This is a genomic window from Thermococcus sp. SY098, assembly GCF_035621495.1.
GTDB lineage: Archaea > Methanobacteriota_B > Thermococci > Thermococcales > Thermococcaceae > Thermococcus_B.
On sequence record NZ_CP141821.1, the window covers coordinates 395,521 to 505,351 of the forward strand.

A 109,831-nucleotide genomic window follows, 5' to 3' on the forward strand; every position below is an offset into this window, starting at 1 on the left:
CAAGCCCCATAAACTGAGGAGTTCCCTTTCCATGCTCACCATTTTGACCATGCATGTATCTTGCTTTGACAAAGTTTTCACATGGACATTCTGTTGTGCCTGCTGTTTCTGAAGGGACACCCTGATATGCTGCAGCTGCTCCAAATACCAAACCAAATACCAAAGCCAACAACCCAATACCTAATATTTTCTTTCTCATGTTGAACCGCCTCTCCATATGTAACTTCATTATTACATATGTAGCTAAACTTTATAAAGTTTTCGGTTCAAAAAAAGAGCACTGGATGTTCGAAATTAGCCATCAATGATCGCAAACAATTCATGTTGCACCGTTTATTACGGAGAAGCTTCGAAAAATTTTGCTAAACAGAAAAATTTATTTGAATAGAGATCGTTAAATATTTATATTTTCTCAAGATGGAGCAGTTAAAGGTTTTTGTGAACTCAAAACTTTTATAGAATTTCACCATTATGAAATACGGTGGTTCTATGAAAGGTTGGTGGGGAAGAATTTTAAGAGTTGATTTAACAAACAACAAAGTCAAAGTGCAGGAATATTCTCCAGAAATTGCTCAACTTTTCATCGGTGGAAGGGGATTGGCAGCAAAGATTCTCTGGGATGAAGTCAAGGGAGTTGATCCTCTTAGCCCGGAAAACAAGCTTGTCATAGCAGCTGGACCATTTAACGGCCTCCCAACACCAAGCGGAGGAAAATTGGTGGTTGCCGCTAAGAGCCCACTTACTGGGGGATATGGGGACGGAAACATAGGAACAATGGCAACTGTGCATCTTAGAAAAGCTGGTTATGATGCCATTGTTATTGAAGGAAAAGCCAAAAAGCCCGTGTATCTTTACGTTGAAGATGATAATGTAAGCATTCTCAGTGCTGAGGGACTCTGGGGTCTTGATACCTTTAAGACCGAGGAAGAGCTGAAGAAGATACACGGCAAGAATGTGGGCATATTGAGCATTGGACCAGGTGGCGAGAATTTAGTGAAATATGCAGTTATAATGTCACAAGAAGGAAGAGCCGGAGGAAGACCTGGTATTGGTGCAGTAATGGGAAGCAAGAAGCTTAAGGCTATTGTAATTAAAGGAACAAAGGAAATTCCCGTAGCAGATAAAGAAGAGTTAAGAAAACTAAGCAAAGAGGCTTACGATGAGATACTGAGTAAGCCGACCTATGAGTTCTGGCACCGTCAGGGAACGATGGCAGCTGTAGAATGGACAAATGAAAACTCAGCACTTCCAACATACAACTTCCAAGACGGTTCATTCAAGTTTGCAAGATCAATTGACGGTTACACCTTAGAGGGTATGAAGGTCAAGCAGCGTGGCTGTCCCTACTGTAACATGCCCTGTGGAAACGTTGTTCTTGACGCCGAAGGATTGGAGAGCGAGCTCGATTATGAAAACGTTGCTTTGCTTGGCTCAAACCTTGGAATTGGACAGCTCAATAAGGTTGCAGTTTTGAACAGACTCGCCGACATGTACGGTCTTGACACGATATCTTTGGGCGGCTCAATAGCGTTTGTCATGGAAGCTGTTGAGAAAGGACTTCTCAAAGAAGGCCCAACGTTCGGAGACTACAAGGGAGCAAAAGAACTCGTCAAAGAGATCGCATTCAGGAGTAGCGAGCTTGGAAACTTCGCCGCTGAAGGTGTAATGAGAATGGCTCAAAAAGTGGAAGGAGGCGAAAACTTTGCAATGCACGTTAAAGGATTAGAGGTCAGTGGTTACAACAGTTATATCTATCCCGCAATGGCACTTGCATTTGCAACATCATCAATCGGTGCCCACCACAAGGAAGCATGGGTTATTGCTTGGGAAATCGGTACAGCACCAATTGAAGGAGAGCAGGCAAAGAAGGTTGAGTACAAGATCACATATAGCCCAGAAAAGGCTGCAAAGGTTATTGAGCTGCAGAGATACAGAGGTGGACTGTTCGAGATGCTCTCTGCATGTAGGCTGCCATGGATTGAGGTTGGACTAAGCATTGACTATTATCCAAAGCTCCTGAAGGCAATAACCGGAGTCACATACACATGGGGCGACCTCTTTGCAGCAGCTGACAGGCTCTATGCATTGATTAGAGCTTACTGGGTTAGAGAGTTCAACGGAAACTGGAGCAGGAGGATGGACTATCCACCAAAGAGATGGTTCATTGAGGGACTCAAGAGCGGGCCATACAAAGGCAAGCACCTTGAGGAGGACAAGTACGACAAGCTGCTCAGTGAATACTACAAGATGCGCGGCTGGGACGAGAGAGGAATCCCAACTAAGGAAACACTCCAGAAGCTCAAGCTTGACTTCGTCATTCCAGAGCTTGAGAAGGTTACGGAGCTTCATTAATCTTCTCTTTTGAAAACTTTTTTATTTGCCTGTTGAAGACGTTCTTAGAGGTGATGCTCATGATAAGAATTAAACTCATGGGTGCTTTGGCTCACTTAGCTGGATCAAGCGAGATTTATATTGAAGTTGATAAACCGAAAACAGTGGATGAGGTATTAAAGGAGATCGTCAAGGGTTACGACAAACTACATGACAAGATAATTATGGTCAACGGAAAAGTGGCGAGAGGAGACGTTATTGTGAAAGATGGGGATGAAATAAAGGTAATGCCGGTCTTAAGTGGTGGCTAAAATGGATGAGAAGCTAAAAGCCTGCAAAAACTGTCGGTGGTTTGGCCCAATTGACTCTTACTTTCTGACACAGGGGATATGCAGAAGGCAGATGAAAACAACCCACATGAACGCTATCTGTGATGACTGGGAGCCGTTATGGGGCAATAAAAATGAAGATAGCAAGGGTTAAAGGATTGGACTTCAAAATTCCAAAAGAGGCATGGTTTAGCTTTTTTAATACTCCCTATCCCGGACATAAGGTTGGAACTGCAATTGATGTCTATTTTCCAAACAAAGTCCTTTTCCCATTTGAAGAAGGAAAGGCTCTGGAGATTAAGAAAGTTAGAACTCCACGATATGTTCCAATTAGGGAAGATTACCTCACGATTTTCCAAGTTGAGGGGTTCTGCTTAAAAGCTCTTCATGTTAAACCCAGCATTAAAGTTGGAGATAAGGTCTATTTAGGAGATGAGATCGGTGAATTGGTTGTTTCAGGCTTTTTTAGGCCGTGGAGCGACAGACATGCCCACTTTGAACTGAGGGATTGCAAAGATAGATACAGGGCAAGAGGAGGCTTTTTAATGCATCCAAAAATTCTAAAACTCGTGCCCACAATTAAAGGGAACAGGTTTGAGGTTGTTGAGAAGACTGAACACTACTACTGGCTGAAGCCTCTAAAGAAAGGAAGGAAAAATCTAACGCCCTTATCTTTCGACGATATCCCAATTGAAGGTGGCTTGCCTCACTATCACTACGGAGCAATTTTTGGCAAACGAAGAAAAGTTGAGATTCTCGAAGCAAAGTTTTCGGTGGATCAAGAGCTTCCAAACGGAGTTGGGATTTTTAATGCTGATTTCCAGATATTTGCAAATCAACAAAAAGTGAAGGGTATAGGGATTTACTGCAACCAAGAGAAGATAAAGCTGATTGGGGGAAAGTTTGAGATTGGTGATGTTGTGGAGATTAGGTTCTTAAAAAATGTTACATAAAGCACTTTCACTTCTTATACACCCTCACATCCAAAACAACATGCCAGACTCCAGGGGCATAGCGCTTGATTATCCTGCTTTCCAAAAGCTCAGCCTCATAGCCGTACTCTTTTGCCGTTCTTTGGAAAGTTTCAAATGGTTCCTTGGGCATCAATTTTTCAGGAACAGTATTGTGATAGTGAATTACTGCCTCATCTTTCGCAATCTCCAGAGCCTTTGGAATAAATTCGTGAGTTTTAATTACATAACCCATAAGAATTCTGTCCGCAATGTTCTCTCCAGGAAAATCCCTATTATCGATGTTATACGCAGTCATTCTATCCTGAACTTTATTGAGCTCAATGTTCTCTACTAAGAATTTGAATGTGTATGGATTTTTCTCAATTGCAATGACTTTGGCCTTGCAGTGCTTTGCTATTGGGAGCGAGAGATGCCCAATTCCAGCAAACATATCCACAACGAGCTCATTGGGTTTTGCTATGCTTGCCATTCTAACTCTTTCCTTAACATTTGCTGGAGAGAACATCACTCTTGCCACATCAAGCTTGTAGAGAATACCGTTCTCCTTGTGAACCGTTACCGTGTCTTCGCCGTAAATAACCTCATAATGGGGCTCTCTAAATTCTCCCAAAATCCAACCCTTCCTTAGGACAGTCTTTACTTCCAAAACTTCAGCATAAACTTTGGCTATTTCATATTTATATGGCAAGAGCTCTTCTCTAAGCGGTAAAATCAAAACATCTCCAATTTGAACCCAATGCTTAGGGAGAAGATCAACTAACCCTTCAGGAAGCCTTTTGCTCAGTATCTCCCTTATTCGAGGTTTTATGAGCTGGGTCTTTCTCTTCTTCATCAGATGTAAGCTCCTTATGGGTGTTTAAAACTCTTTGGTATCATAAATCATTCGTAGTAACTTGTCGTTTCGGCAAAAAGCGATTAAAAAAGCTTAAAAAGAGGGAAGCCTATAAAGGTATTGAGAACAAAGCGGGGGTAGAGTTAAACAATGGATGATGAAGGCTCGAGTAGTTTTTGGCTCGTGAATATATTTAAATCAAAGAAGAAAAAGAATGGAGTTCTTGAACAAAAAATCACAGAGGATGCCTATGAGGATTTGAAGGCTCTTTTAATGAGGGCAAAGCCCGAAGTTGAGGAAGATAGGATTGTTCTGAAACTGCCCAGGGGCGATGTTATTCTAACAAAAGACAGCCTCAGAATTATTGCAGAGAGTAGAGAAGATGCAGAAAAAATTTTAAGAAATCTGCACCACTACTCAATGCCCCCAGGACTCTGGCCTGCTTATGGATTAAGCTATTCCATAAAGAGAGATTCTGCAGTTTTAAGGAAGAGTAAAGCGTGATTTTCTTATTTTTGTTTGTTCTCCTACTCTTTCAACACACCCCAAAGGTTTTAAGCTTAGTTTTAGATACTCTATTCAGCGGATGATGGGCCTTGCCCAGTCTGAGCGGTGATGACGTCGGTATTAGCTGACGCTACTTTAACTTCCATCAGGAGGTACAACAATGAGCGATGAACTTCTTGAGTTTTATGCAAGCGAAGCCTTAACCTGCCCCCGGCGCATATACTTTAGACTTAAAGGATACCCAGAGAAATGGCCTGAGTTCGTTAGAGTTAGACTGAACCAAGGCGTCAAGACTCACAATGTTTTAGGCGAAATTTTAAGTAAGCAATTTGGCTTTGAACTTGAAAAGCACATAGTTCTTCGCTCTTCTCGTCTCGGCTTTGAAATCCATGGAAGAATTGACGCCTATCGGGATTTCCCCATTGAGATAAAAGGCAAAACTTCACTTCCAAGGCTGCCCTATGAGTATCACCTCGCCCAGCTAAACATCTATCTAAGATGGGCAGAAAGCGAATATGGCTATCTTTATTATGTAAAACTTCATGAGAACCCCCACAGGGTCTTAAAATGGATAGACTTCTCAAGCTTTCCAATAGTCAAAGGGAAAAACTTCAAGGCTTTTGAGATTCCCTATGATGAAAAGCTGTTCAAGGAAACGATAAAGCAGTTTTACATTGTGAAAAAACATTATGAAAAAGACAAACCCCCTGAGGGATGGAGAAATTATATGTGTAAGTTCTGTCCCTACTATTACATCTGCTATGGGAACAACGGCTACGAACTCTGAGATTTCAGCTTATCTTTTATCTCCACTGGCAGTCTCTCATAGGTCTCGTTTAGAAATTTTATTAAGTCTGCAAGATCCTTGGCTGTTAAGTATGTTGTTTTTGAGCCCAATCCAACTATTAAAGCCGTGAACTCCTCTGGAGATACTTCCTCAAGTTCATCTAAGTGTTCGCTTATTCTTGGAATTAAATTAAGCTTACCAATGTGCCGTGCATTCTCAATATCAAGCTCCCACTCTTCGAGTTCCCTTCTGGCTGGACAGTCCAACCTCTCAACGAAGATCTTTATATCAGCTATTGGTGTTCCATCATCGGCATCAATAGGATCAATGTATATTCTGCTCTCCTCGATCCTGTGAATCCGGACAGTATATATAGCTAATGGGTTAGGTCTCACGGGAGAGCGGGTAGCAAAGACTCCAGTTAGGGGATTCTGCGGATTGCCGTGAGGATGGACCTTCAACACTCTTCTTTTTTCTAAAGTGTCGCTTTTATGAAACCAGAGGATAAGCTTGATAAAATCCCCCTCGTGTAAGCCATCAGCTGCATCCCTAAACTTGGGGAAAATCTCCAATATATCTTCCCCATCCCCTTTTCTAACAACTCCCACAGGTATAATCTTGAACTTCTCCATTCTATCACCTCACCTTCCACTTCAAATCTTTCTCAATCACTGCTTCAATTACTCCCTTGTTGTAAAGCTCTGCTATGAATGCCCTTATTGGAACTTGATTCAACGCCAAAGATTGAGGGGTTATCTTCGCTCCAAATGTCTTGGCTAAGCGGTAGCTCAGTTCACTTATGCTCATAAGTCTCTTTAATAGCTCTAAAATTTTCTTTTCAGCATCTTCAACCCTTTGGAGGTTAAATTCCAGCAGCTTTTCAGCTTCTTCTCCCTTAACAGGTTTTCCATGGGAGGGTATCAGCAGAAATCCTTCAATTGCATAATTATGTAATTGCATAATTGAAGCTTTAAATAGCTCCACGTCGACCAAATAAGGCACACCGACAGCTTGAATTATTCTCTCTCCAAAGAAGCTGTCTCCGCTATAGACGACACAGTTTTCTTCATCTACAAAACCCGTCATTCCCGGTGAATGTCCGCTGAGCTTTACTGTTTTTAGACCAAACAGTTCATCGTTCCACTCAAAAATAGCATGAACTTTAACCTCATGGGGGAACTGAAACACAAGGAAGCCTTTGGGGGCTTTTGAGCCAAAAGTTAGGAGCTCTCTATTAAGGGGGCTTTCTGCTATAGAAAATTCAAAGCGGTGGATGAAAAGAGGTTTGTCAATTTTTGTAGCAACGCTTATGTGATCGGCATGACCATGGGTTGCTAAAAGAGCCTTAACTTCACTCCCGAGCTTCTTAACTTCCCTCAGCAGATCTTTATGTCTTCCGCTTCCATGTCCTACATCAACAAGAACAGCTTTTCCTTCATGAATTTTTATCATCGTTGAAGGGCTTCCCGGGTAGAGATACAAATTTTCACCCAACTTTTTTGTTCCCATAAAAATCACCAAGGAAGTTAGGATGGCAGAAGTAATTAATTTTTCCTAAGCTTCTCCACTTCCTCAATAAGCTCTTGGAAATACTTGTGAAATTCGCTTTTCTTTAGATACTCAAGTGCTGACCAAAATTCGTCTAAATTTCCAAAACCAGCAATCTCGTATTCATATGCCTGAAGAGTCATCTCAAGCTTGTCTGCAAACTTGACTAATCTACCTTCCAAACTGCTTTCTTCCTCATACTCCTCGAACAGCTTGAAATATTCCAAGCTTTTATCTCCAACCTCAAGTAAAAGCTCCATAACAGCCTTTTTTTCAGCCTTTCTCTTATCCACGTATCTTTGGGCATCTAAAGGGAGATCTGTGATTTTGGATTCTCCAAGGTCGTGGAGAAGGGCAATCTTGAGGGCTTTTTCTACATTGACGTCAATACCTCTGCCCCTAAGATCTTCTGCCAAGAAAAGGGTTATAAAAGCAACTCTAAAGCTGTGATCTGCAACACTTTCAGGATTTGGAACCCCTCTAAGCAACCATCCCATCCTGGGTAGGCGCTTAAGTTTTCCCGCTTCAATAAACAGCCTCAGCATAGCTACTCCTCCGAGACGTACAAAGCCTTTTCAGTTTCTATAGCCTTAGCTATGATTCCATCTCCCACGAATCTGCCGTAGACTTTCACCTGTTCCCCTATCCCTATATGAGGAGTGCCCGAAAATTCAATTTTCAAACCATTTATACGAAAAGTCGTTCTGTAGCTTGGCAGTTCCATCGGAAGGAATTCTATGAGTGGTTTGTCCTCTACGATTCCCTCAAGAACTACGTTTTTACCTCGAAATTTATTATCTCTCAGCTCATCGGGAAGAACGATGTAATAGTAGTGATGACCGAACTTAACCCTCTTGGGCATCTCAACCACCTTTATGCTTATATTACCCTCTGAGTGATATACTTATCGGTGAGAAACATGATAAAGATTGCGATCATTGGTGCTGAAAACGTAGGTAAGTCTACGCTCATGAATGCACTCCTTGGAAGGAAAGTCTCTGAAACTGCCGAGATTCCAGGAACCACAAAAAGTATCATAAGGAAAACTTTTGGAAAAATTAAGATTCCAAAAACTATGAAAAATCCATTCGGGGGAGCAGATGAGTTTGTATTAATTGATACGGCGGGGCTTTTTGATCCCAAATATGAGTTCAGAGGGAAGGTTTTAAGTGAAGAAAAGTTTAAGGAAATTTTAGACGAAATAACATCAGCCGATATCATCATTCACATGATCGACGCCCAGTACGGTCTGCATAGGGGAATGGAGAAGCTCCACCATCTATTGAAGTTCAGATACGAAAAACCGATAATTGTTGTGATTAACAAAATCGACTTGGTTCCGAGAGAGAGGGTTGAGGAACTCAGACAAATCGTAAAAAAGCGCTTAGAGCAGGAACCCATACTCTTGTCTTTGGTCACATATGAGGGGTTCAATGATCTCCTGAAAGCACTTGTATATTATGCCCAATACGCGAAGAAAAGCTAAGTTCTCCTTGTGTATTTTAAGTACTTTGAAATTTTAGCAAGAGCGTTTAATGAGATGACGTCATCAGGCAAAGCATATTCGTTTGCAAGTTCTTCAGCTAATTCCTTGGGGATGCCGCCTTTAATCAGTGCTTTTTTAAATTTCCGTTTGCTCTTTCTTATTGTTCTTTTGATCCCTGCTAAGTTCCACAGAAACTTGGGTATCAAAAATAAAAGTCTGAAAAAAGAAAGAACCATTAAAGCTCCTCCTCAAAGTCTTTTGTCACCTTCTTTTTTCCAAATTTCTTTAGTTCCTCAAAATTCTTTATTTTGCCCATTTTCTCTTTCATGAATGCAGCTATCAGCGTTTTTATGAAGTTCATGCTCTCCATGTATTCCTTTGTAAGCTCAAACGCTTTATCTGGATCCATACCTGCCGCAACGAGCTCTTTGTAAAAATTGGCAACGTTTTTACCGAATTTTTCAGCTTTATCTGGGTCGTATGCTTCGTTTATTAATTCTTTTATTGGGCCAAATATGGAGTCCATTATTTTTGGAAGGCTCTCTGAGAGAACACCCATAACTTCCTTGAGCTCTTGTATGTCCTCCTCATCGCCCTTGCTCTTTTCATATGTCTTCAGCATGTCTCTCATTATCTCAATTTTTTCTTCTATAATTTCTAAGTCCTCCTCGCTCTTAGCCTCCCTGAGCTGCTGGGTGAGATCCTTTATTGTTTCTTCAATCAGCTTCTTTATCTTGTCCTCGTTATCCACAGATTTTTCTATTGCTTCAAGGACTTTTTTCTTTATTTCCTTTTCAAACTCTTTTTCATCAAACTCCATCTTTACCACCTCAATAATTATTTTCTCTGGTCAAACCTAATTGGGATTCCGATTAAATCAAACCACTTATTGATCACTTCTTTTCTTAGTGTGTAACATCTCCCCTTCTCACCTTCCACCATTTCAAAAACGTTGAGCTTCAAAAGGAGCTCCACTTTTTCCCTGACGGTATTTCTCGAACCTTTTCCACGTCTCGCTTTGAGTTCTCTCGCTATCTGACTTATGTTCGCTTTTTTGAGGTCAAACACTATCTTGACTATTTCTCTTGCAATAGGATCGTGCCTGATTTCGGGTATCACAATATCAATGCTGAGCTCTCCATACTGTGCATAGATGTTTATGAGTCTGAGATAGTTCTGAGCCAATTGGGAGACAAGTTCAAAGCTTTTCATAAGCTCATCCAGTGCTTTTCTTAAGGTCTTTAGTTCCTCTGCAAGCTTCTCGACATCGTCGTTCTCTGCCATTGCTGTCCCCATTACTCTTTATGGTTGCTCAATTCATATAGGTGTTTTGATTAAAATTGAACAACTAAAGTATCTCTATATTCCCCTTGGCAACCCAATATCTAAAGCTCTTGAGCTCAAAATTCGGAAGAAGAGATTTGGTTATTCTAAGCTTCCCACCAATTCTGTTTTCAACTTCATGGGAAGTTATGGATATCACCTGATCAGCTATACTGGACAGCCATGCTGAGAACCTTGGTGAAATCTCATCCCTGTTAAGAAAGTAAATTCTCGTTGGAAATGCAATGCCCTTTTCAAGTTTTAACTTTTCATTAAACGCCATAGACTCTTCAATTACCTTCATGTATCTTTCCTCACCGATACGCATTGCAAAAGAACCTGCCGTGAATATTGCAGCAATTGAGTTTTCAATTTGCTCTGGGGTTAAAATTCTTTCAAAGAGCTCAACCATCTTCGGGATATACATCCTTGGATCAAAGCTTCCAAATTGATGAACCCCATCATACGAATATTTTATGCCATACAATGATCCAAATACATCAAGTATCTTCAGCCTGCCTTCTTTCAGCATTGCCTCAGCATTCAAACCAACTACAGAAAGGCGGTTGAAAAGATTCGAAAGCGGGTATCTGTGGTTGATCAAAATCCCTAAATCCCCCTCATCAATTCTGTTCTTTAGAATCTTGAGTCCCAATATCCACCCGGCAGAGCCATTTAAATCACTTTCATACGAAATTACAATAAGGCCCCCTTTAATGAGCCCTCCTCCCAATGCCAAGTCCAGTTCGGGAATTCCTGTAGACACAACTCTCATTCTATTCACCTGCTAAGTGTAGTTACATCTAATAGTTCATAAGGTTTTAGCTCAGAGGGTGCCGCTTCGCTCTTTGAGCGTATTTAAGAGAACGGGCTTAATATCGCTGAGAGTTTTCCTATCAAACACATTCTCCCTTTGAAGAGAATACCTAAGAATTGCCATTTTTTCAAAAGCTGTTAAAAGATTTTCATCTTTTGAATTCAATGCCAGTTGCCGTAGTATGCGGTACATTTCTTCGATGGTATCCATAAGCAGAACTCTGTCATTGAAGATATCATCCCCTGCCAAAATCCTATCCACAAGCTTTAAAACAAATTCAATTTTTTCGTATTTACCAGTTCTGGACAATCTGGTAATAATTGACATTTTTTACACCCTATGTTCTTTTTTCAGCTCGTCTTCAATTACTTTCACCAGTATTTCAGATATAAGCACCGAAGAGAGCTTTGGATCTTCAACGTGCATTACAAGATCAAGAGCATCCCCGATCTTGTTATTCTTCAGAAGATAATGGGCAATGTCCCCTAAAGCCAATGAACGAAGTTTCCTGCTTTTTAGTCTGCTTGTCATTCGAGCAGCTTCGACAACTTGTCCAATTTTAAGGTAATATTGAACCGCTTTAACAATGACTTCTTCTGACTCAATTTTTTCCGAAATATATCTTGCGATGGACGAGTATTCGGGAGAGGGGTTGTCTATAAGATAGTTTAGAACAGCCTTGCTTGCTATTTCAGAGTCCTTGGGATCGAGTATTTGAAGATAAGGTATAACAGTACCGGGTCTTCTTTCCATGAGAACTTTCATAATTTCAATGAGCTTCTGCTCTTTATCACTTACATGCGACAGTGCTTCCACTGAATGAGCTATGTCTCCGTTTATAGCAAATATCACAGCTAAATCCTCGTTTATGTCAATTCCAAGGTTATCAGAAATTTCGATTGCCACAGTTAGAAGGCGATCAGCATATTTTTTATCAAGATCCTTGTGCTTTAAATAAAATAGAACTTCTTTCACTGTCTGTTTGAGCCAGTACTTACTTTTAAGTTCTTTTATCATTAAAATCGCTCTGTCATATTCACCAATTTTTAAATAGGACTTTATGATCTCTGCAATTGCATAAGATCTGTAGGGCTCTTCACTGATGTGCTCGAGAATCAACTCAATTTTTCTAATTCTATAAATGATCCTAATTTTCTCCCCAACAAGGGTACTTAGGTATTCTTTTAGAATGTTTACGAGTATCTCATTCTTTAACTTTTCATTTGATATGTACTCAGAATAATAAAAAGCCTCATCGATCTCACCAAGCTGGAGCATGTAAGATATTAGATCCCTAAACAGCTTATCACGGGTTTTCTTTGGCAAAATCATGATGTCCTCAGCAAGCTGTCTAAACATCTTTTTTGAGGACTTCATTTTTGCTTTCCCGAGATAGAATGCAATAGCCAGAAGAGCTTTTAAGATTTCGACTGGATTGTCTATCTCTTCTGCAGCATCGAAAGCCTTTTTAAATGCTTGTTCATAGAGAGGATTCTTAGCCAGTGCCAGTGTTGCCCCAATTCTTGCATAGGTAACGGCCCTAATATAGGGGCTTTGGATAGCATCTACTGAAGCGAGTGCTTCTTTAATGAGCATATATGCATCACCTGATTTAATTTGTTTTTGTTTGGGTGTCAATCCTTATTAATTTTCGGTTGCCAAATCTTTTTAAAGCATGACTATTAGCTTCCCACTATGTATGCATTAATACTTGGAAAGAATCCTAAGCTGAGCGAAGCAGAGTTTTACTCATTTGTAAGAAGATTCGGACTCAAAATTAAGATTGTTGAAACTTCCCACAACTGGATAATCTTTGAGAGCTCCAAAAAAGTAGAGTACCTTTTTCACAAACTTGGCGGCGCACTGAAGCTTGTAAGAATCATAGGGAATGGGGAAGATGCAGTAAAAAAACTTACATATTCAAAGCTTTTTACAGTTAGCATCTACGGGAAAGAGGACTGGAAGCTCTGGAGAAAGCTTGGAAGCCAGATAAAGAAAACCTTCAAGAGTGAAGGTTCTGCTAAATTCTTTAAGCCAGCCAAGGTCTATGCTATGCCATCTGAACTAATTCTAAAAGGATTCCCAGAGACCAAGGATTTTGTGTTCATCTATGGAGAAAGACTCTGGGTGGGCGAGACGATAAAAACTACCGACCCATTTGAGCTGAAAAAGCTTGATGTTGAGAGACCAGTTCAAAGAGCAATTTTTTCAATCCCCCCCAGATTAGCGAGGATAATGGTTAATCTGACAGAGATTAGGCAAGGAAATTTCTTGGATCCCTTCTGTGGCATTGGAACAATAGTGCAGGAATTCCTCCTCCAAGGGCTGAATGCATATGGGAGTGACTCAGATCCTAAGGCAATTAAAGGAGCAAAAGAAAACCTGAAGTGGTTGAAGAAAGAATTTAAAGTCAAAAAAACCGCTCACTTAGAAGTGTGTGATGCCAGAAAGCTTAAGCGCTGCTTTAGAACTAAGTTTGATGCCATAGTTACAGAACCCTGGCTGGGAAAGCCTCTCAAGTATAATCCCACAAGGGGAGATGCCATACAAATGGCAAATCAACTTGACCGCTTTTATTATCAGGTCTTCGACAGTTTTAGAGACGTGCTTAAAAGAAATGGGAGAGTTGTATTTGTATTTCCAGCATACAAACTCAAGGATGGGAGGATATACAGGAAAGAAAGAAAATGGCTGGAAAAGCTTGGCTTTGAAGTCTTAGCGAAATACACTGACTTTGAGGAAAGGCATAGAGTGGTTAGAGACATCCATGTGCTGAGGTTTAAAGGCTAACACTACAAATCTCCAAACAGCCTCTCGTGTTCTTGCTTTATACACCTATGGGCAACTGCAGTAAGTCCAGCCTCTTTTGCCTTTTTGAATGCTTCTCTGTTGTAGGTGTTAAACTGAAACCACACAACTTTTGCACCTTTCTCAATCGCCTGCTCAACATACTCCATTGTAAACTCTGGCCTTACAAACAGGTCAACAATCTCTACTTCACCGGGAATATCAAGCACGGAAGGATAACATTTTCTACCAAGCACTTCCTCGTATCTTGGATTTACCGGGATAACATCGTACCCATGATCCAGGAGATATTTCATGACATCATAGCTGGCTCTTTCGGGTTTTGGAGAAGCTCCCACGAGAGCAATCCGCTTATATCTTGTGAGAATTTCTCGGATATCATCGTCTGTTAACCTATCCAAAGGCATCTTCTTAACCATAGAACCACCTGAAACTAAGTTGGCATGAATGAATAAAACTATTGCGGTAATAGCATTTAAATTCATGAAAACTTTTTCATTAATGGGTGATAAAATGCTCTATGAAGAAAAAATAACCAGCAGATGGATCCTCGTTCTTGTAATATTGCCTGTTGTACTTTCACTTTCTATCGGTTTTTGGGTAACTTATCAGGCAGGAGAAGGCATTGAAATTCCGCTTGCTGTTGGCGCAGTTGTTATTCCATTGACAATTGATATCTCTTATATGAGAATCCAAATTGATGACAGAGAAATCAGGATAAGGGGAGCTTTAGGGTTAATAATACGTAAAACGATAAAGCTTGAAGATATTATAAGTTTTGAGGTGTACAGCGGATGGATGAGCTGCTCTGGATTCATCCACTTCAATATGCCCGCAAAGGGGTGCATTGTTTTGAATACAAAACGATGGAGCATCTCATTTTCAACCAATAATCCAGAGGAGATCGCTCAGGTATTGGCTACTCTTGGCATTCCACGAGAAGCTTCAGACCTTTAGCCCTTACAACTTTTACCCTCTCTCCAGCTTTTGCATGTCCATTTATACATTTTGCTCTCCAGTATTCATTTCCGATTTTCACAATCCCTTCAGGAGTTAAATCCTCAACAACAACTGCCTCTTTTCCCATTAATGCCTCGATGCCTACTTCTGCCTTTTTCCTCAAAATTTGTCCGAAAGATGGCACTATTGCGATGTCTTTTATAACGAGAAGCGCTATAACAGTGACAGACAATGATAGAGGAACCCTAATCCCAGCAGATGGAAGGATTACAAACAAGAATATCCCAACTACAATTTCATCTATCATCAAAAATACGAACTTCAGCACATCCTTTAACCTCTCCTTTAATTTCATTTAATCACCTCACAGGCTTAAATTCGGTAAAGAACCATAAATTAGCAGCAATAATCCCACAAGAATTGGCTGATGGATGATATAAATCTTTAAGGTATGCCTGCCAGCCCAGCATACAAATCTAACGGGCAATATTCTTGGAAAGTTCAGGTTAAACCTTCTCATGCCCTCTGGATAGAGAAGAGAACCCATAGCCATGCCGAACAAATAAACACCAAACCAAGGGAATATCGGGAAATAATCAAGTGTGAAAAATTCGGATGGAGTTATACCAAGGGGAAGCAAAGCTATCGTGTTCGCATGTATTTTGGATATAATCAAACTTCCCAGCAAAAAGAATACTCCAAAAAAGATGTTCTTTTCCTTAAAACGATAAAATGGTATTGCCAACAAACTTGCAACCCCAAGGAAGTGAAGAATTCCAAAATATATCGTTCCAGAGCTTAGGAGAACCTTTGTTGTAATTGTTATAAGGATGCCCAGTCCAAAGAGCTTTGCAAACCTCCTTAAGTACTTCTTATACGGTCTCGGGTTCTTCTTTATGCTTCGCGAATAGCTTATCCAAAATGATAGCCCAGATATGAATACAAATATTGATGCTGTTGTATATGCAAAAACTTTCCAAAACATCTGATGCCCTGAATAATTGAGAAAATACTGCAAATCGGTGATAAAGTTCGAAATAACCATCATTATGATTCCAATTCCTCTTGCAAGGTCTACCTCCCAAAAGCGTCCAGATGAATAAATTTCACTGCCAAACATCCTTATCAAAAATGTATTAACCTCCTATGGATATTTAAGTTTGTGGTGCATGTGAGGATAATAGAAACAAAAGCCAAAAGCATCTACACAAAAAGCAGAATTCCCGGCGTTGATTATGTGATCAACCAATACGTTGGGTGTCAATTTGCCTGTAAATACTGTTATGCGAAGTTCATCTGCAAGTGGAAGCCCTACGGGGAGTGGGGAAGCTGGATTGAAGTAAAAGTCAATGCTCCAGAACTTGCGAGGAAATATATAGAGGGAGAAGTTGTAATGTCAAGCATTTCTGACCCCTATCAACCAATCGAAGCAAAAGTGAAACTAACACGAAAGGTTTTACAAAATATGAGCAAGCGAATAAACCTAAGCATTCTTACAAAGTCCCCTCTTGTTACGAGAGACGTTGATATTTTTAGGCAGTTTAAAAACATCGAAGTTGGTCTGACAGTCAATAGCTTTGAAGGAAAAGAAAAGAAGCTTTTTGAGCCGTTGACTCCAATCCAGAGGGCGAGAATTAGTGCCCTAAAAATTCTCCATGAAGAGGGAATAAAGACATACGCCTTTATAAGCCCCATAATTCCAGAGGTTACAGATGTTGAAGCAATTGTCAAAGAAACAAAATCCTTTGTTGACTACTTTTTCTTTGAGGTGTTAAACTTAGGAGCAAGCGGGAAAGAGTTTCAGCAGATTCTGAGAGATAACTATCCAGAAAGCTATGAAACTATGGTTAACGATGACAAGTTTTGGGGATTCGTAAAGCAACTAAAAGAGGAAATCAAAAGGCTGAATGTAAAAACAGAAGGGATTGAGGTGCATAAAAGAGGATGGGAGTTTATTCAACTCCAATAACTGCTATAAAAATCGAATTAACATTCGTTCTTGTTGGTCCCGTAATGAGCAAAGCTTTCGCCTTTTTCAAGGCATCATAAGTGCTGTGAGTAGCTAAATACTCCTCGACATCAATTCCCCCTTTTTTCAAAACATCAAGAGTGTAGCTATCAACCAATCCTCCAGCAGCGTCTGTGGGGCCATCGGTTCCATCTGTATCCATTGCCAAGACTGCCGTCCCTCTCAACCCAGATATTTTCCGGCTTATGCTTAGAGCAATCTCCTGGTTAGGTCCACCTATGCCTGCTTCTCCCAAAATTGTAACTGTCGTTTCTCCTCCAGCTATTAAAACCACGGGCCTCTCAAAAGGTCTGTTTTTATTGTATACCTCTTCTATAATTGAGCCCAAAGCCAACGCAACATCCTTTGCTTCTCCCTCAAGTGTCGTCGTTAAGATGTATGCTTTCAGACCAAGCTCTTCAGCCTTCCCCTTTGCACTTTCACAAGCAGTTGAAACACTGCCGATTATGAAGTTGTGGACATTCGGCAAATCCTCCTTGAGCGTCTCCTCAACCTCCCCTTTGAGACCTTTTTCTATGTGTCTTTTTACGCTCTCTGGGGCCTTATTCCATATCCCATAGACTCTCAAAATTCTGTAAGCATCTTCAAAAGTCGTTGGGTCTTTAACAGTTGGCCCAGATGCTATTGCTTCTAAGGGATCTCCAACAACATCTGAGAGAATTAAACTTATCAGCGTTCCCTTCACAAGTTTGGCTAATTTTCCGCCCTTGACCTTTGAGATGTGCTTCCTCACGGTATTAATCTCATAGATTTTTGCGCCGCTTTTCAGCAGAAGTTCATTTGTCTTTATCTTGTCTTCCAAACTTATTCCATCTTCTGGCAAACAGAATAATGCTGAACCTCCGCCAGAGATGAGCACCAAGAGGATGTCATCTTTATCAACTTTCTTGGCAAGTTCAACACCAGCTAAGGCTCCCTTCATTGAGTTTTCATCTGGTATCGGGTGTCCTGCTTCAATGACTTCTATTTTTTTCAGTGGGAGTGCATAGCCATACTTTGTAACAGCGATTCCTTCTTTAAGTTTGTCCCTAAGAATCTCTTCAACAGCTTTTGCCATTGAACATGCAGCTTTTCCAAATGCCAGAACGTAGATTTTGCCTTTAATTGGAAATTCTTTTCCCATAACAATAAGCTTACCATCCCTCATTTTCAGAGCTCTTTTGACAGCCACATATGGATCCGAACTTTTTATGGCTTCTTCCATCAGGGTTAGGGCTATTTCTTTGGCTTTAACATCTCCATAGCTTAGAAGGTCATCACGATTGACTCTCATTATCTTCACCTGAGGAAGAATAGGAAATAAAGTGTAAAAAGCTTTTAGTCGAGCATCCCCAAAATTTTGTCAACTTCATTTGCTATCTCAACATCAAACAGGTAAATTGTCGGCAAAAGCCACCAGAGACGATAGTTATGCATTTTGTCTTCTTCTCCATAGTATTGGAATACAAACCTGCCAAAACCCGTTAAATCTCTGTGAATGTCTCTAACTTCTCTCAAGACACGCCTGACCTTTGGTGGATACTCTTCATAGGGTAAAGGAACACTCTTTGTAAACACATTGTCCTTGTAAAAATCCGTTGTTAAACCCACACTGTTGACATGTTTCAAAAGCTGCTTAAACTTCTTTGCTTCCCAGAAGCGCTTGAGGATGATTCGCGGATCTTCTTTTGCTAAGGGAAAAGTTTGCTCTTCTTCTTCGAGCCAGAAAACCAGGTAAGGCTGACCTCTCTCAATGATTATCTTGGCTAAGAGCCTTGCATTCCGAGGAATCTCTTGCTGTGTCTCTGTGATGTAGTACTCCTTTCCTTTTATGATATAAGTTTCCCCCTCTTTTCTCTCCCCGGCTCCTGAAACGAAATAAGCTCTTTCACCTTCTATTGTCCCCAAATGCAAGTCGTAACCCCATGCCCTTAAGTCCTTGAACTTAAATTTCCTTTCTGCTGGCACTACCCCTGAATTTTCAATAATGTAATACCCCTCAAGCATTTTCCTCACCAAAAGTTAATAAAAAGGATGGATATTTAAATTCTTTGGTCAGCACTTAAAATCCTCATCATCCTTTCATCAGCGCTGCGCGGGATCATCATCTATGATTAGCTCAATGACCGCTTTTTGGTTTGGGTTTTTTAACTTTTCAATTATTCTCCTGTCAATGTCTTTAGCCGCTTTGTTGGCTCTAACAGCAAGGGTTCGCCCGTCAATGTAGGTGCTTTTTCGTATGACCATCGAAACATCGTTTTCAAAAGTTAACCGCCCATCTCCTGAGGCAATGATTTCATCGACGAGATCATCAACGATAATTCTGATCCTGATCCTTTTTCCTGATTTAAGAGCCTGTTTAAATTCGTCGCTTAGATCTCTGATAGCCTTATCTGCTTTAATGCAGATTATACAATCCCCTCTGGGGGTTAAGAAATCTTCTTTTGTAATCTCCAAAGTCGATTTATGGGTAGCTTTGATATTCTCATGACCATAGCACTGGATTACCTCTCTTGTCATAATCGGAGTAGTGAACTTTGGGATTTATAAATCTAACATCAAACTGCGGGATATCAGTGCCAGCTTTATCTAACAATTAGCGAATCCACGAAAAGTTTAAAACAGATTTACTTGATTGAGCTATTGGATGTAATGTCAAGATTATCGGAGGGATGAAAATGGGAAACATAAGGCAAGGTTTCATTAAGAGAGTCGCGAGGGAGCTTTTGGACAGATATCCGAATGAGTTTACAACAGACTTTGAACATAATAAAAAGAAGGTTCAAGAGCTTACAACAGTTCAGAGCAAAACTATAAGGAACAGAATTGCCGGCTATTTGACAAAACTCGTTAGGATGAAGCAGGAAGGGAAGATCCTCTAAACCTCATACAGCTCTTTCTTTATTCTTTTCAGTTCAGCCATAAGCTCAGTTGGTAGGTATTCCTCGAGCTCTTTGAGGATTTCCTCAAATTCGCTTTCGCTCTCCTGGGCTATCCTGCGCATGAGATTTTCTATGTATGCCTCTGCGAGCAGTCTTACCTCTTCAAGTTCTTGCTTTGCCCGCATATGCTCAGCTATCTTTTCTTCAATGTCTTTTAGAAACTCTGCGAGCTCTTTAATTTTAGTCTCTACGGGTTCCTGAGATTTTATCAGTTCCTTTGCCTGTTCATATTCAGCCGTTCTCCTTGGAGCTTTCGGCTCATACATTTCTGTTCCGAAAATGTACGGCGTCAGCAGGACTTCAAGCCTAAAACCTCTTTTAATCGTATAGTACTTTCTTGGTCTGCCACGGGGAATCTTTTCAACCCTTCCTTCAATCAATCCCGCTCTTTCCAAGATCCTTAAGTGTTCTAAAACAGCTTTTTGTCCCACACCCAGCTCTTGGGAAAGCTCACTAACAAAGTAAGGTCTTTTGGTGAGAAGTAAGAGTATTCTACGCCTTGTCTCATTTCCCAGCACATCCAGCAGTTTTCCCATCTCATTATTTAACATTCTTCTCACCCCCACTTATCTAACTTAATGTTAGAAAAGTTCAAACTTAAGCTTTTCGGTTTAAACTATCCTAAATGACCCTTAACTCTGGATGAAATTTAAGCAGAGAAATTACAACCGCCTAAAATGATAAAAGGGCATGACCAAACCCAAAAGTCATGGGATCACATGATGCTTCCTGCATCTTGCTTCATAACTTTCCAGCCCGCCAACCAAGATTACAGGCGAATCCCTTGGGGCAGGTTTACCGTTGATTAAGCGCTGGCTTCTCGTTGCTGGAGCTCCACAGACAGTGCAGATTGCAGTTAGATAAACTATGTTATCAGCTCTAACCAAAAGCTCCTTGGTGACTGGAAAAGGGTCCCCTTTGAAATCAAGATTAAGCCCGGCAGCAATGACATAAACACCTTCATCCGCCAATTTGTTCAAAGTCTCAACAATTGAGAACGGAAAAAACTGGACTTCATCAACACCTATAACTTCAAGCTGCTCCCTTTCTGTTATCTCATAAATCATCTTGACCCCTTCCTCCGTAGTTGGAATGACATACGCCTCATATCTCAGCCCGTTATGAGCAACAACCTCGCTTTCACTGTATCTATTGTCTATTGACGGCTTAAAGAGCGCTGCCTTTCTTTTTGCGAAAATCTGCCTTTCAATCCGTTTTATCAGCTCTGTTGTTTTCCCAGCAAACATTGGGCCAGTGATAACTTCCAAAAATCCCTCTGGATGCATTAGACTCACCGATGCTAAATGAAAAGTAAGGTGTTAAAACTTCTTTTCCTCAAGAGTTTGACGAATAGGCAACAAACAACGAAGAATGTTGGAGTTTATGTGCAACTATTTATAATCCCCTAAACATTTAAGAAAAAGAAGAAACATCAAACTGGAGTCACATGGCCCCACTTTTCCAGAGCTCTTGCAAGCTCCTTGTGGGTCTTTGCATACTCATCAAGCGGAATTCCTTGTATTATGGCATCCAGAGCTTGTCTTACTGCCATTGCCCCTGCCTTTGGTCCATCTGGATGTCCGAGAGTTCCACCACCAATCTGGAGGACAATCTTAGTTCCCAGTGCTTCTATCACAAGTGGAAGGTTTCCTGGGTGAAGTCCTCCTGAGCTGACAGGCATGCCAGGCTTTATGTGGTAGAACTTCTGCTCAAGATGGAACACATCATTTTCATCTGGTACATAGTGCTTCTCTCTGAATATCCTTGCGAACTGGATAACTTCCCATTTTCCGCCCTCAAGCTTTCCTGCACCAGCTGTTCCAACGTGGAGCTGGTCAAGGCCTATTACTCTGTAAAGCTTGGCTAAGACGAACATTGAAATTCCATGATAGGGATTCCTTGTAAAAGCGGCATGCATTGCCCTATGGGCATGCAGAGCAATGCCGTAATCCTCTGCCAGATCCCTGATGTACTCCAATGCTCCCCATCCAGTCACAACAACATCAACCATCGCATGAGGGTTGCCATAATCAGCCAGAAGTTCTAACCTTCTTTCCATCTCCCTTATATCAGCTGTTATGTTGGCAAACCAGCTCTTCTTTTCACCAGTCTCGTTTTCAACTTTTTCGATAACTTTCATGATTACCTCTGCTCTGTCGTCAAAGCGGTTGTACCATGGGCTTGTGAGGTTTTCATCGTCTTTAACATAGTCCATTCCGCCACTAAGTAAGTCATAAGCGAGTTTCTCAAGCTCTTCTGGAGAATAACCAACTTTTGGCTTTGGCACAGTTCCAACTATGGGTCTGTCTTTAACTCCAAAGATTTTCTTGACACCTTCTATTCCTTTTGACGGTCCGCTGAATTCTCTTAAAAATCGTTCTGGGAGGTATATGTCCTCAAGCCTTAGTCCTTTTACACGTTTCATGCCAAAAACATTACCTGCAACACTTGCAAGCATCCCAGGCATGTTACCTTCTTCAAACAGATGAACCGGATATGCTATCCTGACAATCCAGCTTCCATCACCCATGTCTGTAAAGTGATATGCCTTAGCTGACATATCTTCCCATCTTTCCTTTTCATACCAAGGATACAGGCTTGTCCAAGTTCCAGTAGAGCTCTCTGCAGCTACTGCCCCTGCAGCAGCTTCAATGCTAAAGCCTTCAGCTGGGGTTATTCTAAACACTGCTATTAAATCCCTTTTGGGATTTGGTTCATATTCCTTATCTACATATATATCATATATTTCAAACTTCTCGGGCATCTTAACTCCCCCCATTTTTGAGGTAATAATAGGATTGGCTCGAGAGGTATATAAACGTTATTGATCAAAAATGTGATAAAATTAAACGGTATAATTAACATGATACGGAAGATCTCCTAACTGCAGGTTCTACTGAACTCCAATGATACTAAAAGACTTAACACTACGAGGTGGCAGATTTTAATTTAAAATCGGTAGATCTCTTCTGTATGCTCAAAACTGCCACATTTAAGAATAAAAGTTTTAAAAACAACGATGGTATCGTTACAAAAACATGCCCAATTAGGGGAGTATCCAGCACAAGACAAAGCATTTTGACTAATATCAATATAATACACAAAGCCTAAAAATTCGCAACTTTGTTCTATCCGCAGCAGTTTGCCTTAACTCTCAATAATTATAAGGATGATAAGCGTATAATCAGAGGAAAACGGCGTTTTTCCGAAAGGTTTATATAGGACTTCTTTCAAAGAATAAAATGCATATATTAGTAAAACAACTTTAAGGAGGTAGGGAAAATGGCTGAGTTGCCAATTGCCCCGGTTGATAGATTGATTAGAAAGGCAGGTGCACAGAGAGTCAGCGAGGAGGCAGCCAAGCTCTTAGCCGAGCACCTCGAGGAGAAGGCTGTTGAGATCGCAAAGAAGGCTGTTGACCTCGCAAAGCACGCCGGCAGAAAGACAGTCAAGGCCGAAGACATCAAGCTCGCCATTAAGAGCTGAAGCTCTTTCGTTTTTGGCTTTTCTAATTTTTGCTTTTCTATGGATATTGCCATTGAGTTTTCCAAGGCTTGAAGATATTGAAATGGAGATTTCTATCTTTGATCTCCGCAATTACAAAAGTCGGATCACTCCTCCTTGGCACCGTTGGAGAGCCGGGGTTTAAGAGAGCTATCTTTTTTCCCATGAATTCATAGACCTCGTAGAAGAACCTGTGAGTGTGTCCAAAGATCAAAATGTCAACCTCCATGTCAAGGGCTTTATACTTAAGCGTCTGGGTATCCAAGGAAAGAAACTGATGTCCATGAATAATTCCAATTTTGAGTTCTTCCACTTCTAAGATTCTTTCTTCAGGAAAAATTAGCTCATCTAAGTTTCCTCTAACAGCAACAACAGGAGCAACATTCTCCAAGACCTCTTTAACGCTTGGAGATGTTAAATCTCCAGCATGAATAATGAGCTCCACATTATCTTCTTGAAATTTTTCAAAAATTAGATTTGGGAGATAGGAGGTCTTATCTGGATAATGGGTATCACTTAAAATACCAATCCGAACCATCGGCGAGGTCCCCTCTCATCATCAATCAGCGACGGGTTTGAATCCTCATCTGGTTCTGTTATAGGCTTAATCTTATGTTAAGTCTTTCTACAAGTTCCTTGTATCTGTTTCTCACAGTAACTTCAGTTACGTGAGCTACTTCAGCAACCTCTCTCTGAGTCTTTTTCTCTCCTTCAAGAACGCTCGCAATATATAATGCAGCGGCAGCAACCCCCATAGGACCTCTCCCGCTGGTAAGGCCAAGTTTAATGGCTTTTTGAAGTATCTTAACCGCCCTATTTTTTGTTCTTTCGCTCAAACCCAGCTGATCAGCAAATCTACTTACATAATCGATTGGACTCGTTGGAGTAAGCCTTAAATGAAGCTCCCTTGCTATAAATCTGTAGCTCCTGCCTATTTCCTTCTTGTCAACCCTCGCAACTTCTTCAATTTCATCTAAGGTTCTTGGGACTTTTGCCATTCTACATGCTGCATACAAACAGGCAGCTGTCACTCCTTCAATTGACCTCCCCCTTATGAGCCTTTCCATAACAGCTTTTCGATAAAGAGCAGCCGCCATCTCTTTGATATTTCTTGGAAGGCCCAGTTGGGATGCCATTCTATCCAATTCACTTAAAGCAAATGCCAGATTTCTCTCTGCAGCATCACTGACCCTAATTCTCCTCTGCCATTTCCTAAGACGATACATTTTTGCCCTCATTGTACCGGAGATATCGTGACCATGAATGTCTTTGTTCTTCCAATCAATTGTGCTGGAAAGACCCTTATCATGAATCATCATTGTCATTGGAGCCCCAACTCTGCCCCTCTTCACCCTTTGATCGGCATCAAATGCTCTCCACTCTGGACCCGAATCAATTATGTTCTGAGCAACCACATAACCGCATGCTGTGCACACGATTTCTCCTCTTTCGGGGTCGTAGATAAGCCTAACTGACCCACAGACAGGACATTTCTTAAAGTCTTCGGCAGAAATCAAACAATCACCCCCTCCTTCTGGGGGCAGGGCGCTTTCTCTTGAATTTTTTTCCTTTCTTTTTCTGAGTCTCTTTCTTTCTCTTTCTCTCGTCAATGTAAAGAACCTGTCCAACATACTTCTCAGGAGCCTTTACCCTTGGCTTTACCGCTATATATGGCATCTTCACTGGGCCAAATACATCCTTAACGATGCCCACAAGCTGAAGATCCTTATCCACAACTGGATCGTTTAATGATGGGATCCAATTAGAACGGAGTATCAGAAAACCCTGCTTTGCATAATGAGAAACCCTACCTAAACGCTTCATAGCCCCACCCCGAACCAAAATCTTTTTAAATCTTTCGCTTTTTTATTTTTAAATCTTTCGTATTACCATTGTGAATTGGAAATTCGGACGAAAAAGTTTTAAGAAAGAAGGTTCATATCCAGTGGAATCTTATGTCGTATGGATGAAACTCTTTCTCGAACAAAAACCTTCGCCCGTTAATCTTTTAAAGCAACCTCTATTTTAATAACAAAATGGTATTTTAAGGGGGTGATGGGATGGCAGTTATAGAGGAAATTGCAAAGGTAAGCTTCGAGAGAGTAGGAAGTCATTCCCATATCAAAGGTCTCGGACTGGATGAAAATGGAAAGGCAAAGTTCATTGCAGATGGCATGGTCGGGCAGATTAAGGCAAGAGAAGCCGCTGGAATTGCAGTTAAGCTAATAAAGAAGGGCAAACTTGCTGGAAAGGGCATACTCCTTGTTGGGCCAACCGGAAGCGGAAAAACCGCAATCGCCATAGGTATTGCCAAAGAGCTTGGCGAAGATGTACCATTCGTTCAAATCTCTGGAAGTGAGATATACTCGGCTGAAATAAAGAAGACGGAATTCCTGAAACAGGCACTGAGGAGAGCTATAGGAGTTAGAATAAGTGAGGAGAGGAAGGTGTACGAAGGGAAGGTCGAAAGAATTGAAATCAGAAGAACACGACATCCCTTCAATCCATATGTTGAGATTCCGGAATCTGTGATACTGACGCTTAGAACAAAAGACGATGAAAAAACGATTAGGGCAGGAAGGGAGATTGCATACCAACTCCTCGATCTTGGAATTGAAGAGGGTGATGTAATCCAGATCGATGCAGAAAGTGGAAGAATTTCGAAAATCGGAACAACAAAGGAAGAAGAAGGAATCTTCCTAAAGAAAAAGGTTGAAATGCCAAGTGGTCCGGTGCTGAAAATTAAGGAGTTTACATATACGGTTACACTTCACGACCTGGATGTTGTAAACGCAAGAGCCGGAGGAATATTTACCCTGATCTTTGGAGGGGGATTGGAGATAACAGACGAGGTCAGGGAAAGGGTTGATGAGACCGTTAAGGGATGGGTGGAAGAAGGGAAAGCCGTGCTCGTTCCGGGCGTATTGTTCATTGATGAGTGCCATATGCTTGATATAGAGGCATTTTCATTCCTTGCAAGAGCTATGGAAAGTGAGCTGGCACCGATTTTGATCCTTGCAACCAACAGGGGAAAGACAAAGATTAGAGGAACTGACATTGAAGCCCCCCATGGTATTCCAATTGACATGCTGGATAGACTGCTTATCATCAACACAGAACCTTACAAAAAAGATGAAATCAGAGAAATCGTGAAAATTAGAGCCAGAGAGGAAGGCATCGATATAAGCGATGAAGCAATTGAGTACCTCGCAGAGCTCGGAGAAAAAACAAGTCTGAGGTATGCTGTTCAGTTGCTTGCCCCTTCAAGCATAATTGCCCAAGGACAGAAAGTCAAAAAAGAGCACATAATGAAAGCACAGGAATACTTTGCTGACATAAAAAGAAGCATTAGTTATGTGGAGAAACTTGAGGGCATGCTCCGCTGACTACCTTTCTATTTTTAGTTCTTTCAGCTTCCTGCTGAGCTTTAGGTGGAATGTGAACTCATGGTAGATTGAGTTTTTTAAGAATTTCAGCTTAAGATCGTTTAGCTTTACCTTTCCGCCAAATTCTCCAAAAATCAGGACATCTTCAACCCGTATTACACCAAACACCGCTGCAAGGTTAAAGAGCAGAGTTCTCATCTGGTACGGAGTTGCATGATGAGTTGAAATCTTTTCATGAGGATACTCAAATAGGAAATATTCAACCCCTTCAAGCTCCGCTATGTCTGTCATCGCAATATCCGCTGTTAAAAGAACTACAAGGGAAGGCGTTTCTTTGTCGAACTGCTTAAGTGATTTAACAATAAGCTCATCATTAGTTCCCGACTCTTCGTGAACCCTTCTAACTTCTATTATCCTATCCTTTAATGCTTTAAATTCCTTAAGAGCAATATATGCGGCTTTTCTTGATTTTTTCATCCTCCTGTTGTGGAATTCATCCAGAAGGTATGAGTTAGGGAGAATGCGTTTCAAAGCATTTATGTGCCCCAAATGGTACTTATAGTTCATTGACTGTTCAATTTCCCAGATAACAACATCAACCACTGCAAGCTCATACCTCTGGAGAGGGGTGTAAGAGGACACGAACCTGTGATAGAAAATATTCGTATCCAAAGCAAAGATAACTCTTTTGCTTAAGAGTGCATAGCTTTCCAGATGTTTTTCAAAATCGTCCAGATTGCTGTATTTTAGAATACCAGAAGCTAAAACGCACTCATGAAAATCTCTGTAGGTTGGGAGGTCGTGGAAACTGTCCTTTTTCTCTGACAGAATTCGAGAAAAATCCTCTGGCTGTGTCAAAGCCTCTATCTTGTATCCATACCCTTCTCTTCTGAACTTCAAAAGAGGAAAGTTCCCATAAAGTGGATATGAAACAACGGCATCGTCGGGAAGAAGGTTGAGCAGAATTTGAACTTCAGGCTTATCGACAATAATTTCCACCACTATCCCTCCATAAAGTCCTCCAACTTTTGAGAATGGATGGGGATCATCATGTAAGGCCTGTTCGCAAACTGAAGATCTTTTTCTGCAAGGGCGAGGTAGAAAACATGATCAACCTTCAGCGGCACCCCATGAACAAGTGCTCCAGCCACTAATGCCTTCCTTCCAGAGGTTATGTCTATGGCTATTTCAAATCCTTTATCTTTAAGCTTTCTCAAAAGGCTCTCAACTTTTCTCCTTGCTTCTTTGAAGTTTGCCTCTTCTATGGTTATCACCTCAACCTTTGGTGAGAACCCAAAGGCAGCAGATATTATTTTAAGTGCCTCAACTGCAACTGGAATCTTGTCTTGATATATATCTTCAAGGAAAATGTAGATCTCATTGGGCTTGTACTTCTTCTCCATAACTACAGCGTAATATGCATTTATCATAGCCCATGTGGAACGACCGAGCATTGTTATATATGCCTTCATTTTCACTCTTACTCTACTAATATCAACCCATACAAAACACTTTCGCCAAAGTTCAGATCAACAATTTTGGAAAGCTCTATTCCTATAGCATCAATGGAGGGTCTTACCTTTGTTGGCATCCTGCAGTGTCCGCTCTTTTCAAACTCACACACCTCACAGAGATTGCAGTTTCCTGGAAAGAGAGCTAACACATAGGGATTCCCTTTTCTAAAAAGTTCCTCTTCTTTCTGAAGCAGATACAACAAGACTTTCCTCTTTTCTTCCTCAAAGTCCTCATAGTCAAGCTGGAACTTGAGCAGAAGGGCTTTCTTAAAATGCTTTATCCATTCTTTACTTTCTTTCCAAGAAGGAGCATGTGGGGGGCACGAAGGGCTTTTACCATAAACTGGACAGGTTCTACATTTCCAGACGGGTCTGGGAGAGACAACAATACTCCCAGTGTCTATTTCCTTTTCGTATATGATCTTCATGGTTATCAAAGAGAAAAAGAAATTTGAGGATAAAAACTTTGTCTCAATCCATCAGCCTGCCGCCGTTCACATCTATGAGCTCCCCAGTTATGTGGTCGTTCTCTAAGAGAAAAATCACAGCATGAGCGACATCTTCCGGCTTTGCTATCTCCCCAGTTAAGGAAAGCTTTCTGAGCTTCTCCTTTATTTCTGGAGGTATAAGCTCTGTATCAACCGGACCCGGTGCAACTGCATTCACCAAAATGTTTGGTGCTAAGTGTCTTGCTAAGTTAAAAGTTAGGGCTATAAGACCGCCTTTTGAAGCAGCATAGTGTGCCCCAACGGTTCCCCCGTTTTTTCCTGCGATTGATGCTATGTTCACGATCTTCCCTTTTTTCATATATCTCAGAACCTCTTGGATAACCAGAAAAGCACCTTTTAGGTTTATGCTTATTACCTTATCCCACTCCTCTTCTGTTATCTCCATGGGGTTTATAGAATTTCCAAGAATGCCAGCATTGTTAACCAGGATGTCTATTCTGCCGAATTTTTTAATAACGCGTTCCACCATTTTTCTTACTTCTTCCTTGTTGCTTACATCAGCTTTTACAACCAGTGTTTCGACACCATATTCCTTACACAACTCTTCAGTTCTCTCTGCTTCCTCTTCATTGCGAACATAATTTATCACTACATTTGCCCCTTTTTGTGCCAATGCAACTGCTATTGCCCGCCCAATTCCCCTTGATGCTCCGGTAACAAGGGCAACCTTACCGGCAAGCTCCATTTTTACCACCTTATAAATTTACGACATGGGGGTTAAAAATACTTGCTCAATTTCCGAAATATTTTTACGTTTAAAAAGTGAAAGAGGTATCATGAGGGAGCTACTTGTCCTGTTTATTTCAGCTTTTGTTTTGACATCGGGGTGTATAGGACATGGAGATGATAGGATGAGTCTTAAGGTGACTTCAGTTTTTAAGAACGGTGAGACAATTCCAAGCAGATACACTTGTGAAGGATTGGACATTAATCCGCCCCTAAAAATTGAAGACATCAGTGACAAAGCCGTCAGTATTGCAATAATCGTTGACGATCCTGACGCCCCAATAGGGACTTTTGTCCACTGGGTTGCATGGAACATCCCTCCCGTCAAGGAAATACCCGAGGGTATACCCAAAAAAGGCGTTGTCGAATCCCCAATATATGTTGTCCAAGGAAGGAATGATTTCGGGAGAATTGGATACAACGGTCCCTGTCCTCCTCGCGGACACGGGATTCACCATTACCACTTTAAGATCTACGTTCTTGACACCCAGCTGAATTTGAAGCCTGGGGCTACTAAGAGAGATCTGGAAAATGCCATAAAAGGACATATTATCCAATATGGCGAACTTATTGGTATTTACGAACGGAAATAAAAACGCTCTTTTTCTATTTTCGTTTTTCAGCTTTGTTCCATAACATTTTTAACAATCGAAGTTAGAATTAATTAGGGGGTGTTCTGCGTGGTAGAAAAGATTTCATACTTGATGGAACATTTTTCAAAGATCAAACCAGGAGAGATCGTTCTTATAGAGTACACACCCGATTCATTTTACCCTATAGCGTTCTATGTCCTTGCTACATACTCATTGAAGCTTGGACTCCCTCTCCTAATCGATGATGTCTTAGACACACTACATCTTTATAAGACGTATCTCGATTTTGCAGGTCTGGATACGAATTTTTTATATAGTAAAGATGTCTTTGTGCTAAAAATTGGAGGACATAAAGAAGTTGGCAACGTGGTCTCTGAAATCAGACTTACCGGTGAGTTCTACATTCAGTATGAAAACTATAAGGCAGCTTTTGATTCAATACTGAGCCAGAGAGATTTCTTTATAAACATAGTCCTTGGATTCGACAGGTTGACAGAGCTTTATCCTTCTTACCAGCGCTATCTGTTCCTTCTTACCCGAACACATTACCTCGGGAATAAACGAAGGACAGCCTTTTATTTTGTTAACAGAGAACTGTTAAAGAAAACACCTCTTGTGCTACCAATTTTTGAAGAGATATCAACAAGTGTCGTAAGACTTGAGAAAGAAAACAACACTACCCTGGTGACGTTTCTAAAGTCGCCCTATCCTTCACTTATTGGTTCCCAATTCGAATTCAGCACAGAGGAAATGCTGAACTACCTGAAGGAGGGACTTCAAGATGGAAGTTTTTGAACTACTTGAGAGCTTTAAACGGGGAGAAACGGTTCTATTTCTATACCCCCCTATTTCCCCGTCGTACACTCTTCTGAAAAAGGTGGTGGAATACTGCAAGAAAAAGGGTCTGGATCTTTATGTGGCGGACATATTTGACATGCTGTACACATACAAAACGCAGTTGGAGTACATAGGAGTAGAACTCGATCTCAATGACGATAGAATATCTGTTATCAAAGAAGGGGGCAAGATACATGTGGGGAACGTTCTTAGCAGAATCAGCGTAGATGAAGACGCAGCAATTCACCTGCGAAAATACGCGGAAGTATTTGAGAGCTCACTGCAAGACAGGGAATTCGTCTTTGATGTAACGCTTGGATTTGATAAGCTCTTAGCATTCTACTCAGAAAGTCCAAAAGATTTGAATATGATCCTGATGGCAGTTAAGGATTTCGTTGGAAACAAAAAACGTACTGCGATATATTTCGTTAATCAGGAAGTTGTCGCAAATATAGGGAATGCCCTGGAATTCCTGATAGATTCAGCAACTTCTGTGATAAAACTCGAAAAAGATGCGGATGGATGGTATATCCGGGTCGTAAAGTCTCCAAAAATAGAGATAGTGGGAGCAAAAGTCAAAATTTAATCAGCCGTATCTCACTTTAACATATAAGTTCACAGCACTTTGAAAAGCTGCAAGGGCGTTCAGCATTAAAAATATCCAGTCTCCGATTATGTAGGAGTATATCGTGAGCAGAGTTGATGCCGTCACATAGATGAGTATAAACCTAAAGTTCAGAGGGCATTGCTTCGTCTTTATTGTCTCGATTGTCTGAGGAACCCAGGAGCTTACCAGAAGCAACATTCCCATTAAACCTATTATCTCTCCCCCTACCATTTCATTTCACCCCCTTATTCTTAGAGCTTCATGAACCTCTGAGAAAAGGTTAAAAAAGCATTGTGAATTTAATAGACTCAAAAATAGTAAACGAAAAGTGAAAGTTTAACAAGATAATGTCAATCTTCCCGCTTTTGGTTAATCTCTGCAGCCAATCTTGAAGTCGCCCATGTTTTGACATCATCATCCAAGATATCGTTAATAAGTTTAAGTGCTTCCGGAATCTTTCCCTTCTTTGCGAGAGATATGGCAACCTCTGCCTGAATTTTGGAGCGATTGGAAACATCTTTAATCATCGATGCAATCCTAAGACTCTCATCGATCATATCAAGATTCAGAAATTCAAAGGCAAGACCCATGAGTGCCTTTGTTATGCTGTCCTCATTTTCCATTTCAAAAATGGCATCAAGCGTCTTTTTCAAGACCTCCCGATAGTCTTCTCCCATCTTAGCCATTTCAATTGCTATTTTTGAAAATGCTTTTGCTTTTATGCCCTTGTCAGGTATTGTCTCAGCAATTTGAACTGCGGTTTTAAAATCTCGATTACCTATGAGTTTTGAAATGGCTTCATACAGTGCCCTTGACTGATACCATTCTTGCATCAATAACACCAAGTTTGATTTGTGCTTTTAATAAATTTAAGCTTTCTCAAGATTTGAGGTTTAATAGAGGAATAGAACATAAACACCAAGGAGCATTAAGACAAAACCAGCTATCATTGAAAGCTCCCTTGATCTTCTAACGATTTTCTGGGATAGACTTTTACTTTCAGCTATACTGCCCACTGTAAAAAGGATTATGAGGAGCGGCAGGACAAATATGAGGTTGTAGAGCCCCAAGAGAATCCAGGTCAATGTTCTTCCAATCTTTGAAATCAAAATCGCATATATAAGATAGCTTCCAGCAGAACACGGCAGGAGAGTAAATGAAACCATCACGCCTAAGGCAAATGCCCCAAATAACGTTGCTTCCTGTCTGAAGATAGATTTTCTGACATTTTTCTTTCCTGCAACTCTTGACTTCTCAAAGTATCCGGTAAAGAATGTATAAAAACCGAAAATTAGAGAGACAACTCCCGCTATCCATGTGGGGATGCTCTTTGTAAACACAACAAGTCCAATCCCAAGAATGTAGTAGGATATGTAAATTGCAACTACAAACGCCATGCCTATTTCATAAATTTTCCTTTTTGAAATTCCCTCTTTGAGTGACAGGGCAATGAGGAACATGGTATAGATGACGAACGTACATGGATTTATAGAATCCGACACTGCCAGAGAAATAAGAGGGAATATCATCGATTGAAGGTTTACGAGAGAAAGCACCAGAATAGTTAGCCCAAAAGATAAAGAAATTATTAACAGAAGGGTTTTGACTTCATCCTTCACTTGGCTCACCATTCATGAAAATATTTTCAAGCTTCTTAATAGTTTCTGTTTGATTTAACGGTATCAAATATGTTTTGTCAGCTATAAAAAGAACTCCTTTCTCCTTTATTGCAGTCTCCACGATTATCGGGACATTTTTGGAAGGTTCTGGAATTTCTCCTTCAACAATAGCCACCAAGCGGTTATCATAGAATATTCCTATAACAGGAACTCCAGTAACACCGAGCATAGAATATAGCTCAGAAAAAAGATTGCTGTTGTGATCATTCCCCTGGAGTTCATAGTAGGTGAGTGAGTTTTTTCCAAAAGCCTCTGGCAATAACTGTTTCATTTTCTTACAGTGGGGACATGTTGCAAGTCCAAACATGTAAAAGTGGAGCTTTGAAACATCAATTTGATTTTGTGACTGAGTTTGTGTATTCACAGATGAGCTCTGCATGTCCGATGGGGAACCCGTAGTATTGTTATTTGAAATACATAGAGTGGCAAACACACCAAGGATAACCACAGCGAAAACTACTCCAGCAACGATCCTTTTCATTAAAATCACCTATGGATGAGTATCGGGATATGCTAATTTAAGTATTTGGGTATTGCATATAAACGCCCACGAATGCATGTCTTTTTACAAAAACCATTAAATAGCTGGAAAACTTAAGGCTGGTTGGTGATAGGATGAGTGAGGTTGAAAAGGCACTTCAGACATTCCACTCATTAAAAGTCAAACAAGTGATGCCTCCATTAGCTTCAATGCCAATTGTGACAAAAGACTCCCCAGTAGTTGACGTCTTAAAATTGCTCAGAACCCGACATCATGTATGGGTGGTCAATAACAGAGATGAGATGAAGCTTGAGGGAGTTATCAGATACATCAACATTGTGGATGTTCTCTTACCTCCCGAGCTTCAGAAAGCAAGACTTGGAAACATCAGTCATCTCTTCAAATCCATCCTTGGAGGGGCAGATCGGGCAGAACATGTAATGGAGCGCAACGTTCTTACAATAAACGAGGATGCAAGTGTCCTTGAAGCATTAACAAAGATGAAACGATACAAAGTACCTTTACTGGCAATCATTGACGAAAATGGGAAACTTGTAGGAGAAATAAGCCTCAGGATACTGGTCAACGAGTTTATGAGACTGATGCGCATAGGTGGTGCCCAATGGAGCCAGAGTGGATCCTCTTCACAATCGGAGTAGCACTAATTGTGGGAAAGATCGGCGACAACATAATGGAGCGTTTTGAGCTTCCAGGTGTTTTGGGAGAAATTCTGATGGGTATGATTTTGGGAAATCTGATATATTTTGGAGTTATCAGTCCAGAGTACTTAACTTTACATTCAAATGAAACTTTCGAGTTTTTGGCAAAGCTTGGGATAATCTTCCTGCTCTTCTTAGGAGGTCTTGACACTGACATGGAAATGATCAAGAGAACCGGAAAAGTTGCCACAGTTTCCACGCTTATGGGTGTATTCGCCCCCTTGATAATGGGGTATTTTGGGCTTAAGTTAATGGGATATCCCTCCAGAGAGGCATTTGCTGGCGGTGTTCTGCTTACAGCAACGAGCATTGGGATAACAGTTAGGGTCATGATGGATTTAGGGGTCTTGAGGAGTGAAGTGGGTGCAGCGTCGCTGAGTGCAAGTGTTATGGACGACTTTCTGGGTATAGCACTGATAATATTTGCCGTTGGAACAGGGAGCATTTTGGGACTAATCGGAAAGATGACTGCTTTCTTTATAATCACAGGTGTCGTCGCATGGTATTCCATCGATAAATACATCCGATTCTCTGAATGGCTTCATGTAGAAAAAGGTGTCTTGGCTATGGTTCTGGCGTTAATGTTCCTCTTCTCCGCACTTGCCGAAAAATGGTTTGCAGCTGCAATTGAAGGTGCATTTATGGCGGGCCTTGTTTTATCAAAGCTCCCAGAAGGGAGAAAAATAGCAGAGGACGTTAAAGCCATCGGATATGGTTTTCTAATCCCAATATTTTTCGTGTACACAGGGGCAATGCTCGATTTAAAGGTTTTTATGAGTAGAGATGCACTGGCATTGGCAGCAGTTCTAACAAGTATAGCTGTAATAGGAAAGGTAGTCGGAAGGGGAATCGGAGCAATGATGATGGGCTGGAACTTTAAGAAGTCTCTTCAGATGGGAATAGGCTCCATCCCAAGAACTGAAGTTGCTCTCGTTGATCTCATGGTTGCAATTCACGGAGGTGCAATACCCCAAAGCGACGCACAAAAGTTTATAGCTGCAACACTTATTTTCATCACCGTTTCTGTGCTGATAACTCCCCCACTGCTGAAATGGGCATTTAAAGAGGATGTTGAGAAAATGAAAAAGAAGAAAGCAGAAATTAGGAAAGAGAAGGTTAAAGAGACTAAGAGAAAAATTGCAGAGATCAGGCAGAGCTGAGCTTTTCTTTCACTTTTCTTTCAAATTCCACAAATGGAGGAACTCCAATAAACTCCACCTTGTTATTTATTAGAATTGTTGGTGTTCCCAAGATGTTATGCTCCATTGCCCTTTTTCTTCCTTCTGGAGTTGCAACGCTCAGCTCTTTTACTACCACTCCCGGGTATTTCTTAGCAATTTCTTGAGCCATTTGAAGTGCTATTGGACAGTAAGGACATGTTGGTGATGTGATAACTTCAATAACAACTCTTGGCCCTTTTGGTTTAATCTCAACCATCCCCATTCTCTTCATGAGCTCAAGCATCTTTTTTCTTCTAATCATCTCAAGCTCGTCCATGCTCCCACCGAGAAGAGCTTAGAAAAAGGGTTTAAAAAGAAATTGTTGAAGAAAATTTCATGATTCCGTAAATTCAATCTCTAAATCAACATCAAGTCCTTCAAAAGCTTCTCTTATCTGTTCTTCGAAAACTTCAGCCTCTGGACTGTTTTTTGGAATATTAAGCATTATCTTAACTTTTTTGCCTTCAATCCTGCATCCCTTATACTTATCCCCCTTAAGAACACTTTCCCCAGTAAGCGGGTCAATAACCGCTGCAAGAATAAGTTTGACAAATTTCTCATCGATCTGTCTTCTTCCCGTAATAACATCCCATTTAGCCAATGCCTGCTTAAGTCCTTCAGCTGCTAAAACTGCACAGTGATATTTGATCTGAGGCAGACCTCCGAGCTCCTCCACGATATCTTTAAATTTAATTTTCTTAGCTTCTTCAACAGTCTTTCCTATGATCATTTCCGTAAGCACTGAAGCAGTTGCAATATTTGCAGCACAACCATAGCTCCTAAATTTGGCATCAACTATTTTATCATTTTCAATCTTTAAATAGAGCTTTATCATGTCTCCACATGCTGGACTGCCAGCTTTTGCCGTGACGCTTGGATTCTCTATTTCCCCAACATTTTTTGGATGAAGAAAATAGTAAAGAACCTTTCTTGAGTAGCCTATCCTCTTTTTCTCGTCCCATTTCCTGCCATTAAATCTTTCCATTTATCTCACCTTTTTTACAACAATTCTCCAAACACCGTCCTTCTCATCAATTTCAAGGATTTCCTGCCCAGTTTCGTCTGCTGCCAGTGCTATCTCCCCCTTGCTTAGCTCATGAGTTCCGACAATTTCAATTATTTCTCCAACCTTGGCTTTTCTCAACGCCTTTCTGAATTCATTAAGCGGAATTGGGCATTCCTTTCCGATGACATTGATCTTTATCATCTCTTCCCACCATAAATGCTGATTTCCCTCAGTTTTTCAACGACATCCTTTATAATCTCATATGCTTTTACTATCTCCTCTTCAGTTGTCCACTTGCTTAAGCTCAGCCTCACCGAACCATGAGCATCTTCAAATGAACCTCCGATGGCTCTAATTACGTGACTCGGCAAAAGTTCTTGCGAATAGCATGCGGAACCAGTTGAGAACACTAACCCTCTTAGATCACAGTGAAGCAAAATGCTCTCTCCTTCAACGTAAGCGAATGAAACGTTTACATTATTGGGAAGCCTTTTCTCTCCCCTTGGGCCGTTGAGCTTTGTATCGGGAATACCTAATAGCAAGTCAATTAGCTTATCCCTAAGCTTTGCCATTCTCTTAGCGTCATCATAGTTTATCAACTCTACAGCCTTTCCAAAGCCAGCTATTGCTGGAACATTGATCATTCCCGGTCTTATCCCCCTTTCTCTCACATCTCCATCGAGAAGAGGTTTGAGTTTAACTCCATCCCTTATATAAAGTGCGGCAATTCCTTTAGGGCCGTGGATTAAGTGGGCGGTAATGCTCATTAAGTCAACATCCAGCTTTTTGACATCAATTTTGACTTTACCAAAAGCATGGTTTGCATCCAAATAGAATAGGGCACCTTTATCGTGGACTATTTCAGATATTGCTTTGATATCTTGAATAGTTCCAATTTCAAAGTTTCCTAAGTGAGTGGCGAGGAGAATTGCATCTTTTAAGTTGCCCTGGAGATCATCAAGGTTGATAAAACCCTCTCTATCAACACTAACTTCATAAGTTTCGAAGCCCCATTCTCCTAATCTTTTGATTGTGTTAAGAATCGCTTTTCTCTCAATTTTGCTTGCCAGAACTTTTCCTTTACTCTTAGCCCATGCTATACCTTTTATCGCCAAATTATCCGCTTCAGTTTCATCGGAGACAAAGATAATTTCCTCTGGAGAGGCATTTATTTCCCTCGCTATTATCTCTCTTGCTTTTTCAACGGCTTCTCTGGATTCTTCGTCAAATACATGTCCAAATTCCCCTCCAGGAGTTCCATATTTTTTTTCAAAATATTCAAGCATTACTTTAATTACCTCTGGATCTGGCTTAGTCGTGTTTGCATTGTCTAAATAAATAACCATCTTTTTCACCCGCTTATCACTAAACAAAGACCACTTTTAAGTATTGCTGGACAGAGCTGTATAGCTATCCGAATAAATCTATGCATATCCTGCATTTTGATGGATCTAATTCAGGATCAATCTTCTCATGAATAGGGCAGAGATAACCTTTCCCAAGCATTTTAAGGGCAATTTCAACGAGTTCTGCATGTATCTGGTATTCTGTAAGCTTTTCTTTTATTATTTTATCTGCAAGTTCTTTCAGGTAATGATCTATATCCTGAAAGTTAGAGATGTCAATAAAACTTCCCCTGTTCATTCTTAAATACCTTGAAACAGCCGATTGGGTAATATGTAGAAGTTCAGCGACCTGAGTTTGAGTCAATTTATGATCTCTGTACAGAATCTCAACTAATCTCCTCCTAAGTGAAGGATATACATACTTTGAGGCAACTTCGAAAGCATTTATCTTCATAGTTGTTTATTATGACACATGACATATATAAGGGTTTCGAAAAGAGGGTAAATTTGTCCTTTATGAAAATCAAGACAAAATTTGAGACTTCCGCTAAAACAAGGTATTATTTATTAATTTACCAAGGGTATTATGACACTTGTCATATCAGACAGCACGTTAGTTAATGTTTTGTTATAATATATTTCACAAAAATTCACTTTTTGCTAAATAACTGTCGGATTTTTGTTCTCTAAGTTCCATTTACACACGGAAATTTTCTCTTTATGTTAAACAACCAAAAAGTTTTTATGAAGAGAAATTCATAGATAGTCTTGAAATTATGACACGTGTCATAAAAATGGAGGTTAATGGATATGGCGATACGCGTTCCGGAAACGTTTGATATGCTCTGCAACCAGTGCTCGATGAGTTTGGCGGGAGGGTGTACTATAAGGGGAGTCTGCGGCAAAGACCCCGACCTCAACTCGCTCCAGGAGGCCCTGCTCTACGGCATAAAGGGAACCTCCGCTTACTACTACCACGCCCTTGAGGTCGGCTACGACGACCCGAGGATAGGCCACTTTTTGGCTGAGGCCCTCTACTCGACGCTCACCAACGTCAACTTTGACAAGAACCGCTTCCTTGAGCTCGTCCTTGAGAACGGAAGGGTCCACCTTGAGGCCATGAAGCTCCTCGATAAAGCCTACGTTGAGACCTTCGGAAGGCCTGAGCCCGTTGAAGTCCCGACCGGAACTGCGGAAGGACACGGTATACTCGTCACCGGCCACAGCTACAAAGCCCTTTATGAGCTCCTGAGACAGATCGAGGAGATGGGCCTTGAGGAGGAGCTCAAAGTCTACACCCACGCGGAGATGTTTCCAGCACATGCATACCCCGAGCTGAGGAAGTTCAAAGCCCTCTACGGTAACTGGGGAGGTTCATGGCTCTACCAGAAGAAGGAATTTGCGGAGTTCCCGGGCGTCATTCTGGGAACAAGCAACTGTGTCCAGCAGCCCACGAAGGCTTACGCCGATAGAATCTTCACCGTTGGAATAGCGGGCCTTGAGGGGGTCCCCCACATAGAGGACTACAACTTCGAGCCGCTCATAAAGCGTGCCCTTGAGACGCCGAAGATGCAGGCTTACGACGGCGGAAAGCTCCTCACCGGCTTCCACCACACCAACGTTTTGGCAATGAGGGACAAGCTGATAGAGCTAATCCAGGAGGGCAAGATAAGGCACATCTTCGTCGTGGGCGGCTGTGATACACCGCACAAGGGCATGGGCTACTACGAGAGGCTCACCGAGCTGATTCCAAAGGATGCGCTGATACTCTCCGCTGCATGCGGCAAGTTCCGCTACAACGCGAGGGACTACGGCACCATTGAGGGCATTCCAAGGTTCCTCGACTTCGGTCAGTGTAACAACGTGTACTCAATAATCGAGATTGCAATAGCACTCGCGAACGAGCTCGGAACCGACGTGAACTCCCTGCCGGTGAGCATAGTCCTGAGCTGGATGGAGCAGAAAGCCATAGCGATACTCTACTCGCTCCTCTACCTGGGAATCAAGGGCATCTACATCGGACCAAAGCCGCCGGAGTTCATGACTCCCAACGTGTTTGAAATCCTCAGGAGGCAGTTTGACCTCAGATTAATAAGCGATCCAGAAAGAGATTTAAGAGAGATGCTCAACAAAGGCGTAAAAATAGAAGAAGGCTCCGCCCTTGCAGAGGAGCTCGACTGAGCTCATTCTTTCAATTTTTTAAGCTTTTCTAATAGTTCCCTGAACTTCTCATCCGAAAGATTGCCCAGTTCTTTGGCTTCTTTTAGTGTTATTGTCCTTGCAAGGGTCCTTCTCAGGGTCTCATCTTTGAGTGGGGTGAAGCCGTACTCGATGAGTACTTCAAGAGCTTCAGGATACCTCTCTATGAGCATCCCGACGTTTGTGTTCTCGTTTATCTCGATTTCTTTTGCGCACTCCACATCATCAAGTCCTGAAATTTCCTTGGCACTCCCATCGTTCCATATCCTCAAGATGTAGGCATCTCCAGCTTTTTTCAGCTCGTGTCTATAGCCCGCTTCCTCAAGCTTTGAAATGATACCTTTAAAGGGCTTGTCGCCTATTGCCTCGATCCCCTCTCCTTCTTTCAGATCCTTCAATGCCTCAACTATCCTCACAGCGGGTTCCGGAGGGTTTAGCCCCCTCAGGTCCAGCACAGCTTTAATCTCCATTCGCTTCACCATAAACTTATAATGACAAGTGTCATATAAACTTTGCTGGACATGAATGGGTAGAAAGGTTTAAAAGTATTGAATATGACATACGTCATGAAGGTGTGTAATTATGAAAGCTGTAAAAATTGTTGAAGATGTTTACTGGGTTGGAGTTAAAGACTGGAACAGGAGGATTTTTGATTCTCTAATTCCCCTTCCAGAAGGAACTTCCTATAATGCCTATCTGGTTGTCGGGAGAGAAAAAACCGCCCTCATAGATACCGTAAATCCTGGTTTTGAGAGGGAGCTTGAAGAAAAAATAAACGAAATCGTAGATGTGGCCGATATTGATTACATAGTGATGAATCACGCCGAGCCCGACCATTCGGGTGCAATTCCATACCTGCTGGAGAGGAACGAAAAGGTCATCCTCATTGCAACCGAAAAAGGCGCGGACATGGCTAAAGCATACTATGATGTCCCCGATGAGAGGATTATGGTGGTAAAGGATGACGACACCGTTCCCCTTGGTGGAAAGACCCTCAGGTTCATAGAGGCACCTTGGCTCCACTGGCCGGAGACAATGTTTACATATCTGGTGGAAGATAAGATACTCTTTTCATGCGACTTCTTTGGAGCCCACCTTGCTGGGGGCTTTTACGACGATGACGTGCCCGACCTTCTAACGCACGCCCAGAGGTACTTCGGGGAGATAATGATGCCCTTCTCGGCCATGGCGAAGAAAGCACTCAAAAAGATCGAGGGGCTTGAGATTGATATAATCGCTCCGAGCCACGGCCCGATATACAGGAATCCTGCGAGAATAATCGAGGTGTATAAAAAGTGGAGCAGTGGAGAGACTAAGGAAAAGGTTATCATAGCTTATGTCAGCATGTGGGGGGCAAACGAGATAATGGTAAGGGAGCTCGCGGCTCTTCTGACCGCTGAGGGAATAGATGTTAAGGTCCACAACCTCGTGAACGCGGACATAGGGGAAATCGCCAAAGACCTTGTGGACTCAAGGATCATAGTTTTAGCAGCTCCTACAGTCCTTGGGGGTGCACACCCCCTTGCTATCTATGCCGCATACCTCGTAAAGGCACTCAGACCGCCCGCAAAATATGTGGTGATAATAGGCTCCTATGGGTGGCACGGGCGAAGTAAAGATTCCCTCCTTGAAGTGCTGAAAGGCTCGAATATAGAGCTCCTCGGGAGCCTCGAGGTTCATGCGAGGCCGAAGAAGGAAGATTATGAAAAGCTCCGCAGGCTTGCGCTTCTTATTCAAGAAAAGGTTAGAGGTGATGCTGAATGACCGAACTCCTAAAAAACCGCGAATATAAGAAAGAAAAAATGAAAGAACTTTTGAAGAAAATCCACAGCGGTGAAGATGTTGAAAAGCTCAAGGAGGAGTTTAAGGAACTCTTAAGGAGCATCTCCCCGCTGGAAATACCCCTTATTGAGCAGGAGCTCGTTAAAGAGGGTATCTCTGCGAGGGACATAGCTAAGATGTGCGACATCCATGTTGAGCTCTTCAGAGAAGCAGTCGCTGGTGCTGAAAAGGAAGAAATAAAGGATATTCCCCCTGGACATCCTCTCCATACGCTCTATGAGGAGAACAGGGAGATAATGAAAGATGCGGAAATGCTGAACCTCTATGCATCCACTCTCGCAAACACGAAGGATGAGAAGATGAGACAGGAAATTCTCGGTGTTCTCAAAGGAATAGCCAACCAGCTCAGAGCTGTTGGTTTTACCCACTACAACAGGGAAGAGATGCTCATCTTTCCATACCTTGAGAGGAGAGGAATTACAGCAGTTCCAACGGTTCTATGGACAAAACATGATGAGATAAGAGCGATGATAAAGCAGCTAATTGAAATATTAAACAGAGAAAACAAAATGGAGTGGGAGCAATTTGTAAGTAAAGTGAAAGAAAAAGCCTCAGAACTTTCAAGAGCGTTAGTTGACATAGTGTTCAGGGAAAACAACATACTATATCCAACATTGAAAGCCCTGCTCTCCGAGGGGGAGTGGGTTGCCATTAAGCAGCAGGAAGAGACAATGGGGTATTACAAAGTTAAGCCCGGAGATGAGTGGAAGCCAAGAGCAAAGCCTCTTCATCCTTATGAGATTGACCCAACCTTAACAGCTGAACAGATTTTGAGCTTACCAAAGGAAGTCCAGATGGCACTGAGGGGACAGAAGCTTGAAGGAGACAGAACTAAAGTAAAGAGGGAAGGTGACTTAGAGTTAGACACTGGATATCTCTCACCAAAAGAAATAAACGCGATTTTCAAGCATCTTCCAGTTGATATAACTTTCATAGACAAAGATGATAGGGTGAGGTTTTTCTCAGGCGGGGACAGAATATTCACAAGAACGCCCTCAGTTATCGGAAGACCTGTACAGCTCTGCCATCCACCGAAAAGTGTCCATATAGTTAACAAGATTCTCAAGGCTTTTAAGGAGGGCAAAAAAGACGTCGCAGAGTTCTGGATTCAGATGGGGGGAAGATTTATACATATCCGCTATTTTGCGGTCAGAAATGAAAATGGAGAATACTTGGGAACACTTGAAGTTGTTCAGGATGTGACTGAAATCAGAAAACTTGAAGGAGAGAAAAGGCTTTTAGACTGGAGGGACTAAATGTGATTGTTGTAAAAGCGGAAGAGGCTGAGCGAATTGACAACCCTCATGGGGTTGATGTTAAAAAGCTGATTGGTATGGAAAATGTCCAGATACTTCACATAACGCTGAAGCCAGGGGAAGGACTTAAAAAGCACGCTATCCCTGTGGATGCCTTCCTGTACGTCATAAAGGGCAAAGGGGTGGTTGAAGTAGGGGAGGAGAAAGAGGAGATTAGAAAGGCAACCCTCGTTTACCTTCCAAAGGAGATCTCCCACAGCGTTGAGAACACGGGAAGTCTGGAGATGAAGTTTCTTGTTATTAAGGTGGGATAAATGAGAGAAAAAGCAGAGATATTTAAAAGAAGGGTTGAGAAGTTTCAAAGGCTCTTAAAGGAAAATGAGATAGATGGAGCTGTTATAAGGACACTCTCCACCTTTATTTACTTCACAGGCACCAAATGGCTCCGTCCGAGCCTCCTCATTCCGGCCGAAGGAGAGCCGGTGGTTATTGTTGCCAAAGGTGAGAAGGAGCTCTTCATGCAGAAGAGCTGGATTGCAAACGTTGAGGAGTTCCAAAAGACGGAAGATCTGATGGCAATGGTGACGATGTGGATTGCAAAGAACGGCTACAGCACCATCGGCATGGAGTTCTCCATTGAGAGGGATGCCTACATTCTGTTCTATGAGCTTTTCAAAAAGCTTAACCCGGGAGTGCAGATCGAAGACATCAGGGATCTTTCAATGCAGCTGAGGATGATAAAGGACGATTGGGAGCTTGATAACATAAGGAAAGCGGGAAAGATTGCGGTTAAAGGAATGAAAGTGGCGATAGAGGAGATAAAGCCCGGGAAGAGCGAGCTTGAGATAGCTGCTGAGATTTACCGTGAGCTGATGCTCAACGGGAGCGAAGACCCGAAGGTCTATGTCTCCGCAACGCCGAGAGCACATGCCGAGCCTTTCAGAGACGTTAAAGTTGAGAGAGGCAGGTTTGTAACCGTGGTAATCGGTGCCGACTACAACCATTATTATGCAAACATGACGAGGAGCTTTTTCATCGGAGAGCCAGATGAGAGAGCGAAGAATGTTATTGAAGCGATGGAGGAAGTTCATAAAATCGCTTTGGAAAAGACCCTGCCGGGAGTCACTTTTGCCCACGTGGAAAGAGACATAGCCGCGGTTTACAAGGAAAAGGGACTCCAGGATTACTACATAACCGGATACACTCACGGGGTGGGGCTGTTGATTGAGGAAGATCCGATAACCACGATAGTGGTTCCGCACAGGGCAATGAAAGCCCGGGAAGGAATGGCACTGGCGATGGTGCACGCACCGCTCATGGTTCCGGAAGGTGCAGTAAAGAAGGAGGACACAGTGATACTCGGCAAAAAGGTTGAAAACGTTACTCCTTTTGATGCTCCCGTGTTTCTTTAGTTTTTATTGTTTAAAAAGCAATTTTCAGGAAGAATGAAATAGATAGATGGGATACTTTGAAAGATCAATCCACAAAGATAACATGGAGCACAAGAATAATGTACATGACCAGAGTCCAAGCGATGTGGAACTCCCTCCACCTTCTGAATTTTTTTAACGCTTCTTTCAGGTAAGGACTGCTGATCTCTCTCCTCAGCTTTTCGACCTTTGCATGAAGATAACGCCCATAGAAACCACTTATGTTTTCAATGAGCAGTATGAAACCGAGTAAAAGGCCGGTTAAGCCGGCAGGTGTGCTGTAGTCCTGGCACGATATGAAATGGGGTATGGTCATGAGCGAGCCCAAGACCACTAAGAGGTGATGTATGTCGAGCAGGGAAAGCGGGGCACGGAGCCTTAAAAAGGGCATTTCCGGACTCATAGCAATGAAAAAACGCCCCTTTTTGTATTCTATGAAAGGTGTTCTCTTGACCACAGAATAGAGGACTATTCCAGCGGTTATCAAAGCAAATCCCGCTTCCGCCAGTCCCCCAAATTGAGCTTCCTCGTTCTCATAATCATCGTCTGCAGCGACCAGCGGCAGAATTATGAGCGTAATAAAGAGTACCACTATCATCTTGTTTTTTTTGCATGATCCTCACCAGGTTGTTACCTTGAGGCACATCAATAAATTTGAAAAGAAACTAAAAAGACCCGCTTCCGATTCCACAGATTTTTGCAAATGGGCAGTTCTCACAGTTCTCAGTGTACGGCTTAAGGTAGGGCTCTCCCTTTATCTGCTTCGTGATTTCCCTGGCTTTCTTCATGTCCTCATCGTCACCTTCCAAAACCAAAGTTACGCTCCCTTCTGCTCCTCCCGCTCCTCCAGCAGCTATCGGAATTGCATCAACGTTAGCTAAGATGTCATATGCCTCAACCTCAGTTATTGGAACTGCATGGGGAATTGGCACCAGTGCAGAGTAAAGCCCAGTTCCCCAGTCAAATGATTTTATTCCGGTTATCTTCGCACTGTATTCAACGGGAGTTGGAACAAATTTCTCAAGGCTTATTGGGGTAATCGTTAAGACGCCTTTTGTTATTGTCCATCCAAATGTCCTACCTATTGTTCCTCCATCTGGAGCTGCTGCGAAAACTGCAACGTTCCAGTTCGGATCAATTGCGTTTGCCCCTTTAATGAAAACATCCTCTGGACCCATCTCTTTCAACGCCTCCACTGGATCACCTTCAAACGGTTTCCCTTTGTAGAGGACAAGGTGCTTGGGCCATGTCTCCTTTGGAGTCACACATGTTCTCCCTTTGCTTATAACCCCAACAGTCCACTTCTCCTTCTCGATTTTCTTTCCCAAAATCTCTTCCGCAATGTAAGCAGCAGTTGTTCCTGTTGCAATGTAAACAAAGCCGTGTTTCAAGGCATGCTGAACTTCATCCAGGGCTACGACCGCTTTGGCAATTAAGCGCTTGCTCTCAGGTGAGGTTAGCGTAACCAGAGCTCTTTGCATGTACATCACCATGTTAAAATTAGTGGCGGATTTTATTAATATTGTGAAAATGGAAAAGGAACAGCCAAAAGTCTGGCTTGCCTCGCAGGAATAAATGCGTCTACATTTTTATTTCCACACCATCAATTTCGTTGTTTATGGACTTTGCAACTGTAAATTTGTAACTCCTTCCGTCTTTCGTTATTCTAACAACGGTCGTTGCAATCTCCTCTAACAACGGCAAAACCCTTGGAGTTACGCCCTCCAGCACGTCAATGTTTATAAAGTAAAAAGCTATCCTCCGTTCATCTCCAACAAAAGAGAGAATATTATTCAAAATTGTCAGAACTTCCCTCCTAGAGCTAACTAAAAGAAGCAACTTCTCAACGCCCACAACAGGATTAATTACTCTCGCCCCCCCCCCCAACAGAGGATCAAAGACCCTCCTGTATTCCCGCTCCTGAATTACCGGCTCCTTTATTGGGAGCCTTTCGATGACTTTTCCAACCTCCAACCTGCCGCCCTCTTTAATGACTTTAACGTCATCTAAAAGCTCATCCCCGCATCCAGATAGCTTCATCTGCATCTTGTACAGATAAAGAGTGTCCAGAATATCATCTACCAATACGTCATACCCCTTTCCTTTAGCCCACTTTATCAGATGGCACAACCCCAGAGCAGTGGGGGTTGTTGCAGAATGCTCCAGCAAAACAGTTTCCCCAAACTTGAGACTATCCCAAATCCTTCCAAGCATCCACCTCATATACCACACCTCAACATGATTCAACTCACAATGAATTATAATGGACAGAATATTTATTTTTTGCGCTTTATATCAAAAATTTTAATAGCATTTTATAGAATTTTTAACAACAAAATGTTACTTTCAAAAGAGCCCGAAATTAAAGCCATTACAAAAAGCATTACTCCTTGGCTATTTTGGCCTCCTCCAAAGCCTTTATGAATTCATTCAAGCCTTTGACAGATACCTCTTTTTCTCCTATCCTAACATTAATCCTCCCGCAGCCGTACTTGGCACAGAGACCAATGCACGAAATAACTTCAACTTAATAGCCCCTACCTTCCAAAAGGGCTTTTATTTCGTTAAGATGCTTCCCGCACAGTACTCACAGACCTGAGCCTCCATGACCAAACTGAGAGAACTCATCTGTGTTTATAGGGTTCATTCTTGACAAAATGGACAATTGGCATCTCAGAGTTTTTCAGAATAAAAAGGATTTTTCTCATGTAAGAAAAGCCTAAGAAAAGAGAAAAAGGTAATCAACCCTGCTTTTTCTTTGCTTCTTCAGTTTTTGAAGCAGGTTTTGGCTTAACAGTCGCTGGTGGTTTAACTCCATAGCCAAGAATCTTAAATCTGAATACCTCGCCATCTCTGAGGTAGTATGTTACCTCTTTGGTCTCCTTGTTAAATTCAATTTTTGAAACTGGAAATCTATAGTCAGGATACTTTTCGTTGATTTCTTTGATTTTGTCTGGATGAATAGGAACCCAGTCATAAAGCAACAGTTCCTCTTCTCTCCATTCCGTTGTAAGCATGTAATTTGAGACGAAACCAAGTGCTCCTGTTGGACACACATCCACACAGAACTGGCAGAATGTACATCTACCGTAGTCAATCTTCGGATGTGGTCTCTTTTCAGCCTTTCCATCAACTTCAATCCATGTCATCTCAATTGCTCTCGCCGGACATATCTGCCCGCAGAAGTTACAGCCAATGCACTTTTTCCAGTCAAGTGAATGGAATCCTCTGTATTTTTCAGCGATTTGAGTTTTCTCATAGGGTATTTTGATTGTCACGGGCTTTTTGAAGAGATACTTTAACCCAAGCCAAGGTTTAATATATGAGGGTTTTTTCTTGATTTTGCTCTCGGGTGCAACCTTAAAATCGATCTCCTCCATTTTTCATCACCTGTCGATGTCGGGTGGACAGTTATCAAGGCTAACCAATATGACTGGGACATCTGCTATCCTCGCTCCAATCAATAGCTGCTCCAGAACCCTGATACCATGGGCAATGCTCGGCCCCCTTATCTGCACTCTGTATGGTTTGTTACCCCCATTACTAACCACATATGCGCCAAAGTCTCCTTTTGTAGACTCAACATGGGCAAAAGCATCTCCTGCTGGAACTTTGAACCTCGGTAGATTCTTCAGCCTTGGATCCTGGATCTTATATGGTCCGCTCGGTGGTCCCATTTCAAGGAGCTGCTCAAGAATGTAGAGATCCTGTTCAAGCTCGTATCTCCTGATCAAAGCCCTTGCTAAAGCATCTCCTTCTTTCAAGACAGGGACTTCAAAGTCAAGTTCTGGATAAAGGAGGTATGGATCGGCTCTTCTTACATCATACGGCACTCCAGTGGCTCTCAGGTTTGGCCCGGTTACACCTTCTTCTAATGCAAATTTTTTATCCATAACGCCGATTCCTTCCATTCTTCTAAATGTTATGTAGTTCTCGAATATTAAATGGTCAAAATCAGGCAACTTGCTCTTTACGTATTCAACAGTATCCTTCAGCTGGCGGAGCCACTTATCTCCCGGGATATCTCTCCTAACTCCTCCAGGAATTGTGTAAATGTGATAGACTCTCGCTCCAGTTAACTCTTCGAAGAGTGCCATAAACCTCTCTCTGTATGCTGCAGCCCATTGACCCGCAGTGTAGACACCAAGTTTAAACGCCATTCCCATTGTCCAGAAGAGATAAGCAGAGACCCTTGCCATTTCCAGTACAACTGTTCTTATCCACTGTGCCCTTTCGGGAACTTCCCATCCCATTATTTCCTCAACTGCCATGGAATATATCATCTCTGGGACATCTGGTTCAGGAACACAGATTCTCAAGAGTAAGGCAATGTTTGTGTACCATGGTCTGAGCTCGGCAAGCTTTTCAAAGCCTCTATGCAAAAAGCCAGGATTTGCTATTGCCTTAACAACTCTGTGACCATCCATTTTTAGGATTATGCTGAAGTTTTCGGTTGCCATGTGCTGGGGACCAAAGAATAACTCATAAGTATCTTTATCCAGAGGCAACAGATCCATACCGTTTTCTCTCGCTTCTTTAATCAATTCACTTTGTGAAACCATTCCTCCCACCTCAAATCACATAATTGTCTTTGTTTTCATCAAACCTGTCAAGGATTTTGTACTTCTTTTTGACATAGCTCAGCATGTCAAAGTCTTTTCTAAGTGGATAGGTTCCGCGTTCAGTATCGTCAAGTATCCAAGGCATTTCCATCTTTTCATTTCCCTCAAAGTAGACCCCAAAGAATTCATGTGCATCTCTCTCATACGTTTCAGCGGCTGGATAAATGTCCTTGACGGTTGGCATTCTTGCCTTCTCAAGATCCCTTGGAATCCTTGTTCTGACCATTGCATGAATTCTGTGGGTAACACTCCATATCTGGTATATAATCTCAATCTCTCCCTCTTTGATCCAATCGACCGGTGTTATCTGGAGCATGAGTTCAAACCCACTCTCTTTCATTAGGGTCAAAAAATTTCTTATCCTATCTGCTGGAACTTTAAATTCAATCCTCCTCTCCCTTCTGACTTTTCCTTCGGCATATGGAGCTTTTTTAAGTATCCTCTCAACAATTTCCTGCTCCTTCATGGTCATTCCTCCCTCCTCTTGTCCATCAGCCATGGTATCCATTTTCTCGCCTCTTTCTCACGCCACCCTTCCCCAAACAGCTCATCCTGGTTCTTTTTGTAGTATTCATAGTTCTCCTTGTATCTTTTCCATCCATCTGCAGTTCCGTTCTCTATCATCTCCATGATCTTTTTGATCCCATCCATTACTGCCTCTGGCCTTGGCATGCAACCGGCTATGTAAACATCCACTGGAATGTACTTATCAAGATGCTTGATTGCATTGTATGCATCCCAGTAGATACCTCCATTCAACGGACATGAACCGTGAGCCATCACGTATTTCGGATCAGGCTGCATTTCATAGGTAATTATTATTCTCTTCAGCGTCTTTGGAGTCACATATCCAGTAATAAGGAACAGATCTGCCATTCTTGGGGCTGGATTTGGCATCATACCGAATCTTTCGAGGTCATATCTTGATGTCATTAAAGGCGGCATCTCTATTCCACCGCATCCTGTACAGAATGCCACAATCCACAAACTTCTCTTTCTCGCGAATTCAAAGAGAGGTTCAAATAAACGCCAGTCTACCATCTTCATCACCTCACAGAGCTGCTAATACGGCACCAGCTGCCGCTATTATGGTTGGCCACTTCCAGTAGAATCTTGCAGCTTGGTCGATTGTAAATCTTGGGAATATTGCCCCAATGAATATGGCAATCATCAGCACTGCAATTTGCTTAATCAAAAGCACTGCTAAGCTCGCTATGGTGTTGAGGATTGGGCTTGCAAATGCCGTGATGACTGCACCTCCAAGGAATATATTTGAGAAGAACAATGTTTCAGCGAAGAGTGCTATAGCATGCTGTATCTGAAGGATCCCCATGTGCTTGCCACCAAATTCAACCATTGGACCCAATGAGATTTCACCCGGAGCAATCATGATGTCAAATGGCTCCTTACCAAACATTGCCTGCAGAACGATGTCATAGGCTATCGCTGCCAAGAGCAGGGGCAGATGGGTTATGCTCCATCCCATGCTCTGCTGAGCCATCACTATCTGGTAAGTGCTGAATGTTCCGTAGAATTCTGCCAAGGCTACTATTGCAAAACCCAATGGTACTTGAATAGCCAGCAGTGTGAGTAAAGCTCTCTGGGCACCCAGGCCAGCCCAAGGGTTACCGGAGCTCATGGCGGCAAACATTATGCCAAGCATTGGGATTTCAAGGAGGAATGTGATGAGGATTAAGTCCCCATATGCCCTGAGGATGCTTATGCTTCCAAGGGGTATGAACATCAGGGCGAGTATTGTTGCCCCTAATGCATAGATGATTCCAAAGTCGTAGATGAGTCCGTGTGTTATGTTGCTCTTCTTCGAAAGGAGCTTTATTGTATCGAGTATTGGCTGATAAATTGGCGGTCCAACTCTTCTGTGAATTCTTGCAGTGACAATCCTAATTATTCCCATGAACATGAAACCCACAAAAGTTGCATAAAGCAGGATCAAAAATGCCTTCAAGACTGTTTCGAGCATCTTTCACACCCCCCATAATGCAAGGATTAACAGAATTATCGCCAGATACCAAGCGTAGGCTTGAACATTCCCATTGTACACATAGTGCCTTAGTGTTTCTGCCAAGTCTTCAACCCAGTTTCCAATGTCCTGATAAAGCCTGTCAAAACTCATTCTAAGCCAGAATGCCAGGGTTTCCTTCAATGGAAGGAAGAAGTTCCTTCTAATTGTTAAATTGTACTCCATTGTTACGGGGTTACCTGCCTGGTAGGTGTCTGTAACCGGGACTTTCCTCACCTTTGCTCCGAGGAAGTAGATTATTGCAGCAATCACTATGCCAACTACAAGCCATATTGTAATGAACAGACCATTGTATCTACCAAAGCCGAGGTTAAGTTCGTATATAGTTCCCCCAATGACCTCCTTGCCAAATATTTTGTTGAGCTCTTTAGCGACTAAGCCCGGTGCAATTCCAAAGACAACATTGAGCAATGCAAGAATTCCCATAGCTATTGCAAGCGGAAGCGGAGCATCCTTCGTGTCATCCAACTCTGTGGGTCTCTGACCGAACCACACCGCATAGGTGAACCTGATTAGGTAAACGAAACCTATTGCACTACCGAAGAAGATCATACCACCAAGGATTGGCATGTTCTCGTGAATTACTGCTTCAAAGAGCAGCCACTTGCTTGCAAATCCAACGAGTGGGGGAATTCCAGCTAAGCTGAGGATTGCAACGAATGCCATTGCAAAGGTTATCGGCATCTTTTCAGCTAAACCGCCCATGTCTTTGAACTGTGTCTTGCCGGTTCTCAGCACTATCGTTGCCACTATGAGGAAGAAGAGCCCCTTGAAGAGTGCGTGACTTATTGCGTGATAGATTGCAGCTTCAATGCTCAGTGCTGTTCCAACTCCTATACCTACAAGGATGTAGCCTATCTGACTTATGCTTGAATAAGCGAAGAGCTTTCTAATGTCTTCCTGCAGAGCAGCTAAAAGACCGCCGACTATTATGGTGAGACCCCCGAGAAAGGCTATTATGTAGCCGAACTTTGGAGCTGCACCAATTCTTCCAAATTGATAAACAAGCCTTGTTCCAAGGAGAATGTATATTACAAGCATTCCATAAACTCCAGCTTTGCTTAAAACACCGCTGAACATTGCCGTATAGCTCTGGTTGGTTTCGCTGTATGCATCCGGTGCCCATACATGAAGCGGGAACATTCCAGCCTTGACACCAAATGCTACAAGGAACAGCCCAAAGACCAGCAGCATATCATTTCTGCTGAAGAGGGTATCAGCTCCAAAAGCTCCCTTCATGGCGTCTTGATAAAACGCCTGTTGAATTGTCGCGAAGTCTAAAGCGCCAACCTTTGCATAGATAATGCCTATTGCTATGAGCATGGCGTAGGCTCCAAAGACGCTAAGCAGGAAGTATTTAAGAGATGCCTTTCTGTTGTACTTGAGCACCATCATAAATGATCCAAATGTCATTATTTCCCAGAAGATGAAAAAGCTCGCCAGATCATCAGCAAGGAATACTCCATAGACACCTGTTAGGCTCATCAAAGCAAACAGCCACTCGTAGCTGTCCCTTGCTGTGGATACCATCCCCAGCACTGCGGCAAAGCCTACAACTCCAGCAATCATTGCAAATATCCAGTTGATTTGGTAAAGGAGAAACTCAAACTTGAATCCCGCGAGGAGTACTGAATACTGGATGCTCGATTGGGTTCCTAAGGTCTGATATGCCTGGATGAGATATGCCAAGGGGAGTGTAGCACCAATGACTCCCAAGCCTTCTCTGACTCCCTTGATGTCAAGCAACCACGCCAGAACGCCAGCCAACAATGGTGCGAAAATTATTATCATGAGCTCGTTGATCATGGGCTCACCCCCTGCAGAAGGGGAACATTTTTGACATATTGAGCCACGTTATAAAGATCAGCCGATGCCTTCTGAACAATTCCCCATACGAAATCTGGATAAACTCCTATGACAACTATTAGAGCAACTAACAGGAGCATTATGATGCCCAACGTCAAGTCCTCCTCAACTTTTTCTCCCTTCCCTTCTTCAAACCACATTAAGTGGAGCAATCTAAAGTAATAAACCGCCTCAACCAGACTTGCACCAAGAATTAATGCCACTATGCCAGTCTTCCCCACTTGAAGTGCTGCGAGTAAGAGCTTGAACTTGCTCCAGAATATGTTGAACAATGGAATTCCCACAATGCTTATTGCTCCAACTGTGATGGTAAAAGCAGTTAGCGGCATTCTCTTCCCCAAACCTCGGAAGTTTTCTATTTGTGGGCTTCCAAATTTTACTGCAACATAGCCAACAGCCAAGAACATCAATGTTTTGACTATTGCATGGTTGAGCATATGGAACACAGCGGCATCAACGGCTTGAGGTGTTGCAACTCCAAAGCCCACTGCTATGAGACCAATCTGAGCTATACTCGAGTAGGCAAGCATTCTCTTAACGTTTGTTTGCCTCAGTGCAGAAAGCTCACCGATAATGACTGTAAGGGTACCGAGTATTAGGAGCAGATTGAGTATTCCCATAAATGCCTGAGTATCCTTAAAGAGATAGACAATCCTGATCATTGCATATATGCCGGCTTTAACGACAAAGGCTGAAAACATTACTGTTACTGGATGAGGGGATGCCTGATAAGCATCTGGTGCCCAAGCGTTAAGCGGAAATAGTTCGGCTTCAACTGCCAATCCAAAGACAAGCAAAGTCAATGCTGCCTGAGCCACTGTGGGATTGATCTTTGAAGCGAGCATGGCAATTTGCGCTAAGTTTAATGTACCTAAGCTTCCGTAGAGCAATGCTATACCAACCAAGAAGAAGCTTGAACCAATACCACCCAGAACTATATACTTCATTGCAGCTTCGCTGGCTTCTCCAGTCTTGTTGTAGCCCGTCAGGGCGTAAGCGCTGATGGCTGTGATCTCCATGAATACGAAGAGGTTGAATATATCCCCTGTTGCGATCATTCCAGTAGCACCAAGCATCAAGAGAAGGAACAGCATCGCATATTTGTCAATTGGTTCAACATCAATCGCTTTAATGCTGAATACTGTCATGAAAAAGCTTACTATTGCGATAATTAGGATAAACAGTGCTGCAAAGTGTCCAATATAGAGGTTTATTCCAACGGGTGGCTTAAATCCACCAGCAATGACTATTATTGGATTTCCACTTGTGTAAACCTCCTTGAAGACCCAAGCCGCTATCCCTGTCTGGATTAGAGTTACTAAACTCAGGTAATACAAGATGACTTTTTTGCCTGCCCTCTTAATAAGTGGAACGAGGAATGCACTGAAGAGAGGTAAAGCTATGAGGAGTGAAGCGTACTGCATCATCCTCTCAACCCCCTAATCTTTTCGATATCCAAAGTCTTGTACTTCTCGTAGAGGTTTATAGCAACGGTTAAAGCTAAAGCCGTGGTTGCGACTCCAATAACAATTGCCGTGAGAACAAGTGCTTGTGGTATTGGATCGACTGTCGTTTGAGGTGTTGCCCCTTCCGTTAGAATAGGTGCAGTTCTACCGCTTACATATCCAACGCTTATTAGGAGCAAGTTCACACCAGTCTCCATTATGCTGAGTCCTACGAGGATTTTAAGCAGATTCCTCTTTGTCAAGACAGCGTAAAGCCCAATCAAAATGAGTGAGATTGCTCCAAAGTAATAGGCACTGATCATTGCCCTCCCTCCTTGGGCTCTTTAACCATGTTGTCAACGATTCCAGTAAGCTCAGTTCCAACCTTGAGACCAATCAGCGTGTAGATTATCGGTATGAAGCCAGCACTGAAGAGCCTCCCTATGTTGGCATGACCGAGTTGCCATGTTTGCCATATCCAGTCAAAGAGGAAGTATCCACCAATTATCAAGCCAATAAGACCAACTGCAACGTATCCCATTCCAGCCAAACCTTCGAGAGGCTCAAAGACGTTGTGCGGAATTTCATACTCCCTAAACGCTAAGTAGAGCATTAAAAATGCAGTTGCAATTGTTGCTCCACCTGGAAATCCCCCTCCTGGTGTTAAGTGACCATGTATGAAGATGTAAGCACCGAAGAGCATTATGAATGGCAACAACAATTTTGAACCAGTCTGGAGAACAACACTACCTTCGCTCTTGGCTGTTCTCTCTCTTTTCTTCCTCCAGAGCAGAGCAGCAACACCCGTGGCTGCTATGAACAGAACAGTGACCTCACCAAGTGTATCGAGACCTCTGTAGTTAACAACGACAGCTGTAACGGCATTTACAGCACCAGTCTGTTCCTTTACATTCTCAAGGTAATACTTTCCAACGAGCATCTTATCAGCACCAAAGGGAACCTGAGCAAGTGCATTTGCAAGCCAGTATCCAGTAATTAGTATAAGGATGATTGCCAGTACCCTCTTCACCATCTAACCCACCACCCTGTTCCTTCTTCCTCGCTCTCATACCTCTCGGTCCTCTTTATTGCGAAGATAAACACAGCAGCGCTCATTGCCGCACCTATGGCGGCTTCAACCATTGCAACATCTGGAGCTTGGAGCAGGAAGAAAGCGATTGAAGCAAATAAGCTCACTGCAGCCATTCCAACCACTGCTGCCAATAAATCCCTCCACTCTACTGCGAAAATTGCTGAAACTATCATGAGGATGACAATTAGATACTCAATACATTGAACACAATTAATCATTGCTCCCCCTCCTTTGTCTCATCAGAAACCTCCTTTCCCTTTTTCAGATATTCCCCGTACTTATCAACAACGCTGCCTTCCCACAGGGGAATTCCGCTCTTATATGCCGCTCTGATCAATGCATGGGCACTTATCGGGTTAGTTAACAGCAGAAACACTGCAATCACGAGGGTTTTTGGGAGCCACGCATAGGAACCAACATATCCAATTGCCCAAATGCCAACTCCAATGATGACGCCAAGTGAACCAAGTGTAGCACTCTTAGTTGCAGTCTGCATTCTGTTGTAAACATCAGGCATTCTGATAAGACCAAGGGATGACAGGAAGTAGAATACCGTTCCAAAGAGAACTAAAAATTCCCCAACAATTTCCGCGATCATACCCCTCCCTCCAAGTATCTTGCGAATGCTATGACACCTAAAAACGCTAAAACTGCATAGACCAGTGCGACATCAAGGAATATTGCTCTCCTGTAGTAAAGTGCAAACAGAACCATTAGTCCGGTCGTTATTGTGGTCATGATATCAACAGCAACCAGTCTGTCAACTGTCGTCGGTCCTCTAAAAAATCTGTACATACTGAGTAGCGTCGCTACTACTATAACCGCAAGATAAACGTTAATTCCTATCATTCGAAGATCACCTTTAAGAATTTTTCAAATGGTTTTGTGATATTCTCAGATGCCCCTTCAACAGTGGCATCTTTAACATCGATCCAGTGAATGAAGTAGCGATCCCCTTTTACGTCCAAGGTTATCGTACCTGGGGTTAAGGTTATCGAGTTAGCCAGGGTGAGCTTGCCAACGTTGTTCTTTAGAACTGTTTTGCATTCGACAATTCCCGGATTTATTGGTCTCTTTGGATGCAGCACTCTGTAGGCAACATCCAGATTTGCCATTATCATTGCCCAAAGAAAATAGGGCACATATGCTGCAGCATATACAATCCTCTTAGGGTGAAGATTTGCAAGACCCTTCTCCGTGAATACTTCGTAAGTTAATGCTGCCACAATTAGGGAAAACAGTGCACCTATTATCAATTCTTGCGGATCAAGGCTGCTTGTCAGGAAAAGCCAAATCACAAAAAGCACAATCACGGTGTATAGGTAACGGCTTATTCTGCTTGCCTCTTCCATTACCAACCCTCCAGGAGTTTAAACTTGAAAGTTTTTACATCCTTAACTTTTGGTTCAAAATTGATATTTATAAACTTTATCAAACAAACTTTTAGTTTCAAACAGAAAGTTAAAAATGGAGGTAGCAAAAATGTCCTTTGGTGTAATAGAGGAGCCTTCAAAGTGCACAGCATGCCATCAATGCTTAGAGACATTTTTAAGTTGCAGGGACAACATGGCAAAGTTACACCGCCCAGCATAACATAAAAAGTTAAGCAGAAAAAGCTTGAAATTAGTATATTGAAATCCTCTTGACACCTTCAAGTTTTGAAAGCTCGTTAATAAGGTCTCCTGGAATTGGCTTCTCTGTGATTATAGTTAAGGTAGCTTCTGGATAAAGTTCTGGATCTTCGGCCACAACTTGAATAATGTTTATTCCCCTCTCTGCGATTTTGCCTGCTATTTTTGCCAGAATTCCTATAGCCCTGGGTTCTGGCTCAATTTCAATAACTCCGTAACCCACATGCCTGCCGACGAATTTCATGTGAACTGTTGGCTCCAAGTTTGTGTAAATTTCTCTAAGCTCTGGTATCTTGAGGATCATTGCTACAGTTTCCTTAACTACCCTTCTGTCAACGTCAAGAGCTTTTGCTATCTTTGTATATGGTACTTCAATATTGCCGCATTTGATTTTCATGTCGTCTGAGACCTTAAGTCCGTATTTCAAAAGTGTCTTTGCTATTTGCTTTCTAACAGGATATTCATCAAAGTAATGCTCAATCTTTCCCCACATAGGTACCACCTTGGGCAATCCAGTTCAGCATTATACTTTAAGCGACAATAATATTAAAATGTTTCCATGTCCACATTTATCGCTGAGAATGTACGAATTAGACATTTAAAGTTTACTCAAGATTTTTAAATCATCATTTATGAATGGCAAACATGATCAAAATTAAGCCTCCCCACTCATATTTTGAAGATTTGGGAGAAAGCGTGAGATTAGTCTGGAGAAACACTCTTTATGCAGATTTTGAGAAAAAGATACTTGCAAAGGCTATAAAAAAGAAATACAGGGTTAGACCAGAAATTACAGCCGAGAAGGGCTATCTCATTATTGATAACATTGATGACCCAGACGCTGAAAAATTTGTTGAATTTTTTATCTCAAACAATCTTGGGGCATTTCTCAAAAGCCGATATACACGAAGAGAGGTAATTTATATTCATGAAGGAATGAATGTCCCATTGTTAGGGTATAATGCATTTGGGCTGATAGACAGGGGGACAAACCTTATCCAAGTAAGGGGCTCGAGTGGATGCAATCTGTCGTGCATTTTCTGCTCGGTTGATGAGGGTCCCTACTCCAGAACCAGAAGAATCGATTATGTTGTTGATATTGACTACCTCATGAAGTGGTTTGATGAAGTTGCAAGGTTTAAGGGCAAAGGCCTTGAAGCACACTTAGATGGACAAGGTGAACCTTTGCTCTATCCATTCATAGTTGAGCTTGTGCAGGCATTGAAGGAGCACCCAAATGTTGATGTCGTATCAATGCAGAGCAATGGTGTTCTTTTGAATGACAGGTTAGTTGAGGAGTTAGCTGAGGCTGGATTGGACAGGATAAATCTTTCGGTGCACTCCCTTGATCCTGAAAAGGCAAAGATGCTCATGGGGATGAAAAATTACGATCTGGATCATGTTTTGGAGATGGCAGAGGCACTGGTAAATGCAGGGATCGATGTCCTCCTTGCTCCAGTGATTATCTTTGGAGTGAATGACAACGAAGCCGAGGCATTCATAGAGTTTGCGAGAAAGATTGGGGCTGGAAAGAGATGGCCTGCGTTGGGTTTTCAAAATTACATGCCCTATAAGTTTGGCAGAAATCCAGCAATAGCCAGGCTTGTGCCGTTTAAGAAGTTTTATGAATGGTTAAGGGAGCTTGAAAAAAAGACTGGAATGAAGCCCCTTGTCCTGAGACCAGAGCACTTTGGAATGCATAGGAGGAAATTTATTCCTTTGGCATTCAGGACGGGAGAAGTGGTAAAAGCTGAGGTGATCTTACCAGGGAGAATTGAAGGCGAAATGCTTGCAGTTGCAAGGAACAGGCTGATTGAGGTAATAAACACCAATGCCAGAGTTGGAGACAAGATAAGGGTTAAGATCGTGAGGACAAGACACGGGATTTATGTAGGGACGCCAGTTAAATAAACCTCGAGCTTCTAACTTTCAGCTCTCCTCTTTCATAAAGCTCAAGCAAAATCTTCACAATTCTTTCTCCTGCTTTTCCATCTCCAAAGGGATTCTCTGCAGATGCCATTTTTTCGTAGAAGCCCTTATCATTCAAAAGCTTGTTAACATAATACAGTGCCCTATCCTTCTCAAGACCAACCAAAATATTGCCACCAGCTTTAACTGTCTCGGGTCTCTCTGTATTATAGCGCAAAGTTAAGCAGGGCACATTTAGGATTATGCTTTCCTCCTGTACTCCGCCAGAATCTGTCATTACAATCTTGGCATTCTTCTGCAACTTTAGAAAGTCAAGATACCCTAAAGGTTGGGTAATTATGAGATTTTCAATTTTCTTAACTCTCTTCCACAGCCCAAACTCTCTAAGCCTGTTTCTTGTTCTCGGATGCATTGGGTAAACTGCTTTTATTGGAAGAGCTTCAAGGATTTCAACCAATTTTTTGAGATTTTCTTTGTTATCAGTGTTCTCCGCCCTGTGAGCCGTAATGAGGATATACTCTTTTGGTGTAAGATTAAATCTATCAATAACATCACTCTTTCGCTCAGCTATCTCTGAATTCTGGAGAACTGCGTCAACTATTGTGTTTCCAACAACATAAACGCCTTCTCTAATACCCTCATTCTCCAAATTTTTCTTAGCCTCTTCCGTTGGAGCGAAGAGAACTTCACTTGCATGATCAGCTAGAATTCTGTTTATTTCTTCAGGCATTGTTCTGTCAAAGCTCCTCAGTCCAGCTTCAACATGAGCTACAGGGATTTTCAATTTAACGCTGGCTAAAGCTCCAGCCAAAACCGTGTTCGTATCTCCCTGAACGAGTGTAACATCTGGCTTCTCTTTCATCAAAACCTTCTCGATTTTAATCATGGCAATTCCTGTTTGCTCCGCCTGGGTTCCAGAGCCGACTTCAAGATGATAATCAATGCTGTTAAGCTCAAGCTCCTCTAAGAAAATGCGGCTCATCTCGTAGTCGTAATGCTGTCCCGTATGAATCAGGAGGGGCTTAACCCCTCTTTTCTCGAATTCTCTAATAACTGGAGCAAGCTTTATGATCTCGGGACGCGTTCCGAAGACAAATGCTGGCTTCAATACTCGCCCCTCCCAATGCCCTTAAATATGAAGCCCTTGGGAGGCTCGTCAATTACGTGTCTGCCGTCCACTATAATTTTATTTCTCATCAGCTTTCCCAGCTCCTCCCAATTGAGTTTTTTAAACTGTGAATGATCAGTTGCAATTACAATTGCATCAGAATCTTTTACTGCCTCCTCCAAGGTTTTGTGCGTCCCGTTAACATATGGATCATAAGAGCGAACCTCTTTGACATCATCTTGGATAGCTTCAATAAACACATATGCGGGTGAATTCCTCGTGTCATCAGAGTTTCCTTTGTATGCCAAACCAAGGACTGTTACAACAGCTTCCTCTGGAGGCAAGTTTATCGTTTTGAATGCTTCAAACAGCAAATCTTTTGCCATCAAAGGCATGTCTTCATTGATTTCTCTCGCTTTCTTAATCAGTCCAAAGTCCTCTTTTGCTGAACTAAGCAGTAAATATGGATCTTTCGGCAAACAGTGTCCGCCAACGCCTATCCCAGGAATGTGTATTTTAACCCTTGGATGGGTGTTCGCCAGCTCAATAGCTTCAAATATGTTAATCCCATACTGGTGAGCCAAAAATGCGAATTCATTTGCAAGTGCAATGTTCACATCCCTAAATGTATTCTCCATGAGCTTTACCATTTCACTTGTGGTTGGATCTGTTTTAAAAATCTGTCCTTTAACAAAGGTTCGATATAAAATTTCAGCCAAATCAGCGCTTTCTCTGGTTATTCCCCCGAGAATTCTTGAGTTGTATACAAGTTCCTTGAAGATCCTTCCCGGCATTACCCTTTCCGGGGCATGAACCATGTAAAAGTCCTCTCCAGCTTTAAGTCCGGTAAGGGTCTCAATTAATCTTGCCATTCTCACAGTTGTCAGGGGAGGGACGGTGCTCTCAATTATCACCATGGAGCCTTTTTTCATAGCTCTTGCTACTGTTTTTACAGCACTTTCAAGATACTCTAAATTAGGCGTTTTGTCTTCTCTGAGTGGGGTTTGAACACAGATTATATAGACGTCTTTATTTTTTATATCCTCAGGGTTTGAAGTTGCCCTGAGTTTCCCACTCTTAATTGCCTCCTGAAGAAGCCTATTTATTTCAGGCTCCACTATATGTGCAGTTCCGGAATTAAGCTTCTTTACTACCTCTTCTCTTATTTCATACCCCGTTACATTAAATCCAGAATTTGCGAACATTATGGCAGTAGGGAGACCTATGTATCCCAAACCAATAACAGCGATTTCCACGTTCCTGTTCTGTATCCTCTCCCTCATCTTCTTCCCCCTCAGAATAAGGAGCAAAGAAGTAAATTTAAGGCTTTTCCAAGTAACGATTTCAGATATCAATATGATGCGGTTGATACAAAATTTTAATTTCAACAGCAACATCAGATTTCTCCTGCTGCATTTTCCGAATATATCCCTCTATACCTGCGAAATCATCCCTTGAAAACGTAATAAACATTAAAACATTGAAATCAACGATAAGAAATCTTAAAAAAGAAGCCTTCACAACCGTTTTACGGAAACCCTTTTAATGGACAAAGCTGCCCATTATAATTAGGTGGGAATATATGAAGATATGGATTGACATTGTAAATTCACCTCATGCTCACTTCTTCAAGGGTATAATTAAAGAGCTTGAAAAAAGGGGTCATGAAATTCTGGTTACGACGAGAGAGTTTGATGGGCTAACTGATATTCTCGACATGCTTGGGATCGACTATTATGTTGTTGGTAAGCATGGTGGATCAACCTTAGAGGGGAAGCTTCTTGCAAGCGCTGAGAGACAGTACAAGCTGGCAAAGCTTATAATCGAAGAAAAACCAGATCTCTGTGCCCATAAGAATTCTCCAGAGGCTCCAAGAGTTGCCTATGGTTTAGGGATACCTACTATTGGATTTGTGGACAATGATACCTCAGTTCCTGTTAACAAGCTCATGCTGCCTTTTACAAATAGGGTGATTTATCCCAAAGCTATTGATGCTTATGACTTAATTAGATGTGGGGCTGATGCAAACTCCCTGAGACCAATTAATGGATTTCCAGAAATAGCTCACTTATATGGATTCAAACCCAACACAGCGCCCTTAAAAGAGCTTGGGATTGAGAAATACAGTTATATCGTTATGAGAACTGAGCCCATAAAAGCCAATTACTTTAATGGAGATGCCGAAAAAAGCATTCTTGAGGACATCATCCCTCTTCTCCCGGATCTCCCGATAGTCTTATTCCCCAGAACAGAAGAACAGGCTAAGAGATTTAAACGGTTTGATAATGTCATAATTCCTGATCATGTAACCGACAGTTTAAGCCTTCTCTATTATGCAAAGCTCATGATAGGAGCAGGGGGAACCATGAACAGAGAAGCATTGGCACTTGGCACACCAACAATTTCAACATATCCTGGAAAGCTCTTAGCAATTACAAAATGGCTCATAAGCTTGGGAATTAAATACCATTCAACTAACCCAATTGAAGTTGCAAGCAAGGCTTGGGAAATGGTCAGGAAAAACGGCACATACAGAAATTACATTCGCAGTGTTGTTTCAACTCTTGAAAATCCTGTTGAAGTGATGATTGAAGAAATAGAGACATATGAGGAGCTTGGAACATTCCCCCCACTGCAAAATTCAAAAGCTGTAACCAGCTAAAGAAGGAGTAACATATGCCTCAATGAGCGCCGCAATTAAAAGCATGAAAATAGCTATGCCAAGCATTCTCATGGCTGTTCTAAATCCTCTTCTGAATCTATCGCCAAGAGTTCCTTCCCCTTTAATAATCTCCAGATACCATTCAATTCCTCCCAGACCTGCAATTGCAAATGCAGGGATTTCAACAATCCCATGGGGCAGGATTGAGAGCAGGATTTTTGTTAAGCTTTCACCCTGGAGATAAGAATATTCCATGACGATTCCCACTAAGAAGCCATTAAAGAAGAGAATTCCCAAGGGCACAACCCCAAACAGCACACCACCAAAAGCCGCCAAAATAGCCACTCGTGTATTGTTTAGAAATATCAATTTAAAAAGGGTAAAACTGTCTGGAACGCCATTAAGTTTGCTACCAAAAATCTGTTTTAAATTCAAGAACAGATTTTCCGCAAACTGGGGATTTAAAACTGTAAAGACTACTCCCAATGAAGCTCCAATCAAAAATGTTCCGAGAAGAGCCAAGAAGATTTTCTTATTCATGCTCTCCCCTCAATGCGTTCTTTAATGCTATTTTGAAATCTTCAACATTTATGTAAGGCATTTCCACATCAAGCCTCATTGCAAAAAATTCATCAATTATATGCTCAAGCTCTTCAAGTTTATGCCCTTTGAGTTTTTTCTCAAGCTCCTCGATAGTATTTTCGGGATATATAAAGAAATCCCCTGTAATTTTAACATTCTCAGCAATACCGTCTTTTTCTTCAATTTCAAATCTTATCAGCCCCTTCTTTGCTTTATGTTCTCCTATCTTCCTCATTGCCCTCACGTAAAAATTTAAAGCGGAGAAGTTTTTAAAGGTTAAGCTCAACTCACGTTAGGTGGTGACGTATGGCTTACGATGACATAAAAGAGGAGATAAAACTAATTCTTAAGGAGATAATTAGGGATATGCTCGAAAAGGAGGGAAAAAGTTGGGATGGCGAGATATTGTTCGATGAGACACCAAATATGGAACTTGGGGATTTCGCAACTACAGTTGCTTTTCAGCTGGCAAAGATTTTTAGAAAGGCTCCACGCATAATAGCTCAAGAAATCGTGGAAAAAACCAAGAACAAGCTGCCAGAATATATTTCGAAAGTTGAAGTTGCTGGAGCAGGTTATATAAACTTCTTCCTTGATTACGAAAAATTTGGAAAGCTTACCATAGAAGAAATCCTCAAAAAAGGAGAAAACTATGGAAAAAGCAATATCGGGAAAGGAAAGAAGGTTGTCATAGAGCACACCTCGGTAAATCCAACCAAGCCGCTTCACATGGGGCACGCAAGGAACTCGATTCTCGGAGACACTATGGCAAGGGTCATGAGAGCCTTGGGCTATAACGTTGAAGTTCAGAACTACATTGACGACTTGGGAATTCAATTTGCTCAGGTAATGTGGGGATATTTAAACCTGAAAGAGGAGCTTGAAAAAATCAAAGCTGAAATTGAAGAACGGTGCATAAAAGAAAATACTATAGACCACGTTCTTGGTTTGCTTTATGTTGAGGTTCACAGAAAAATGGAAGAAAATCCTGAAGTCGAGAAAGAGGTTAGAGAACTCATGAAAAAACTTGAAGAAGGAAACAATAAGATAGCAGACCTTGGAAGGAGATTAGCAGAGGAAGTTGTTAAAGCCCAAATGCAAACAACATACCGCCTAAATATTGTCTATGATTTGCTTTCGTGGGAAAGCGATATAGTTAGAAGTGGTATTTTCGAAGAAGCTTATAAGAAAATAGAACAAAATGAGCACTTTGAATGGGCCAAAGAGGGCAAATACAAGGGAGCATTCATAATGAAGCTTGGCGATCTCTTCCCAGACATGGAGAATCCAGACATGGTTCTCATAAGAAGCGACGGAACAGCCACGTACACTGGAAAGGATATAGCATATCACATGTGGAAATTTGGGCTTGTAAGTGCAGACATGCTTTACAAGATTTGGGATAGGATAATGTTTGAGAAGAAAGAGCACGAGACATGGACAACTGCAAGAGATGGCAAACCAATGCCTGGAAAATTTGGACATGCCGACATCGTTATAAATGTCATCGGCGCTGAGCAGAGGTATCCTCAAAAAGTTGTTGCTTATGCACTCAAACTTTTGGGATATGAGGAAGCTTACAAGAACTTCCATCACTTAGCCTATGAACATGTGGTAAGACCAGAGGGGAAGTTCAGCGGAAGGAAAGGAACATGGATCGGGTTCACTGTCGATGAAGTCGTGAATGAGGCTGTAAAGAGAGCAAAAGAACTTGTCGAAGAAAAGAATCCCAACTTAAGCGAAGAAGAAAAGAAAAAAATCGCAGAGGCTGTAGGAATTGGGGCAATAAGGTACAACATGCTTAAGTATTCTCCAGAAAAGATAATTACATTCCGATGGGAAGATGTGCTCAACTTTGAAGGAGAGAGCGCTCCCTATGTCCAGTACGCACATGCAAGATGTGCCTCAATATTGAGAAAAGCCATGGAAAAGGGCATTGATCTAAAATTCAACAACCTCTTAGAAAATGCAGATTTCTCAAATCTTGACAGGAAAGAAAAAGAGTTAATAAAACTGCTCTCAAGATTTCCCGAAATAGTTAAGGAAGCGGGGACTGAAATAAAACCACATCTCCTGGCATGGTATGCCAATGAAGTTGCAATGGTGTTTAATAAGTTCTACATGGCACTGCCAGTGCTTAAAGCAAAGAGCGGGACACTCGAAGAGCGTTTGCTGCTGGTTATGGCAACAAAGCAGGTTCTAAGGAATGTGCTCTATTTGATGGGGATAGGAGCTCCGGAAAGAATGTGATCATAAAATTGGTTTTCCTGTATTTACTTCAATCTTTTGCTCTTTTTCACTTGCTAATATCAAAGACCCAATCCCTATTAAAACTAAAGAAATTGCGTATTTTATAATTGAAGGGTGCTGTCTTAGTTCAACATAAACTATGCACTCTTGGTTGCTTTCAACTTCTATTAAATGCTCGCCCTTAAATCTTGCAGAATACATTTTGAATTCTCCTACTTTCTCTCCATCAATTTTCACTGTAAATGGTGTATTAGAAGTCAACTTTACTGAAATATCCCCATTTAAATAGAGAGCATCTGTAAATTGATTGGAGTGTGTAAGAATCATCTGCTCTCCTCCACCGTACCCACCTACGAGGTGTGGATATATTGTGAGGAGGAAAACAAGGTAAAGTGTTCCCCCTATTATCAAGCCACTCCCAAAGAGTTTTCTCATGCTCTCACCTATTTCCATTATCATTATTTGTCTATATAACTTTTACTCAAAAATCAAGTATTAACAAACTTTGGAAAACCCTAAAAACCTCTAAAAACTAAGGGGGCATGGTGAGCTTCATGAGGGGTGTAATTGTTCCATTAGTAACTCCGTTTAATGAAGACTACTCACTGGACTTTCAGGCTTTAGAGGAGCATATAAACTATCTCCAAAGAGCGGGGGTTCATGGGATTTTTGTAAATGCAACTACAGGAGAGTTCACAAGCCTCACCAAGGAAGAAAGAAAGCTCTTAGCTGAAAGAGGGCGGGAACTTGTAAATGCATCGTTTTATCTTGTGGGAACTGCCTCGCCAAACACACTTGAAGTGGTAGAGCTAACCAAACATGCTGAAGATATCGGTGCAGATTATGCGGTAATAGCCCCACCATATTACTGTCCGCTGAAGGACAAAGCCCTTTTCACCCATTATTCAACGATAGCAGAGAGAACGGATATTCCAATAATTCTCTACAATATCCCAAGCTGTGCAAATCCGTTAAGCATTCAGGTGATAAAGGAGCTGGCTCTTGAGTACAGTAGCATAGCTGGAGTTAAAGAAACAATAGACAGCATAAGTCATGTGAGAGACGTTATCTTTGAAGTTAAAGGAGAAAGAAAAGACTTCAAAGTATTTACAGGGTTGGATCATCACTTCCTGAATACATTAATCCTCGGAGGCGATGGAGGTATAATGGCATGTGCAAATTTTGCTCCTGAAATCCATCTCAAGCTCTTTGAGGCATTTGAAGAAAACAGGCCGGAAATGTTTGAATACGCCAGAAAACTGGCAAAACTCTCACAAGTTTATAATTTGGCATCTTCTTTCGGCTCTGCGATAAAAATCGCAATGCAGCTTAGAGGTTTTCCAATAAAACCAGTGCTAAGACCTCCATACGTGATAGATGGAAAAGAAACAAGAGAAAAGATAAAAGAACTGTTGTCCTCACTGGAGCTTATACCTTAAGAATGCCCCTAATCCGCCAAAGGCTTTGTAGAACTGTTGCCCCTCCTCAGTGTCAAGCGAAATAATCTCAACTCTTGCCCCTATCTCCTCCGCCATCTTTATTAACTCTTCTGCAACATCCCATTTTTCAAAGCTGATGTTCTGGCTGCCACATTTTGGACATGTCTTAAGTTTCCTCCTATAAACCTCAAACTCCTGCTCGTTCATTGTTTTGAGCTCTTCCCAACCGCAGTTGTTGCACTTGGCTTTAACCCTAACTTTATCATACCCCTCGCTGATCAGCAGAACATCAACGGCTCCGAGTTCCAAAGCCTTCCTTACTTCTTTCTCTCCGTATGTTATCATCCCCGTGTCCTTAACAAGATGTCTGAAGAAATCCTGGATCAGCTTCTTCTCTTTGATCGCTTCATGCTCTGATAGAATATCACTTGCTTTTTCAACAAGCTCCCTCAGACCATACTCACCGTGATAGCTTATGTCAACGACTCCAATTACTTTCTTTCTGAGCTCGTGATGGAGGTAGTCTCCTTCAATAAATTCCTCTTTTGTTGGTCCAGGTCCTCCGACTATGATCCCCTTAAGCTCACCTTTTTCAAGAAGGGGTAAAAACGCCTTATTGGCATGTTCCCCGATTCTCTTCATAAATTCATGCGTTTCCTGCTCTCTAATTCGCTCATATCTTCGGGCAGACTGTCCTCCGGCTCTTGTTTTCCCAGGAACGTTTGATGTAAGCTCATCAACGACTTCGATTCTCTTCCCTCGGAGAATACCTATTGTGGCTTCATTTTTTTCAACAGTTATGAGACCATAAGCATCTTTAACTCGGAGCATCTCTTCTAAGGGTTCCGTGACAAAAGTCTGATCACATCGATAAAGCCTTACTTTCAAAGGTTCTGGCGGGATGACCGCAAACACCCTGATATCACTTACACCTTCCTGCTCGCTTACATTGCCAACGAATAACGCCAATCCCGTGGGAGGAGTCTGCTTGTAAAGCTTGAGATGCTGCATTGCTCTTTCCAAGGCTCCAAGAACGTTTTTTCTGGTTGATTTTGATTTTATGTTCTGGGCAGTTCCGTACTCCTCTCTAAGTTGCTGCATGACCTTATTGAGGTCATAACCGGCAGGAATGTACAGAGAGACAAGTTCAGTTGCTCTCCCCCTGAACTTTTTCAGCTCTTCCACTTTTTTCTTTAACTCATACATTTCAGCTGAAGTGTGAGACATGAGCATCACCTCAAAATCGCTCTCGCTAACGACTTAAAAGAATTCGAATTTATAAAGATTTGGTCATGAAAAAGCCAGAGGGATTATATGAAAGACAACACCAGCAAAATAAAAACTCCAACAACTCCACCCACAGCTATTATTAGGAGATTAACGAGGTTCAGTTCAATACGTGCAATGCCAAGGAAATTAATTATGCCTACCAAGATCAATCCTATTATTGTATTCATAGCCATCCACTTCAGTATTGCGAGTGTCAGTTTCAAAACCAGATAACCTGCCAGGATTAACAAGATCAAAAATATCAGCCATTGGAACATCCAAATCACCCCTCAAGCCTTTTTAACACATCTTTTGCTATCTCACCAAGAGGTACCCATTTCATACCCTCAAAGGGTAGTATGACTTTTTCTTGAACAGATGTCAGCTCCTCTACATATGATCTCAGCTCTGCTATTCTGAACTCCTTGATCATTAAAAGGGCAAAAGCTTTGTCATTTTTGTCTCCAGAGAGAAGAACATCCTTGGTTTTGGCAATAATATCATTTTTAAATTCCGTAAATAAGCCTGGGTTTTCTTTAATTAAAAAGCTGAGGAACACCATTGCATTTTCTTTTACATAGGGATTTCTTGACTTGACAAGATCAAAACTTTTGAGGAAATGCTCTATTTTGAGGTTCCTGATAATTAAGTTTTTATCCCGTTCAAGAACGTTCGTAAGAGTCAACAAAGAATCCCCAACAATACCAGGATTTTTTTCATTAAGAAGCTCAAAGAGGGCATTAATAACTTTTTTATCCTTTAATGCTTGCTCCACCACCGCCTCAATTTGGTTAGTCTCAAGCATCTTCCTGACTTTATCTTTTTTAGAACCGAAGGAAAATAACCCCATATCACTCACCAGTGCTCTTTTTTAAAAAATATACTGCAAAGGTTAAAGCTTTTTTGCATAGTTAACTTTAAAACCTCAATATGGAGGTTAATTTAGGCTATGAAGAGAGCGAATTGCACTGAAGGGTGATGAACCTCCACCGCGGAGCCTTTGAGAGGTGGTAAGATGAATATTAGAGAGTTTCAGCAAATGATAAAAAGCATATACTTTCACAGAGATTCACAGAGAGGATTAGAGCGGACTTTTCTATGGTTTGTTGAAGAAGTGGGAGAGCTTTCTGAGGCTTTGAGAAGAGGGAAGAAGGAAGATATAGAGGAAGAGCTTGCTGATGTTTTTGCTTGGCTTGTGAGTTTAGCAAACTTAGCTGGTGTTGATCTTGAGAAAGCTGCCCTCAAGAAATACCCCAATCGATGCCCGTATTGTGGAAAAAATCCCTGCGAGTGCGAGAAAGAATGATATAAAATCAAAAACGTTATTAAATTTGGACAAACATTTATTATCAGGGGGAAAATATGAAAAGGGCGCAGAGTTCCTTGGAATATTTGATTCTCATTGCCGTTATTGTTATACTTGTGGCTGTAGTTGTTAGGTATGCCGGGTCAGGTGCAAAAGAAGTCCCCATTACCGGAACTATTTATATAGACCCGGAGCTTTCTCCAGTGGTCGAAGAAACCCTTCAAAAAATAAAATGGCAGGCAAAATATAGCTACCCTCCAGGATGCAAGGCAACAAAATGTGATTTCTACGTATCTGTCAACCTAAAATACTACAAAACAGGAAACCACAAAGGGGAGTATCGTCTTGATGTATATATTGGTGGAGAAGCATCAAAAATCAGAAGGATAAGGGTATCTCTATGCACTGGATGGGAGAAGGTAGTGGACGCAAATGGATTTGACCGTAACTACTTTGTAGGATATTTCGCCAAAAAAGAACTTGACCCTCTTTTCCCGTGTCAAGTCACAGTAATGGCTTGGATAAAGTGAAGAACTAAGTTGATTTCCAAAAGAAAAATCTAAAAATATGTGAGCAGTCAAATCAATAGGGAGGATGATGTGGAGGAAAAAAGTTAAATCAATAGATAAAAGGGTATTGGCGTTTATAATGATTTTTTTGTATTACTTTGTTACCCGTCTTTATGGAATTTCTGGTCATATGAATGAGTATTTTGACTATGATGAAGGTACTTATCTCATGATCGCAAGACTAATTAATCAAGGTTATTTACCTTACAGAGATATTTATGCAGTCCATCCGCCTCTTTTTTATTACATGCTTGCTCTCTGGCTCAGGATATTTGGAGATAATTATGTGATTGGCAGACTGCTTTCTGTATTTCTGGGGTTTTTATCATTAATTGTGGCATATTATATAGGAAAGGAAGTTAAAAACTGGAAACTGGGAGTTGCGTTTACTGGGTTGCTGGCTATGGATCCACTGTTAATTCATGTAAATCCTTTAGTCTTCCATGAAAGCTCAATTGAACTTTTTACCTTACTGTCTCTGTATTATTTTGTAAGGTATACCAAAACGAAGAATCCTAAATATGCTTACATTTCACTTTTCTGGGCTGGAATAGGAAGCACGTCCAAGTTTACGATACTTCCCTTTGCTGTTGCTTTATATCTCACAATTTTCTTCTCCCTCAACCAGGAAATTTTTGAACACGTTAAAAATGCCAGCAAAGTGTTATTAAACAAAAAACAAGTATTCATAGGTTTAGTTAGTTACATCTTAATAACTCTTATCTCCATGTCAGCAATTTTTATGTGGCCATCTGAGTTAGTAAGAAAGCTGATGATCGTTCCAGGTTTGCATAAAATAGAGGTTTATGGGCAGATAATACCCTCCGCATTTTTGCTTGCAATGTGGGGAGTTTTAACAGTGTATGTATTCAGGATATCCTATGTAGACAAACTTATTAGATTTGCAATCTTTTCAATAAAAAACCTAAGATCCGCAATTTTACTCGCTTTGGCTTTTTTACTCCCCAAATTTATTATTGAGGGGGCATTGGGTGTCATGATAAGCAGAGATTACATTTATCAAACATATCTTGCTCAAGGGGGAAGAGGCTTTCCAATTATAAATCTGTTTATGTATATTGGAGATAAGTTTGGTCATATCTACAACAACACGCTGGAGCTCATGATCGCAAATGTTCCACTAATACTACTAATCGCCGTTATCCTTCTTGTTTGGACACTTGACCTAAGTTCTGAGCCAAATCCCGTTAGTCAGCACCTAAGGGCACTATTTATTGTTAGTTTTTTTGTGTATTTTTTCATATCCCCAACCCTGCCAAATGACAGATTTTTAATTTCTTTGTGGCTTGTGCTATATTTACTTCTACTTGAGTTTTTAAGCTCTGTCAAATTTACCAAGAGGCAACTATACGGCATATTGTCTATCTTCGTAGTCTTTCTGCTAATTGCGGATTATGGAATGGTTTATCAGTACCCCCAAGGAAAGCTAAAATTCATCTGGGCAGTGCATAGCAAAGAAATGAGAGACGAATTAAAAGAGTACATTTTAAAAAACAATCTGTCAAACGAGAAATTCTATGCTGTAAATCCTATGAATACATACTATTTGGGTCTTCAAACCGAGCCATATTACATTGATACTTTTGGCTTGATACTCTTGAAAGATATGAACTCGAGCCAGATAATTAAGGAGCTTTCAGAAGATGGAATAAAGTACTACATTCTGAGCACTTGGATATACTACAAATGGCCTAAACCTGTTGATAAGGAATTCAAAAACTTAACCTTGACTATTCACAAAACTGGTCAATTATTATATGCAATAACATCCCCTAATGGAGAAATAATGGAGATCATTAAAACAAATAAAAATCAGGATAATATTGTGTATTTTAGAGTCTTTAAAACAAATCTTCTGATTAATATGAATGAAAAGATGATTGCACAAATAAAACCATCTTTCGGCAATATTAGTACTGTAAAAATGATAAAAGTTTCTGAAAATATGTATCTCTGGGAAATAAAATATAATAAAAATCAAACTACAATTTTCCACGTATACCCAAGCAAAGACTCTCTTACCATAACTTCACCTCAACTTGTTAGATTAACACTTGAATTTCCGCAGTACGTTCCACTTTTAAGCACAAGATTAGAAAAAGTACATAATTGCATTACCCCCTCCAACACAACAATTATTATCACTGGAGATGACTATGACATAATTATATCTGGAAATATGACTAAGATTAAACTTTCAAACAAGAGCACCAGCTTTTTAATGAAATTTATTAAAATCAAGGTGAGGAGATATGAACACAAAAACAACCAAGATTAAACTTATCCTCTTAGTGTTATCAACTTTTTTATTGTCTCTAATTATTCCACAGTTTAGCGTGATATTCCTAATCGTAGTTAGCATAATGCTTGGAGTATATATCCTACATGAAGACGACTTCATTTCTGCACTTGCTATAGGTATTGCTTCTCTGTTTGTGGGGATTATATTACTCTACTATGTATTATCATTATTAAAAATTAAGATAGCTTATGTCCCATATATCCTGACAGCATTAGTTATTGTGGGAACAATATTCTCAAAAACAGATAGCTCTAAGATAATGATACAGAAGAGAGATATGATGCTGATTGCCGGCATAGCACTAATAATTCTATTACCAAAGATTTTTTTCTTTAAGTACCCCTCATATCCTGGCCCTCCCGGTGTTGATTCGATATTCCATGCACTAAAAATAAAATTAATTTTAGAGCAGAATACAGTTTTTGTTAGTATTGTTCACCCATATGAATTTCCTAACATTGTCTCGTATCCTGCCGGTTATCACTCTGTAGTATCTTTTCTAGTCTCTCTTTCTAAGTCACCAATTCCATATAACATGATGATACTAAGGATTATACTTTGGGCTATATTCCCACTTGCCTCGTATTATCTCTCGTTCAAAATCACAGAAAATAGAGATATTGCATTTTTGAGTATGATAATAACTCCATCCATTTGGCTTTATTACTACTATATAAACTACACCCTCCACCCAACTTTCTTTAACTATTATCTTCTGCCTATAGCTATTGGAACATATATAAAAGCAGTTGATGAATTATTAAAAGAGTGCAAAATAAATACTACACATGCTATTTCAATTCTTTTAATCGCAGGGCTCTTATTTGTACACCCATATCATTATATATTCTTCCAGATATACACAACAATTTATATCCTTGTACTTGTTTTAAATCCTAAATATAACGAAGAAACAAAAAAGATACTTTTTGTATACTACATACTTCAGGGAATATTATCATTCCTTTTATACTATGTGTTATCTTCTCCCGCCAGAATAAATATTATTAAGTATTCCACCAAATTCAGCACATATCCAGAAAAAGACAATGTAGAGTGGCTAAGATACATCATTCTTCAAACATTTATAAAAAATGCTAATGTTACAATAAGCCCTCTTCTGCTAGTATCTTTTATATATGGCTTAAAATCACGATCAGAAAAAGTATTAACGCTAATTTTGTCCTTTGTATCTATTTTCGTTTTAATGTTAAATAAGATCTTTTTTAAAATTTATATTCCGGTAATCTCAGCGATTTGGAACTCAGAACGATTATTTATCCTACTAACTCCTATCCTGCCTGTACTCTACAGTATAGGGTTATATCGTGTATTGGTCTACATCAACAAAATAGAAGTAAAAAAGATATCCAAAAAGACACTGCTTATATTTGTGATGCTCTTGATGATACTCCCACCCTATGTTTCAGCATCTATTGACAACATAGCTTTTGAAGAGGCATATATTTTAGATAATAATGTAATACAGTCGTTTGAGTGGATAAAAAACAACCTAAGCAACCACACAATATGTACATTATGTTGCGATGATTCTGGATACTGGATGCCAGTTTTTGGAATTAACTCAATCAAATGTCTATCTAAATACCATGTTAGGTATAGATGTAAATTGTTAACTAATTACTCTGCTTGCTCTTATTTATACTTAGATACAAGAGGTATGAACGTATTATACCCTTCTCCACTCGATCCTCTAGAATTATATAAAAAATATCAGCTTGTATACTTCAATAAAGGAATTTGGATATTCAATTTATCATCTCCCCATACTGAGAGTAGCCTAAATCTACTATCTACGTATTACACTCTATCCTCAAACACTATATCTCCCTCCGTGAATACAAGTCATTTAAAATATTTCATTTATGGATGGATTATCAAACACCCAATAATTATCAAATGGAAACTTCTAAAAAAGCTTGATGCAGTTTATTCCCTCTTTAACAAAGCAGAGATAATTTTTATTCCCAATTCAACCTACAATGGATTAGAGATATCCATGTTCTCTGAAAATAAATGTACATTTGATATCCGCGTCAATGATCACTTATATTCATTTCCCATAGTTAATAAGACTGACAATATAAGACTTTACAATGTGTCCATTTACAGTAATCAAATGAATAGCATAATATTTTATAGAAAAGGGAAATGTAGCGGAGTATGGGGAGTAAAGTCAATAAAAATGCTCCCATAACAATTGAACACCATGGAATGATTGTTTTGTTGTAAATATTGTTAAACAGTAAAAAATAATTAGCTAAAGAAGATAGTAGATTTGGCTTTAACCCTGTGCAGCTTTAAGAGCACTTGCAACTTGGCTTGTCAACTCACTTGCAGCACTGCTAACAGCACTACCTGTTGAGGTTCCAGTTCCTCTTAAGTACCTAAGAACAATAGCAATTATGATCAAAGCTGCGGCAATCATGAACAAATACTCAATTGCCCCCTGTGCCTTCCTCCTCATCAACACCACCTCCATCGGCTTCTTTCATCCCTTTTAGTGGAGAAAAAGTTATATATCTTTTTACTCAAATTTGAGATGATTATACTCAATAATGATTATGCAAGGTGTCTCAAATGGTGTTAAAAATTTTCCAAGCAGAGTCTGCGAATATTGAAGAATGCTTAAATCATATTAAAACAGCATCAAAAGAAGAATTTCTAAAAACTCCAGGTAAAATAGAAAAATCAAAAATTTCTTTAAATTTTGGAGCTTTTATGAACGTCACAATAGCTTTGGACATCGACGAAAGCCAGCCAGCCGAAAAAGGCCTGATAACTGCATATGCCAGTGCGAGAAACAAGAGAGATGCATTAAAAAAACTCCAAGATGCCCTTAACAAACAGATAAAAAGCCCTATGGAAATAGTAGATTTTGAAATTGGAACTTACACCACCCCTGTAACAAGAAGGACATATGCTGTGGGTATTATCGTGTACAATATTCCCCTCCACGAAGTCGAGCTTAGCAAATTAAGCATAAAAGAAAGGCGGAAGATACTTGCCAAAGCTTTGGAGCTATTCAACTACAACCCCAAAGTTCTAAACATCTCAGAAGTTGCAAGAACATTTGGAGTTTCAAGGGACTCAATTTATTATGATATAGAACAGATACTAAAAGAAAGAAGGCTAAGAAGTGGATAATGGAACTGGAGTCGCAGAAAGAACAAAAATCAGCAAAGCAATTACTGCAAGTATTTTTCTTTTAAATGAAACGGGAGACACTTCATCAAGAGCTCCGGGATTCCCTATTCTTCCCATCAGCAAAATTATTCCCCCCCATATCAGCCAGCCTACCCAAAGGTAGCTCAGTGCTATTAATGCGAAACCCAATCCAAAAGTTAAATATGCATGCATCTTTTCATTCAGAAATACCCTTGCAATATGCCCCCCATCAAGCTGTGCTGCGGGAACTAAATTCAAAAATGTTACCAAAATACCAACCCAGCCTGCTATCGCAACAGGGTGAAATAAAATAACATACCCCTCTGCAAGGTGAAGGAAGTACTTTTCAAGAATCATGAAAAACAAATTGGTTCCAAAAATTATGCCCCCCTCTTTGAGGTTCACCAGTGAAGCTGGAAGAACCAAAGAAAGCTTAAGTCCGATAAGAGAAACAGGTAACGCAACTAAGAATCCCGCAAGAGGTCCGCTAACTCCCAGATCAATAGCTGCATTTCTTGTTGGAATCGGAGATTTTACCCTGATCACAGCCCCCATTGTCCCAATAAACGATGGGAATGGTATGAAATATGGAAACGTGGACTTAACACCATGGAGTGTTGCCGCTATTTTATGCCCCATCTCGTGAGTTCCAAGGATCGCCATTATGCTTATTGAAAATGCCAAGGCATTTAGGTAAATGTTTCTAATTCCGGGAAGGTTGTACTGATCTAAAGCTTGAACATAGCCAAGAGACAACAAATAACCTGCCCCAAAAGTGCTTATGAGCGTGGCAACAAACAATAGAATCCCTATAAGGGGATTCTCACTCTTAACATGCTGTGCAGGGAATACATAAAGTACAATTTTTCCTCCTCTTCTCTTTAAAGCCGCCCAGTATCCCAAGCCCTCAAGTTCTTTTAACACTTTTTCGAAATTCTCCTCTTTAATTGATAGAACTTCAAAAGCAAGCAAATTAGCCTCCTGCCGAAGAACTGCTCCAACATCATAAAATTTTTTAATTTCTTGAATTAGTTTCTGAGAGATTGGTTCTTCTACAGCCTCAATCTCTTCAGTAAACCCCACAAGAACCATATCTCCTCCGCAGTTAGGACAAGACCTTTCAAGTAACGGTTCTGTAGATTCCCTCACTTCTCGATAACCGCAGTCAATACACTCATAAATTCCTTTCGGCATTTTTCCACCTTACCTTGTTATTTTAAAACTACTATTTAAATGCCTTCCTCTTCATGGATTATAACCTCTCCTTTATCAGCATTAACTTCAATGATCTGCCCGTTCTTAATCTTCTTTATGTCAATTTTATCTACCATCGGTATTTCTGCAATTATTGCTCCAGTTGCCACTATTGTCTCTGCATCTTCCACTACAATGGCTTTTGGAGCAACGTTGTTCTTTTTGAGCTGGTAGATAACGTAAGAGCCGACAGTTGAACCTTTTCCCCGGGGAAATACAAGGATTTTGCCTTTAACACTTTCTCCTTTTATATCGCTCTCTACATCAGTTACAATTCCAGTTTTTGGATCAATCCCTCCTAAAAATGAGAGAGGTTTTTGAGAAACCAGAGCAATTCCCTTAGCTTTTCCCTTTGTTATCCTTCTTCCTTTGAGCTTCATCCCTTCCACCTCACGGAGCTTCAAAAATCAGCTTATCCGTATTATCGAGTCTTACTTTCAGTCCAGCTGATGAAAAATAGAAGCTCGCCTTTCCGCTGTTCGTTGCAATCCCCTTGTACCAACTCTTGATTGGTGAAACAATTAGGCATGCATCTACAATTATCTTACCATTATAGCGCTCTATGACTTCTGTGTAGCCCAAAGAATCTGCTAAATATCTTACAACCCTGCTTGCCGTTATAAACAGGGGGACTTTCAAAGGTTTTCCCCTCATCCTTAAAAGCTCAGCGACCTCTTTTATTTCATGAATTGAAGCATGTGGACAGCCAATTAAAATCGCATCAATCTCATCCCAGCCAGCGTTGTACTTTTCTTTAACTTCCTTGAGCTCTTTGTCATCAACCTGTATTCTTTCAAGCTTATCTGTAATGGCAGTTTTATACTCCGGAGTTTCCCCCTCAACATGATATAACGCAATTGAGCCTGTTGCAGCCATTGAGGCACCAAGCTCTTTCAAATAATCCGTCTTTTCAGGTTTTAGCCCTTTAAAATATGGAACATCGTTTTTGAGAAGCTTTCCAAGGTGATATCCTAAAAAACTGTAGTCAACAAAGTCTTTAACTTTGGCTTGGACTTCAACAATAACCGTTGCTTTTCTGTTTTCTTCCAAGTGGAGTCCATAGTTTGGTGTTTTTCCCACAATTGCAGCCGCCAAACTTGAAGGTCCACCCTCTCTGTTCGTTCTTGCACCTATGATAGAGTTTGCGAAGCTTACGGCAGAACTTTCACTCCAAGCTAAGTGATCACCGAATTTTGGCAGATTTGCTCCGTAATATGGTGTGCATGTTGAAGTTATCTCAATCCCCATCGCCTTGTAAAGCTCCAAAATCTCTCTTTGTTTTTCCATGAACTCTTCATTGCCAATTCCTGCTGGATTTAAGGTTGTATAAACACTAACCCTAGCCCCTGCATCTACAAAATCTCTCAAAAAGTCTATGCCAGCATCTCCAATGTTTTTATAAGAAACTCCAGCTATTTGGGCGCTTTTGATTGGAATTAGCCTATCTGCCCCATAAATCTCTCCGAGGGCAACAAGAATCTCCATAGCTTTCTGCAGGGCATATCCATACTCTCCTGCTAAAATCAGCTCTTCCTCCTTTGTTAGATACATGCTATCACCATAAGAGATATCTCATAGAGGGTTTAAAGCTTTTGCAGTCTTTGAAACATGACATATAGAGTTGCAAAGCCTTATTTTGCTATCAAGATTAGCCAAATTAAACAAAAAAGTTTTGTAATCGGAGTTTTTGAATAGTAAAGTTTATAAACTTACCATATATTAGTATGTATCGGGTTGTGCAGCGGGGTGGGGCAGCTAGGAGTGCCCGCCGGGCTCATAACCCGGAGGTCGGAGGTTCAAATCCTCCCCCCGCTACCATAAAAATTTTCGAGTTTCTCTTGAAATTTTCGAAAATTTTTCAGGAGGTTTTGAGAAAATTATTTAGCTTTATTTGTTTTCTCCTGATTGTAAAACCAATATTGAAAGCAAAGTTTCTGACGCTTTCTACTCTGTAAATTCTCAGTTCATAGAAATTCTCTTTATAAAAATACTGTTCTCCTCTGATTATACTCGGTGCGCCTGCTTTCCTCATAATCCAAATTTGAGAGTGTATTTCAAGATTATCCAACAATTTCTGACAGAACTCTAAGACATCTCTATCATAGTTACTTACTGAAACGTAAGCTCTTCTTGGATTATGCTTATCCACAAAGACATAACCCTCACTATCGAAAAATCCTCTCAAAAACTCTCTTGGATAAAGCTTGGCAATATCAAATAAAACCTCCCTCGGTCTTATCAAGAACAGATATAATTCCTTGCTCGTCGCCTCAACGCTCCATCTTCCACTCCTCGTTGAATCGTTCTCATAATATAGCCTCGGATTTAGACCTAGAGATTTCAACGCTTTAGCGAATTCTTTGGCAAATTCTCTATCGATAACCTTGAGCCTTATCCTGTACCTGTATCTTTTGTCAGCATTTACACTAGCATCACCAAAATAGACCCCAATAACATAGGATAAATCTGGAGAAGGTTTTAAGTTCACCTCTTTAATTCTGTTGAACGGATTGTGTATCCCATTGCACCATCTTATAATTGTTGCCTTTGAAATTCTCACATTTTTGTTCTTTGCTATCGCCTTTGATATCTCAGAGTAGCTTAATCCATTGGTTCTTAGCTCGCTAGCGCATTCCATAATCTCATAAAGTTCCTCTTGATTCAGGTCTTTTAATTTTCGCATAATACTCTACTTGCATCCAGAATTTTTTAATTTTTTGTAATTTCTACACTATCGACGATGGTCAGAACTCAACAGGCAAAACTTTTTAAACACACTTTGGCAATTCCAATTGGCTATGTCATAAGGGGCGGCTGGCGGGAGCTGGCCGTCACCAAGGAGGTGTTGTATATGGCAAGGATACATGCGAGAAAGAGAGGTAAATCTGGATCAAAAAGACCCCCAAGGACTGCCCCACCAACTTGGGTGGAATACACAGCTGAGGAAGTTGAGAACCTCGTCATAAAGCTTAGGAAGGAAGGCTACAGCACGGCTATGATCGGGACTATTCTCAGAGACCAGTATGGAATTCCAAGCGTTAAGCTAATTACGGGCAAAAAGATAACCAAGATCCTTGAAGAGAACGGCTTAGCACCAGAGATTCCAGAGGATTTGATGTTTCTCATTAAGAGGGCAGTTAACTTGAGAAGGCATCTCGAGGAACATCCCAAGGACATACACTCAAGGAGAGGGCTTCAGCTCATTGAAAGCAAGATCAGAAGACTTGTGAAATACTACAGAAGGACAGGAAAGCTTCCACCAAAGTGGAGATACGATCCAGAGCAAGCAAAACTCTTAGTCCGCTGATTTCTCACTTTTTCCTTCTTAAGGTGATAGGATGGACAAGAGCGGCTTTTTGGAGAAGGTTAGGGAAGGTGCCGAACTAATAAAAATGCACATCGAGTTAGGGCACACTATACGCATCATTTCCCACAGAGATGCCGATGGAATAACTGCCGGTGCTATTCTTGCAAAGGCAATTGCACGGGAAGGGGGGAACTTTCATTTAAGCATTGTTAAACAGCTCAGCGAGGATTTAATCACGGAACTTGCAAATGAAAAGCAAAAAATTTACGTTTTCAGCGATTTAGGTAGTGGATCAATAAAGCTCATTGAGAAATACCTCAGTGATGCAAGTGTTGTTATAGCTGATCACCATCCACCAGAAGATGGAGAGATTAAGAACGACAACCACATCTTAGTTAACCCAACACAATTAGGAGCCGACAGCGTTAGAGATCTAAGCGGTTCTGGTGTTGCTTATTTTGTTGCAAAAGAGATTAACGAGAAAAACAAGGATTTAAGCTATTTGGCCTTAGTTGGTGCTGTTGGAGACATGCAGGAGGTAGATGGGCAGTTCCACGGTATGAACTTGGACATAATAGAGGATGCAAAAAAACTTGACTTGATTGAAATAAGGAAGGAGATTAGGCTTTATGGAAGGGAGACGAGAAAGCTCTACCAGATGCTCGCTTATGCCACTAATCCAGAGATTCCAGAAATTACTGGAGACGAAAGAAAAGCCATTGAATTTCTCAGAGCTAAGGGATTTGATCCAGATATGTACTACTGGCAGCTCAGAGAGGAAGAAAAGAAGAGATTCAATGACTTGATTGTGATTCATCTGATCAAACACGGAGCTGGGAAGGAAGTGATTGACAGAATAATCGGAGATGTAGTCCTAATAAAGGCCTACAAAGAGGGAGATCCAAGACACGAGGCAAGAGAATTCGCTACTCTGCTCAATGCAACTGGAAGACTAAATGCTGGCACTCTTGGAGTGGCAATATGCCTGGGAGATGAAGATGCATTTAAAGCCGCACTAAAGCTGGTCGATGAGTACAAGAAAGAGCAGATTGAGGCAAGAAAATATTTAATACAAAATTGGAACAGCGCGGTTATTGAAAAGGAAAATGTCTACGTCTTTTACGCGGGTAAAAACATCAAAGATACTCTCGTGGGCATAGCAGCAAACATCGCAATAAGTTCAAGACTTGCAAGCCCAGAAAAGCCGGTGATTATTTTGGCGGACAGTGAGGAAGATGAAAGCCTTATTAAAGGCTCAGCAAGAACTACCGAAAGAGCGTTAGCCAAAGGGTATCATCTTGGAGAGGCTTTGAGAAAAGTTGCAGAGATTATTGGAGGAGAAGGGGGAGGTCATGCGATAGCCGCTGGTATTAGATTTCCGAAGGACAAATTAGAGGAATTTGCAGAGCTTATAAACAAAGCGTTGGAGGAGCAGACAAATGGAAATTAAAGCCAATGCAGAGATAATCTGGCAGTACAACGATGAAAGAACCGCCGAGGCAATAGCAAGAGCCGTTGATGTTGATAATTTAAACCTTCCAAAAAATTTAAAGGTTAAAACTTATTGGGAAGATTGTAAAGTCATAACAAAAGTTAAATACTCCGGTGAGATTGAAAGCCTTATAGTGGCTTTGGATGATTTGGTGTTTTCAATCAAGATCGCCGAAGATAGTTTAAAACTGTGAAAGTTAGGAGGTGTTAAGATGGCCAGAGCTAATCCAAGAAAAAGAGCTGCCGCTGCAAGAGATAAGTGGAAGCTCAAGCAGTGGTATATTGTTTATGCTCCTGAGTTTTTTGGAAGCCAAGAGATTGGTTTGACCCCAGCAGACGATCCTGAGAAGGTTAAGGGAAGAGTGATAGAGACCACCCTCAAAGACTTAACTGGCGATTTCACAAAAGGCCATGTTAAGCTTTATTTCCAGATTTATGACGTCAAGGGACAGAACGCTTACACAAAGTTCAAAGGGCACAAGCTTGCAAGGAGCTACATTAGGAGCTTGGTTAGAAGAAGAACAACAAGAATTGACGGTATCTTTAATGTGACAACAAAAGACGGCTACAAGCTTAGAGTTATGGGAATGGTCATTGCAATAAGAAGAATTCAGACAAGCCAAGAAAGAGCAATTAGAGAAATCATGAGAAACATCATATACAAGAAGGCTGAAGAGTTACCATTCACACAGTTTGTCCTTGAAGCTGTCACAGGTAAGATGGCTTCTGAGATTGCCAAGGAAGCAAAGAAGATATATCCGCTTAAGAGGGCAGAAATCAGGAAGATTAAGGTTCTTGCTGAGCCGGAGATTTGATTTTTCTCCGCTTCCATTTCTCCCCTAAAGCGCTTCTGCTAAAGCTTTTAAGTTTATTCTCCAATTCCCATCCAGGTGATAGCGATGAAATTTTTAGTAAAAACTCAGAGAGGAATGGAAGCTGTTGCTGGCAATTACATCAAGGAAGCTTTGGGAGATTCTAAGGTCTGGATTTCCCCTCAAGGGTATTCTGGACTGATTTTAGTTGAAACCGATGATAAAAATGCAAAAGAGAAGATTTTAGAAATCCCGGAAGTTGAGAGGGTTATTGAGGTCTTACATGAGGTTCCCGCTAAAATTGAAGATATTTTAAATGTCGCCGAAGATCTTGCCAAGTTTATCAATGAGGGAGAGACATTTGCCATTAAGACCAAGAGGAGGGGAAAGCACAACTTCACAAGTGTTGATGTTAATGTTCAGCTTGGGGCTAAGATAAAAGAGCTTACAAATGCTGAAGTTGATTTGAGCTTTCCAGACAAAGCAATTTTAGTTGAGATAATAGGTGATAGGGCTTACATCTCAGTTGTTGGAAAAGAGGAATGGAAGAAGTACACTCCAGAGAAGACAGACGCAAGGAAGCTTTTCAAAAAAGTCAGCATAGTTCAGATGCCGTACTGGGGTGATTACAAAGCCTGCAGAAACTTCGGTGAGAAAATTGGCAGAGCTGCTCAGGCATTTGAAGTTAAAGAACTAATAATAGCACCGAAAGAAAAAATTGACGGCTATGAGCTCATGGAATTTTTGAGAGGAGTTAAGATTGGGCAGGAATCAAGGTATCAGATACAAAGGGAAGCCTACCCTTGGAAAATCGAGAAAGTTCCCGTATATGTTTGGGACTTATACCAAGTGATAAGAGACAAGAGAAGAAACAAGCGTTTGCTCATAATTACAGACCCCAAAGGACATACTCTGGCTGAGGTTAAAGATGAACTGGCGAAAGACATGTATTATGCAAAGGAAGTTGTTGTGTTCATCGGTTCACGAGAAGGCATTCCGAGGGGACTTTTCAGATTTGCGGATTACGTTGTTGACTTAGCCCCCTACATGACATTTGCAACTGAACATGGAATCCCCGGTGCATTAATAGCACTGTGGACAATTTATGAAGAAGAGCTTAGGAGAAGGAAATAATCAGCCCCTAAGGTCGTCATCATCCTTCAGCAATCCGCCTTTTCATCACATTTTAAAATTTACACAAGGGCTAAAAAGATTATCCCTCCAATGATCCCACCAGCAATTGTAGCGATGAAATTCGTGCCGTTATTATCAACAATGCCCCTGTTTTCTAAGGTTGCTCCTACAATGCTATCAATGTTGCACCCAATGAACCCCCCAAGCAGTGTTGCCAAGAGCATCTGCCATTTGTACTGAGTTATCTCTGCTGCAATGAAAGCAATTGCCAATGCACCAATGAATGCAAAGAGTTCACCTTGAAACGAAACGGCTCCATTAGATCCAGGTTTTGCAGGCTTTAAATTTGTGATGATCCTTGGCTTTTTCCCCAAGATTTTTCCGAGCTCACTCGCCAGAGTGTCTGCATTTGCTGTGGCTATTGAGGCAAATGTAGCCGCCCACAGAAAATCCTGCTGAAAGACATGTTCAAACATCACAAATATCCCTGCTGCCAATCCGTTTCCCAGGACATTCCTCCAACTTCTTATGCCTTTCTTTCCCTCAGCAATCCCGATTTTCAGCTTATCTGAATATCTATATCTTGTAGAGAGAACACCCATAACGACGAAGACAACCAGTGCCAGAAAAGGATACATTCCCCCAAAATACAGGATGAGCATTCCAAGAAAAACAGCTGAAACACTGCCCATTTTATCCAGTGCTTTAAAGAGATAAGCCGCAAATCCAAATACAATGAGCATGACGAACTGAATCACTGAAACCCCTGTCATTTGTGCCACCATTTCAGATGTTATTTTAAAGTCAAAGAAGGATAAATAAGAAGCTTTATTACATTTTCTCTCGCTTATTGACGAAAGAGGAATAGTAAAAGAGCTAAAGTATCTCAAACTTAACGATCTCGGTGATAAATGTTATGTCCATTTTGTCAATCCCGTCTATTTTCTTAGATATCTCATGTATTTTCTTCTCAATATCCTTCATATCCTTAGGAGCAACCAGATGGATCACAAGGTTGTGAGAACCAATAGCCCTTTCAATGATCTTAATGTCCTGATCATCCTTCAGCCTCTCAATTATCTCATCAACAGGGGCTGCGGGTTTGAGGGTAATGCCCAGTATAACATAAACGTACCCCAACCTGTCAAAATCTGGTATTATAGTATACTTCTTGATGACTCCCATCTTTTCAAGTTTATCCAATCTTCTGGAGATTCTCTGTCGTGTTGTTTTTAATTGTTCCGCCAATTCTTTGTATGTAAGTCTTGAATTTTTCGCCAAGAGGTTGATAAGCTGTATGTCGACCTTATCTATTTTAGCCCTCATCAGCAAACACCTCAATGTTATACTATACACAATTTATTAAAAATGTTTCGAATCTTATCCAATATACTAAATGTCCTCCAGAACATTGTGAAACAAGTTGTTACGTCAAACCCTCGTTACTTTGGAGTGTATAGGGCAATATAGTTACTAAAAGTTACATGAAAGTATTAGTGGTAATGATGGGATTAGGAGAGTAGTTCGGAATACACAATTCAAAGTAGTTAAGAATTGTTATTGCCATCCAATTTATCGCGATTCCGATATTTTGATATGGATGCAAGAAGAGCATTTTCGACATCTATACCATAGTAATTCGCTATGCACAATAAAGCGAACAGCACGTCTCCAATTTCCTCTTTCAGGTTCTCCATTTTTCCATTTCCCTTTACGTTCTCAAACTTGAGCATTTCGTCAGAAAGTTCCCCCACTTCTTCAACAAGTGCTGCAAGCATCTCAAATGGTGCCCAGTACCCACCAAGCTCCCGAATTAACTTATCAACCTCTCTTTGCAGCTTGTTCATGATAAATCACCAAGAAAATATTGAAAATCAGCTAAACTCTGCCTCTAAGAGCTTAATGTACTTCTTGACTTCTTCTAAATTTGTTCTGTAGAACTTTAATTTTCCTTCCCTTCTCTCATAAACAAGGTTCATATCCTTAAGGGAGCGGAGGTGGTGGCTTATAAGAGTTTGATCCTCCTCAAGAGCCTGGGAGATCAAACAAACACACATCCATCTGTTTTTAACCATTTTGAGAATTTTATATCGAATTGGGTTTGAAATGAGCTTCAGGAATCTTAGAAGCTCCTCATTGGTTTCAATGCCAACATCCTCATCAAGATCTATTATTTCACAGCTTTGAAGACATCTTTTCACTGTTCTTTTCTGCTTTTCATTCAACTTTTCGATGAGATCTCGAATCTTCACATTGCATCACCACATACAGATTATTCCCACAACCCCTTTATAAAATTTCATGTGAAATTCTTTTTGCTTAATTTGTTTAGTTACCAAAATTATTAAAAACTTTTTGTTAATATACTAAAATTAGAGTGGTGGTAAAACATGGGGAGGTGATAATTTGGACCCATTAAGCGGATTTTTGGGATCACTTATCTGGTGGCTGTTTTTCCTGTATCTGCTACTCTGGCCCCAGATGCAGTACAGACAACTCCAGCTTATGAGAGCGAGGCTTCTTCAAAAACTATCCAGAAAGAGGAACTCAACTGTAATAACAATGATCCACAGACAAGAGAGCATTGGTCTTTTTGGAATACCCTTCTACAAGTTTATCAGCATTGAGGACAGTGAGGAAATTTTAAGGGCTATAAGAATGGCTCCGAAAGATAAACCAATTGACCTAATTATTCACACTCCTGGAGGGTTGGTTTTAGCTGCAACACAGATAGCAAAAGCACTGAAGGATCACCCAGCAGAAACAAGAGTCATTATCCCCCACTATGCAATGAGCGGTGGAACTCTAATAGCCCTTGCAGCAGACAAGATAATAATGGATCCTCATGCGGTTCTTGGACCTGTTGATCCACAACTCGGACAGTATCCAGCTCCAAGCATAGTTAGGGCAGTTGAAAAGAAAGGTCCAGAAAAGGTCGATGATCAAACCCTAATTTTGGCCGATGTCGCTGAAAAGGCTATCAACCAAGTTAGGAACTTTGTTTACGAATTGCTTAAAGACAAATATGGTGAAGAAAAAGCCAAAGAGCTTGCCCAAATCCTCACAGAAGGCAGATGGACTCATGATTATCCAATAACTGTTGAAGAGGCACAAAAACTTGGTCTTCATGTAAGCACTGACGTCCCGGAGGAAGTTTATGAGTTAATGCAGCTTTATCCGCAACCAATGAAGCAGAGAGGAACAGTTGAATTTATGCCATATCCAGTTAGACAGGAAAAGAAGTGACTAATCGACAATTTCTATTTTTACTTCCTTTCCGTCACTTGTGTATGCTTTTACGCTCCATTTTTCAAAAGGATATGCGATTATTATATGAATCCCACCAAATTTAGAAAAGAAATGCAGATCCGCTTTTGAAGGTCTCCCATAGGGAGTTGGATGAGAATGTACCGTTCCTTTTATGTTTTCATCATGAGGCAAAAGCCATGGATCAAAGAATATCGAGCGCTTTCCGAAGTGTCCTTTGGGTATGATTAACACTTCCTCAAATATGCCATTTATTTCCCTCAAAAAGCCTCCAAATTCGTTTGGATAGAAGTCTCTTGCAAGTTGGAGGAGATACTCAAAGAGCTCTCTTCTAATCTTTACTCTCATGTTTCTCCCTCAGCATGTCAAGAGGAGTGTACAAGGTAATCCCCTCTTTTCCTTTAACCAAATCGCATGCCTTGTCAACTTCTTTTATAATTCCCTTCCAGAGCTCCTCGTTCTGCATTTTAAAGCTCTCAAAAATAGCTTTTAGTTCTTCTTTTTTCTTGGTTACCTCCGGATCCTCTCTAAGCTTCAGTTCATCTTGATCTTTAAGCTCTTTTCGTAGAATATAAGTCCCAAGAAATGCCGCAGGGAACCTTGATACAGGGAACGACAGAAACAAAGCTGACCTTAAGGGGACTGCTTTATATGCCTGCATGCTGTTTATTCCTTCCACGACAACACCGTATTTTTTGGGAATTGACTTTATTCTGGTTAAGAGAACTTTTCTACCCAGCAACCCTTTTCTAAGCTCCAGTTGGATGTAACCATCTTTTACAAGCTTGGCTAATGTTGCTCCAACTATGGAGTAGGCAACGTCATAAGCGTTGTACCTTTTCTGCCATTCAAAATATTTAACCCCTTTTCTTATCGAGTTTGTCTCTCTTGCAAAATCTTCAAGAAACAGCAAGACCAGCACACTTGGACTCAGCTCCATTTTAACCACAAAATAGAGATAATTAAAGAGGATTATAAGAATTTCTGCTTCACTCAAATATGGCAATTGCTTCAATTTCTACCTTTACACCCTTTGGAAGATTTGACACCTCAACGACAGCTCTTGCAGGCTTTGAATGTCCAAAATATTCCTCATAAACTTTATTGAACTCTTCAAAATCTCTCATATCTCTTAGATACACTGTGACTTTAACTACGTCATCAACCGTAGCCCCTGCTGCTTCGAGTATTGCAATGAGATTCTCAATTGCCTGTCTTGCTTGTTCTCTTATGTCTCCTCTTACAATCTGACCACTTTCTGGATCAATAGGGATTTGTCCAGAAATCGCCAAGAATTTACCGGGATTTTCAACAAGGATAGCCTGACTGTACGGACCTATTGGTTTAGGCGCATTTTCGGTAAAAATCATGACTTTCTTCATCTGTCTCACCTCAGATTAATAATGGCATTTTACTACCAAAAATTTTGTGGTGGATAAAATATGGAGTCAGCGAAGCGAAGAGTCCTCATTGCCTCTGCTCGGGTGTCCTCGGCATCATCATCCGCAGCTTCAACTTTTTTTCTCCAAATATTTTTCAAGAGGTTTTGCTGGAACATCAAGGCTAAGCCCAATTTTTTCAAGCATTTTTCTCAAGGCATAGATCCTGGCATGCTTTTCAAATTCTGAAGGTGCATATCTGTGGGCAGGGAAGTGGAGGTATTTGTCAACGACAGTTTTTATCTCCACATCACTTTTTGCCTTTTTGACTCCAGCAAACCATTCATCAATGCCTTTTAAATCTATTTTTGCATAGATTGGTAGCTTTGATGTAATAGTTTCATTTATACTTGCCAAAAGCCTTGCGACATCAGCAAGCTCGGTTTTTTCGTCTATAATAAGCCTCTTTACAACTATCCAACTCCCATGTTTAGCTGTAAAGTTTATATGATCCTCTTTATATGGCAGCATTATTTTAAGTTCCATTATTGGATCTTCGGGGTAATATACGCTCAACATTCTTGAAAGAGTTTCCCTGGCAAGTAATGCCTTTGCAACGTCTACTAACTGTTTCTTGAGCTTTTTATCACTTTCAAACACCATTTTTCCAATCTTTCTTGAAGTTTTTGGGGATTTCAGAACCTTAACAGCCTCCCACAGCTCCCCCTTTGCAAAATCCTCGGCCAGTGACATAACTGCAGCCACATCAATTACATCAATTAGATACTCTGAAATCTTCATATTTACAGTGTTGGAGATGCTTGCCAGAAAGTGTGCAATGTTTTCATCTCTCATTACCAGAAGCTTGTCTCCAACCTTCCAATTTTTATGTTTGGCTGTAAACATTACGTGCTCCTCAATCTTCATTTCCCCCACCTTCACTTTTTTGTAGTACCCTATATTTTAGCTTTTCCTAACCTCATAAAAAAAGTTTATAAGATTGGCCCAGTTTAACCATTCATGAAAGCGAGAATTAGGGGTATTAAGAATGGGCGAGGAGGAAAAGAAAGAAGCTAAGATTGAGCCGTCTCAGGAATATGGGGAGAGACTTGATCTTGGAATTGAGTTTCAAACTACTGAGGAGATTAAAGTTCCAGATAAGCTTATCGATCAGGTTATTGGTCAAGAGCATGCTGTTGAGGTTATAAAAACCGCAGCAAGACAGAAGAGGCACGTTCTTTTAATAGGTGAGCCGGGAACCGGAAAGTCAATGCTTGGACAGGCAATGGCTGAGCTTTTGCCGACAGAAGAACTGGAGGATATTCTTGTATTCCCAAATCCTGAAGATGAAAACATGCCTCGCATTAAGACAGTCCCAGCGTGTCAAGGAAAAAGGATAGTGGAGAGATACAGGGAAAAAGCTAAGAGCCAAGAGAGCATTAAGTCCTATCTCCTGCTCTTTGTATTGTTTGTGGTTATGATAGCAGTTTTGATGGATCCCAGCCCTCAAACACTCTTGATGGGTCTCTTTGTGGTAATAATTTCAATAATGGCGATTTCCAACTTAAGACTTAAGAATCAAGTTCTTGTGCCAAAGCTCCTTGTTGATAACTGCGGAAAGAGAAAGGCACCATTTGTAGATGCCACTGGTGCACATGCTGGTGCATTGCTTGGGGATGTTAGGCATGATCCCTTCCAGAGCGGTGGGTTGGGAACACCTGCTCATGAGAGGGTAGAGCCGGGAATGATACACCGCGCTCATAAAGGAGTTCTGTTTATAGATGAGATTGCGACTCTCAGCATAAAGATGCAGCAGAGCCTTTTGACTGCAATGCAGGAGAAGAAATTCCCAATAACTGGTCAGAGTGAGCTTTCAAGCGGTGCAATGGTTAGGACAGAGCCGGTACCATGTGATTTTGTACTGGTTGCCGCAGGAAATCTTGACACAGTCGAAAAAATGCATCCTGCATTGAGATCGAGAATTAGAGGTTACGGTTATGAGATATATATGAGGACTACAATGCCCGACACCTTAGAAAACAGGAAAAAATTAGTCCAGTTTGTAGCCCAAGAAGTGAAGAAAGATGGAAAAATCCCCCACTTTACCAAAGATGCGGTTGAAGAGATAGTCAGAGAAGCCCAGAAGAGAGCTGGAAGAAAAGGACATTTAACATTAAGGCTGAGGGATCTTGGTGGTGTTGTTAGAGCTGCTGGAGATATTGCAGTTAGAGAAGGAGCGAAATACGTAACAAGGGAACATGTGCTTAGGGCTCTCCAGCTTGCAAAGCCTCTTGAAAAACAGCTTGCAGACTGGTACATTGAGAGGAAGAAGGAGTATCAGGTTATCAAAGTAGAAGGCGGCGAGATTGGTAGAGTGAACGGCTTAGCTGTCATCGGGGAACAGAGCGGTATTGTGCTTCCAATTGAAGCTGTTGTTGCCCCCGCAGCAAGCAGGGAGGAGGGTAAGATAATAGTTACCGGCAAGCTTGGCGAAATTGCAAAGGAAGCTGTTCAAAATGTCTCTGCCATCATAAAACGCTACAAAGGTGAAGACATAAGCAACTACGATATCCACGTTCAGTTCCTGCAAACTTATGAGGGGGTTGAAGGTGACTCTGCAAGCATAAGCGTTGCAACAGCGGTTATATCAGCCTTAGAGGAAGTTCCAGTCAAGCAGAGTGTAGCAATGACGGGGTCTTTAAGTGTTAGGGGTGAGGTATTACCCGTTGGTGGTGTAACTCCGAAGATCGAGGCAGCAATTGAAGCTGGGATAAAGAAAGTAATAATTCCAAAGGCGAATGAGAAGGATGTCTTCCTGAGTCCAGATAAGGCTGAAAAGATAGAGATAATCCCAGTTGAGACAATAGATCAAGTCCTTGAAATAGCACTTGAAGAATCAGAGAAGAAAGAGAAGCTCATAAAGAGGATTAAAGAAGCTCTTCCACTTTATCCATCCACACAATCATAAACAGTTTTGGCAATCTCTTCCCCCTTCTTTGTATCTGTAAGTTCTTTGATTATCACTTTCCCTCCGGGGTATATGCTTGTCTCAAATCCGTTCATGACAGCTATCAGAAGCATGTTTGGAATCAGCTTCTTTATCTCTATTCCCTTCTTCTTGAGACACTCTGAGACTTTATCCAAATCAAGTTTTATCTCTTTGTCCCAAGAATAAAGCTGAACCACTACTCCCTTCATGGTCACACAGGGCTTTGCTATTATCATCGCTTACCACCAACAGATGCTCTAAATTAAAAGTTAAAAACCTTTAAGCACAGTGGATATCATGCTGCTTGAAATTGCCTTATTAATTATAGTGTTGTGGGACGCCTATTTTTTCTTTAACTACATAATTAGCTTATTGCGGAATTACAGAATTAAAGAATGGGCTCCACTCGTAACCATAATCATTCCAGCATATAACGAGGAGGGAACCATCAAAGACTCAATAAAATCTGCACTTTCTCAGGATTATCCAACCTTAGAAGTTATTGTGGTTGATGATGGAAGCGAAGATAAAACGTTCGAAACTGCAAGCTCCATAAAGGATGAACGCCTAAAAGTTTTCAGAAAAAAACATGAGGGGAAGGCCAAGGCTTTAAATTTCGGATTAACCAAAGCCCAAGGAGAAATAATAGTAACAACAGATGCAGATACAGTATTGGACAATTCTGCAGTTAAAGAATTGGTAAAGCGATTCTATGATGAGGGTGTTTTAGGTGTTGGTGGACAAGTTAGAGTTTTAGTCAGCTCCTTTTTAGAAAGAGCCCAAGATGCTGAACATCTGAGAATAGCAATGTTCAGAAGAGCCAAAGAGCTTGAAGACTTAAGCGTGGCTCCTGGTCCTATAAGTGCTTTTAGAAAGGAAGCTCTGGAGAAGATAGGTGGCTTTGTCAAGAGTAGAGTTGAAGATTATGCAACCACGAGGGAAATTAAAAAATTTGGTAAGGTAGTTTATGCTCCAAAAGCCAAAGCATACACAAAGATGCCAAGTTCATTAAAAACGCTTTGGATTCAAAGGAGAAGATGGTTTTTGGGAGATTTGATGCACCTGGGAGGAGGATTCTCGAAGGAATGGACATTTCTAATTCTAAGCGACATTATAGCCCTTTTTGATGTGCTTGTGCCCCTCCTCCTGATGATTCGTAGAAATTGGCCCCTGCTTGCGGCATTCATGGCTTTTGAAATTATAACAATGCTGATCCCGACATTAATAGAAGGAGGAGGCATGATAAATGCTCTTTTATTCCCAATATTCTTATGGTTCTGGGCACTGTTCTACTTGACATTGCACATCCATGGATATTTATGTCTCCTAAAATCGAGAATTGCACAACGTTTTCCCCCTTTTCTCAGCCGTAAAGCTTAAAAACTCCACAACTTGTCTATATAGTCTATATAGAGCACTATAGAATATAGAGGTGATTGCATGGAGTGGACAATAATTGCAGCAGGATTTTTTATGGCGTGGAGCATAGGAGCCAACGACAGTGCAAAAGCTGTTGGAATTGCTGTAGGATCAGAGATTTTAAACTTTAAAAGGGCAGTTTTTTTGATTGGAGTGTTTTCCCTCTTAGGAGCATTTCTCGGCAGTTCAAATGTTGCCCACACAGTGGGTAGCAATATTGTACCAGATTTTGATATAAGCTATATTCCATTTGCGCTGTTGGCTTCTGCTCTGGCTGTAACTTTCGCTTCGCTCAGGGGTTTACCTATCTCAACCACTCAGTCAATCATAGGAGCAATCGTCGGAATTGGAATTTATCAAGGGGCTAATGTAAACTGGGACGTCGTTTTAAAAATAACCATGGCATGGGTAGTTTCCCCAATAGTAGCAGCCATATTATCCATTTTGGTCTTTGCCATATACGGGAGGATTATAAACTACATCTCAAAAATTTACGAGATTGAAGTTCTCTACAGATGGATGATAATTTTAAGTTCTGCCTACGCCTCCTTCAATCTTGGAGCAAACGAACTCTCAAACGTAGTTGGCCTCTTAAAATATTCAACCAGCATTGAGGACAATACATTAAAGATGATACTCGTGCTGGCATTGTTCTTTGGAGCCCTCACTTTCAGCTATGATGTGCTGATGACAATTGGAAGAAATTTGACCCAGCTTGATCCCTTAACAGGATTCTCAGCTCAATTTGGCTCCGCCTTAGCTGTGACATCAGCAAACATAATAGGACTCCCCGTAAGCTCTGGCCAGGCAATTATTGGAGGGATTATAGGATTGGGACTCCTGAAAGGACAGAAAATCAGCAAACGTCTTACCTTAAATATCGTAAAAGGATGGATTTTGGCACCTTTGGTTTCTTGTTTATTGACTTTGTTATTTATCAAAATTTTTAGTGTTTTGCTAATGCCATTTTAAACGATTACCAAAAACCATTGCAAGAAACACTTCAAGAGAGTACTTCGGAATACCTTTTAAACCACATCCCGTATTAGCTTTTGGTGTTGAGAAATGTTCAAGTTTGAGGTAAAAGCGAGAGACGCTGCTGGCAGGATTGGAAGGCTTGAAGTTAATGGAAAGAAAATTGAAACTCCAGCCATCATGCCCGTGATCAACCCAAAACAGCTCGTAGTGACCCCAAAAGAGCTGAGAAAGATGGGATTCCACATAATAATTACAAACTCGTACATCATTTACAGGGATAAAGAGCTGAGACAAAAAGCTCTTGAAATGGGAATTCATAAGCTTTTGGACTACGACGGCATAATTGAAGTTGATTCCGGCTCATTCCAGCTCATGCGCTATGGAGGAGTTGAAGTCACAAACAGAGAGATCATTGAATTTCAGCATAAAATCGGTGTAGATATTGGAACATTTCTTGATATTCCCACAGTTCCAGACGCTCCAAGGGAAAAAGCTGAAGAAGACCTGAGGATAACCTTGAAGAGAGCTAAGGAAGCTGAGGAGATAAAGCAGATTCCGATGAACGCAACGGTTCAAGGCTCAACGTACCTCGACTTAAGGACTTATGCTGCCAAGAAGCTCAGCGAGATGAACTTTGAGATTCATCCAATCGGGGCGGTTGTTCCTTTGATGGAGTCCTACCGTTACAAGGACTTAGTTGACGTTGTTGTCGCTTCAAAGCTCGGATTGAGACCTGACAGACCCGTTCATCTCTTCGGCGCTGGGCATCCGATGATATTTGCCTTGGCTGTTGCTATGGGAATTGACTTGTTTGATTCGGCATCATATGCCTTGTATGCAAAAGATGACCGCTACTTAACTCCAGAAGGGACTAAGCATCTAAGTGAGCTCGAATACTTCCCATGCTCCTGTCCAGTCTGCTCCCGTTATACACCCCAAGAGCTTAAGGAAATGCCAAAAGAGGAAAGGGTTAAGATGCTTGCACTCCACAACCTCTGGGTGATTAGAGAAGAAATCAACAGAGTAAAGCAGGCAATAAAGGAGGGAGAACTTTGGAGGTTAGTTGATGAGCGCTCAAGGTCTCATCCAAAGCTTTTCTCTGCGTACAAGAGGCTGCTTGAGTACAAAGACTATCTTGAAGAAAATGAGCCAATAACAAAAAGCTCGGCTTTCTTTAAAGTTAGCGAAGAAATAATGGGAACACCCATAGTCTGGAGAGCCAAGCAGAGGGCTGAAAGGGTTAAGCAGAAGTTCTCTGAAACTATAAACCATCCAATCTTTGGTGAAATTCCAAAGTATTTGGGCTTGAGCTATCCTTTTGCCCAGAGTGAAGGAGAAGAAGAATTCACAATTGAGAAGCCAAAGAAAAACAAGGCAAGGCTCTACATCCAAGCTGTGGCAGAATACCAATTTGGCGAAGGGGCTGCTGAAGCTTTCAAAGATGCATTTGTTGAGCTGTCAAGGAAGACAGGAATGCCGAGGCAGATAAAAGCCAAGGGCAAGCATTTAGCAACATTTAGAGCTGAAGATGGATTGTTGACACTTGGAATTGAAGGGGCAAAGAGGCTTCACCAGATTTTACCTTATCCAAGGATGAGAGTCGTTGTCAATGAGGATGCAGAGCCTTTTGCAAGAAAAGGAAAGAACGTCTTTGCAAAGTTCGTGATTGATGCTGATGAAAATATAAGACCCTATGATGAGGTTTTGGTTGTCAACAGAAACGATGAGCTTTTAGCCACTGGACAGACTCTGCTCAGTGGAAAAGAGCTTAAGATATTCCAGCAAGGGTTGGCTGTAAAGGTAAGGAGAGGAATTGAAAAATAATCACTCCAAAGGCGACCTTCCATATTTTATGAAAACCCTCAGCTCTTTGTTTTTCCTCTTTAAGTAGTTCATGAGAGCCTCAAGCTCCGCCTTGAACATCCTCTGCTCAATCTTTACTCCCTCATGCGCTCTCTGAAGAGGCCTTATATACCCGCTGCTCTCATGCCAGAGGAGCTTTCCTATGAGCTCATCGTCGATTGTGCGGTTAGATTGAAGCAGATATATGACTCCACCCTTCATTGTCCTGATGTAAGCTGAGGGAACTCCTTTTTCTATGAACTCCTGAACAGTTGGGAAGTATTTTCTTAAAACCCTTGGCAGACGATGAGCTATTCTCTTTCTCTCCTCGATTTTCTCCGGGTCATAAATTACGTAATAACCTGGAAGTTCTTCTCCATAAACCTTGAGCAGGTAAGCATCAAGGAATGAAACATCAACAGCACTGATGCCAAATTTTGAAGTAATTTTTCTGTTGTAAAAGCTCTTTGCTATGTATATAATCTCCTTCTGGAGAAGCCTTTCGAGAGAGTAGAGATATTCAAGGTAACCCAGAACGACGTGGATGGTATTCTTGGCATCTTCGAGGGTTAAAGTTTTTGGCTCAGTATATTCTTCCAGCCTCTCTGCAATTTTTATGATTTCATCTTGAGGCGTGTTGGTTCTTAGAGCATCCCTTAACTTCTTTAATGCCCCATCATAGTTGACAACTTCTTTACCTTCCATTGCTTTGTAAAATTCCGAATAATCCTCTATGACATCATCTGCTAATATAACTCCCCTGTAAAGCTCTCTTTTTTCCTTTAAGCGCCTGGATAAGTCATGATAATGATAATCGAGCCTATCAATGAAGTCCTTAATAAGGTCTTCGAGCATCTTATCTCCTAATGTCTCCATTACAGTAGTTATACCCCTCACGCTCTCCGGATAAACTGGAGGTCTCGTTAAAGAACCTGTAAGGGTTCCGTCCATCAAAATCATGTGCTCTTCAGTCCCAACCAGAGCACCAAGCTTGTTCTCAAGAGTTTCCATCTGCAACCTGATTATCTGGTCAGAGATTCCATGATTGTAAATCATGGCATTGGTGTAAACCAAACGTGCGCTCTTGCCATTACCAAAGGCAAAGGATGCAACGGTGTAGATTATCGTTCCGCTTAGCCTTGCCTTACCTTGACTGCCATCAACAGCATAAACTTTGCTCTCTTTCTTTTCTGGCAGAGGTTTCCACTCAATCTTCCCACTTAAAACATTTTCAGCCTCTCTAAGCTCACTGATGAGCATGTTGAGAATTTTATCCGCTTGATCCTTTGAAATTAGGCGATACATTCAGCTCACCTCGACCTCTTCCACTCTTGAAACCCCATTCTCAAGTCTAACCCTAATGACCCTGTCCGCGGCATCCTTGAGCTCCTCGTCGTGAGAAACTATGATCACCTGCGGGATTTTTCTAAGGTAGCGCTCCATTATATCAACAAGCCTCCTCCTTCTCTCATCATCAAGATAGGGCGTCGGCTCGTCCATTATAAGTAAGGGGATTTCTCCAGCCAGATACAAAGACAGAGCCAGTCTAAACGCCAGTCCAAGGGCTATTCTTTCACCACCACTTAAGAATGATAAATCCCTTTCCTTTCCATCGTAAATAACGCCAAGAACAACCTTGTTCTCCTTAGCCTTCACAGTTATCCCTGAATACTTCTCCTCTGTTAGCTCCTCAAAGATTTCACTTGCATATTCTCCAACTTTTGCCAAAGCATCTTCCTTAAGAATATTCTTGAACATTCTGACTTTTTCTCTCAGCTTTTGAACTCTCTCACGGGCTTTCTTTAAGTCTTCAAGCTCTTTTCTCTTAATTTTAACGTTTTCCTTCTCATTCCTTAAGTTCTCTAAGTTTTTAATCAGCTCCTCTTTCCTTTTTTCAAGATTTTCAAGCTCAGTTTCTGCCTTTACAAGTGCCTCCCTCTTTTCAATGTACTCTTTTCTAACTCTTTCATGTTCATCTTTACTGTAATCCTTTTCAAGCTCTCCTAACCTTTCTTTTATCTCAGAAAGAGCTTTTTCCAGTTCAGCTTTTTTCTCTTTGAGGGCTTCTAATTCGTTCTTGTCCCTTTGAAGACGTTCTTTTTCAGCCTTGAGTTCTTTCTCCGAGTTCAAGAGCTTTAGGTAGTTTTCATAAATGGGTTTCAACATTTCAATCTCGGCTTTTAGAGTGTTGATGCTCTCAAATCCAAGATTCTTAAGTTTAGCTTCATACTCATATAGATTGGCTTTGATTTCCGAAATCTTTCTCTGCAAATAGGTTTTCTTCTTCTCCAAGGCAGCTTTTTTCTTCAGTTCATCTTGAATGCTCCTCAATCTTCCCTCAAGCTTGTTCTTCTCAGCAGAGAGGTTTTCATACTTCTCAACTTTCTCCTCAAGCTCCTTGAGGTTAAATTTAGAAAGCCTCTTTTCATGTTCTTGCATTTGATTGAAAATCTCCTCGTTAGCTATAACCTCCTTCTCCTTTTTCAGTATTTTCTCAATCTTTACAAGCTCAGCTCTGAGTTCTTTTTCCCTCCTCATAAGCTGCTCCATCTCTTTTGCATAGCTCTCGATTTCCAGAGTATATTTTCTAATCAAATCCTCCCTGTGATTCTCCGTTAGTTCAGTTCCACAAACTGGACATTTGCCCTTAGCTTTCCTGAGCTCCAAAATGGCTTTGTTCTTCTCACTTGTGGCGTTTTTTAGCTCTCCCTTTTTCTCTCCAATTTCTTCAATCTCCTTAAGGATTTCCTCTTTCCTCTGCTTGGCGTTTTCAATTTCAGCTTTGAGCTTTTTAAGTGCATCTTCACTTAAGCTAAGCCTTTTTCTGAGGGATTCAATCGTCTTTTTAATTCTTAAGGCTTCATCATACTGCTTGACATATTCCTCCAGTTCTCCAAGCTGTTCGTCAATTTCGGATATCTTCTCTTGTAATCCCTCAAGTTCCTCCGCCTTCCCTTCCAGCTCCTCGAGTCTTTCCTTGATCTGAGCTATCTGACCTTCATATCTCTCAACCTCTTTTTCTGCTTTGGCTTTTATCTCGCTGTACTCTTTGTAAAACTCTTCAAGCTCTTTGTACCTTTCTGCTTTGGGCTTAATTTTCTCAAGTTCTTTGACCTTTTCATCAAGTTCTTTAACTTTTAACTCCCTCTCAGCTATGGAAGCAACGAGGGAGTTTATCTTTGCGTTTAGTCCTTCAAGGGATTTCTCAATCCCAGACTTGCTTTCTTTCAACTTCTCAAGCTCCCCGGCAAGTTTGTCAAGCTCGTCTAATTTTTTCTCAAGCTCTTCAACTTTCCTTCTAAGTTTTGGAATTTGAGGAGAAAGCTCATTTATCTGCTTAATAACACTGCTTAGTTCTTTCTCGGCATCTTTAATCATCTCATCTATGTTCTTCATCGCGTTCAAGTATTCTTCAATTCCCTTAATTTTGGAGTCTATCACTTTTCTGACCTCAAGGAGGTTTTTGTATGCGTTTTCGTATTTATCAAGCCCTAACACTTTCCTCACAACTTTCTCTCTGCTTTCATCACTCTCAAGTATTGCATCAATCTCTCCCTGTCTTATGTAAATTGCATTGACAAAAATGTCATAAGGAATAAGCCTTTCCATCCAGTCTCTCACAGCCTTTTGATTAGCCTCGGTTACATAGTGCCAAGTGCCGTCATAGTACTTAGCAAAGGCGATGCCCCTCGTTATGTTGCGGTGAACTTGATATTTCACCCCATCTTTTTCAAAGAATATCGTTATCTCTGTGCTTTTTCCATTAACACGGAGGAAGCTGTCCTTTTTTAAGTCTTTAGGCTTTGCAGGCCAGTATAAGCCAACGAGTATCGCATCAAGCAGGGAGCTTTTTCCAGAACCATTTTGACCTATTATCAGGTTTATTCCAGACGTAAAAGTTACTTTAGTAAATTCATGAGAGCGGAAGTCTCTCACAATGATTTTTTCAATTCTCATATTCTCACCCCTTCAACCAAGCCAAAATATCAGATTTTTTCTTTGGAGGAACTTTTTTCACTTTTTTCTCAGTTTTTTGGATCTTTACTTCTCTTTCCACCTGTGGCTCTGTCTTTTGGAGCTTTTCTTCTGTCTTTTCCTTCTCAACGACATTCTTGTCAGCATTAGTAGAATCTTCTATGCCCTCCAAGATGAGCTTTATTATCTCATCGAACTCCTCAAAGTCCTTCTCTCCAACTCTCTCAATTACCTTAAGTTCCATAGGTGTGAAAAACTCGCTTGCAGTTGTCCCTTTTGCCTTCAAGAGAGAAACTCTACCGAACTTTGTCCTTATATAAAGATATTTAACCTTGAAAACATCATGGAGGAAGGAAACGTCAAAAGGCTTTTCCCATTCAATATGGACTCTTAAAAATGCTTCATTCGGTATCTTTGCCGCTAACCTTTTCAGCTCCCTTCTCGCAACACTTTCATTTGCCTTTATCCTAACATCATAGAAAGGTCTGACGTCCAATTTAATGAACTTGGGCTTAAAGTCTTCAACTATTAAAAAGCCCTTGTCCTCTCCAGCTTGAGGTAGAAACTTATTTCCATCCCACCTATATCTGATCTCATAATCCCCAAAGTCCCACCTCTGCAGTGAACCGGGATAAGCTACGATGCCAAGACCCCTGCTCGTCTGCCACCTCTTGTGTATATGCCCCATTGCATAATAGAGAAAACCATCTGGCAGGTCCTCAAGGCTTATCTCAAAGTAATCTCTCTGGGTTTCAAGATAAAGCTTGTCCATCATCTCCTTTATCCCCTGATGGAGCATCAGTATGGCATCTCCACCTGGCTTGAAATAATCGCTGAGCTTATTTCTCTCAAACCATGCGGCGCTCATGAACTTCATTCCATAAATCTCAATGCTCTTATTCCCTTTCTCAAAAACTCCCCTGACAATTAATTTTCCATTGACTTTTTCTGTAGTTTGGTATTCATTCTCCTTTTTCTCCTCGCTGAATCCAAGAAGATGAATCAATCCCAAAGACTCAAGGAGATGATAGGCGGAGATTCTCTTCTGGGTTCTGTCATGATTTCCTTCAACGGCAAAAACTGGAATGTTATCTTCTTTCGGAATCGACAAAATATCAATAGCATCTTTAATGGTCTGGGGGCTTGGATTACTCCTGTGGAATAAATCTCCAGCTATCAAAATAAAATCAACTTTCTCCTCAACTGCTTTTTTTATCGCCATTTCAAAGGCTTCTCTGAACTCTTCAGCTCTATAGGGCAAGCGATACTGCTCAAACCCAAGATGGGCGTCAGCAATGTGGGCAAATTTAAAGGTCATACTCTATCCCCTCATCCTCATAAATCTGCTGAATTTCCCTCTCCCTTTCTTCTTCCTCAGCCCTCTTGAGCCATCTTGAGACGACCCCTATATCCTCACCACCGTAATCTCCGCCTTTAGATTTGAAGTTGTGTATTTTGACCAGAGCGGGCAAAGCAATTGCTTGACCAACTATCACAGCCTCACCTTTACCGAGAGAGGCTATATCTGAGAGCAAATCAGAGCTCAGCTGTTCACTCGCTTTGAGAACATAATCTTGGTCTTTTGGATTCACAATCCTCAAAATTATCTTCGTGTTTGTTTGACTCAAGACATCCTCATTCAGCTTATTTGGTCTTTGGGAGACTATCCCCAACCCTACACCGAATTTTCTGCCTTCCCTTGCAATCCTGCTTAAAATTCTCACAGCGTCATTGTGCTCTCCTTGCGGAGCAAAGATGTGAGCCTCTTCCACAATCAGAAGGATTGGTTCAGCAAGGGCTTTGCTCTTAGCCTCAACATCCCTCATAGTTTTTTCAAGCTCCCTCATTTCTTCCTCAAGCTTTGAAGTTCTGGCAACTCTGCTTTCTCTCAATTCTTCCTTTATGCGTTCAAGCTTCTTCCTTGCTTTTTCGTAATCCACTCTCGCCTCAAATATAGCATGCAAAAGCTTACCAACGACAACTTTCATCTGCCCCTCATCCAAAGGACCTAAATCAATGACATTTGCTTTACCCGGCTCAATTTGGGAAATCAAATCCTCACTCGTCAATAATGCTCCATAGTTTCTCAGGAATCTTCTGATTCTCAGGACAACTCCCCTTAAAGTATCAACTCTCTCCGACTTGAGCTCCTCAGTGAGGTAACTCTGCTTTGCTCCATCCCAGTACCTTGCCTCCTTGTGTCTTATCCAATCGCCTATCACATCCATAAGCTTTTCGATAATCTCCCTGCCGCCAAGATTAGGATAGTCATGCTTAACTGTTTCCCAAGCCTTAGCTAAGAACTCTCTCTGAATTGTCGCATTCTTTGCAACCTCGATCAAATCAGCCAGTTCTTCACTGTCCATCTCCTCTGGTCTTATTTTAGCTTCAATTATCTTGACATACTCTTTTCCAGTATTTGGAAGCTTTAGCTTAATATAATCCCCATGAGGGTCAAGAACAACAACGGTACCTCTAAGCTTTTCAACAATCTGGCTAATCATCACAGCCACAGTATTTGATTTACCAGCACCCGTAACAGCCAAAACTGCAAAATGCCTTGAAACGAGCTCATCAGCATTCAGATAAATTGGAACACTTTCTCTCAAAAGAAGATTTCCAACCTCTATGTATCCAACTCCGGGGTTATATATTGCCCTGAGAACTTCGTCGCTTAAACGATATACTTTCCTACCATTAGGAATGGGCACTCTATTTGGCAAAACCTCAACTTTTTCTCCATTAATTTTAATTTTACCAAGGATTCTTACAGTAGCTATAAGTTCTTCATTAGCTTCAATACTATCCCCATACTGTTCTAAATCCAATTGAAGAGCATGATAAGTGCTTTTTCCTCCGCTGAGAAGCCAGTTTATATTTTCGAGCTTTCTGATGTTGCCAATGACCCACTCTCCCTCTCTATTTTGGGCAACAACGAATTCTCCGAATCGTAATTCGGCATCAGGCTGAGCAGAGAACGTGTAGTTTGTGACAGTTGCCTCTCCTCTGACTATACCAACGACCTCTTCTGTTACTCTCATATTATCACCATCTCATAATTACTCCTGACGTGAATATAAATCTTTGTCAATAGACAAAAGGAGAAATCAGCCAGGAATCCGCTCATCATCTTTTCATCAGGATCAAGGGCACTCATCACTGAGCATAGCTCTTCATGGAATCTTTTAAATCTTGCTCCCAAAATGTTAAAAGTTCTTGGGGAGTAAATTAAAACATGAGTGCATCTTCAAGAGACCTGCCACAGATGAAAAGAATTCCGCTGAGCTTAGTTGTAATCAGACCTGCAAAGCTTTTTGATTTACCCGAAATAGTTAGGATTGAGCATCAATCATTCAGAGAGCAGTACCCGAGGGGACTCTTTATGATGTTCTTAGAAAACAACCCAGACACTTTTTTGGTCGCTGAGTACAATGGAAAAGTTGTGGGCTATGTTATGGCATATCTAAAGCCAGATTTGGAAGGACACGTGATGAGCATAGCCGTTGATCCCCTTTACAGGGGAAACGGGATAGGTAAGGCTTTGATGATTTCAGTTATTAACAAGCTCATAGAAAGAGGAGCAAAGTATATAGGATTGGAGGTTAGGGTAAGCAATGAAAGGGCTATAAAGCTTTACGAAAGGCTTGGATTTAGGAAGGTGAAGAGGATCATCGGCTATTACTCAGATGGAGAGGATGCGTACTATATGGTTTTACCAGCGAACGAATGGAGGGAAGGGAATTGAAGGAACCAATAGCCTTTTATCTCAGTGGAGAAAGGGTTTTTAGTGAAAGGGAGAAGGCAATAAATCAGTTTTACAACAAGCGGTATTTTGGAGAAGTTGTTAATGGGAAACTCTTCTTATCCTTGATTGAAGCCGCGTATTTGATGGACAGAGGAAAGATTAAGGTGTTCGACGGGAACAAAGAACTAAGCCTAAAAGAGCTTTTTGATTTGGGAAGGAAGAAAGACGAGCAGTTCGATCTGAAGTTTTTAGTGTACAAAGATTTAAGAGATAGGGGGTATGTTGTAAAAACTGCCCTCAAATACGGCTCTCATTTTAGAGTTTACCGCAAAGGCATGGAGGAGCATTCAGACTGGCTTGTTTGGGTTGTGAGTGAAAACCAAAAGATGTTTCCAAACGACCTAACGGCAAGAGTTAGAGTCGCACATGGAGTGAGGAAGAAAATGATCATGGCGGTTGTTGATGAAGACAACGACATTGTGTACTATCAAATTGAAAGGGTGAAGTTTTAAAGTCAGATTTTAAGCTCTCCAAACTCCCTTTTTAGGAGGCTGAGCTCTTTTTCATCAAAGGCATCCATCTTTATTGGGACCACGACGATCGTGTTGTTCATGAGGGCATGATCCTCGCATGTCTCGTATTATTAATCCACATTACGGGAGTCTTTTCGGTTTCCATTGGTGTTCTTTAAAGAACTCAGCCGAAATTTTAACTGCGGCATAACCACTGAGAAATTTTTGAGAATGGGTAGATTTTAAATTCCAACTAGGTAAAAACTGGACAAGAGATTTCTTATTGAAAAATCCACACTCTTTAGGATGGGGATGAAGTTAGCTTTGAGAAACTTCTCAATTTTTCATTTTCGTTTGTGGATATAACTTTCCTAGATAAAATAATAAAATATAGAGATTTATTTTCCGCATTCAATAGCTCGAATGTACTCCATAGGCGGAGCTGGCACTTCAATTGTTGTATTGTCAACTTTGAAAACGAGCTTTGGTTTAAAGTATAGTCCATAAACGTTCGAGGGTACTTCAATAACTACATTCAAAAGTACAGCGGAGTTTGGAGGAATCTCTTTTAGCATCTTTTTAGTAGTCGTGTCTACCACATTGAATCTATTTATTTGGATACTTGGAGGTTTAGGATACTTCTGTAATGTGGATAATGGAAACGAAACGTTTTGTAACACAATTGGAGTATTGTATAAGTTTTCAAATTGAACTGTATAGTTAAAAATGTCAACACCTTGTTTAAATGAAACATATAAAAAAGAATATCTTTTAAACTTTAGACGAACTTCAGTAGGTAACACTTTTGAAACCTCAAAATGGAGCCAGACATTTGCTCTGGTACTTCTCAGTATCTTACTTTGGTTCCAAATCTGTAGAGAAAGGGCACTACCTACTACTCCAACTTGTTTTCCAAGAGTTCTGAATTTAAGATATAACGATATAGGAACATAGCCCGCTATTCCAGAGGAATTGGACAGTGAAAGAGCTTCTCGAACATTATAAGTCGATGTAAAATTATCTGCAAGGGAGACAATAATTATACTCCCATTTTTTAAATAATCGGTGCTCAAATACGTTACTAAAGCTAAAGTTTCATTAGGATAAACATAACCATAACCCCATATTGAAATAGGACATAGAGCAGTAACATTACCTGTATTATTGATAGAAGATTTTTGTATTTTTGTTGATTTTTGTATTAGGCTGTTTGTGGAAGTTGAGAAAATATCATTGATTTTGGTTTTTTTGAAATTGGAATTATTTGAATGAAATATTCCTATAGAAATTAACATAATCAACAAAAAAGTGTCAAAATAATAGAAAAAGATTTCTTCATTTGATGCCCCCCATCACTCTTGGGGATGTGTTTCTGGTCTGCAATGAGGCACTACACCCATTTTAATATAAGCATATGCGACGTTAGATGTTGCTATCTCACCAACATTAGTTACAAGATATTCTCTTTGCACTATTTTTTTGATGGGTATTTCGCTGTTTGCCCAGAACCATATCTCTTCTCCATAACCACAAGATCCAGTACATGTGATTGACTTGCATATCTGTTCTCCAATAGATACTCCTAGCTTTTCTTTTATTACTACTGCACTAACTTCCAGATCCCCTGAAACTGTTACAGAAATACACTTTGTTATAGTCTCAGACAATGTACATCCTCCACTGGCATCGCAAGTTGCTATGGCCTCAACCCGCTCAGGAGTATACTCAGTGGCATAATAATAAACTCCATCTATTTTCCATTCTTTGCCGTAAACAGCATATTGGGGCTGTGGAATTGGGTTTATCGGCTTTGCCAGTGCGAAACTAATTGCTTCAGTAGCTGTTCCTATAGTCATACTAACAATCAGTAGTCCAAAGAGTATCACCCCAATTCTTTTCCACCACACAAGGTCCACCTCCTTAAGGGATCTGCAATACCTACTATGCAACTTTTCCTTATAATTTTTTCCTTTTACACTTAGTAAGGATTCTTTCTTTTTTTTTCAAGTATAAATTTATTCTAAGCTAGGTTTTCCTTTTAAAATCATTCAAAAGAAATCTGAGTAAATGAGTTGCATAGCGATGCAATCAGGTGATTTACAGACTACAATCAGTGATGCTGAGGTAAATAAGAAGGAAAGGGGGGAATATACCAACAATAAAACAACTCACTTCAAAAAGCCAGTCTTCTTTCCAAGGTCTTCAAAGGCATCAATAACATATTGCAAATCTTCCTTGCTGTGAGCTGCTGAAGGCTCAAGTCTGATACGAGCGGTTCCCAATGGAACCGTTGGATAAACGATTGCCTGTGCAAAGATGTTATACTCCTCATATAATCTCCTCGAGAACTCCTGAGCCAATTTCTCATCGTAGAGCATGACCGGGGTAATTGGATGCTTGGTGTTTCCAAGATCATAGCCTAAGTCTCTTAAACCTTTCTGGAGGAAGTGGGTGTTGTCCCAGAGCTTCTTGACAAGTTCATCACTGTGCTGAAGGATCTCAACGGCAGCTATTGCAGCAGCGACGTCTGGTGGATTTAATGCACTTGAGAACAGGAATGGTCTTCCTCTCTGTTTCAGGTACTCAATAGCCTCCTCAGAACCTGCAACATAGCCACCGATGACACCAAATGCTTTACTCAGCGTGCCCATTTCAAAGTCAACTCTGTCGTGGAGCTTGTAGTGGTCAACGATACCCCTTCCGTGGTCTCCTAAAACACCTTCACCGTGAGCATCGTCAACGTAAACCATTGCATCATACTGCTCGGCTAACTCAACGATCTCCGGCAATGGTGCAAGGTCACCATCCATGCTGAATACCCCATCGGTAACAATGAGCTTCTTCTTGTAGTTCTTTGTCTCCTCAAGCTTCTTCTTTAAGTCCTCCATATCGAGGTGCTTGTAGATAACCTTTGGAGCACCGCTCAAGCGCATGCCATCGATTATGCTCGCATGATTGAGTTCCTCACTGATAAAGACACCGTTGTCCTTCTTAGTTATCAAGGCACTTATTGCGCCCAAGTTGGCATTATAGCCGCTCTGGAATAGGATTGCCGCTTCTCTCTTTTTAAACTTCGCAAGCTTTTCTTCAAGTTCAACGTGAAGCTCCATTGTTCCGGCAATTGTTCTTACTGCTCCAGCACCGACACCATAGTCGAGAATAGCTCTTATTGCTGCCTCCTTAATTTTTGGATGTGCAGCCAAGCCAAGATAGTTGTTTGAACACATGTTCAAAACCTTCTTTCCATCAACGACTACCCATGGGCCTTGAGCACTTTGAAGAACTCTAATCCTGACGTAGAGACCTTTTTCTTTAAGCTCGTTTAATTCTTCGGTAATCCAGTCAAGCTTCCCCATAGAAACCACCAAAAGAAATTAAGTTTCATGGGTATAAAAGTTTTGCACCGCTCAGAAGTTGTCACAATGATGAAAATTTCAACCGAAACAGCAGAGCAATCAGCGCAACCAACGCTATTGCAAGGCTTTCATTTGAAAATCCGACATAGCTTCCCCTTGATCTGGCGGGATACCCAACGAGGATTTCATATTTAACATTTATCTTTGGCAGGCTTTCAAAAACTATAACTCCAGAAACCTTTATCCCAAGCCCCTTCTTCCTTAGAGGGTAAAGAAACGGTATAACACCTGAGAAAAAATCCAAAAAGAAGTGCATCTCAAGCCCAAAGACAAACAGCCAAAGGTAATGGTTTTGGATGTAAAACGAAAGCACAAAAAATCGGTATAATAAACAGAAGGGAGTGAAAATAACCCCTGTGCTCCTCAAAAAGGACATCAAAATCAGGGAATATAGCACCAAATACAAGAACAGCGACCGAAGCTAAGCTTGGACTTTTGCTGATGGCCAAAAATGCAAGTAAAGGAATTGATGCATGTTTTAGGGGATCCATCTTATCTCCCAAAGTTTTTAATATCTCAAGGCATAATAAACCTTTAGCTCACGATGATGGGTGATAGGTATGAGCGAAGAGGTCAAAGAAGTTAAAATTCTGGAAAAACCATGGGTTGAGAAGTACAGACCACAGAGATTAGATGACATTGTTGGACAAGATCATATAGTCAAGAGGCTCAAGCATTACGTTAAAACAGGCTCGATGCCCCACCTTCTATTCGCTGGCCCTCCTGGTGTTGGAAAAACGACTGCAGCTTTGTGTTTAACCAGAGAGCTCTTTGGAGAACACTGGAGACATAACTTTCTTGAGCTAAACGCTTCTGATGAGCGTGGAATTAACGTTATTAGAGAAAAAGTCAAAGAATTCGCAAGAACAAAACCAATTGGTGGAGCAAGCTTTAAGATAATCTTCCTTGATGAGGCAGATGCTTTAACACAAGACGCCCAGCAGGCATTGAGAAGAATGATGGAGATGTTCTCGAACAACGTTCGCTTTATATTAAGCTGTAATTATTCGTCAAAGATTATTGAGCCGATTCAGTCGAGATGTGCAATATTCAGGTTCAGACCCCTTAAGGATGAAGATATTGCAAAGAGAATCAGGTTTATAGCGGAGAACGAAGGACTGGAGCTAACTGAAGAAGGGCTCCAAGCACTCTTATATATAGCCGAGGGAGACTTAAGAAGAGCAATTAACGTTCTCCAAGCCGCTGCAGCACTTGACACAAAGATTACAGACGAAAATGTGTTCCTTGTTGCAAGCAGGGCAAGACCAGAAGATGTTAGGGAAATGATGCTCATGGCATTGGAGGGTAATTTCCTCAAAGCGAGGGAGAAGCTCAGAGAAATTCTCCTTAAGCAGGGCTTAAGTGGAGAAGACATTCTTATTCAAATGCATAAAGAAGTGTTTAACCTGCCAATAAGCGAGCCCAAGAAAGTTGCTTTAGCCGATAAGATTGGAGAGTACAACTTTAGGCTGGTTGAGGGAGCAAATGAAATGATTCAGCTTGAGGCTCTGCTTGCCCAGTTTACCCTGCTGGGCAAATGATCGGGTGAGCACAATGGATATCCCCTGGGTTGAGAAGTACCGTCCAAAAAGGCTGAGAGAGATAGTCAATCAAAGGCAGGCTCTTGAAAAAGTCGAAGCATGGATTAAGCAGTGGGTTCATGGAACTCCAAAGAAAAAGGCTCTCCTCCTTGCAGGCCCACCGGGAAGTGGAAAGACTACCACAGTCTATGCCTTGGCTAATGAGTATAAGTTCGAAGTCATCGAGCTCAATGCAAGCGATGAAAGAACCTTCGAGAAAATAAGGAGATACCTTGATGCCGCGTATACAATGGACATTTTTGGAAGGAGGAGAAAGCTGATATTTCTTGATGAAGCCGACAACATTGAGCCAAGCGGCGCTCACGAGATAGCAAAGCTCATAGACAGGGCAAGAAACCCCATAATCATGGCCGCCAATAAGTACTGGGAAGTGCCCGCTGAGATAAGAAATAAAGCCGAGGTCGTTGAATACAAGAGATTGACTCAGAGAGACATCATGCAGGCACTTTTCAGAATTATTAAGGCAGAGGGCATATTTGTTCCAAAGGAGATAGTGGCAGAGATAGCAAAAAGGGCAAGCGGAGATTTAAGAGCAGCAATAAATGATCTGCAAACTGTAGTTGCCGGCGGAATAGAGGACGCAAGGGAAGTGCTTGCTTACAGAGATGTGGAAAAAACAATCTTTCAAGCACTTGGACTGATCTTTGGAAGCGATAACGCAAAGAGGGCTAAAATGGCGACATGGAACTTGGATATGACACCCGACGAGCTCCTTCTCTGGGTTGATGAAAACATCCCCTATATCTACTATAAACCGGAAGATATTGCTGAAGCTTACAACGCCATAAGCAGAGCTGATATCTATTTAGGAAGGGCTAAACGAAGCGGAAACTACGGGCTGTGGAAGTATGCAATAGACATGATGACGGCAGGGGTTGCA

The 109,831-nt window shown here is 41.1% G+C and carries 132 protein-coding genes and 1 tRNA gene (2 of these 133 running past the window's edge); 47 read left to right on the forward strand and 86 right to left on the reverse strand.

The window, feature by feature from the left end:
* Positions 1–229, reverse strand: the start of a protein-coding gene (locus VFC49_RS02095; RefSeq protein WP_324735984.1) for a hypothetical protein. It extends 266 nt beyond the left edge of the window; 229 of the gene's 495 nt are visible here — the first part of the coding sequence; its start codon is at positions 227–229; the stop codon falls past the left edge of the window.
* 260 nt (positions 230–489) lie between these two features.
* Between VFC49_RS02095 and for the strand changes: the two genes are divergently transcribed.
* Genes for through VFC49_RS02115 form a run of 4 tightly spaced genes read left to right on the forward strand, consistent with a single transcriptional unit; the run spans position 490 to position 3,613 of the window.
* Complete coding sequence (gene for, locus VFC49_RS02100) at positions 490–2,352, forward strand: tungsten-containing formaldehyde ferredoxin oxidoreductase (RefSeq protein WP_324735985.1); 1,863 nt, start codon at positions 490–492, stop codon at positions 2,350–2,352.
* Positions 2,353–2,411: 59 nt separating this feature from the next.
* On the forward strand, positions 2,412–2,642 hold the full coding sequence (locus VFC49_RS02105) for a MoaD/ThiS family protein (protein ID WP_324735986.1): 231 nt from the start codon (positions 2,412–2,414) through the stop codon (positions 2,640–2,642).
* 1 nt (position 2,643) lies between these two features.
* Positions 2,644–2,814, forward strand: coding sequence for a hypothetical protein (locus VFC49_RS02110; RefSeq protein ID WP_324735987.1), 171 nt, complete (start codon positions 2,644–2,646; stop codon positions 2,812–2,814).
* Positions 2,795–3,613 (forward strand): hypothetical protein, encoded by an 819-nt coding sequence (locus VFC49_RS02115; RefSeq protein WP_324735988.1) that lies wholly within the window; start codon positions 2,795–2,797, stop codon positions 3,611–3,613. Before VFC49_RS02110 ends, VFC49_RS02115 begins: the two co-directional genes overlap by 20 nt.
* A gap of 7 nt (positions 3,614–3,620) precedes the next feature.
* On the opposite strand, the gene taw2 is transcribed toward VFC49_RS02115, so the two are convergent.
* On the reverse strand, positions 3,621–4,466 hold the full coding sequence (gene taw2, locus VFC49_RS02120) for a tRNA(Phe) (4-demethylwyosine(37)-C(7)) aminocarboxypropyltransferase Taw2 (RefSeq protein WP_324735989.1): 846 nt from the start codon (positions 4,464–4,466) through the stop codon (positions 3,621–3,623).
* A 150-nt stretch (positions 4,467–4,616) separates the two neighbouring features.
* Here taw2 and VFC49_RS02125 point away from each other — a divergent pair, with 150 nt between their 5' ends.
* Entirely contained in the window at positions 4,617–4,970 is a 354-nt protein-coding gene (locus VFC49_RS02125; protein ID WP_324735990.1) for a hypothetical protein, read from the forward strand.
* A 163-nt stretch (positions 4,971–5,133) separates the two neighbouring features.
* On the forward strand, positions 5,134–5,760 hold the full coding sequence (gene cas4 / locus VFC49_RS02130; protein ID WP_324735991.1) for a CRISPR-associated protein Cas4: 627 nt from the start codon (positions 5,134–5,136) through the stop codon (positions 5,758–5,760).
* On the opposite strand, the gene tsaA is transcribed toward cas4, so the two are convergent.
* Genes tsaA through VFC49_RS02150 form a run of 4 tightly spaced genes read right to left on the reverse strand, consistent with a single transcriptional unit; the run spans position 5,748 to position 8,170 of the window.
* Positions 5,748–6,392 carry a tRNA (N6-threonylcarbamoyladenosine(37)-N6)-methyltransferase TrmO gene (gene tsaA / locus VFC49_RS02135; RefSeq protein ID WP_324735992.1) on the reverse strand — a complete coding sequence of 215 codons (645 nt, stop codon included), beginning with the start codon at positions 6,390–6,392 and terminating at the stop codon, positions 5,748–5,750. The genes cas4 and tsaA overlap by 13 nt on opposite strands.
* Before the next feature lie 4 nt (positions 6,393–6,396).
* Positions 6,397–7,269 (reverse strand): MBL fold metallo-hydrolase, encoded by an 873-nt coding sequence (locus tag VFC49_RS02140; RefSeq protein WP_324735993.1) that lies wholly within the window; start codon positions 7,267–7,269, stop codon positions 6,397–6,399.
* Between the two features lie 35 nt (positions 7,270–7,304).
* Positions 7,305–7,853, reverse strand: a complete 549-nt coding sequence (locus VFC49_RS02145) for an HD family hydrolase (RefSeq protein ID WP_324735994.1) — start codon at positions 7,851–7,853, stop codon at positions 7,305–7,307.
* A 2-nt stretch (positions 7,854–7,855) separates the two neighbouring features.
* Positions 7,856–8,170 carry a hypothetical protein gene (locus VFC49_RS02150; protein ID WP_013467072.1) on the reverse strand — a complete coding sequence of 105 codons (315 nt, stop codon included), beginning with the start codon at positions 8,168–8,170 and terminating at the stop codon, positions 7,856–7,858.
* A 57-nt stretch (positions 8,171–8,227) separates the two neighbouring features.
* Here VFC49_RS02150 and VFC49_RS02155 point away from each other — a divergent pair, with 57 nt between their 5' ends.
* Positions 8,228–8,794, forward strand: a complete 567-nt coding sequence (locus VFC49_RS02155) for an Era-like GTP-binding protein (RefSeq protein WP_324735995.1) — start codon at positions 8,228–8,230, stop codon at positions 8,792–8,794.
* Here VFC49_RS02155 and VFC49_RS02160 read toward each other — a convergent pair.
* From VFC49_RS02160 to VFC49_RS02185, 6 genes are read right to left on the reverse strand one after another with little or no spacing between them, the layout of a single operon-like run.
* A complete protein-coding gene (locus tag VFC49_RS02160; protein WP_324735996.1) occupies positions 8,791–9,030 on the reverse strand; it encodes a hypothetical protein in 240 nt (79 codons plus the stop codon). The two genes, VFC49_RS02155 and VFC49_RS02160, sit on opposite strands and share 4 nt — an antisense overlap.
* Positions 9,030–9,614 (reverse strand): hypothetical protein, encoded by a 585-nt coding sequence (locus VFC49_RS02165; RefSeq protein WP_324735997.1) that lies wholly within the window; start codon positions 9,612–9,614, stop codon positions 9,030–9,032. Before VFC49_RS02165 ends, VFC49_RS02160 begins: the two co-directional genes overlap by 1 nt.
* A 17-nt stretch (positions 9,615–9,631) precedes the next feature.
* Entirely contained in the window at positions 9,632–10,090 is a 459-nt protein-coding gene (locus VFC49_RS02170) for an ArsR family transcriptional regulator (protein ID WP_324735998.1), read from the reverse strand.
* 52 nt (positions 10,091–10,142) lie between these two features.
* The gene (locus tag VFC49_RS02175; RefSeq protein WP_324735999.1) at positions 10,143–10,892 is read right to left on the reverse strand and encodes an ATPase domain-containing protein; all 750 of its coding nucleotides are present in this window, start codon (positions 10,890–10,892) and stop codon (positions 10,143–10,145) included.
* A 51-nt stretch (positions 10,893–10,943) separates the two neighbouring features.
* On the reverse strand, positions 10,944–11,261 hold the full coding sequence (locus VFC49_RS02180) for a hypothetical protein (protein WP_324736000.1): 318 nt from the start codon (positions 11,259–11,261) through the stop codon (positions 10,944–10,946).
* A gap of 3 nt (positions 11,262–11,264) precedes the next feature.
* Positions 11,265–12,530, reverse strand: coding sequence for a hypothetical protein (locus tag VFC49_RS02185; RefSeq protein WP_324736001.1), 1,266 nt, complete (start codon positions 12,528–12,530; stop codon positions 11,265–11,267).
* 99 nt (positions 12,531–12,629) lie between these two features.
* Between VFC49_RS02185 and VFC49_RS02190 the strand changes: the two genes are divergently transcribed.
* Positions 12,630–13,724 (forward strand): TRM11 family methyltransferase, encoded by a 1,095-nt coding sequence (locus VFC49_RS02190; protein WP_324736002.1) that lies wholly within the window; start codon positions 12,630–12,632, stop codon positions 13,722–13,724.
* Between the two features lie 2 nt (positions 13,725–13,726).
* Here the strand turns inward: VFC49_RS02190 and VFC49_RS02195 are convergent, their stop codons facing one another.
* Positions 13,727–14,161, reverse strand: coding sequence for a CoA-binding protein (locus tag VFC49_RS02195; protein WP_324736003.1), 435 nt, complete (start codon positions 14,159–14,161; stop codon positions 13,727–13,729).
* Positions 14,162–14,255: 94 nt separating this feature from the next.
* Here VFC49_RS02195 and VFC49_RS02200 point away from each other — a divergent pair, with 94 nt between their 5' ends.
* Positions 14,256–14,699, forward strand: coding sequence for a hypothetical protein (locus VFC49_RS02200; RefSeq protein ID WP_324736004.1), 444 nt, complete (start codon positions 14,256–14,258; stop codon positions 14,697–14,699).
* Here VFC49_RS02200 and VFC49_RS02205 read toward each other — a convergent pair.
* Complete coding sequence (locus tag VFC49_RS02205) at positions 14,662–15,057, reverse strand: NfeD family protein (RefSeq protein ID WP_324736005.1); 396 nt, start codon at positions 15,055–15,057, stop codon at positions 14,662–14,664. The genes VFC49_RS02200 and VFC49_RS02205 overlap by 38 nt on opposite strands.
* A gap of 9 nt (positions 15,058–15,066) precedes the next feature.
* Positions 15,067–15,822 (reverse strand): heparan-alpha-glucosaminide N-acetyltransferase, encoded by a 756-nt coding sequence (locus tag VFC49_RS02210; protein ID WP_324736581.1) that lies wholly within the window; start codon positions 15,820–15,822, stop codon positions 15,067–15,069.
* Between the two features lie 51 nt (positions 15,823–15,873).
* Between VFC49_RS02210 and VFC49_RS02215 the strand changes: the two genes are divergently transcribed.
* On the forward strand, positions 15,874–16,671 hold the full coding sequence (locus tag VFC49_RS02215) for an SPL family radical SAM protein (RefSeq protein ID WP_324736582.1): 798 nt from the start codon (positions 15,874–15,876) through the stop codon (positions 16,669–16,671).
* On the opposite strand, the gene VFC49_RS02220 is transcribed toward VFC49_RS02215, so the two are convergent.
* The 3 genes from VFC49_RS02220 to VFC49_RS02230 all read right to left on the reverse strand — a co-directional run bounded on the left by VFC49_RS02220 (position 16,655) and on the right by VFC49_RS02230 (position 19,230).
* Complete coding sequence (locus VFC49_RS02220) at positions 16,655–18,004, reverse strand: glycerate kinase (protein ID WP_324736583.1); 1,350 nt, start codon at positions 18,002–18,004, stop codon at positions 16,655–16,657. The genes VFC49_RS02215 and VFC49_RS02220 overlap by 17 nt on opposite strands.
* A gap of 44 nt (positions 18,005–18,048) precedes the next feature.
* Positions 18,049–18,717 carry a TIGR00703 family protein gene (locus tag VFC49_RS02225; protein ID WP_324736584.1) on the reverse strand — a complete coding sequence of 223 codons (669 nt, stop codon included), beginning with the start codon at positions 18,715–18,717 and terminating at the stop codon, positions 18,049–18,051.
* A 78-nt stretch (positions 18,718–18,795) separates the two neighbouring features.
* A complete protein-coding gene (locus VFC49_RS02230; protein ID WP_324736006.1) occupies positions 18,796–19,230 on the reverse strand; it encodes a DUF371 domain-containing protein in 435 nt (144 codons plus the stop codon).
* Positions 19,231–19,388: 158 nt separating this feature from the next.
* On the opposite strand from VFC49_RS02230, the gene VFC49_RS02235 reads away from it, so the two are divergent.
* Complete coding sequence (locus tag VFC49_RS02235) at positions 19,389–19,592, forward strand: 30S ribosomal protein S17e (RefSeq protein WP_324736007.1); 204 nt, start codon at positions 19,389–19,391, stop codon at positions 19,590–19,592.
* Here VFC49_RS02235 and VFC49_RS02240 read toward each other — a convergent pair.
* The 3 genes from VFC49_RS02240 to rbcL form a co-directional block, all read right to left on the reverse strand.
* Positions 19,589–20,203 carry an ArsR/SmtB family transcription factor gene (locus VFC49_RS02240; protein WP_013467091.1) on the reverse strand — a complete coding sequence of 205 codons (615 nt, stop codon included), beginning with the start codon at positions 20,201–20,203 and terminating at the stop codon, positions 19,589–19,591. The two genes, VFC49_RS02235 and VFC49_RS02240, sit on opposite strands and share 4 nt — an antisense overlap.
* Positions 20,204–20,359: 156 nt before the next feature.
* The gene (locus tag VFC49_RS02245) at positions 20,360–20,938 is read right to left on the reverse strand and encodes a thymidine kinase (RefSeq protein ID WP_324736585.1); all 579 of its coding nucleotides are present in this window, start codon (positions 20,936–20,938) and stop codon (positions 20,360–20,362) included.
* 146 nt (positions 20,939–21,084) lie between these two features.
* Complete coding sequence (gene rbcL / locus VFC49_RS02250) at positions 21,085–22,416, reverse strand: type III ribulose-bisphosphate carboxylase (protein WP_324736008.1); 1,332 nt, start codon at positions 22,414–22,416, stop codon at positions 21,085–21,087.
* Positions 22,417–22,934: 518 nt separating this feature from the next.
* On the opposite strand from rbcL, the gene hpkB reads away from it, so the two are divergent.
* Positions 22,935–23,138, forward strand: a complete 204-nt coding sequence (gene hpkB, locus VFC49_RS02255; protein ID WP_013467094.1) for an archaeal histone HpkB — start codon at positions 22,935–22,937, stop codon at positions 23,136–23,138.
* A gap of 37 nt (positions 23,139–23,175) precedes the next feature.
* Here the strand turns inward: hpkB and VFC49_RS02260 are convergent, their stop codons facing one another.
* The 3 genes from VFC49_RS02260 to VFC49_RS02270 are packed head-to-tail and all read right to left on the reverse strand — an operon-like array spanning position 23,176 to position 24,980.
* Positions 23,176–23,694, reverse strand: coding sequence for a metallophosphoesterase (locus VFC49_RS02260; protein WP_324736009.1), 519 nt, complete (start codon positions 23,692–23,694; stop codon positions 23,176–23,178).
* Between the two features lie 58 nt (positions 23,695–23,752).
* The gene (locus VFC49_RS02265) at positions 23,753–24,673 is read right to left on the reverse strand and encodes a transcription initiation factor IIB (protein WP_013467096.1); all 921 of its coding nucleotides are present in this window, start codon (positions 24,671–24,673) and stop codon (positions 23,753–23,755) included.
* Positions 24,674–24,677: 4 nt separating this feature from the next.
* On the reverse strand, positions 24,678–24,980 hold the full coding sequence (locus VFC49_RS02270; RefSeq protein ID WP_056933726.1) for a Gar1/Naf1 family protein: 303 nt from the start codon (positions 24,978–24,980) through the stop codon (positions 24,678–24,680).
* 236 nt (positions 24,981–25,216) lie between these two features.
* Here VFC49_RS02270 and VFC49_RS02275 point away from each other — a divergent pair, with 236 nt between their 5' ends.
* On the forward strand, positions 25,217–26,542 hold the full coding sequence (locus VFC49_RS02275) for a RuvB-like helicase (RefSeq protein ID WP_324736010.1): 1,326 nt from the start codon (positions 25,217–25,219) through the stop codon (positions 26,540–26,542).
* Here the strand turns inward: VFC49_RS02275 and VFC49_RS02280 are convergent, their stop codons facing one another.
* The 4 genes from VFC49_RS02280 to VFC49_RS02295 are packed head-to-tail and all read right to left on the reverse strand — an operon-like array spanning position 26,543 to position 29,250.
* The gene (locus tag VFC49_RS02280; RefSeq protein WP_324736011.1) at positions 26,543–27,541 is read right to left on the reverse strand and encodes a PIN domain-containing protein; all 999 of its coding nucleotides are present in this window, start codon (positions 27,539–27,541) and stop codon (positions 26,543–26,545) included.
* 2 nt (positions 27,542–27,543) lie between these two features.
* Positions 27,544–28,014, reverse strand: coding sequence for a hypothetical protein (locus tag VFC49_RS02285; protein ID WP_324736586.1), 471 nt, complete (start codon positions 28,012–28,014; stop codon positions 27,544–27,546).
* A gap of 8 nt (positions 28,015–28,022) precedes the next feature.
* A complete protein-coding gene (locus tag VFC49_RS02290) occupies positions 28,023–28,484 on the reverse strand; it encodes a DUF2284 domain-containing protein (protein WP_324736587.1) in 462 nt (153 codons plus the stop codon).
* A 43-nt stretch (positions 28,485–28,527) separates the two neighbouring features.
* A complete protein-coding gene (locus VFC49_RS02295) occupies positions 28,528–29,250 on the reverse strand; it encodes a 3-oxoacyl-ACP reductase family protein (RefSeq protein WP_324736589.1) in 723 nt (240 codons plus the stop codon).
* 91 nt (positions 29,251–29,341) lie between these two features.
* Between VFC49_RS02295 and VFC49_RS02300 the strand changes: the two genes are divergently transcribed.
* The 3 genes from VFC49_RS02300 to VFC49_RS02310 all read left to right on the forward strand — a co-directional run bounded on the left by VFC49_RS02300 (position 29,342) and on the right by VFC49_RS02310 (position 31,307).
* A complete protein-coding gene (locus VFC49_RS02300; RefSeq protein WP_324736012.1) occupies positions 29,342–29,884 on the forward strand; it encodes a YbhB/YbcL family Raf kinase inhibitor-like protein in 543 nt (180 codons plus the stop codon).
* Positions 29,885–29,971: 87 nt separating this feature from the next.
* A complete protein-coding gene (locus tag VFC49_RS02305) occupies positions 29,972–30,679 on the forward strand; it encodes a DUF257 family protein (protein WP_324736013.1) in 708 nt (235 codons plus the stop codon).
* A complete protein-coding gene (locus VFC49_RS02310; protein WP_324736014.1) occupies positions 30,666–31,307 on the forward strand; it encodes a DUF257 family protein in 642 nt (213 codons plus the stop codon). The genes VFC49_RS02305 and VFC49_RS02310 overlap by 14 nt, the downstream gene beginning before the upstream one ends.
* On the opposite strand, the gene VFC49_RS02315 is transcribed toward VFC49_RS02310, so the two are convergent.
* From VFC49_RS02315 to VFC49_RS02330, 4 genes are all read right to left on the reverse strand, one after another.
* Positions 31,308–31,559 (reverse strand): hypothetical protein, encoded by a 252-nt coding sequence (locus tag VFC49_RS02315; protein WP_324736015.1) that lies wholly within the window; start codon positions 31,557–31,559, stop codon positions 31,308–31,310.
* A 119-nt stretch (positions 31,560–31,678) separates the two neighbouring features.
* Complete coding sequence (locus VFC49_RS02320; protein ID WP_324736016.1) at positions 31,679–32,161, reverse strand: hypothetical protein; 483 nt, start codon at positions 32,159–32,161, stop codon at positions 31,679–31,681.
* Positions 32,162–32,221: 60 nt separating this feature from the next.
* Entirely contained in the window at positions 32,222–32,947 is a 726-nt protein-coding gene (locus VFC49_RS02325) for a cytochrome c biogenesis protein CcdA (protein WP_324736017.1), read from the reverse strand.
* Positions 32,937–33,488, reverse strand: a complete 552-nt coding sequence (locus VFC49_RS02330; protein WP_324736018.1) for a thioredoxin family protein — start codon at positions 33,486–33,488, stop codon at positions 32,937–32,939. The genes VFC49_RS02325 and VFC49_RS02330 overlap by 11 nt, the downstream gene beginning before the upstream one ends.
* A gap of 134 nt (positions 33,489–33,622) precedes the next feature.
* Between VFC49_RS02330 and VFC49_RS02335 the strand changes: the two genes are divergently transcribed.
* Together VFC49_RS02335 and VFC49_RS02340 are read left to right on the forward strand one after the other, a co-directional pair.
* Positions 33,623–34,147, forward strand: a complete 525-nt coding sequence (locus VFC49_RS02335) for a CBS domain-containing protein (protein WP_324736019.1) — start codon at positions 33,623–33,625, stop codon at positions 34,145–34,147.
* On the forward strand, positions 34,111–35,367 hold the full coding sequence (locus VFC49_RS02340) for a cation:proton antiporter (RefSeq protein WP_324736020.1): 1,257 nt from the start codon (positions 34,111–34,113) through the stop codon (positions 35,365–35,367). Before VFC49_RS02335 ends, VFC49_RS02340 begins: the two co-directional genes overlap by 37 nt.
* Here the strand turns inward: VFC49_RS02340 and VFC49_RS02345 are convergent.
* The 5 genes from VFC49_RS02345 to VFC49_RS02365 form a co-directional block, all read right to left on the reverse strand.
* Positions 35,354–35,704: a thioredoxin family protein gene (locus VFC49_RS02345; RefSeq protein WP_324736021.1), complete on the reverse strand. Its 351-nt coding sequence runs from the start codon at positions 35,702–35,704 to the stop codon at positions 35,354–35,356. The genes VFC49_RS02340 and VFC49_RS02345 overlap by 14 nt on opposite strands.
* A 57-nt stretch (positions 35,705–35,761) precedes the next feature.
* The gene (locus VFC49_RS02350) at positions 35,762–36,412 is read right to left on the reverse strand and encodes an iron-sulfur cluster assembly scaffold protein (protein ID WP_324736022.1); all 651 of its coding nucleotides are present in this window, start codon (positions 36,410–36,412) and stop codon (positions 35,762–35,764) included.
* Entirely contained in the window at positions 36,413–36,634 is a 222-nt protein-coding gene (locus VFC49_RS02355; RefSeq protein ID WP_167885776.1) for a sulfurtransferase TusA family protein, read from the reverse strand. It abuts the gene before it with no gap.
* Complete coding sequence (locus VFC49_RS02360; RefSeq protein WP_324736023.1) at positions 36,631–37,779, reverse strand: cysteine desulfurase family protein; 1,149 nt, start codon at positions 37,777–37,779, stop codon at positions 36,631–36,633. The genes VFC49_RS02355 and VFC49_RS02360 overlap by 4 nt, the downstream gene beginning before the upstream one ends.
* A gap of 64 nt (positions 37,780–37,843) precedes the next feature.
* Entirely contained in the window at positions 37,844–38,233 is a 390-nt protein-coding gene (locus VFC49_RS02365; protein ID WP_324736024.1) for a transcriptional regulator, read from the reverse strand.
* A gap of 356 nt (positions 38,234–38,589) precedes the next feature.
* Here VFC49_RS02365 and hcp point away from each other — a divergent pair, with 356 nt between their 5' ends.
* On the forward strand, positions 38,590–39,960 hold the full coding sequence (gene hcp / locus VFC49_RS02370; RefSeq protein ID WP_324736025.1) for a hydroxylamine reductase: 1,371 nt from the start codon (positions 38,590–38,592) through the stop codon (positions 39,958–39,960).
* A 2-nt stretch (positions 39,961–39,962) separates the two neighbouring features.
* Here the strand turns inward: hcp and VFC49_RS02375 are convergent, their stop codons facing one another.
* On the reverse strand, positions 39,963–40,448 hold the full coding sequence (locus VFC49_RS02375) for a DUF1858 domain-containing protein (protein ID WP_324736590.1): 486 nt from the start codon (positions 40,446–40,448) through the stop codon (positions 39,963–39,965).
* A gap of 112 nt (positions 40,449–40,560) precedes the next feature.
* Here VFC49_RS02375 and VFC49_RS02380 point away from each other — a divergent pair, with 112 nt between their 5' ends.
* Genes VFC49_RS02380 through VFC49_RS02395 form a run of 4 tightly spaced genes read left to right on the forward strand, consistent with a single transcriptional unit; the run spans position 40,561 to position 44,488 of the window.
* Entirely contained in the window at positions 40,561–41,742 is a 1,182-nt protein-coding gene (locus VFC49_RS02380; protein ID WP_324736026.1) for an FprA family A-type flavoprotein, read from the forward strand.
* The gene (locus VFC49_RS02385; RefSeq protein ID WP_324736027.1) at positions 41,739–43,076 is read left to right on the forward strand and encodes a DUF438 domain-containing protein; all 1,338 of its coding nucleotides are present in this window, start codon (positions 41,739–41,741) and stop codon (positions 43,074–43,076) included. The genes VFC49_RS02380 and VFC49_RS02385 overlap by 4 nt, the downstream gene beginning before the upstream one ends.
* 2 nt (positions 43,077–43,078) lie before the next feature.
* On the forward strand, positions 43,079–43,390 hold the full coding sequence (locus VFC49_RS02390) for a cupin domain-containing protein (RefSeq protein WP_324736028.1): 312 nt from the start codon (positions 43,079–43,081) through the stop codon (positions 43,388–43,390).
* The gene (locus VFC49_RS02395) at positions 43,391–44,488 is read left to right on the forward strand and encodes a Xaa-Pro peptidase family protein (protein ID WP_324736029.1); all 1,098 of its coding nucleotides are present in this window, start codon (positions 43,391–43,393) and stop codon (positions 44,486–44,488) included.
* A 64-nt stretch (positions 44,489–44,552) separates the two neighbouring features.
* On the opposite strand, the gene VFC49_RS02400 is transcribed toward VFC49_RS02395, so the two are convergent.
* From VFC49_RS02400 to VFC49_RS02480, 17 genes are all read right to left on the reverse strand, one after another.
* The gene (locus VFC49_RS02400; RefSeq protein WP_324736030.1) at positions 44,553–45,104 is read right to left on the reverse strand and encodes a hypothetical protein; all 552 of its coding nucleotides are present in this window, start codon (positions 45,102–45,104) and stop codon (positions 44,553–44,555) included.
* A 67-nt stretch (positions 45,105–45,171) separates the two neighbouring features.
* On the reverse strand, positions 45,172–45,987 hold the full coding sequence (locus VFC49_RS02405; protein WP_324736591.1) for a hypothetical protein: 816 nt from the start codon (positions 45,985–45,987) through the stop codon (positions 45,172–45,174).
* A gap of 100 nt (positions 45,988–46,087) precedes the next feature.
* Positions 46,088–46,729 carry a DUF257 family protein gene (locus VFC49_RS02410; protein ID WP_324736031.1) on the reverse strand — a complete coding sequence of 214 codons (642 nt, stop codon included), beginning with the start codon at positions 46,727–46,729 and terminating at the stop codon, positions 46,088–46,090.
* A 518-nt stretch (positions 46,730–47,247) separates the two neighbouring features.
* Positions 47,248–47,886, reverse strand: a complete 639-nt coding sequence (gene nuoI / locus VFC49_RS02415; protein ID WP_324736032.1) for an NADH-quinone oxidoreductase subunit NuoI — start codon at positions 47,884–47,886, stop codon at positions 47,248–47,250.
* Between the two features lie 6 nt (positions 47,887–47,892).
* Positions 47,893–49,068, reverse strand: coding sequence for an NADH-quinone oxidoreductase subunit D (locus tag VFC49_RS02420; protein WP_324736033.1), 1,176 nt, complete (start codon positions 49,066–49,068; stop codon positions 47,893–47,895).
* Between the two features lie 10 nt (positions 49,069–49,078).
* A complete protein-coding gene (locus VFC49_RS02425; protein WP_324736592.1) occupies positions 49,079–49,600 on the reverse strand; it encodes an NADH-quinone oxidoreductase subunit C in 522 nt (173 codons plus the stop codon).
* Positions 49,597–50,169, reverse strand: coding sequence for a NuoB/complex I 20 kDa subunit family protein (locus VFC49_RS02430; RefSeq protein WP_013467131.1), 573 nt, complete (start codon positions 50,167–50,169; stop codon positions 49,597–49,599). The genes VFC49_RS02425 and VFC49_RS02430 overlap by 4 nt, the downstream gene beginning before the upstream one ends.
* A 10-nt stretch (positions 50,170–50,179) precedes the next feature.
* Positions 50,180–51,109, reverse strand: a complete 930-nt coding sequence (locus tag VFC49_RS02435) for a respiratory chain complex I subunit 1 family protein (protein ID WP_324736034.1) — start codon at positions 51,107–51,109, stop codon at positions 50,180–50,182.
* 3 nt (positions 51,110–51,112) lie between these two features.
* Positions 51,113–52,975: a proton-conducting transporter membrane subunit gene (locus VFC49_RS02440; protein WP_324736035.1), complete on the reverse strand. Its 1,863-nt coding sequence runs from the start codon at positions 52,973–52,975 to the stop codon at positions 51,113–51,115.
* A complete protein-coding gene (locus tag VFC49_RS02445; RefSeq protein WP_324736036.1) occupies positions 52,972–54,462 on the reverse strand; it encodes a proton-conducting transporter membrane subunit in 1,491 nt (496 codons plus the stop codon). Before VFC49_RS02445 ends, VFC49_RS02440 begins: the two co-directional genes overlap by 4 nt.
* Positions 54,459–54,803: an NADH-quinone oxidoreductase subunit K gene (locus VFC49_RS02450; RefSeq protein WP_324736037.1), complete on the reverse strand. Its 345-nt coding sequence runs from the start codon at positions 54,801–54,803 to the stop codon at positions 54,459–54,461. Before VFC49_RS02450 ends, VFC49_RS02445 begins: the two co-directional genes overlap by 4 nt.
* Positions 54,800–55,513 (reverse strand): Na(+)/H(+) antiporter subunit B, encoded by a 714-nt coding sequence (locus tag VFC49_RS02455; RefSeq protein ID WP_013467136.1) that lies wholly within the window; start codon positions 55,511–55,513, stop codon positions 54,800–54,802. Before VFC49_RS02455 ends, VFC49_RS02450 begins: the two co-directional genes overlap by 4 nt.
* Positions 55,507–55,788, reverse strand: a complete 282-nt coding sequence (locus tag VFC49_RS02460; RefSeq protein ID WP_048159923.1) for a DUF4040 domain-containing protein — start codon at positions 55,786–55,788, stop codon at positions 55,507–55,509. The genes VFC49_RS02455 and VFC49_RS02460 overlap by 7 nt, the downstream gene beginning before the upstream one ends.
* Positions 55,788–56,171: a monovalent cation/H(+) antiporter subunit G gene (gene mnhG / locus VFC49_RS02465; protein WP_324736038.1), complete on the reverse strand. Its 384-nt coding sequence runs from the start codon at positions 56,169–56,171 to the stop codon at positions 55,788–55,790. The genes VFC49_RS02460 and mnhG overlap by 1 nt, the downstream gene beginning before the upstream one ends.
* Positions 56,168–56,422 carry a monovalent cation/H+ antiporter complex subunit F gene (locus tag VFC49_RS02470; protein ID WP_324736039.1) on the reverse strand — a complete coding sequence of 85 codons (255 nt, stop codon included), beginning with the start codon at positions 56,420–56,422 and terminating at the stop codon, positions 56,168–56,170. The genes mnhG and VFC49_RS02470 overlap by 4 nt, the downstream gene beginning before the upstream one ends.
* Positions 56,419–56,925, reverse strand: a complete 507-nt coding sequence (locus VFC49_RS02475) for a Na+/H+ antiporter subunit E (RefSeq protein WP_324736040.1) — start codon at positions 56,923–56,925, stop codon at positions 56,419–56,421. The genes VFC49_RS02470 and VFC49_RS02475 overlap by 4 nt, the downstream gene beginning before the upstream one ends.
* Before the next feature lie 271 nt (positions 56,926–57,196).
* A complete protein-coding gene (locus tag VFC49_RS02480) occupies positions 57,197–57,697 on the reverse strand; it encodes an ACT domain-containing protein (RefSeq protein WP_013467141.1) in 501 nt (166 codons plus the stop codon).
* Positions 57,698–57,849: 152 nt separating this feature from the next.
* On the opposite strand from VFC49_RS02480, the gene VFC49_RS02485 reads away from it, so the two are divergent.
* Entirely contained in the window at positions 57,850–59,115 is a 1,266-nt protein-coding gene (locus VFC49_RS02485; protein ID WP_324736041.1) for a radical SAM protein, read from the forward strand.
* Here VFC49_RS02485 and wecB read toward each other — a convergent pair.
* Positions 59,108–60,241, reverse strand: coding sequence for a non-hydrolyzing UDP-N-acetylglucosamine 2-epimerase (gene wecB / locus VFC49_RS02490; protein WP_324736042.1), 1,134 nt, complete (start codon positions 60,239–60,241; stop codon positions 59,108–59,110). The two genes, VFC49_RS02485 and wecB, sit on opposite strands and share 8 nt — an antisense overlap.
* Complete coding sequence (locus VFC49_RS02495; protein WP_324736043.1) at positions 60,238–61,524, reverse strand: UDP-N-acetyl-D-mannosamine dehydrogenase; 1,287 nt, start codon at positions 61,522–61,524, stop codon at positions 60,238–60,240. The genes wecB and VFC49_RS02495 overlap by 4 nt, the downstream gene beginning before the upstream one ends.
* A gap of 299 nt (positions 61,525–61,823) precedes the next feature.
* Between VFC49_RS02495 and VFC49_RS02500 the strand changes: the two genes are divergently transcribed.
* A complete protein-coding gene (locus VFC49_RS02500; RefSeq protein WP_324736044.1) occupies positions 61,824–62,903 on the forward strand; it encodes a DUF354 domain-containing protein in 1,080 nt (359 codons plus the stop codon).
* Here VFC49_RS02500 and VFC49_RS02505 read toward each other — a convergent pair.
* Together VFC49_RS02505 and VFC49_RS02510 are read right to left on the reverse strand one after the other, a co-directional pair.
* Positions 62,883–63,443 carry a stage II sporulation protein M gene (locus VFC49_RS02505; protein WP_324736045.1) on the reverse strand — a complete coding sequence of 187 codons (561 nt, stop codon included), beginning with the start codon at positions 63,441–63,443 and terminating at the stop codon, positions 62,883–62,885. The genes VFC49_RS02500 and VFC49_RS02505 overlap by 21 nt on opposite strands.
* Positions 63,436–63,720 carry a lipoate protein ligase C-terminal domain-containing protein gene (locus VFC49_RS02510; RefSeq protein ID WP_324736593.1) on the reverse strand — a complete coding sequence of 95 codons (285 nt, stop codon included), beginning with the start codon at positions 63,718–63,720 and terminating at the stop codon, positions 63,436–63,438. Before VFC49_RS02510 ends, VFC49_RS02505 begins: the two co-directional genes overlap by 8 nt.
* Positions 63,721–63,791: 71 nt before the next feature.
* On the opposite strand from VFC49_RS02510, the gene VFC49_RS02515 reads away from it, so the two are divergent.
* The gene (locus VFC49_RS02515) at positions 63,792–65,735 is read left to right on the forward strand and encodes an arginine--tRNA ligase (RefSeq protein WP_324736046.1); all 1,944 of its coding nucleotides are present in this window, start codon (positions 63,792–63,794) and stop codon (positions 65,733–65,735) included.
* On the opposite strand, the gene VFC49_RS02520 is transcribed toward VFC49_RS02515, so the two are convergent.
* Positions 65,736–66,194: a hypothetical protein gene (locus VFC49_RS02520; protein WP_324736047.1), complete on the reverse strand. Its 459-nt coding sequence runs from the start codon at positions 66,192–66,194 to the stop codon at positions 65,736–65,738.
* Between the two features lie 95 nt (positions 66,195–66,289).
* On the opposite strand from VFC49_RS02520, the gene VFC49_RS02525 reads away from it, so the two are divergent.
* On the forward strand, positions 66,290–67,174 hold the full coding sequence (locus VFC49_RS02525) for a dihydrodipicolinate synthase family protein (protein ID WP_324736048.1): 885 nt from the start codon (positions 66,290–66,292) through the stop codon (positions 67,172–67,174).
* On the opposite strand, the gene prf1 is transcribed toward VFC49_RS02525, so the two are convergent.
* The 3 genes from prf1 to VFC49_RS02540 all read right to left on the reverse strand — a co-directional run bounded on the left by prf1 (position 67,154) and on the right by VFC49_RS02540 (position 69,293).
* On the reverse strand, positions 67,154–68,401 hold the full coding sequence (prf1, locus tag VFC49_RS02530) for a peptide chain release factor aRF-1 (protein ID WP_324736594.1): 1,248 nt from the start codon (positions 68,399–68,401) through the stop codon (positions 67,154–67,156). The two genes, VFC49_RS02525 and prf1, sit on opposite strands and share 21 nt — an antisense overlap.
* An 83-nt stretch (positions 68,402–68,484) precedes the next feature.
* Entirely contained in the window at positions 68,485–68,721 is a 237-nt protein-coding gene (locus tag VFC49_RS02535; protein ID WP_324736049.1) for a hypothetical protein, read from the reverse strand.
* Between the two features lie 5 nt (positions 68,722–68,726).
* A complete protein-coding gene (locus VFC49_RS02540) occupies positions 68,727–69,293 on the reverse strand; it encodes a hypothetical protein (protein WP_324736050.1) in 567 nt (188 codons plus the stop codon).
* Positions 69,294–69,458: 165 nt separating this feature from the next.
* Here VFC49_RS02540 and VFC49_RS02545 point away from each other — a divergent pair, with 165 nt between their 5' ends.
* The 4 genes from VFC49_RS02545 to VFC49_RS02560 all read left to right on the forward strand — a co-directional run bounded on the left by VFC49_RS02545 (position 69,459) and on the right by VFC49_RS02560 (position 74,859).
* Positions 69,459–69,749, forward strand: a complete 291-nt coding sequence (locus VFC49_RS02545; protein WP_324736051.1) for a MazG nucleotide pyrophosphohydrolase domain-containing protein — start codon at positions 69,459–69,461, stop codon at positions 69,747–69,749.
* Between the two features lie 56 nt (positions 69,750–69,805).
* The gene (locus VFC49_RS02550) at positions 69,806–70,279 is read left to right on the forward strand and encodes a class III signal peptide-containing protein (RefSeq protein ID WP_324736052.1); all 474 of its coding nucleotides are present in this window, start codon (positions 69,806–69,808) and stop codon (positions 70,277–70,279) included.
* Positions 70,280–70,343: 64 nt separating this feature from the next.
* A complete protein-coding gene (locus VFC49_RS02555) occupies positions 70,344–72,617 on the forward strand; it encodes an ArnT family glycosyltransferase (RefSeq protein ID WP_324736053.1) in 2,274 nt (757 codons plus the stop codon).
* Between the two features lie 58 nt (positions 72,618–72,675).
* Complete coding sequence (locus VFC49_RS02560; RefSeq protein ID WP_324736054.1) at positions 72,676–74,859, forward strand: DUF6541 family protein; 2,184 nt, start codon at positions 72,676–72,678, stop codon at positions 74,857–74,859.
* 87 nt (positions 74,860–74,946) lie between these two features.
* Here the strand turns inward: VFC49_RS02560 and VFC49_RS02565 are convergent, their stop codons facing one another.
* The gene (locus VFC49_RS02565) at positions 74,947–75,129 is read right to left on the reverse strand and encodes a class III signal peptide-containing protein (RefSeq protein ID WP_056933766.1); all 183 of its coding nucleotides are present in this window, start codon (positions 75,127–75,129) and stop codon (positions 74,947–74,949) included.
* 113 nt (positions 75,130–75,242) lie between these two features.
* On the opposite strand from VFC49_RS02565, the gene VFC49_RS02570 reads away from it, so the two are divergent.
* A complete protein-coding gene (locus VFC49_RS02570) occupies positions 75,243–75,809 on the forward strand; it encodes a hypothetical protein (RefSeq protein ID WP_324736055.1) in 567 nt (188 codons plus the stop codon).
* Here VFC49_RS02570 and VFC49_RS02575 read toward each other — a convergent pair.
* From VFC49_RS02575 to VFC49_RS02585, 3 genes are read right to left on the reverse strand one after another with little or no spacing between them, the layout of a single operon-like run.
* On the reverse strand, positions 75,795–77,024 hold the full coding sequence (locus VFC49_RS02575) for a site-2 protease family protein (RefSeq protein WP_324736056.1): 1,230 nt from the start codon (positions 77,022–77,024) through the stop codon (positions 75,795–75,797). The genes VFC49_RS02570 and VFC49_RS02575 overlap by 15 nt on opposite strands.
* A gap of 35 nt (positions 77,025–77,059) precedes the next feature.
* Positions 77,060–77,464 carry a DUF126 domain-containing protein gene (locus VFC49_RS02580; protein ID WP_324736057.1) on the reverse strand — a complete coding sequence of 135 codons (405 nt, stop codon included), beginning with the start codon at positions 77,462–77,464 and terminating at the stop codon, positions 77,060–77,062.
* Between the two features lie 10 nt (positions 77,465–77,474).
* Positions 77,475–78,635: an aconitase X catalytic domain-containing protein gene (locus VFC49_RS02585; protein WP_324736058.1), complete on the reverse strand. Its 1,161-nt coding sequence runs from the start codon at positions 78,633–78,635 to the stop codon at positions 77,475–77,477.
* Between the two features lie 189 nt (positions 78,636–78,824).
* On the opposite strand from VFC49_RS02585, the gene VFC49_RS02590 reads away from it, so the two are divergent.
* Positions 78,825–78,902, forward strand: a tRNA-Met gene (locus tag VFC49_RS02590).
* Between the two features lie 40 nt (positions 78,903–78,942).
* Here the strand turns inward: VFC49_RS02590 and VFC49_RS02595 are convergent.
* Positions 78,943–79,767, reverse strand: a complete 825-nt coding sequence (locus VFC49_RS02595; protein ID WP_324736059.1) for an LAGLIDADG family homing endonuclease — start codon at positions 79,765–79,767, stop codon at positions 78,943–78,945.
* A gap of 168 nt (positions 79,768–79,935) precedes the next feature.
* Between VFC49_RS02595 and VFC49_RS02600 the strand changes: the two genes are divergently transcribed.
* The 5 genes from VFC49_RS02600 to VFC49_RS02620 all read left to right on the forward strand — a co-directional run bounded on the left by VFC49_RS02600 (position 79,936) and on the right by VFC49_RS02620 (position 83,828).
* Positions 79,936–80,391, forward strand: coding sequence for a 30S ribosomal protein S15 (locus VFC49_RS02600; RefSeq protein ID WP_013467170.1), 456 nt, complete (start codon positions 79,936–79,938; stop codon positions 80,389–80,391).
* 31 nt (positions 80,392–80,422) lie between these two features.
* Entirely contained in the window at positions 80,423–81,841 is a 1,419-nt protein-coding gene (locus VFC49_RS02605) for a DHH family phosphoesterase (RefSeq protein WP_324736060.1), read from the forward strand.
* Positions 81,831–82,076 carry a KEOPS complex subunit Pcc1 gene (locus tag VFC49_RS02610; RefSeq protein WP_324736061.1) on the forward strand — a complete coding sequence of 82 codons (246 nt, stop codon included), beginning with the start codon at positions 81,831–81,833 and terminating at the stop codon, positions 82,074–82,076. Before VFC49_RS02605 ends, VFC49_RS02610 begins: the two co-directional genes overlap by 11 nt.
* An 18-nt stretch (positions 82,077–82,094) precedes the next feature.
* Positions 82,095–82,697, forward strand: coding sequence for a 30S ribosomal protein S3ae (locus tag VFC49_RS02615; protein ID WP_013467173.1), 603 nt, complete (start codon positions 82,095–82,097; stop codon positions 82,695–82,697).
* A gap of 84 nt (positions 82,698–82,781) precedes the next feature.
* A complete protein-coding gene (locus tag VFC49_RS02620; protein WP_324736595.1) occupies positions 82,782–83,828 on the forward strand; it encodes an SPOUT family RNA methylase in 1,047 nt (348 codons plus the stop codon).
* A gap of 59 nt (positions 83,829–83,887) precedes the next feature.
* On the opposite strand, the gene VFC49_RS02625 is transcribed toward VFC49_RS02620, so the two are convergent.
* The 4 genes from VFC49_RS02625 to VFC49_RS02640 all read right to left on the reverse strand — a co-directional run bounded on the left by VFC49_RS02625 (position 83,888) and on the right by VFC49_RS02640 (position 86,080).
* Complete coding sequence (locus VFC49_RS02625; RefSeq protein WP_324736062.1) at positions 83,888–84,601, reverse strand: DUF92 domain-containing protein; 714 nt, start codon at positions 84,599–84,601, stop codon at positions 83,888–83,890.
* A gap of 103 nt (positions 84,602–84,704) precedes the next feature.
* Positions 84,705–85,154, reverse strand: a complete 450-nt coding sequence (locus tag VFC49_RS02630; protein WP_013467176.1) for an Lrp/AsnC family transcriptional regulator — start codon at positions 85,152–85,154, stop codon at positions 84,705–84,707.
* Between the two features lie 221 nt (positions 85,155–85,375).
* A complete protein-coding gene (locus tag VFC49_RS02635; RefSeq protein ID WP_324736063.1) occupies positions 85,376–85,675 on the reverse strand; it encodes a MazG nucleotide pyrophosphohydrolase domain-containing protein in 300 nt (99 codons plus the stop codon).
* A 27-nt stretch (positions 85,676–85,702) separates the two neighbouring features.
* Positions 85,703–86,080: a metalloregulator ArsR/SmtB family transcription factor gene (locus VFC49_RS02640; protein WP_324736064.1), complete on the reverse strand. Its 378-nt coding sequence runs from the start codon at positions 86,078–86,080 to the stop codon at positions 85,703–85,705.
* A 154-nt stretch (positions 86,081–86,234) separates the two neighbouring features.
* Here VFC49_RS02640 and VFC49_RS02645 point away from each other — a divergent pair, with 154 nt between their 5' ends.
* Positions 86,235–87,074: an SDH family Clp fold serine proteinase gene (locus VFC49_RS02645; RefSeq protein WP_013467179.1), complete on the forward strand. Its 840-nt coding sequence runs from the start codon at positions 86,235–86,237 to the stop codon at positions 87,072–87,074.
* On the opposite strand, the gene VFC49_RS02650 is transcribed toward VFC49_RS02645, so the two are convergent.
* From VFC49_RS02650 to VFC49_RS02665, 4 genes are all read right to left on the reverse strand, one after another.
* A complete protein-coding gene (locus tag VFC49_RS02650) occupies positions 87,075–87,443 on the reverse strand; it encodes a Mov34/MPN/PAD-1 family protein (protein ID WP_324736065.1) in 369 nt (122 codons plus the stop codon). It abuts the gene before it with no gap.
* A complete protein-coding gene (locus VFC49_RS02655; RefSeq protein ID WP_324736596.1) occupies positions 87,427–88,035 on the reverse strand; it encodes a hypothetical protein in 609 nt (202 codons plus the stop codon). Before VFC49_RS02655 ends, VFC49_RS02650 begins: the two co-directional genes overlap by 17 nt.
* A gap of 49 nt (positions 88,036–88,084) precedes the next feature.
* Positions 88,085–88,477: a Rid family detoxifying hydrolase gene (locus VFC49_RS02660; protein WP_324736066.1), complete on the reverse strand. Its 393-nt coding sequence runs from the start codon at positions 88,475–88,477 to the stop codon at positions 88,085–88,087.
* 129 nt (positions 88,478–88,606) lie between these two features.
* The gene (locus tag VFC49_RS02665; protein WP_324736067.1) at positions 88,607–89,401 is read right to left on the reverse strand and encodes a DUF2666 family protein; all 795 of its coding nucleotides are present in this window, start codon (positions 89,399–89,401) and stop codon (positions 88,607–88,609) included.
* 121 nt (positions 89,402–89,522) lie between these two features.
* Here VFC49_RS02665 and lonB point away from each other — a divergent pair, with 121 nt between their 5' ends.
* A complete protein-coding gene (lonB, locus tag VFC49_RS02670) occupies positions 89,523–91,442 on the forward strand; it encodes an ATP-dependent protease LonB (RefSeq protein WP_324736068.1) in 1,920 nt (639 codons plus the stop codon).
* Here lonB and VFC49_RS02675 read toward each other — a convergent pair.
* The gene (locus VFC49_RS02675; protein WP_013467185.1) at positions 91,421–91,699 is read right to left on the reverse strand and encodes a hypothetical protein; all 279 of its coding nucleotides are present in this window, start codon (positions 91,697–91,699) and stop codon (positions 91,421–91,423) included. The two genes, lonB and VFC49_RS02675, sit on opposite strands and share 22 nt — an antisense overlap.
* A 61-nt stretch (positions 91,700–91,760) precedes the next feature.
* Between VFC49_RS02675 and VFC49_RS02680 the strand changes: the two genes are divergently transcribed.
* From VFC49_RS02680 to tgtA, 3 genes are all read left to right on the forward strand, one after another.
* Complete coding sequence (locus VFC49_RS02680; protein ID WP_324736069.1) at positions 91,761–92,843, forward strand: glycosyltransferase family 2 protein; 1,083 nt, start codon at positions 91,761–91,763, stop codon at positions 92,841–92,843.
* 60 nt (positions 92,844–92,903) lie between these two features.
* Complete coding sequence (locus VFC49_RS02685; protein WP_324736070.1) at positions 92,904–93,854, forward strand: inorganic phosphate transporter; 951 nt, start codon at positions 92,904–92,906, stop codon at positions 93,852–93,854.
* A 93-nt stretch (positions 93,855–93,947) separates the two neighbouring features.
* Positions 93,948–95,684, forward strand: a complete 1,737-nt coding sequence (tgtA, locus tag VFC49_RS02690; RefSeq protein ID WP_324736071.1) for a tRNA guanosine(15) transglycosylase TgtA — start codon at positions 93,948–93,950, stop codon at positions 95,682–95,684.
* Here tgtA and nurA read toward each other — a convergent pair whose 3' ends face one another.
* The 4 genes from nurA to herA are packed head-to-tail and all read right to left on the reverse strand — an operon-like array spanning position 95,685 to position 102,718.
* Entirely contained in the window at positions 95,685–97,007 is a 1,323-nt protein-coding gene (gene nurA, locus VFC49_RS02695) for a DNA double-strand break repair nuclease NurA (protein ID WP_324736072.1), read from the reverse strand.
* Complete coding sequence (gene rad50, locus VFC49_RS02700) at positions 97,008–99,659, reverse strand: DNA double-strand break repair ATPase Rad50 (RefSeq protein WP_324736073.1); 2,652 nt, start codon at positions 99,657–99,659, stop codon at positions 97,008–97,010.
* Between the two features lie 4 nt (positions 99,660–99,663).
* Complete coding sequence (mre11, locus tag VFC49_RS02705; RefSeq protein ID WP_324736074.1) at positions 99,664–100,995, reverse strand: DNA double-strand break repair protein Mre11; 1,332 nt, start codon at positions 100,993–100,995, stop codon at positions 99,664–99,666.
* A complete protein-coding gene (gene herA / locus VFC49_RS02710) occupies positions 100,985–102,718 on the reverse strand; it encodes a DNA double-strand break repair helicase HerA (protein WP_324736075.1) in 1,734 nt (577 codons plus the stop codon). The genes mre11 and herA overlap by 11 nt, the downstream gene beginning before the upstream one ends.
* 194 nt (positions 102,719–102,912) lie before the next feature.
* On the opposite strand from herA, the gene rimI reads away from it, so the two are divergent.
* Entirely contained in the window at positions 102,913–103,422 is a 510-nt protein-coding gene (rimI, locus tag VFC49_RS02715; RefSeq protein ID WP_013467194.1) for a ribosomal protein S18-alanine N-acetyltransferase, read from the forward strand.
* A complete protein-coding gene (gene endA, locus VFC49_RS02720; protein ID WP_324736076.1) occupies positions 103,404–103,934 on the forward strand; it encodes a tRNA-intron lyase in 531 nt (176 codons plus the stop codon). Before rimI ends, endA begins: the two co-directional genes overlap by 19 nt.
* A 398-nt stretch (positions 103,935–104,332) precedes the next feature.
* Here endA and VFC49_RS02725 read toward each other — a convergent pair whose 3' ends face one another.
* From VFC49_RS02725 to VFC49_RS02745, 5 genes are all read right to left on the reverse strand, one after another.
* Complete coding sequence (locus VFC49_RS02725) at positions 104,333–105,235, reverse strand: hypothetical protein (protein ID WP_324736077.1); 903 nt, start codon at positions 105,233–105,235, stop codon at positions 104,333–104,335.
* 51 nt (positions 105,236–105,286) lie between these two features.
* Positions 105,287–105,841 carry a hypothetical protein gene (locus VFC49_RS02730; protein ID WP_324736078.1) on the reverse strand — a complete coding sequence of 185 codons (555 nt, stop codon included), beginning with the start codon at positions 105,839–105,841 and terminating at the stop codon, positions 105,287–105,289.
* Between the two features lie 261 nt (positions 105,842–106,102).
* Positions 106,103–107,290, reverse strand: a complete 1,188-nt coding sequence (locus tag VFC49_RS02735) for a glycine C-acetyltransferase (RefSeq protein WP_013467197.1) — start codon at positions 107,288–107,290, stop codon at positions 106,103–106,105.
* Positions 107,291–107,351: 61 nt separating this feature from the next.
* Positions 107,352–107,606, reverse strand: coding sequence for a hypothetical protein (locus VFC49_RS02740; RefSeq protein ID WP_324736079.1), 255 nt, complete (start codon positions 107,604–107,606; stop codon positions 107,352–107,354).
* Between the two features lies 1 nt (position 107,607).
* Positions 107,608–107,841: a metal-dependent hydrolase gene (locus VFC49_RS02745; protein WP_324736080.1), complete on the reverse strand. Its 234-nt coding sequence runs from the start codon at positions 107,839–107,841 to the stop codon at positions 107,608–107,610.
* 69 nt (positions 107,842–107,910) lie between these two features.
* Here VFC49_RS02745 and VFC49_RS02750 point away from each other — a divergent pair, with 69 nt between their 5' ends.
* Positions 107,911–108,891: a replication factor C small subunit gene (locus VFC49_RS02750; RefSeq protein ID WP_324736081.1), complete on the forward strand. Its 981-nt coding sequence runs from the start codon at positions 107,911–107,913 to the stop codon at positions 108,889–108,891.
* A 13-nt stretch (positions 108,892–108,904) separates the two neighbouring features.
* Positions 108,905–109,831 carry the 5' portion of a replication factor C large subunit gene (locus tag VFC49_RS02755; protein WP_324736082.1) on the forward strand. The gene runs 585 nt beyond the window's last position, so 927 of the gene's 1,512 nt are visible here — the first part of the coding sequence; its start codon is at positions 108,905–108,907; its stop codon lies beyond the right edge, outside the window.

Bases quoted from the DNA above. Each gene is read 5' to 3' on its own strand.
- for (WP_324735985.1), top strand. From the start codon at position 490: ATGAAAGGTTGGTGGGGAAGAATTTTAAGAGTTGATTTAACAAACAAC.
- VFC49_RS02105 (WP_324735986.1), top strand. From the start codon at position 2,412: ATGATAAGAATTAAACTCATGGGTGCTTTGGCTCACTTAGCTGGATCA.
- VFC49_RS02110 (WP_324735987.1), top strand. From the start codon at position 2,644: ATGGATGAGAAGCTAAAAGCCTGCAAAAACTGTCGGTGGTTTGGCCCA.
- VFC49_RS02115 (WP_324735988.1), top strand. From the start codon at position 2,795: ATGAAGATAGCAAGGGTTAAAGGATTGGACTTCAAAATTCCAAAAGAG.
- taw2 (WP_324735989.1), bottom strand. From the start codon at position 4,466: ATGAAGAAGAGAAAGACCCAGCTCATAAAACCTCGAATAAGGGAGATA.
- VFC49_RS02125 (WP_324735990.1), top strand. From the start codon at position 4,617: ATGGATGATGAAGGCTCGAGTAGTTTTTGGCTCGTGAATATATTTAAA.
- cas4 (WP_324735991.1), top strand. From the start codon at position 5,134: ATGAGCGATGAACTTCTTGAGTTTTATGCAAGCGAAGCCTTAACCTGC.
- tsaA (WP_324735992.1), bottom strand. From the start codon at position 6,392: ATGGAGAAGTTCAAGATTATACCTGTGGGAGTTGTTAGAAAAGGGGAT.
- VFC49_RS02140 (WP_324735993.1), bottom strand. From the start codon at position 7,269: ATGGGAACAAAAAAGTTGGGTGAAAATTTGTATCTCTACCCGGGAAGC.
- VFC49_RS02145 (WP_324735994.1), bottom strand. From the start codon at position 7,853: ATGCTGAGGCTGTTTATTGAAGCGGGAAAACTTAAGCGCCTACCCAGG.
- VFC49_RS02150 (WP_013467072.1), bottom strand. From the start codon at position 8,170: ATGCCCAAGAGGGTTAAGTTCGGTCATCACTACTATTACATCGTTCTT.
- VFC49_RS02155 (WP_324735995.1), top strand. From the start codon at position 8,228: ATGATAAAGATTGCGATCATTGGTGCTGAAAACGTAGGTAAGTCTACG.
- VFC49_RS02160 (WP_324735996.1), bottom strand. From the start codon at position 9,030: ATGGTTCTTTCTTTTTTCAGACTTTTATTTTTGATACCCAAGTTTCTG.
- VFC49_RS02165 (WP_324735997.1), bottom strand. From the start codon at position 9,614: ATGGAGTTTGATGAAAAAGAGTTTGAAAAGGAAATAAAGAAAAAAGTC.
- VFC49_RS02170 (WP_324735998.1), bottom strand. From the start codon at position 10,090: ATGGGGACAGCAATGGCAGAGAACGACGATGTCGAGAAGCTTGCAGAG.
- VFC49_RS02175 (WP_324735999.1), bottom strand. From the start codon at position 10,892: ATGAGAGTTGTGTCTACAGGAATTCCCGAACTGGACTTGGCATTGGGA.
- VFC49_RS02180 (WP_324736000.1), bottom strand. From the start codon at position 11,261: ATGTCAATTATTACCAGATTGTCCAGAACTGGTAAATACGAAAAAATT.
- VFC49_RS02185 (WP_324736001.1), bottom strand. From the start codon at position 12,530: ATGCTCATTAAAGAAGCACTCGCTTCAGTAGATGCTATCCAAAGCCCC.
- VFC49_RS02190 (WP_324736002.1), top strand. From the start codon at position 12,630: ATGTATGCATTAATACTTGGAAAGAATCCTAAGCTGAGCGAAGCAGAG.
- VFC49_RS02195 (WP_324736003.1), bottom strand. From the start codon at position 14,161: ATGGTTAAGAAGATGCCTTTGGATAGGTTAACAGACGATGATATCCGA.
- VFC49_RS02200 (WP_324736004.1), top strand. From the start codon at position 14,256: ATGCTCTATGAAGAAAAAATAACCAGCAGATGGATCCTCGTTCTTGTA.
- VFC49_RS02205 (WP_324736005.1), bottom strand. From the start codon at position 15,057: ATGAAATTAAAGGAGAGGTTAAAGGATGTGCTGAAGTTCGTATTTTTG.
- VFC49_RS02210 (WP_324736581.1), bottom strand. From the start codon at position 15,822: ATGTTTGGCAGTGAAATTTATTCATCTGGACGCTTTTGGGAGGTAGAC.
- VFC49_RS02220 (WP_324736583.1), bottom strand. From the start codon at position 18,004: ATGAGAGTCAATCGTGATGACCTTCTAAGCTATGGAGATGTTAAAGCC.
- VFC49_RS02225 (WP_324736584.1), bottom strand. From the start codon at position 18,717: ATGCTTGAGGGGTATTACATTATTGAAAATTCAGGGGTAGTGCCAGCA.
- VFC49_RS02230 (WP_324736006.1), bottom strand. From the start codon at position 19,230: ATGACAAGAGAGGTAATCCAGTGCTATGGTCATGAGAATATCAAAGCT.
- VFC49_RS02235 (WP_324736007.1), top strand. From the start codon at position 19,389: ATGGGAAACATAAGGCAAGGTTTCATTAAGAGAGTCGCGAGGGAGCTT.
- VFC49_RS02240 (WP_013467091.1), bottom strand. From the start codon at position 20,203: ATGTTAAATAATGAGATGGGAAAACTGCTGGATGTGCTGGGAAATGAG.
- VFC49_RS02245 (WP_324736585.1), bottom strand. From the start codon at position 20,938: ATGCATCCAGAGGGATTTTTGGAAGTTATCACTGGCCCAATGTTTGCT.
- rbcL (WP_324736008.1), bottom strand. From the start codon at position 22,416: ATGCCCGAGAAGTTTGAAATATATGATATATATGTAGATAAGGAATAT.
- hpkB (WP_013467094.1), top strand. From the start codon at position 22,935: ATGGCTGAGTTGCCAATTGCCCCGGTTGATAGATTGATTAGAAAGGCA.
- VFC49_RS02260 (WP_324736009.1), bottom strand. From the start codon at position 23,694: ATGGTTCGGATTGGTATTTTAAGTGATACCCATTATCCAGATAAGACC.
- VFC49_RS02270 (WP_056933726.1), bottom strand. From the start codon at position 24,980: ATGAAGCGTTTAGGTAGGGTTTCTCATTATGCAAAGCAGGGTTTTCTG.
- VFC49_RS02275 (WP_324736010.1), top strand. From the start codon at position 25,217: ATGGCAGTTATAGAGGAAATTGCAAAGGTAAGCTTCGAGAGAGTAGGA.
- VFC49_RS02285 (WP_324736586.1), bottom strand. From the start codon at position 28,014: ATGAAGGCATATATAACAATGCTCGGTCGTTCCACATGGGCTATGATA.
- VFC49_RS02290 (WP_324736587.1), bottom strand. From the start codon at position 28,484: ATGAAGATCATATACGAAAAGGAAATAGACACTGGGAGTATTGTTGTC.
- VFC49_RS02295 (WP_324736589.1), bottom strand. From the start codon at position 29,250: ATGGAGCTTGCCGGTAAGGTTGCCCTTGTTACCGGAGCATCAAGGGGA.
- VFC49_RS02300 (WP_324736012.1), top strand. From the start codon at position 29,342: ATGAGGGAGCTACTTGTCCTGTTTATTTCAGCTTTTGTTTTGACATCG.
- VFC49_RS02310 (WP_324736014.1), top strand. From the start codon at position 30,666: ATGGAAGTTTTTGAACTACTTGAGAGCTTTAAACGGGGAGAAACGGTT.
- VFC49_RS02315 (WP_324736015.1), bottom strand. From the start codon at position 31,559: ATGGTAGGGGGAGAGATAATAGGTTTAATGGGAATGTTGCTTCTGGTA.
- VFC49_RS02320 (WP_324736016.1), bottom strand. From the start codon at position 32,161: ATGCAAGAATGGTATCAGTCAAGGGCACTGTATGAAGCCATTTCAAAA.
- VFC49_RS02330 (WP_324736018.1), bottom strand. From the start codon at position 33,488: ATGAAAAGGATCGTTGCTGGAGTAGTTTTCGCTGTGGTTATCCTTGGT.
- VFC49_RS02335 (WP_324736019.1), top strand. From the start codon at position 33,623: ATGAGTGAGGTTGAAAAGGCACTTCAGACATTCCACTCATTAAAAGTC.
- VFC49_RS02340 (WP_324736020.1), top strand. From the start codon at position 34,111: ATGGAGCCAGAGTGGATCCTCTTCACAATCGGAGTAGCACTAATTGTG.
- VFC49_RS02345 (WP_324736021.1), bottom strand. From the start codon at position 35,704: ATGGACGAGCTTGAGATGATTAGAAGAAAAAAGATGCTTGAGCTCATG.
- VFC49_RS02350 (WP_324736022.1), bottom strand. From the start codon at position 36,412: ATGGAAAGATTTAATGGCAGGAAATGGGACGAGAAAAAGAGGATAGGC.
- VFC49_RS02355 (WP_167885776.1), bottom strand. From the start codon at position 36,634: ATGATAAAGATCAATGTCATCGGAAAGGAATGCCCAATTCCGCTTAAT.
- VFC49_RS02360 (WP_324736023.1), bottom strand. From the start codon at position 37,779: ATGGTTATTTATTTAGACAATGCAAACACGACTAAGCCAGATCCAGAG.
- VFC49_RS02365 (WP_324736024.1), bottom strand. From the start codon at position 38,233: ATGAAGATAAATGCTTTCGAAGTTGCCTCAAAGTATGTATATCCTTCA.
- hcp (WP_324736025.1), top strand. From the start codon at position 38,590: ATGGCGATACGCGTTCCGGAAACGTTTGATATGCTCTGCAACCAGTGC.
- VFC49_RS02375 (WP_324736590.1), bottom strand. From the start codon at position 40,448: ATGGAGATTAAAGCTGTGCTGGACCTGAGGGGGCTAAACCCTCCGGAA.
- VFC49_RS02380 (WP_324736026.1), top strand. From the start codon at position 40,561: ATGAAAGCTGTAAAAATTGTTGAAGATGTTTACTGGGTTGGAGTTAAA.
- VFC49_RS02385 (WP_324736027.1), top strand. From the start codon at position 41,739: ATGACCGAACTCCTAAAAAACCGCGAATATAAGAAAGAAAAAATGAAA.
- VFC49_RS02395 (WP_324736029.1), top strand. From the start codon at position 43,391: ATGAGAGAAAAAGCAGAGATATTTAAAAGAAGGGTTGAGAAGTTTCAA.
- VFC49_RS02400 (WP_324736030.1), bottom strand. From the start codon at position 45,104: ATGATAGTGGTACTCTTTATTACGCTCATAATTCTGCCGCTGGTCGCT.
- VFC49_RS02405 (WP_324736591.1), bottom strand. From the start codon at position 45,987: ATGCAAAGAGCTCTGGTTACGCTAACCTCACCTGAGAGCAAGCGCTTA.
- VFC49_RS02410 (WP_324736031.1), bottom strand. From the start codon at position 46,729: ATGAGGTGGATGCTTGGAAGGATTTGGGATAGTCTCAAGTTTGGGGAA.
- nuoI (WP_324736032.1), bottom strand. From the start codon at position 47,886: ATGGAGGAGATCGATTTTAAGGTTGCACCCGAGAGCAAAATCAAGAAA.
- VFC49_RS02420 (WP_324736033.1), bottom strand. From the start codon at position 49,068: ATGGTTTCACAAAGTGAATTGATTAAAGAAGCGAGAGAAAACGGTATG.
- VFC49_RS02425 (WP_324736592.1), bottom strand. From the start codon at position 49,600: ATGACCATGAAGGAGCAGGAAATTGTTGAGAGGATACTTAAAAAAGCT.
- VFC49_RS02430 (WP_013467131.1), bottom strand. From the start codon at position 50,169: ATGGTAGACTGGCGTTTATTTGAACCTCTCTTTGAATTCGCGAGAAAG.
- VFC49_RS02435 (WP_324736034.1), bottom strand. From the start codon at position 51,109: ATGCTCGAAACAGTCTTGAAGGCATTTTTGATCCTGCTTTATGCAACT.
- VFC49_RS02440 (WP_324736035.1), bottom strand. From the start codon at position 52,975: ATGATCAACGAGCTCATGATAATAATTTTCGCACCATTGTTGGCTGGC.
- VFC49_RS02445 (WP_324736036.1), bottom strand. From the start codon at position 54,462: ATGATGCAGTACGCTTCACTCCTCATAGCTTTACCTCTCTTCAGTGCA.
- VFC49_RS02450 (WP_324736037.1), bottom strand. From the start codon at position 54,803: ATGATCAGTGCCTATTACTTTGGAGCAATCTCACTCATTTTGATTGGG.
- VFC49_RS02455 (WP_013467136.1), bottom strand. From the start codon at position 55,513: ATGGTGAAGAGGGTACTGGCAATCATCCTTATACTAATTACTGGATAC.
- mnhG (WP_324736038.1), bottom strand. From the start codon at position 56,171: ATGATCGCGGAAATTGTTGGGGAATTTTTAGTTCTCTTTGGAACGGTA.
- VFC49_RS02470 (WP_324736039.1), bottom strand. From the start codon at position 56,422: ATGATAGGAATTAACGTTTATCTTGCGGTTATAGTAGTAGCGACGCTA.
- VFC49_RS02475 (WP_324736040.1), bottom strand. From the start codon at position 56,925: ATGGAAGAGGCAAGCAGAATAAGCCGTTACCTATACACCGTGATTGTG.
- VFC49_RS02480 (WP_013467141.1), bottom strand. From the start codon at position 57,697: ATGTGGGGAAAGATTGAGCATTACTTTGATGAATATCCTGTTAGAAAG.
- VFC49_RS02485 (WP_324736041.1), top strand. From the start codon at position 57,850: ATGATCAAAATTAAGCCTCCCCACTCATATTTTGAAGATTTGGGAGAA.
- VFC49_RS02495 (WP_324736043.1), bottom strand. From the start codon at position 61,524: ATGAGGGAGAGGATACAGAACAGGAACGTGGAAATCGCTGTTATTGGT.
- VFC49_RS02500 (WP_324736044.1), top strand. From the start codon at position 61,824: ATGAAGATATGGATTGACATTGTAAATTCACCTCATGCTCACTTCTTC.
- VFC49_RS02505 (WP_324736045.1), bottom strand. From the start codon at position 63,443: ATGAATAAGAAAATCTTCTTGGCTCTTCTCGGAACATTTTTGATTGGA.
- VFC49_RS02510 (WP_324736593.1), bottom strand. From the start codon at position 63,720: ATGAGGAAGATAGGAGAACATAAAGCAAAGAAGGGGCTGATAAGATTT.
- VFC49_RS02515 (WP_324736046.1), top strand. From the start codon at position 63,792: ATGGCTTACGATGACATAAAAGAGGAGATAAAACTAATTCTTAAGGAG.
- VFC49_RS02520 (WP_324736047.1), bottom strand. From the start codon at position 66,194: ATGATAATGGAAATAGGTGAGAGCATGAGAAAACTCTTTGGGAGTGGC.
- VFC49_RS02525 (WP_324736048.1), top strand. From the start codon at position 66,290: ATGAGGGGTGTAATTGTTCCATTAGTAACTCCGTTTAATGAAGACTAC.
- prf1 (WP_324736594.1), bottom strand. From the start codon at position 68,401: ATGTCTCACACTTCAGCTGAAATGTATGAGTTAAAGAAAAAAGTGGAA.
- VFC49_RS02535 (WP_324736049.1), bottom strand. From the start codon at position 68,721: ATGTTCCAATGGCTGATATTTTTGATCTTGTTAATCCTGGCAGGTTAT.
- VFC49_RS02540 (WP_324736050.1), bottom strand. From the start codon at position 69,293: ATGGGGTTATTTTCCTTCGGTTCTAAAAAAGATAAAGTCAGGAAGATG.
- VFC49_RS02545 (WP_324736051.1), top strand. From the start codon at position 69,459: ATGAATATTAGAGAGTTTCAGCAAATGATAAAAAGCATATACTTTCAC.
- VFC49_RS02550 (WP_324736052.1), top strand. From the start codon at position 69,806: ATGAAAAGGGCGCAGAGTTCCTTGGAATATTTGATTCTCATTGCCGTT.
- VFC49_RS02555 (WP_324736053.1), top strand. From the start codon at position 70,344: ATGATGTGGAGGAAAAAAGTTAAATCAATAGATAAAAGGGTATTGGCG.
- VFC49_RS02565 (WP_056933766.1), bottom strand. From the start codon at position 75,129: ATGAGGAGGAAGGCACAGGGGGCAATTGAGTATTTGTTCATGATTGCC.
- VFC49_RS02570 (WP_324736055.1), top strand. From the start codon at position 75,243: ATGGTGTTAAAAATTTTCCAAGCAGAGTCTGCGAATATTGAAGAATGC.
- VFC49_RS02575 (WP_324736056.1), bottom strand. From the start codon at position 77,024: ATGCCGAAAGGAATTTATGAGTGTATTGACTGCGGTTATCGAGAAGTG.
- VFC49_RS02580 (WP_324736057.1), bottom strand. From the start codon at position 77,464: ATGAAGCTCAAAGGAAGAAGGATAACAAAGGGAAAAGCTAAGGGAATT.
- VFC49_RS02585 (WP_324736058.1), bottom strand. From the start codon at position 78,635: ATGTATCTAACAAAGGAGGAAGAGCTGATTTTAGCAGGAGAGTATGGA.
- VFC49_RS02595 (WP_324736059.1), bottom strand. From the start codon at position 79,767: ATGCGAAAATTAAAAGACCTGAATCAAGAGGAACTTTATGAGATTATG.
- VFC49_RS02600 (WP_013467170.1), top strand. From the start codon at position 79,936: ATGGCAAGGATACATGCGAGAAAGAGAGGTAAATCTGGATCAAAAAGA.
- VFC49_RS02605 (WP_324736060.1), top strand. From the start codon at position 80,423: ATGGACAAGAGCGGCTTTTTGGAGAAGGTTAGGGAAGGTGCCGAACTA.
- VFC49_RS02610 (WP_324736061.1), top strand. From the start codon at position 81,831: ATGGAAATTAAAGCCAATGCAGAGATAATCTGGCAGTACAACGATGAA.
- VFC49_RS02615 (WP_013467173.1), top strand. From the start codon at position 82,095: ATGGCCAGAGCTAATCCAAGAAAAAGAGCTGCCGCTGCAAGAGATAAG.
- VFC49_RS02620 (WP_324736595.1), top strand. From the start codon at position 82,782: ATGAAATTTTTAGTAAAAACTCAGAGAGGAATGGAAGCTGTTGCTGGC.
- VFC49_RS02625 (WP_324736062.1), bottom strand. From the start codon at position 84,601: ATGACAGGGGTTTCAGTGATTCAGTTCGTCATGCTCATTGTATTTGGA.
- VFC49_RS02630 (WP_013467176.1), bottom strand. From the start codon at position 85,154: ATGAGGGCTAAAATAGATAAGGTCGACATACAGCTTATCAACCTCTTG.
- VFC49_RS02635 (WP_324736063.1), bottom strand. From the start codon at position 85,675: ATGAACAAGCTGCAAAGAGAGGTTGATAAGTTAATTCGGGAGCTTGGT.
- VFC49_RS02650 (WP_324736065.1), bottom strand. From the start codon at position 87,443: ATGAGAGTAAAGATTAGAAGAGAGCTCTTTGAGTATCTCCTCCAACTT.
- VFC49_RS02655 (WP_324736596.1), bottom strand. From the start codon at position 88,035: ATGGAGCTGAGTCCAAGTGTGCTGGTCTTGCTGTTTCTTGAAGATTTT.
- VFC49_RS02660 (WP_324736066.1), bottom strand. From the start codon at position 88,477: ATGAAGAAAGTCATGATTTTTACCGAAAATGCGCCTAAACCAATAGGT.
- VFC49_RS02665 (WP_324736067.1), bottom strand. From the start codon at position 89,401: ATGAAGATTGAGGAGCACGTAATGTTTACAGCCAAACATAAAAATTGG.
- lonB (WP_324736068.1), top strand. From the start codon at position 89,523: ATGGGCGAGGAGGAAAAGAAAGAAGCTAAGATTGAGCCGTCTCAGGAA.
- VFC49_RS02675 (WP_013467185.1), bottom strand. From the start codon at position 91,699: ATGATAATAGCAAAGCCCTGTGTGACCATGAAGGGAGTAGTGGTTCAG.
- VFC49_RS02680 (WP_324736069.1), top strand. From the start codon at position 91,761: ATGCTGCTTGAAATTGCCTTATTAATTATAGTGTTGTGGGACGCCTAT.
- VFC49_RS02685 (WP_324736070.1), top strand. From the start codon at position 92,904: ATGGAGTGGACAATAATTGCAGCAGGATTTTTTATGGCGTGGAGCATA.
- tgtA (WP_324736071.1), top strand. From the start codon at position 93,948: ATGTTCAAGTTTGAGGTAAAAGCGAGAGACGCTGCTGGCAGGATTGGA.
- nurA (WP_324736072.1), bottom strand. From the start codon at position 97,007: ATGTATCGCCTAATTTCAAAGGATCAAGCGGATAAAATTCTCAACATG.
- rad50 (WP_324736073.1), bottom strand. From the start codon at position 99,659: ATGAGAATTGAAAAAATCATTGTGAGAGACTTCCGCTCTCATGAATTT.
- mre11 (WP_324736074.1), bottom strand. From the start codon at position 100,995: ATGACCTTTAAATTTGCCCACATTGCTGACGCCCATCTTGGGTTTGAG.
- herA (WP_324736075.1), bottom strand. From the start codon at position 102,718: ATGAGAGTAACAGAAGAGGTCGTTGGTATAGTCAGAGGAGAGGCAACT.
- rimI (WP_013467194.1), top strand. From the start codon at position 102,913: ATGAGTGCATCTTCAAGAGACCTGCCACAGATGAAAAGAATTCCGCTG.
- endA (WP_324736076.1), top strand. From the start codon at position 103,404: ATGGAGGGAAGGGAATTGAAGGAACCAATAGCCTTTTATCTCAGTGGA.
- VFC49_RS02735 (WP_013467197.1), bottom strand. From the start codon at position 107,290: ATGGGGAAGCTTGACTGGATTACCGAAGAATTAAACGAGCTTAAAGAA.
- VFC49_RS02740 (WP_324736079.1), bottom strand. From the start codon at position 107,606: ATGCACTTCTTTTTGGATTTTTTCTCAGGTGTTATACCGTTTCTTTAC.
- VFC49_RS02745 (WP_324736080.1), bottom strand. From the start codon at position 107,841: ATGGATCCCCTAAAACATGCATCAATTCCTTTACTTGCATTTTTGGCC.
- VFC49_RS02750 (WP_324736081.1), top strand. From the start codon at position 107,911: ATGAGCGAAGAGGTCAAAGAAGTTAAAATTCTGGAAAAACCATGGGTT.